Source organism: Pedobacter sp. ok626 (genome assembly GCF_900100435.1).
Lineage (GTDB): Bacteria > Bacteroidota > Bacteroidia > Sphingobacteriales > Sphingobacteriaceae > Pedobacter.
Genome location: NZ_FNEX01000006.1, coordinates 1 through 115,343, shown reverse-complemented (window position 1 = coordinate 115,343; position 115,343 = coordinate 1). Strand labels below are relative to the sequence as shown.

Genomic DNA, 115,343 nt, shown 5'->3' with positions numbered 1-115,343 from the left:
GCCACACAGACTAAAGGAGCCGAACAGGCAGTTTTAGTAAAAGAGTACTTAAGCAACTGGTACAAGAATATGAAAGATTTCATTAACTACGATGCCCATAAGGCAAAGGGCGAAGGTGGATTTGAGGGTTATTGGAGTTTTGAAGCGGCAGCGGTAGTAGTGTTGTACAATATCGATGACAGCAGTTTCAGGGATATGGATTTTTATCCTAAGGACATGGTGGGATTTGCAAGGAACCCCAATTAGCCTTCGGTTTTGAAACCTACCGGTTCCATAAGCTTAGGAGTAAAAAGAAGGTTGCAGGTATTGCTTTATTAGTCATAATTGCTATTGCCATCCTGTTCTTAGGATGGTGTATTTTATTCCTTTAAGTCATACAAAAATGAAAACACTCTATATCACATTATTTACTTTATTTTTCTTAAAAACTGTAAATGCACAGTCGCTGGATGATTGTGCATCCTGCTCCACACATCTACTCAAGCCAGCGCAAATCGAAAATCTGAGTATTGATGAAATCCGGTTTTTAACCAATGACTTGTTTGCCAGAAAGGGATATAAGTTCGAAAAGGGACGAATACAACACACTTTACCCAACCGACTACAACAACGAGTTTGCTTATTCCTGGAGTTTTGAGTTTGACGGGACATTGAAGTTTATAAAGCTTGATGTAGCCGGATAAACCCGCTCTGCTACTCGAAATTCTGGTAGTGTAGTGAAACAGGTGCATTGAAAAGCAGATAAGTTATTTTGGAAATTGGCTGCCCCTGATCACAGTAAAACGAAATCTCGATTTTCAATCAGACGTTAAAAAGGTAATCAATAGTCTTCTTGAAGAGCTGGCAAAATTTTTGAACAATAGAATAGCTGGGATAAATAATATTGAATATTAACAGTAATTATAGAACCAAATGGAAACAATAAACGAGATTTATTTAAATATCGCACAAGGCATTGTTAATGCCATAGAGGAAGATAATTGGACAAATGCGCTACTGGAGATAGAAATTGTGGGCACAGGCGTTGTAGGCTACAGTGGAGCGTATAACATTGGAGAAACAAATCATGATATGTCGGTCAGGAAAATGCCACGGGACATTAGAAATTGGATTAGGGAGCTCCACGCCATAACGACTAAAGGCGGCAACAACAAGTGGAACAGGGCGGTTTTTAGTTTAAAGCCGGATGGAAAATTCGATATGGAATTTATCTGGGATCAAGTACTACAAGACGAAATTGAGCGATTAGCAAAATCATAGATGTTTACGCCACCTGCTGAGTGGTTTTTATTTAAGAATATGTTTGAGATATTTTTTAAAAAGTACCCTGAGTACACCATAGCACAGAAACCAGACAAAGAATTATTGGGCCGATTTGAGGGCAAGTTGCCCGATCAACCTATCGACTTCCGGGAAGCATACGGTTTTGGAACCTATGTGGATGGCTATTTAAAACTGGTCAATCCTTTAGATTTTCAGTCCTGTTTCGATGAACCCTACCATGATTCATTAAACGGTACATCATTCTTCTGATTAGCAAGCTTTTTCATACAAAGTTTTTTCACATGAAACATCCATCATGTAAAAATAATCCTATTTTCTTCACATGACAACTTAATCATGTAAAGAATGTATACATGAGTTTATGCCTTAAACACTTACTTTAACAAGGATTGAATTAACAGAATTCTGGACTATCGATATTTAGAAGGTTGGCTAAAATCAAAAAAAATCCTGATTTGGTACTACTCTTAAATTATTTGCCTAATTTCAAATGAATTCACTTATTGGTAGAATTTAATGGAAGAAATAAAGCAAATAGAATTTTCGAAACTAAGACATGCTTACATTACTGTAAAAAGTTTTATTGAAAACGAATCAGCTGATGATCTAGGATCACTCAAAACTAAAATTGTAAGTGACTTAGGATTAACTGGAGATGATAACTATTTTATGCTAACTAAATTTATCGACAAGTTTGAATTAGAATATTCTGATTTTGAATATGATAAACATTTTCATTCTGAAACCGAATTGTATGATTCATCAGCCGCGCTTTATAATCTACTAGTTGTATCAGTGTGGCTCCCTCTAAAAACAATAGAATTGTTAACCTTGAATATGGTTCATATTCCTAAGCCAGCTTTCTATCAACCTGCAAGACAAGTTTCAGACATGACTTTTAGGGATTTATTAACATGGTATATTGAGGGAAAATATATCCCCGAGGGAAATGTAAAATATGCAATAAAGCTTCATTGAAGGTGATTTACTGAATCCTGGTGTCGAAAAGACTGGGCTGATAAGCTTTACGGAGAACGATTATCCATCTATATCGACCAAGAGGTTAAATAGAAAACGATATGACGAGTAATCAAATTATCTTTTAACCATCTTAAATATTAAGATAAAAAAAACACTAATGAAAAGGATCATTTTTATTGGATTATTATTTTGCATAATAATTTCTGGATGTAAGGGGTTAAACTTTGAAAATGACTGCTATCTAGACTTCAAGCTTGGAATGAATGATTACGATTATAATCATCTAGTTAGGGAATATGTTAAGAGGGGGATTTTAAAAGAGCAATTTACAAAGACACATTTCGACGATGCAGACAGAAAAAACTTCTTAACTGAAATAGCGGACACTCATCTTCAAGGAACATTAGAACCAATCTTTTTAAGTGACAGATTAGACGAACTTAGGATATTTATTGGAGAAGATATAAGTTACGATTCAAAGGAAGCGACATCAGAGATGTACAATAAAATTGTTAATTATTTTACAAATGAAAAAGGTAAACCTAGAGAACAATCAAAGGATAACAAGACAGGACATAAATTGACTGTTTGGGAAACCAATCAAAATTACAACATAGAAGTGCTTTTTGTGCCAGAATGGGAGCTTTCAAAAAAGAAAATAGCAATCTACTTCAGCCCCACAGGTGTATTAGAGAAAGATCTAGATGATTATAATAAAAAAAAGGAAATCACAAGACAATGACTAATTCTCGCTCAAAGTCGTGTGGCAAAATCGCCAGCAAATTGGATGCAAAAAAATAAAATTGACTTAGGCTAAAATAAAAAAAGCTCCTAGTTTTCACTAGAAGCTCTTTGCAGTACTCTTAGGCATTTATCTTACGAATTCTTTTATAAATGACATGAAAAAAATCGCTAATATTCATCAGTTTCAAGCGAATTCGTAATGGAAAAGATATCTCATACGAATTTTGTGATCGCATGTAAATTTTTCCATGCGACGTAAAGAATATCCATTAATTAAAAAAGATATGTCAACCCGTAGCCGATCGAAGATAAAATCATCGCAAACAATATCATTCCTATAGAAGTCTTAACACTTATCATTTTTAAGCTTTGTTCTTTGCTATAACCATTATTTGCTTTAAAATGTATAGACAACAAAAATCCTAAAGTACTATCAACAAATCCCAATAATCCATTAATTATTAAAGCGGTTGCTAAATCAGCCTTTTGTGATATAACAAAACCAAGTACACAATATAGGATTCCGGATAACACGCCTAAATTAGCATAATTAAAACTTAGCTTTCGTGAAAGAATAGCACCATATGTACTAATTAAAATAATCACAAAAAGTCCAGATGTTAAAGAATATAAAGCGAGTAAATAGTTCATGTAAAGGATGCCAAATATATTTTGAATATAGTTATTATGGTTTTATTAAAAGACAACCGCCATTAATTTGAATTAGAAAAGATAACAAGCTTTTCATCAACCAACTCTATTAAAACTTTAGTATCATAACCTTCACCCACTAAGCTATTTTCTGGTAATATTTTAAAACTCATACTTTCGATATTACGTCCATGAAGACAACAACTCTTTACGCGCGCCCAGAAAGCTGAGGGATTATACCCTACAAGCTCTGTATCAAGCCTTTTTCCGTTTACCTGTTCAACAATTGGTTTGGTATATGTTTTTTTAAATGTCCACTCATTTAAGTAACCAACTCCATTACTATCTATCATTAAAATATTTTGTTCAACATTGGAGCGGACTAAATTAATTTCGCCTACATAATCATTTTGAACAATTATTTTCAAAGTCGGTGAGTACAATTGATAATGAAAAATCAAAAGGGAAATCGTTGTTGCAATCGAATATAGAGTCAGGAAAGAGGTGAATTTAAATATTAATTTCAAGATACTTGCCAATACCACACATCCCATTAAAATTCCTACAAGCATCATTCCTCCTAAAAAAAGTCCAGATAAAATCATTCCTCCAGGAACATAATTCAGCTTTATGATCAAGGTACACAGAAGTAAGACTGATGCAGTTCCAAATAAGATTTTAAGTTTATTATCAATTGTCATGCTAAACAAGATTTATTTAGGAGAACTGAGTGACGAATCCCTCAGTCCAGCTATCACTATCTAATGTATAAGTAGAAACTTCGAATCCATCTTTATGATCCTTGAACCCCTCAAAGATCCGTTTCCGTTCCATAGCAGAGTTAGCTTCATCAATTGAGCTATAAACTCCAATCAGCTTCACATCTTCACCACCATCAAGTCTTTCATCAATATGAGTGTGCCACAATAAATATACTTCCATCTTATAAAGATATTAATTATCTAATCTTAAGTAGTTATGTTTCCTATTTGCCCCTCAAAGGCTTCCGAAAGTTTTGCAACAAAAAGGATTCGTAAACTAAAAGGCTACAGCCCTTTTGATAAATTTCTGAAAAGTTTTAACACTATACTAGCACAGTGTTAAAGTGTGTAACTTAAATGTATCGAACTAAAAATTATCTCGCAACTTTCGGATCTGCTCTAGTGCTGCTACGTCAATCTGATCTTTCGGGCGATTAACAATCTTCTTATTTTCAATTAATTGATTAATATGCAAAAAAGGAACGTTCACATTATCAATATCTGCAATAGAGGCCATTTCTAAACATTCATCAAAAGTGTACCCCTCAAGTCCCTTCATTTCAATAAGTATATCTAAACGGAGACCATTGTTAAGGTGAAAGTCGGTCCAGCCGGGTACAAACTGCATATAGTCGATCATTGGATAATCCCCCATATCACATTTTATAAAAGCTTTACGTAATTGCTGCCTATTTTCTAAGGTATCTTTTAACCATATATCAATATCACCGGTGAAACGTTGGTAACCATGCAAATTGGTAGCATAACCGCCAACCATGATATACTGAACCTTATATTCCTGAAGTGCTTTCCAAAAATCTAATATACTTTCATCAAAGACATCCACAAATTATTTGCTTATAAATGGTTTATGGGATATAGAAGCCTTACTCATGGTCTGTTGTATTTTATACAAACGAGTAGCCATTTCAAAACGTTCTTTATAGCTGCGTTTTAGCCCCTCTTTTAAAAGTTCCAATTCAGCCTGATCAAATGTTTGATTTCTTTTGTCCATTAAATATTGACCTTAAAACTATCTCAAATTTACATAAAACGCATATCAATAACAAGGAAAGAGTCAGCAGGTAATCTACAATATAAAATAAGGGCTGCAAATATTTAATCTGCAGCCCTTATAGTAACTTTTCCTTAAAAGTTTTAACACTATACTAACACAGTGTTAAAATGTGTACCCTGGAAGGGATTCGAACCCCTGACCCACGGTTTAGAAAACCGTTGCTCTATCCAACTGAGCTACCAAGGCATCTCCCTGTTAGGGAACGCAAAGATAGGATTTTGGATGTAAACACCAAAATCTATTTGCGATTTTTATTAGAATAAATGCACCTTTTAGATAACTACCTTTCTTTGTGGGAATTGCTGAACATGGTTAATAATCAAATTTAAAATATAATCATCAGATGGATAAGGTTGTAACACCGACTTCAGCATTTCGGCCCCATCAACATCAGTATGCGGAGAAATATACCCCATACCATAAAATTTTCCCTGTTCCACTAAAAGACAGCTTTTTTCATCCTCATTTCGCCCCTCACCCATCACTGCAAAGGTCGGAAGTATCGTTTTTAAATATTCAATCGCATACTTTACCCTTACATTGTATGCGGCCGCCGACTCTTTACCTACACAAGCTCCACTACATTTCCCTTCTTCATGGTGGGTACAGGCAATACGATTCTTCTGGATAAAACACAGCTTCTCGCAAAGCAGATGCTCTTTGATCAAAAGCCTCAGCAAATCATATCCCTCCAATTGCGTATTGAAACTATACAATGCAGCAGCCTGCTTTTTGTACTTATCCACCATGAGTCGCATATAGCCCTTTTGATCTTCAAAAAGATACAATCCATATTTCTGCTCATGACGCTTTAATGCACGGTTATTTTCGGGCCACAAACGCTTAATCTCGGTGGCTTCCAAAATAAAGGCCATCAATTCTGTTCCGCAGACCTCAAAATCTATGCTATAAATGTGCTGAAGAAAATCCTGACGCTGTTTGCTGATATTATTCCCCGTAAAATGAGTACAAACCCGCTTTTTAATGTTCTTGGCTTTACCAATGTAGATCACCTTCCCTTTCTGGTCTTTAAAGTAATAAACCCCAGGTACTGAAGGTAAACGGTCTACCTGGCTTTTCGGCAAATTAGGCGGTAGCGCTTGTTCTCTCGAGAACTTATGAAGTGTTTGCGCAATGATATTTTCAGCATCCTCAGCAATCAACCTTGTTAACAATATCGCGGTAGCTGCTGCATCGCCCCCGGCACGGTGTCTATTGCTCACAGAAATATTCAAAGCCGCACAAAGTTTACCAAGACTATATGAACTATGTCCGGGTAATATTTTTCTACTTAATCGAACTGTGCATAGCTTCTTGCAATTCAATTCATAACCACTCTGCATCAGTTGGTGTCTGATAAAAGAAAAATCAAAATTCACATTATGCGCTACAAATATCTTATCATGCAACAATTCATAGATCTGAGCAGCTACCTCGTTAAATACTGGGGCTGTCATCACCATTTCGTTGCTAATTCCGGTAAGCGACTCTATATATGGCGGGATATCTAATTCAGGATTGATCAATGTTTCAAAAACACCAATAACCTCCTGACCATCATGCACCAAAATAGAGATCTCCGTAATTCCATTTCCCGATGCAAATCCACCAGTAGTCTCAATATCTACAACAGCATATAACATTAAACTTTGCTTTTAACGATTAACAATGCAAATATGCTAATAATTTTAGCATTCAAATCCTAAATATTCTATTTGTCATTAGTTTTTATTTCTCGATTTCCATATATGGCATACAAATAGTATAGGGTTATATAACAAATGATATACGGGAATGTCTAAAAAAATATTAGCAGTTGATGATGATACAGAGATCGTTGAGGTCATCAAGATCATATTAGAAGATGAAGGTTATGAAGTTTCCACCCTGACAAATGGAAAAAATGTATTAAATGTAATCTCATCACTTAGGCCCGATCTGATCTTATTGGACGTTATGCTAGGGGGAATGGATGGCAGAGAAATTTGCAAATCAATAAAATCTCACGCCATCTTTAAATACATACCTATCGTGATGATATCTGCAAGCCACAATTTGCAAAGTCTGTTAAAACTACCAGGTTCCCCAAATGACTTCCTTTCCAAACCGTTCGATATAGAAAACCTGTTAAGTAAGGTCAAAGCTCAATTAGCTACCTGAGCTTAATTGTACTAATTACTGAATTTATAGTACTAAATTGTATATGATCGTTTAAAACAAGCTTAGCTTGTTTCAATTTTTATAGGATTACTTAGTATTTTATGAATCGGACACTTATCCGCGATCACCAATAAACGTTGACGTTCCTCCTCAGTTAAATCACCAGAAAACTCAATCTTCCTTGTTATTCTGGTTTCCGAACTCATTTCTTCTTCTTTACAAATAGCGAGTTTTATTTTAATCGCATCCAGGTTATAGTTTTTTCGATCTGCGTACATCCTAATGGTGATAGCCGTGCAACTACCTAGACTAGCTAGTAATAATGCCCCAGGAGCCATCCCTTCGTCTGTACCGCCAGCTTCTTCTGGCTCATCGGAATAAATAAAATGTCCACCAGAATACACTTTTGTTTTGTAATGAGATCTATCTAATTCTGTTATCGCTGTAATCTGATTGTTTGCCATAAATAAAAGTATAAAGCCCAAAATACGACAAAAGGCCGGAAAAATCCAGCCTTTGTTGTTTCATATTAAAAAAGAAATCATTGAGCTTCTCTTTTCACATAGGTTTTGTTACCATTTTTATTAATATAGTATTTTCCGCCACGAGGACCAGTTAATATCTCCTCGCCGTTCGGGCCTTTTAGGCTTCTGTCAACAGTAGGCACATATTCCTTAGCAGTTGAACTTGCAGTAGTTGTTACTTTTTTCGCAGTAGTTGTTGCTTTTGTAGCAGCTTTTGTAGCAGCAGTAGTTGCAGGTGCTGCGGCTGTTGTTGTGGCTGTTGCTGCATTTGATTTAAAGCGCTTATCAGGTGTACCATCTTTTTTCATTCCAGGTACTGTTGCTGCGGCAGCGCCTTCAGCGGCAGCTTTCTTGGTTGCAGCTGTAGTTTTTTTAGCGGTGGTTGCTGCTGCTTCTTTTGCTGCTGCAGCTTTAGCCCCTGCAGAGCGCATGTCTGGTGTACCGTCTTTTTTAAGCTTTACACCAGTGGCCGCTGGTTTTGCAGCAGTAGATTTTGCGGATTCTTTAGCTTTTGCCGCCTCTTTTTTAGCATCAGCTTTAGCCTTCGCAGCTTCTTTTTTAGCGGCAGCTTTGGTTTTAGCTGTCTGCTGTTGAGCTGTAGATACTGCAGCTGTTTGCGCCATGCTTAAGTTTACACATAAACCCAACATAGCGATTAAGGAAAATAACTTTTTCATAGTGTTTAAATAATCAGATTTTCTAAAAAAACGACTTATTACCCTGTCAGGCAATCTTATACAATTTAGTGTATTTTGTCGAATTTATAAAAAAAATGTTTTATTTAACACAAGCTTAATTTCATTTAACTACATTCTAAATCTCAGGGAAACAGACCTTCCCAGCGCTTGGGCAAGCTCGGGCTCAACTTTGTATTCTCCACCGTTCTGAACCCACACATTTTTCTCATCCTTCATCAAAACAATCTCCTGTCCGTCAAAACTGATGTGAAGCTCAGTAGTCTCTTTATTAATAGCAGAACTATTTAATATCTCATAAATATAGTCTGTATCATTATATGTAATACGCATTGGCAGCCCCATAATCTTATCTCTAGGCTACAAAGGTAAGGTAAATTAAATTATAAGCTCAGGGAAACAAGCGCGGCTGGTAAATAAGTCGCTCATTTCCTGCCGAATTTTCAAAATTCGAGACCGAAATACCAAGCAGCCTTACCCGCTTATCCGTAAAATCGATGGCTGCCAACAGGCTCTTCGAAATATCAAAAATCAGCGCTAAAGTAGTCACTCCTTCCGCAAATGATTTACTTCTGGTGATTTGCTTAAAATCACTAAACTTAACTTTCACAGTTACTGTCCGACCGGACAAATGATAGCGGTTAATTCGGTTGAATACCAAAAGGCTAATCTTTTCCAATTCGGCATTCATTTCGTCTAATTCAGTTAAATCATAAGAAAAGGTGTCTTCTGCACCTACTGATTTAGTTTCCTGATTAGGCTCAACAGGTCTGTTATCGATCCCTCTTACAATCTTATAAAAGAACAGTCCACTTTTCCCAAACAAATTGGCCAATTCCGTTTCGGATAATCTTTTTAAATCAGCTCCATAATGCAGTCCCCTCAGTTTCATTTTTGCCGCCGTCACCTTCCCTACTCCATAAAATTTTTCGACAGGCAACTGCTCAATAAATTTTTCAACTTTCGACGGCCCAATAAAGGTTAAGCCATCAGGTTTATTCATATCAGAAGCTATTTTTGCCACAAACTTGTTTATAGAAACGCCTGCCGAAGCAGTTAGCTTCAATTCATCCTTAATGGCTTGCTTAATTTCTTTGGCAATATCAATCGCAGAACCGATGCCAAGCTTATCATCCGTTACATCCAGGTAAGCCTCATCTAATGATAAAGGTTGTATCAAATCGGTATAACGATGAAAAATTTCACGGATATGTCGGGATACTTCTTTATAAGCCGCAAATCTGGGATAAACAAAGATGAGATGCGGACATAATTTTAAGGCTTGTTTAGATGACATAGCAGAGTGCACTCCATACTTCCGGGCTTCGTAGCTTGCGGTTGCCACCACGCCACCTCGTCCTTCGGGAGAGCCGCCAACAGCAATAGCCTTCCCTAGTAGCTCAGGATTATCCCTTTGCTCTACAGAAGCATAAAATGAATCCATATCGATGTGAATTATTTTACGGTAATGCTTTTTCTCTATATCATCCATAAGGTCAAAAACAGGAAAAGGCCCACAACATGCGGGCCTTTTCCTGTAATCGTTAAAGAATATTATTTTGCATTCTTTTTTTCAGTTACTTCAGTACGAATTTCTTGTGCTAAGCCTTTTAAATCTTGCATTGCTTTACGTACTCTGGTACCTGCAGCACCGTTACCTGAATTATAAAATTTGTCTGCATCAGCCTCTACGCCAGCGATTAATTCTTTAAGTTTTGAAAATTTTTCCATGTTTTTCTTTCGTTAAGATTTTAAAATATATGATATAACGCTCTAAAGTATATAATTATTGGATTTTCACCAAATGATTTTTTATCAAAAAGGTCATTTTTTCGCTAATTGAAGTAATCTGACAGGGTATCACCGCATTTTAAGCTAAGTGTTTTGTGTGCTTTATCCCTCAATTTCCTGATCCGTTCTCTCCCCAAATTAAAGATTGGCTCCATATCATCCAGACTTGTTTCCGGGTAACCATTGATGCCATAAAACAACATCAATATCTTCTGTTCCCTTTTGGGCAAGATACTCAAGGACCTATTCAGGTCCACTAAGAAAGATGAATTAAAGCTAAGGTGATCAGTCCCGGGGGTGCTCTTATCACCAATGATATCTAACAAGGTAAAACCATTTTTCTCATCAGGAATGTGGTCTAATGAACAATGCCTAACCGTACTATTTAAATAACAAGCAATTTTATCTGCTGCTAGCGCCGTATGCTCGGCCAGCTCTTCAACTGTTGGCATCCTTTCCAGCTTTTGCTCCAACTCGACAATTGCACTATTAATCGTTTCAATAGCTACTACCTGATTAATGGGCAAACGCACCAGACGTTGCTGCTCTGCAATAGCGAGCAATATAGACTGCCGAATCCACCACACCGCAAAAGAGATGAATTTAAAACCTTTTGTATCGTCAAAACGACTTGCAGCTTTGATCAGACCTATATTGCCCTCACTGATTAAATCACTCAACTTCAATCCCCGCTCCTGATATTTTTTTGCCACCGAAACCACAAAACGCAAATTACTTTTAACCAATTGCTGTAAGGCCACAACATCTCCATTACGTATCCTACGTGCTAAACGAACCTCATCCTCAACACTGAGCAGGGCTATTTTACCAATATCATTTAAATACCGCTCTAATGAATCAGAATCCCTTCGGGTAATAGATTGTATTATTCTAAACTGTTTCATGCCTAATTTCAATAAAGTTTAACACCGATTTCAGCAAAGTTCAAAAGCCAAAATGAAATTATCTTCACCTTCCATCAAACACAGAGCTTTCAACCGTATTATGCACAAATCACCATACAATGTTAGGTTTTGCAGATTTTTATCTACTTAGTACAAAATATAATTGTGCCGCCAAAAACACAAAAGACAGCCATAAATGACTGTCTTTTGTATAAATTGTCAAAAAAATGATGAGTAATTAAGGCTTAAATCCAAGCACAGCAACAACCGGTAAATGATCTGAAGGCTCAGGAGCAGAAATGACCTGATGACTCTGAACTGTCATTGGTTGTTTTGTTGTATAACCTATAAAATCAATACATTTCGTGGGTTTGTCGGCAGGTATGGTTGGCCCACAAGTAAAACAAGTTCTTGTAAAAACCTCATCCATGGCCAAAATCACTTCACTACCGGGTACCGCGTTAAAGTCTCCGGTAATGATAAATGGAGTATTCTCTTTTAATGCAATTGCATTGATTTCCCTAATTTGCATACTTCTGTTTGTTGGGTTACTTGTCGCATCCAAATGTGTATTTGCAAAACGAATAACCTTGCCAGAAGGCAAAACAACTTTGGCCGTAACCAATACACGTGGCTCTGCATTTGTACTGGGATCAGAACTTAAGGGATAAACCTGAGCCTCGCTGAGTTCATACTTACTTAAAATCGCAACACCATATCCTCCACCCTGGTAATCAATTGCCTTGGCAAAATAATAATGCATATTGGTCTTAGCCGCAAGCTCTTTTGCCTGGTTGATATCTTTACCCGAACGTATCGTATTCACATCGATCTCTTGTAAACCAACAAAATCTGGCTTTGCCGCATTAATTACCGCAGCAATTGCATTTAGATCTATCACCTCAGGTTTTGCAGGAGGATTACAGTGATGGACGTTGTATGACATGACTTTAATTGTTTCCTGATCTTTATCACCAGGTTTGGCGAGATGTTTCTTTTCCGAACAAGCTGACAACAAAATACAAGTACTTGCAATAAAACAAATAAATAGCTGCTTCATATTTAATAATTAGGGTTTTGAGTAATACCTGGATTTGCTTGTATTTCAAGTTGCGGAACTGGCCATAAAAAATCTCTGTTTGCCTTGGCAGATCGCGTTTCTACAGGTACGGCGATACCTGTAAGCGGGTCAATAGCTCCGGTAACTGCTCCATTCATCACCTCTTCTAATATCCCCCAACGCCTGATGTCGTAATACCTCACGCCTTCAAATGCAAGTTCCACCCTTCGCTCACGTCTAACCAGTTCGCGCAATTTATCCTTTGTATTATACACTGCAACATTTACATTTGGCATGCCAGCGCGGTTTCTGATTTCGTTTAAGTACTTAACCACGTCAGGATTAGCAAAATCATCCGTTTCAATAAGCGTTTCAACATAGGTTAATAAAACCTCGGCATACCGGATAATCATAAAATCCAGCGTTTTTGAACCTGTTTTATCTTTTGGATCAAGATACTTGTTCTGCCAGTATCCAGTCGCAGTAGAATTCTGTGCGCCAATTTTATCATTATTAAGTGGATTCAAATCAAAAGGCTTCAACACAAGGGCTGCATAGGTCTGATCCGGGAATAAGACCGAAGCCGCCAACCTTGGATCCCTATTGTTTTTATATTTGGGATCCTTTAAATAGATGGCCAATGAATCCGGTCCCAGTTCGTAAATCGTTTTTCCCTGTTTGGTTTCATAACTATTGATCATGGCAGCGATTGGCGACAATACGGTTTTACCAGCTACACCCTGAGGCGCAAAAGTTGACCAGGCCCCAGAGCATCCATTTTCCCTAAAAAAGATCCTTTCCTTATTTAACTCTCCAGTGTAAAGAAACAGATCAGCATAACTATTCTTCACATTTGCACTTTTATACAAGGCATAAATATCCAATTTAATAACTTCCTTTGCCGCATTTTTAGCTACCTCATAGTTTTTATAAAAAATGGCCAATCTGGTAATCAGTGCCCAACATACCCCGGAAGTAATCCGTTTAATCTCGGCATTGGTATATTCTTTAGGCAATTTACCAGCGCATTCAGTTAACTCGGCCAACACAAAATCATAGACTTCCTTTTCAGTATTTCTTTTCAAATAACTCTCATCAGGAACCACAGAACTGGTCATCAAAGGAACACCTCCAAAAAATAACAATAGCTCCATATGATAATATGCCCTTAATGCTCTGGCTTCATACTTATATCTGGTTTTCAACTCTTCGTCCATGTAGCATTTATCTACATTTTCCAAAAATCGGTTCGCACGTCTGATTGTTTTATAATCGTCTCGCCAAATGCCTAATCCAACATCCCATGTACCATTCTGCAAACCTTTTACATAAGACTCATAATTACCCCGAAATCCCTGACGTGCAACATTTTCATCCGCCAAAGCAGATAAAAACAGTATTTGTCTGCCCGAAGCGCCATCAGGAATCCCCACGTAGGCTGTATTTAGCGCATTAGTAGCATTAGCTTCTGTTTTCCAGAACTCCTCATCCGAAATACTCGTTGGATGATCATGGGTCAGAAACTTTTCGCATGATGTCAATGTCAGCAACATCATGCTTATGATAAAATAAAATACCTTTTTCATATTTAGTATATTAAAATTGAACATTTAGACCTAACGTGTATGTTTTCATAATTCCATAGGTCCATTCGTCGCCCCTACTTTCCGGATCAGTGATTTTTAAGGAAGAGAACGTAACAGGATTTTGGGCATTCACATAAAACCTTATAGAACTAATCCCCATTTGTTTAACAAAGGAATTATTCAAGTCATAACCTAATTGGATGAACTTAACCCTTAAATAAGCTGCATTCTGGAACCAGAAATCAGATGATAACCTGTTGTTCGCTGGAGCAGTTGAAATCCGTGGGAAACGCGCATCAGTGCGCTGTGGTGTCCAGTAGTTCTCTGAATAATAAGTTGTCGGTACTCCACCATTCCCACTCATATCCAAAGGAAATGCAAACTCATTTAACAGAGGCGCATTACTTTTCCCCGTTCCCTGTAATAAAAATTCCAGATTTATTTTTTTGTAAGCGATCCTAAAATTTGCAAAATAATCCAATTGTGGATTTGGGTTCCCAATATTTGTTTGGTCATCAGCATCAATAATACCATTCTTATTTAGATCAAGATATTTAATATCCCCAGGTTTTGCATCTGTAAGTATGGGTACTAATGGGTTCCCACTGCCATCAAAATCACTGCTTTGCAACAATCCATTTGTACGATAACCATAAAAACTACCAATACTTCCACCCTCCTCATTAATTGTAGTCGTAGTTAGATAAGGTCCGCCCTTTAATGATAAAATGGTGTTTTTATTATAGGTAACTCCCGGAGAAAAGGAGAAATCTACATGTTGTCCAAACCGCTCGTTATAATTAAAAGATAACTCAAGGCCTCTATTTTTGACTCTTCCTGCGTTAATAGGCACAACACCTTCAAATCCACCAATTAAAGGCAATTGTGGATTCAGAATAATCCCATCGGTCAGTTTATTATAATAGTCGAAAGTCAGCCCTAATTTATTGTTCTTAAATAGCGATAAATCCATACCAATATCCAGCATGTTCACGCTTTCCCAGGAAACATTGGCATTACCATAAGTCGTCTCCTGGCCAGTGCCGTTATTAATTAAAGTCTGGTATTTGTACAAGCCTATATTTTCATTTCCAAGCTGCCCATAAGAGGCCCTCAATTTCATATTATGAACAAACTTCAGCCCCTTCATAAATCCCTCGTTGTGGACATTCCATCCCACAGCACCTGAGGGGAAAAATCCAAACTTATTTCCAGGCCCAAAACGAGAAGAACCATCAGTACGAACTGTACCTTCGAGCAGATACTTATCCTTATAAGAGTAGTTTAATTTAGCATAGCCGGATACCATAGAATACACATCCCAGTCACCACTATTGGTTTCTTCCTGAGAATAGCCTGCCATGGCAAATAAATAATGGTCTTTAACATTTAAAGTATAATCGATATTACCACCTACATAATAATATGTTGTTCTGGCCATATTTGGATCTCTTTGAGCAGACCAGGATTGCAACAGCTGACCAGTATAATAATCAAAGAAATTGTAAGCATCTCTTATATCCCGTGTGGCATCGCTGTTTAACCTAAAGCTGAACTGGCCTTTAACATTAAAGTTCTTAAACACCTCCCATTTTGGTTGTAAATTGATACTGGTCTGCCCGCTTTCGTAATTTCTAACCCCTCCTTTTTCCGCATAGGCCAATGGATTTACGATATCCACATATCTTCCATAAATGGTAGGTATACCCTCCTTTTCTGGATATTTAGGCAGCACAGTAGGTGGTGTACGATAAATATCCTGCAACAACCTGTTTCCATTTGACCCGCTTGGTCTGTTTGGTTGTGTGGTATTTCTTTTTATGGCAAGCATATCCAGGTTTACCAGGAAATTCTTGCTCAATGAAGTAGAGGTATTCGCCCTGATGGTGATGCGATTGGCATCGTTGACAGGCAACATCCCCTTTTGATAAAGATAATTACCTGTAAGGGCAAACCTGCTGGTATTGTTACCACCACTCACGGAAACAGAATGACTCGTAATTTCGGCCGACCTGTCAATGATCAGATCTGGCCAATTTGTATTTGGATATTTAACCGGATCAACATTATCGATGGTATTCTGAATATCTTGCTCCGAATAGAACAAGGGTTTACCAGCATTTAACTGCCCCTCATTATACATCTTCATATACGTAGGTGCATCAACTGTATTTGGCATGTAAGAAGGGGAAGCTAGTCCAAAATAGCTATCGTAAGCTACTTTAGCCTTACCTGGCACGCCTCGTTTAGTCGTCACCAGAATAACACCATTCGCCGCTCTTGCGCCATAAATAGCCGCTGCCGCAGCATCCTTCAGCACGGTCACGCTTTCTACCGTAACGGGATCAATATAGTTCATATCCATAGGAATCCCATCAACCAAAACCAACGGATTAGAGTTACCCAATGTACTGATCCCCCTTATTTTTATCGTTGCTGCATCTCCCCCAGGTAAGCCAGAGTTCTGTGTTACATTAATACCAGTTACCCCACCCTGAAGTGATTGTGATAATGAAGTGATTGGCTTCCCTACAATCTGCGAATTCACATCCAATGAAGCTACAGAACTTGCAATGTGTTTCTTCTGTTGCTCAGATAAACCAACTACAACAATCTCATTCAAGGCAGAAACGTTCTCTTTCAGAGAAACATTTAAACTTTTGTCTGCTCTCAAAACAGTATACTCAAAGCTTAAATAGCTGATCATGGAGAAAACCAACACATCGTTCTTTCTGGCTTTAATGGTAAAATAACCATCTCCATCTGTCGTAGTCCCCGTTGTAGAACCCTTTATCCTGATACTGACCCCTGGTAACACACTAGGTGGTTCATGTGTATCGTATACGCGTCCGCGAAGCGTGAGCAAACTATCTTGCACAAGACCAAGTGCTCTTTCTCTGGATAAGATGAGAATCTGCCTACCCGAAATGGTATAAGTAAGTCCGCTATCTTTCAAAGCCTTATCCAAAATCTCTTTAACTGTCTTGTTGTTCAGTTTCAGGTTTAGCTCTTCGTACTTATTTAATTTAATAAAATCGTCTTTATAAAGGATCTGATAATCACTTTGCTTTTGAATTTGCTGAAATAATTCTGGTAAATTACCTCTTACAAGGTCTATGTTCATCTTAAGCTGAGCAGATGTATTGGCATAAGTGGTCATCATCCCCATCCATAATAAAACCATTGTTACTTTCATAGTTCTTATTATTTTAGTTTTGAGCCTTAAATAGAATGCATGAGGTTCACATACATGAAGTTTTTTCATATTTTTGTTAATGAGTTAAATAATAGCTTGAATTGGTTATTGTTGGAAGGAGGTGTTCGAGCATCTCCTTTTTTTTATTCAATAAGTTAGCGTGTTCTCAGTTCCAACCTCCTTTCTACACCATTGTAAACGTATGGTGTTCCTGCGCATAAAATATCTAATACGGCATCAGCGCTACGCTGAAAATCCAGTCGCCCTGAAAATTTCTCATTAGAAAGATCTAGGTGCTGTGTGCTGATTTCTATGTTATAATACTTAGCAACCCGCTGTATAATTAGGTCTAAAGACTCACTTTGGACATCCACAAAACCTTCCTTCCAGGACTGGAATTCGGCTGTTTTTACCTCAGATATCAAAAGTTTATTCTCTTTAAGATTGAAGTTGATCCGCTGCCCCGGTACAAGCTGACGCTCTATTTTATTGAGCCAGGTACCTGTTGAAAAAGCAATGCTCCCTTCAACCAAAACAGCATAATTATTATCACTATCAGCGTTAGAGCTCACAAAAAATTCTGTACCCAACACTTTTATATCCATTTTATTGGCGCGTACATGAAATGGATGCTGTTTATCATGGGTCACATCAAAATAAGCTTCCCCCTCCAAATAAACTTCCCGTACATCCCCGGAGAATGTAAGCGGATAAATTAACCTTGACCCAGAATTTAACCAGACTTGGGTACCATCAGGAAGCTTGATAACAGAACGCTTTCCATTACCTACAACCAATGTATTGAAATCCTTGGTAGTGATGATGTCCTCTATCACATCTGAAGAAGCTGCCGATGGAGCAGTATCTGACTTTAAGGCTCGATAATTATCAGTACTATTAGATTTTCCCACATGCGCTGCAGCAAAATTCAGTAGTTTATGAGTAGGTGTATTTTGCTGATATTGCCAAATCCCAATCCCTGAAACCAACAACAACATTGCAGCAATCTGCATGTACAGCTTCCAGTTATATGATTTAGGTTTATGGATGGATTGGCGATCAATCCTCTCCCATAAGTCGGCCTGCGCCGATGAGGACAACTTCTCATTCCCAACTCCCTTTAAAACCTTCTTTATCTCGCCAGCAAATTCGCGATCGTTATTGTTCTTTGAATCCATTCGTACTTTACCTAGTACTTAACAGAGTGAAGAACTTACAATATATAGACTCCGTTACGCTAATATTTTATAAGCATAGTTGGCTACCATTTTTTCCCTCAATTGTTTCACTCCACGATAGACAAGCGTGCGGCAGGTTGCCAAGGAAACATCCATGATTTCAGCAATCTCTTCATACTCGAGTTCCGAATTGTAACGTAAATACAGAGCTTCCTTTTGCCTGTCTGGCAACAAGGCTAACTGCTTGTTCAATTTTAGCAAAAGCTCTGCTTCGTATTCATCATTTGTAATCTGATCTTCGATACTAGGCGACAATAAAAAAGGGAGTTCAAAACTATGGTTTACAGCTGCTGCATTCTTTTTTAACACGAGGCAGATCTTACGCTTTAAGGAGGTGAATAAATAAGATTTTACATTTACTTCAGAGGCCAATGTCTTTCTGTACTTGTAAAGATCTACAAATAGATCTTGAATGCCATCTTTAACCAGATCAGTGTCATCGGTAAACCTTAATCCAAAGGCATACAATACATCAACAAACTGCTTATACAGCAAATTCAAGGCATTATCATCTCCATTAATGAATGAAGTCCATAAATCTCTATCTGTGTTTTTTAATTTCATTCATCCAGTCTTTGTAAACCAGCCGCTACTACTAAATAACGAATTTCGATGCTACAAACCTAATCTAAGCATATAATATTATACCACAACTCATTGTTATGAATATATTAAATCTTCAAATAAAATCCCCGGCTTTAATGTAAAACCGGGGATTTTATTTCATCTTTTTAGCCATCAATAAAGCCGGACAATCTGCCCGGTTTTAACAGATTCATCGCAGGCAAAAGCAATTCTTAAACTATTTATGGCATCATCAGTAGGATTCGTCAAATCAAGATCCTCCAAAATGGCCTTTAAAAAATAACGTTGTTCACGATTACAAAGTTCCTGATGATCTGGTTCATCCTTAAGATCAATCCAGGTATCTGGCTTTGAGAATTTATCATTTCCATCCAGATCAGCATAGTGTACCTTGATCGACTCGGTCTTAGTATGCGCATCCACCTCATCAGATTTACCTGCTGCTCCAGCTGATTTGGCAACAATAGATACAGAACCTTTTGGTCCGATCACATCTTTCACAAAGAAAGCCGTTTCACTCATCATCGGTCCCCAACCTGCTTCATACCAGCCCACAGAACCATCCTCAAAGCGAATTTGAAGCTGTCCATAGTTATAATTATCCTCAGGTACATCATCGCTCAATCTAGCCCCAATAGCACTTACCTGCAAAGGTTTAGAACGTGTCATCTGGCACATTACGTCAATATAATGAACCCCACAATCTACTATTGGACTTAGGCTTTTCAACAGGTTGCGGTGCACCGTCCATTTGGCACCCTGACTCTGCTGATTCAGGTTCATGCGCATCACCAATGGTCTACCCATAGCTGATGATAATTCGATAAAACGTTCCCAGGATGGGTGATAACGTAAAATATAACCGACAAGTAGTTTCTTGCCATACCGCTTAGCAGCATCTGCAACACGCTCTGCACCTTCCAAAGAATCAGCCAATGGCTTTTCTATAAACACATGTGCCCCATTCTCGATTGCTTTGATGGCAAATGCCTCATGTGTATCCGGATAAGTCGAAATGCATACCGCATCAGGTTTCGTCTGTTCCAGGGCTTCGTAATAATCATTAAACAAGGTGTAAGCGCCGCCCAGCTTTTCATTCAGCACCACCTTACTGTTACCGGTGGATACAAGGCCACATATTTCAAAACCATCCAGGGTATGGTATGCTGTAGCATGAGAAGCCCCCATATTACCGCAGCCTACCACCAATACCCTCAGATTTTTTGTTTCTAACGACATGCTTTCTGATTAAAATTATACGCCTAAACTCCAACCTTGACGGTATTCGCGTTTCACAAACTGATTCACATCATCAAAATTTGTAACCCTTAGATTTTCTTTATCCCAAAGCAATTTGATATCTCTTCCTGGATAAGTAAAGCCTTTACCATTCTCTTTTGGTTTCTGTACATCTGTACCACGAATGGCCAGATTAGCAATCAAAAGCGTCTCGGTCAATGGACCTGCAGTTTCAAATGGCGAGCTTAGTTTGATTTTTCCATATCCAGCAATTGCAGCTTCTGCCCATTGCCAGTAATGACCATCTACCCCACCTGGCACACGCTCCACACGTTTTTTAGTACGATCTTCCGCATTTTTAGTCAGCGGCAATAAACGAGGATTAGCCCCATAGGTATCACACATCATTTTACCTTTAGTACCTTCAAAAAGTACACCGTTAGCACCAAAAGGTTCATTAGGCAACAACTCTTCCGGACGCGCAGGTTTAATACCGCCATCCATCCAGTGAATCTGCAAGTTACCTTTGGTCTTTTTAGTTTTCTCGAAGGTCATGATCACATGGCTCGAGGGTGGACAACTATCAGGGAAGTATCCCCTTTTAAATTCATCCACATAAATACTACCTACGCTACATTGTACATCAATTGGTGTATCCAGCCCTAATACTCTGAAAGGTGGTTCAACCAAATGACAGCCCATATCTCCTATTGCACCGGTGCCATAATCCCACCAGCCTCTCCAATTAAAAGGAACCAGTTTCTCGATATAAGGCTTGTAAGGTGCACTACCCAACCACAAATCCCAATCCAGCTCTTTAGGAATTTCGCCATTTGTTGATGGCCATAAGATTCCCTGAGGCCAGGATGGACGGTCTGTCCAGCAATACACGTTCTCAACCTTACCAATTACACCAGCATCTATCCAATCCTGGAGTTGACGTACGCCATCTCCAGAGGAACCCTGGTTACCCATTTGGGTAACCACCTGATACCTGTTGGCAGCTTCAGTAAGCTTACGCGCCTCGTAAATATCATGGGTTAATGGTTTTTCTACATATACATGTTTGCCCAGCTGCATCGCAGCCATTGTAATCATGGCATGGTTATGATCCGGCGTAGAAACCACTACTGCATCGAAGTTTTTAGCTTCCTTATCAAACATTTCCCGGTAATCTCTGTAATATTTTGCTTTTGGAAAGCTTTTTACCGAATTGGCCGCTCTACGATCATCCACATCACATAAAAATGTGATTTCAGATTTACCACCTTTGTAGATATTGGCAATATTACTTTGTCCTTTTCCACCTGCACCTACAGCAGCAACCATCAGGCGGTCACTTGGTGCTAAAAAGCCCCTTCCGCCCAATACATGGCGGGGTACGATCATAAATCCTGCGGCCGCCAGCGCAGTATTTTTAATAAAATCTCTTCTCGAACTCATAAAATACGCTACTATTTACTTTTACTCAAATCCTTAATTCTGATATTTTTAAACTGAACCGGAGAACCATGACCAAGGAAGCCAATATGGCCACTCTCACGTAATAATCCCGGATGTGGTTTGCCATCAGCAGCACCATTCTTTCTAGCATCTGTAATGTCGGCATCAAGAATCTCAGTACCATTTAAGATCACTTTAATTTTAGGACCTTTAACAATCACTTCTTGATAATTCCATTCGCCAACAGGCTTTAAATATCCTCTTTTTGCTGGGATAGTACCATAAACTGAACCATGGTACTGATACACATGAAGCTTACTATAAATTGGAGCCTCATTATCCAAAATTTGCAATTCCATCCCCTGATAAGCAGCATCGCCAGTTAAAGGCGCTCTGATCCCTAAACCATTGTTTGCACCCGGAGTTAACTGAAATTCAAAACGGAATACGAAATCGCTATACTCATCTTTTGTAAACAAGTTACCACCAGAACCTTTTCCCGGTTTCGGACGAATGGCGATATTGCCATCTTCAATGATATAATCAGTAGTGTTTCCTGTCCAGTTGTGCATATTGGTACCATCAAACAATACCTTATAGCCTTCTTTCTTTTCCTTAGCACTTAACTCAAACGGTTTTACACGAGGGATTTCTCTAATGTACAAGTCGCGGTAAACCACTGGTGATCCATGCGCTTGTAACTCAATCTGCTCTTCAGCAAAGATTGGCAAAGTCCTATCCCAAAAGTTTTCAAGGATGACATTGTCTGTTACCAATACACCATTTAAATAAACAGTAACACGGTCGCCCTTCATCAAAATGCGGAAGGTATTCCATTCATCTAATTTATTATCGGCAACTGTAAGTGGTTTACTTGGATTCGTTTTGTTGTTATACAAACCACCAGAGCCTACCTGAGCCCCCACTTTTACGCGTGCATTGTCCCATATCTGTACTTGTGGTGTACCACGCAAATAGATTCCCGCATCACCTTCACCTTTTTTATCATCAATGATTTTCCAATCTACCAACATTTCAAAATCACCATATTTTTTTACGGTAGCCAGGTTGTTCCCATGGCTCATAAACTGAAGCTCACCGTTTATGGGCTTCCAGCTATCAAGGGCTTCAGCGTCTGCTTTTTCCTGAGCAGCAGCCAAAGCTTTGGCATCCATCTTAGCTCTTTTTAAGGGATCGCCAACCAAGCCCTTCCAACCTGTAAGGTCAACACCATTAAACATAGAAACGAAACCATCGCCCTGAGGCATTTCAGCAAGATATTTGCGCATGGCTTCTTGTTGATATTCACTATCCGCACCTTTAATTACGCTGATGGTTTTATTCAACAAGCTTTTTACCAAATTACCGTTGTATGATTTATCTGCCAAAGCAATGTTCATGACCGCCATAGCTGCAGCTTGCTGCGTTGCCGCTTGATCAAGATATCTACCAGCAAACAATAAAGAGTTTAAGCATTTTGCTTGCTCCAGGTCTTTAAGAATCTGTGATTGCTGAGCAGGCTTTTTAGATACAGCCATAGCCTCACGCAGTAACAACAACCTTTGTTCGGCCGGATATTTGGCCGCTCTTACTGAGCGTAAATACCCATCAACAGCCTGGTCCACATAGGCAGCATTAGCTGGCTGACGAGCAATTTTAATCAATTCACCTATCGCATCGGCATCTGTCCAGGATGATAGAGCAGCCACAGTTGCTTTTTTAGTAGCGGCATCACCTGCATTAAATGCGTCAGAAACAGCTTTTAATGATTTGCTACCGCCTAAACTAGCCAGCATTTTATAAAAAAGTACTTTTTTATCTTCCGAAACACCAGTCATTTGCTGCAATACCACATCTACCTGCTGCTCCTTATCATTTCCGCCTTTCATTCCGGCAATAATTGCGTCCTGCACTTTTGTTAAGTCAGACGGGTCTGATGTATCTTTTAGTAAAGTAAACAATTGAGGAAGGTTTTCACTGGTTACAGTCTGTTTAAGCGCAGAAAACGCTGCTTTTTTAACCTCTGGATTTTTATTTTTAAGTTGGCTGTATATTGTATTTAATTGCGAATTTGCAGCTCTTGAAGCCAGTATATTAATTAAAGCAACCTGAACTTCTGGTTTTGCTTTAGGGACAAAAGCAGCAACTTTAGCTGTAATTCCCTCGCCTTTCATTCTTAAAATCGTATTGGAAACGGCTTCAATGTCTGTAGAATCTCCTTTGGCTGCTACTTTAAGCAAAGCATCCAAGGCAGCCTCTTCTCCAAGTTTACCAACAGCGGCTATGGCGGCCGATCTTACTTTCTGATCTTTATTTTTAAATAATTTGGAAACAGCAGGAAGAACAGACTTTACTTTACTATCACTAAGCATATTCACAATAGCTACTTGCGTTGCAGGATCAGCTTTTGAAAGCTGTTTACCCCAAAGGTTAGCCGTTACAGGTGTAATATTTGGCAAGGCTAATTTCAATGCAGCAGCACGATATTCAAATTGCTTGTCATCCATTGCGGCTAGTAGATACTCATCACTTTGCGCTTTACTAAAATCAGAAACCAATTTAAGAGCCGAAATACGGATGTGTACCTGATTATCTGCGGTTGCTTTGTCAAGTATTTTCTTAGCTATTTTATTCGCTTCAACCTTATCGCCATTTTGCATTAACCTTTCAGCATACACCAAATAAGCAGCAACAGCGTTGGTATTGTCGTACTTAAATTCTGCTTTTTCGGCAGCAGCAGCCAAAACAAGTTCAGAAGAAGGATCAGCAATGTTCGCCAATGCATATAATGACATTTTAGCCAGGCTATTATCTCCTGTGGTTAATCCAGCGATTGCTTTTGCAGCTTCTTTGCTGCGGCTATCGCCTAAAGCTTCAACTACAGAAAGCTTTGCAGCTCCATTCGCTTTAGCCAATCCACTTAATAAAGCTGCTTTCGAAGCGCTAGAGTTAATTTTAACCAATGCTCTGGCAGCTGGATCTGCTAGCTGTGCATCCGTTAAATAACTGCTTAAACTTGCTACGGCATCATCTTTACCAACCAATTCAAGCTGACTGATGATGAATGACTTATTCTGTTTATCAGATAATTTAGCCAAAGCTTTAGCATAAGCGTTTACACTCATTTTTCTCCAGTTTTCCTGGCCAGGTTGAGTTACATACGCAGAAAATCCGCCGATGGCGTATTCCAACAAAGCATTGTTGCCTTTTCCTGGAGCAGTTAATCCACTAATCAGCGTGATGTAACCATCCTCTCCCAGCTGTGCAATGTCTTGCATGTTTGTCTTTAACTGTTTTGCATCCTTTGCAGGCAATTGCGCCAGCAAATCCGCGATACGCGTAGTTGTTGTACGTTCGTCTTTATTACCCTGTGCCTGCGCAAAAACATTGCTCTGTAATAGCACCACAGCAAGCAGGATAAAACATATCTTTTTTATCATTATAGTATGAGTAAAATGTTTATTAAATTATTTTAAAGGATGAATTGATTAAATGGTAAATGGTGCGCGCATAACTGGATTGATCAACCTGTTTGCACCTTCATCATCCACAAATTCCTGCTTAACCGGATCAAACTTCAAGTTTCTTCCCAAACGCAATGCAGCCAGCCCGATGTTGATGATGTTACAAGAACGGTGTCCATTTTGCTCATTTAAAGCAAATTGTTGTCTTGTTCTTACTGCTTCAGAGAAATCCGTCATTTGAGGTGCAGGATCAGGGAAAGCAGCTAGTTTACGCTCCAAATCAGGAATATCTGATTTAAAACCAGGATATAGTTTTCCTTTTGGTCCTTCTATATAAGGGACATTTGCATCTTTGGCCTCGCCATCTAAAATAATCTGACAACCGTCAGCATATGTATAAGTTATCCTTCTCCAAATCCCTACAGCATCGGTATGTTGCTGAGGGGCGTCGATTTCAACAGAGATCGGATTGGTATCATCTTTACCTAAAAAGTATTGAATCGGATCCAGGTAATGCTGGCCCATATCGCTCAAACCACCACCATCATAATCCCAGTAACCACGGAAAGTCTGGTGTACGCGATGTGTACTATACGGTTTATATGGTGCAGGACCTAACCAGGCATCATAATCCAACTCGGCCGGAACAGGCTCAGGTGGCAAATTATCCTTTCCTACCCAGTAAAACTTCCAGTCATAGCCTGTATGCCTGCTTACCGTTACCTTCAAAGGCCAGCCCAACAAACCACTATCTACTAGTTTTTTAACCGGTTTAACGGTAGTACCTAAGCCGTAAAAGTTGTCCTTAAAGCGGAACCAGGTATTTAGCCTAAAGATTCTACCATTTTGTTTTACTGCTTCCATCACCCTTTTTCCTTCACCTATGGTATGGGTCATTGGTTTTTCACACCAAATATCCTTACCTGCATTAGCCGCATCTACAGCCATGATACCGTGCCAGTGTGGTGGTGTTGCAATGTGTACAATATCTACTTCTGGCAGCTTAATCAATTCCCTGTAGTCGCTAAAGGTTTTAACACCTTTATCCAACATTGGCAACGATTTGGCGATATGTCTTTTATCGACATCGCAAATGGCGACTACTTGAGTTCCATCATAAGGGAAATGGTTCCTGCCCATTCCACCAACACCGATAACGGCTTTGGTTAATTTATCACTTGGCGCAATAAATCCTTGTCCGCCCAAAACATATCGGGGCACAATGGTAAATGCAGCTACTCCTACCGCAGCTTTTTTAATAAAATCTCTTCTTGAGTTTGGTTGTTGTGGTTCTTCCGGTTTCATATGAGCTTGTGTTGTGTTCATCTTTATGCGTTTCCCAACGTTCATTACATCAGACAATTGCATGGTTAATATTAGGTAGAAATTGTCAAAAACACAAAACATCTGTTAATTATTTATATAATAAAAATACTTTTGCAATTTTTTAGTATAAGTTCGCTACATTTAGCAAAACAGAGTAATTAAACCTATGGATCTTCGTCTATTAAATCACCTAACCAAACCAACGCATGATAAGCAGCTGACCCATAAATACCAGCTGGTTAAACATCTTTTCAATTTGGGCCCATGTTCAGTTTCTACGTTATGTCAGACGATGAATATGAGTACCCCCAGTATTTTAAAGCTGATCAGCAATTTAATTGACGAAGACTGGATCGAGAAGAAAGGCTATGGGGTATCTATTGGCGGCAGAAAACCTGATCTGTATAGCTTAAAGGATAAAAAGATTCTGATCATCTGTATTGATATCGCATTGTTTCATACCAAAATAGCCATTATCGACAATAATTATAATTACATTGTCGAGGCCCAAACTATCGCCCTGCCGATCTCAAAAAGCACAGGATCCGATTTCTTCCCTATTTTAAGCAGCCATGTACAGGACATTCTAAAAGATTATAACATTAACATCGACCAGTTAATCGGCTGCAGTGTAGGCATGCCGGGCCTGATTGATTCTGAAATAGGCAAAAGCTACAGTTATTTTCTTAGCGATACAGACGATACCTCTTTAAAAGCCGAATTTGAAAAAATGCTAAAACTCCCTGTTATCATCCAGAATGATGTAAATGGATCCTCTATGGCAGAATTTACACATGGGATGGCAAAAGGTAAGCAAAACGTCCTGATCCTATTGATGGACCTGGGTGTTGGGCTGGGGATTATTATGGATGGTAAATTAAGAAAAGGCGTCTGTGGTTTTTCGGGGGAACTCGGGCACATCCCCTTTGTAGAGAACGGGGCCTTGTGCTATTGTGGCAAACACGGTTGCCTGGAAACCATCGCTTCTGGCAATGCTTTATCAGAAATGGCAAAAGAAGGTATTCTCTCCGGCAAAAACTCTATGTTGAACAAGCTCAGCAAAGAGGAACTGCAAAGAATTGAACCCGCTATTATCATCGATGCAGCAAATAAAGGTGATCAGTATGCCATTCAGCTGCTCTCCAATATCGGCACCCATATGGGAAAAGGAATCGCTATGCTGATCCAGCTCTTCAATCCGGAACTCATCATTTTAAGTGGAAAAATTGCTGAAGCAAAGCAGTATATCACCCTGCCGATGCAACAGGCCATCAATACCTATTGTATGACCCAGATCAGAGAACGGACAACAATTGTCTCTTCCGAGCTTGGTGAAAATTCCAGACTTTTGGGCTATGCCACAACAGGTATTGATCATTTTCTAGACGCCTGCATTAAGAAAATCGGAAAGTCTAAATCAAAACTTCACATCCATTAATGATAATTTGCTTATTATTTGCATAAGCAATCATTTTAAGGTTTTATGTGTTATTAAAGTATAATAGCAAAAGACAACATACATGGCATTTATAGATTACTATAAAATTCTGGGCGTTGATAAGACTGCATCTCCAGAGGAAATTAAAAAAGCCTATAGAAAACTCGCCAGGAAATACCATCCTGATCTAAATCCTAATGATAAAGAGGCGAATAAACTATTCCAACAGATCAATGAAGCGAATGAAGCTTTGAGTGATCCCGAAAAGCGCAAAAAGTATGACGAGTATGGTGAGCATTGGAAAAATGCCGACCAATTTGAGCAGGCTAAGCAATCTCGGGGAAGACAGCAATCTCATCAGGGTGCCGGAAATCCTTTTGGTGGATCCTATTCTGGTGGCTATACCGCCGAAGATTTTGGCGGCAGCGGAGATTTCTCAGATTTTTTCGAATCCATGTTTGGGGGTGCAGCTGGCAGACAAGGCCGTGGTCAGGTAAAATACAAAGGGCATGATTACCAGGCCGAGTTAAAACTCAATCTATTAGATGCCTACAAAACCCAAAAACAAACCATAACAGTAAACGGTAAAAATCTAAGGATCACCATACCAGCCGGTATTGCGGATGGACAAGTGATTAAATTAGCTGGACAAGGTGGTCCAGGTACCAATGGCGGTCCAAATGGTGATCTGTATATCACGCTTAGTATTGCAGAACACCCGGTTTTCAAAAGACTAAACGATGACATCTATATCAATAAGGAAATTGACCTGTATACAGCTGTTTTAGGTGGAGAGGTAATGGTTGAAACGTTTGATGGTAAAGTAAAACTAAAAGTTACTGCGGGTACCCAAAACGGCACAAAAGTAAGGCTAAAAAACAAGGGCTTTCCCGTTTACAAAAAGGAAGGCAATTTTGGCAACCTGTTTGTCACTTACATCGTAAAAATACCTGTAGCGCTTACTGAAAGACAAAAAGAGTTATTTGAGGAATTACAAAACCTTGCTTAAAATCTGGAACCATGGAAAAAGAACTAATCGCAATAACCGAATACTGTATTAAATACGATATCGAGCCTTCTTTTATCAGTTCTCTCGAAGAATCGGGTATCATCATCCTGACCAATGTTGGGGAGGAAAAATTCATCAGTACCAATCAGCTAACCGAAATTGACAGATATATCCACTTCCACTATGATCTCCTGATCAATATAGAAGGGATTGATGCCATCAGGCACTTACTTGAAAAAGTTAGTCAGATGCAGCATGAAATCCTTCAGCTAAAAAAACAATTACAGCTGCATCAACCCTAAATGCTTTTTTAAACGATTAAAAAAAAAGAAACGTAAAAGTATTATAAAATTATATATTTTAGTAATATGGAAGAAACACTTATAGTGAACATTTCTGCCCAAATATTTTGCGATTCTTATTACTATGGAAAAACAATTGAAGAGATTTCAATTGAACTAAATCAACCTGAGGCGTCAATCAGAAAATCTTTAAGACAGGCTTTCGCTATAATCAAAACAGGCAGTGGAAATTAAGGAATATATAGAAAGTGGAGTCTTGGAAGCCTATGTATTGGGTTCGGCCTCCGAAAAAGAAATCAATGAATTGCTGACCTTAAAGGATAGACACCCACAAATACAGGCTGCTTTAACACAACTAGAAGAGGACCTGGAGCGGATTGCCCTACATGGCGCGATTACTACACCAGCGGAAACCTGGAGCAAAATCGAAACTGAGCTCAATGAAATCACCAGAAGACAGAATTTTACTGGTTTAAAAATAACTAAAGCGCCTTCAATTAACGGCCATGCTAAAAATGGAAATACCGGAGAGTTTGTTGAAGTACAAGGCCCATCCAGCCACATGCGGGTGCATAAATTATGGCGCTGGGTACTTGCAGCCATCTTTGTACTAGGAAAAATATTTTTGGGCTTTGCGATCTACTATTACCTGGAAAACAGGCAGGTGAAACAGGAGATCCAGAAATTAAAGCAGGAGCTGAAAAACAGCCAAAAAAGATAATAAGAAAGGGGTTATATCATTTGAATGATATAACCCCTTTCTTGCAAATTCAGAATGACGAAGGTGTTATTTCGCTGCTGCATTCAAAGATAGAATGTACTTTACCATCTTCTTTGCATCAGCCTGGCTCACATTTGGATGTCCAGCCATAGGGATTGCACCCCAAACACCACTGCCGCCCTTGATCACTTTCCCAGATAATTGGGTAACGTTGGCATCTGTAGCTTTATATTTTTTAGCAATGTCTGCGTAAGATGGTCCTACTAACTTGGCATCAGCTTTATGACAGGCAAAGCAATCTGATTTTGAAATCAACAATTTACCAGCTTCTACGTCTTTTTTTGGATTGCCAGTCTGACTCTTGGCCAATCCGCTACTCAACAAGCCGATAGCCAGACAGCTTGAGAAAATTAAGGTTCTTTTCATTTCTTGTGTAATAATTAGGGGTTGTGTGTTGAAGCTAAAATTAAAATATTCCCCTAATTAAAGCAATTTATTTTTTCAGAAAATCTGAACCGAAGATTTTATCCCATAAAGCAGAGGTTACTCCATAGCCTTTTGTAGAATCATCATAGTGGTGCAGCATATGGTGATGTTTAATTTTTTTCCATAACCCATTCTTAAATTGGGCGTGGTGTAGCATGTAATGAGTAATATCATAAAAAAGATAACCCAATAAAAAACCACCAAAGAAACCATTTAACATATCAAATGGCAATAACCACCTGAACAGAAAATAAAATGCAGTTGCCAAAGGGATACTTGCCGAAGGTGGCAATACTAATCTCTGTGCGTCATTTGGATAATCATGGTGTACACCATGAAATATGAAATGTATGCGTTTGCCCCAGTTCGACGAAGGATAGAAATGAAAAACCCAACGGTGCATGATATACTCCACAAGCGTCCAAGCGATTAAGCCCATAACGAGATTCAGCAAAAGCGCCAAAACCCCATAAGCTACAACCGCAGTCCAAAGGAAATAACTAATAATTGGTATAAAAACTATTAGTGGTACGTAATAAGGTACTTTTGACAACGCTTCGAACAAGGGGTTTTTGAACATCCTTATCGATTCACGCGAGTTGGATATAAAGTTTTTCTTCATGATTAACGAATCCTGTTATCTGATAAAATGAGGCGCTAAATTACAGCTTTTCTTTCATTCTAAAAATGGCATTTATTAATTATAAGTCATAATTTAATATCGGAACTTCAGGGATACATATGGGTACCAACCTTCGTCAGAATGTCCCATCACAAAGCGAAATACACTAAGTGATGCTGGAGAAAAATAAATACCGCCACCATAGCCCTGGTGCCAAACATCTGATTTTTCGTCTTTTGCCCAAACCCTACCCACATCATGAAAGCCCAGCAATCCAAATTGCCCTGGTAGGATATAGTTTATAAAATCGGCAATTCTAACCCTCATTTCTAAATTATTATAAAGGCTATGCTGTCCGCCAAACCTAAACTCCCTGTATCCCAATAAATTCCCTTGTCCACCTATAAACTGTGATTGATAAAAAGCCTGCTTACCAATGGTGACGCCACCACCAATGCGATCGGTAAGTACTATTTTCCGCCCCTTGCTTAGGTCTTTGTAAATAGAAAAAGCTGCCGTAAGTTGACCAATAGAATTAGAAAAGGTATTTAAACCTTTATATGCAGCCATGCGTGCTTCCAAATAAGTGCCGGCAGAAGGTAAAATATCGTTATTTCGGGTATTGTTGATGTAATTAACAACCAAGCCAGCAAATAGTTTAGCTTTTGTTATTGTTGCACTGTCTGGCGAGTTCAATTCCTGAGTCTGGGTAATAAACCGTCCTTCATTGTCTTCCTTATCATAAGTATAATATTGGAAAGAAGGACCAACACTTAATGATGAATTTACCGATGACCACCTTAGCGCAGGATCCAACTGATAGATACTAAATCTTGCCCTGTAATAACGCACAAAATCACCGCTCTTGTTAAAAGTACTTTCATTCCCCAAGCCATAAAAGTTTTGGGAATTTTCTGGTGCAAAAACATCGGCCTGCACAACCACATCGGCTTTGCCTAAGACCTTAAACAACTCAGCCTTATAATTAAACCTAAAGCCCGCGGTTGCAAAAGAATGTAGAAAAGAAAAGGAATGTATGCTTCCGTAAGGTAGTTTCCTAAAGCCTGGTTGTACAATTTTATAAGAAAGTCCTAACAATAATCGATCATCGATATTGTAGCCAGCATTTAAGAGCAAAGTTCTTCGTGTATACAGATCGGTGGGCACAAAGTGGGTATTCGACGTATCGCTATCCAATTTTTTATATGCCCGGCCTGTATTTCCAGTCAAGGTAACATTGTCCTCCTTGCCATAAACCCGCACCTTTCTATAAGCGTTTTCTATCTGATATGTCTTTTGCCCCTCCGCTCCTATGATTCTCAACTTGATCGCTGAACTGCTGTTATTCAACACCAGGCTATCATTACCATCCTTAACATACAACCTGATTTCTTTGGTCACCGCCGGATCAAATGTTCGGTTAAAAATAATGTCCTTCACCGTAGCGTCTTTTGTTATTTTATGGATCGTAACCTTTAGTGCCTTTCCCGGAGCATCTGTGATTTTAACCAATTCATTTTTATTCGTTGCCTGTACATCCACAATACGGTTTATAAAATGATAGTACTCGCTCATCATTTGAGGCAATGTTGCCCTTCTCTCCTTCATTTGAGCAAGCAGCTGATCGTGCCTTAATGAATACCCAGGTTCCGGTAACTTCTTTAAAGCTCTTTCCATCACCTCATCTGTGACCGAATTACAAAAGTCATTTACAATCCTTGTCCATTCTTCCTCAGTCAATTGAGCAAACCACTTACTATAAATCTCTCTTCCCTCCCAAAAAAACCAATTGATGTCGCGCAAATTTCTATCATAGCCCTGAATCATTGGTAAAAGCCAGGAAACCTGGGCATACCTTGGAATGACGCCTTGAGTTAAATAAAAAACCTGGTCCCGATCACGGGGAATTGCCTGATATTCCGTGATCCCGTCCGCACGCTTTATCGGTTTCCAGCGCCATTGATCCTCATGCCTGTCCCAGTCGCCCAACAAAGCATCCAAAGCCTTTGCCCTTAGTAATAAAGGGCCATCGTAAGTATAGTCGTTGTTGTCATTTAGTTTACGCATCATTTTCCCCGAGTTATCCGTATCCCCCGCAGGCTCTCTTTCTTCCAGCAAACACAAGGTATTGGCAAATACTTTAGCATATTCTCCTAATTTTTCATCGGGTACTACCCAGCCAATCATAGGATCACTATGGGGAACATTTACGGCTTTTGCGATAGCGGGTACCACCAAAGCCGAGAAAGGATTCTGTGCCGACATGTTGTCTTTCACCACTTCGCCAGCAATTGTTTTTCTCAAAATCGGGGGTAAAAGTATCTCCGGAAACTTCTCTACACTCCTCAACACCCATTCTTTTCCTTTCTTATCTACCAATCGTAGCGAATGTGATTGATTTCCGCCACCACGTTGAGTTGGTGTAAGTCCGCCTTTAATCACAGAAACTCGAATAATTGGCACCCTTACCGGCAGCGCGTACTCTTTTCTGTAATTCTCTCCAAACAAAAAACGATGAAATGGACTTGCTTTATCGTATTTCGGATAGATGCTCACAGTAATAGAATCCTGGGCATCAGCCATATAAAAGCCTATAAACAATAAAATGGTGGTGAGGAGCAATTTAGTCATTTCTTAATCTATGGTAAGATTTGTAAAACATTCAAAACGTAATTTTGTGTTGTAATTTAAATAAAGCATCATGAAGAACGAAATTTTAGGAATACATCACATTACAGCAATAGCTGGTAACGCAAAAAAGAACTATGACTTTTATACTGGAATTCTGGGGTTAAGATTGATAAAAAAGACCGTAAACTTTGATGATCCACATACCTACCATTTCTATTATGGAGATGAAAAAGGAACACCTGGAAGCATTTTAACATTTTTCCCATGGGAAGGCATACAAGCTGGCAGAAGAGGTACTAAACAGGTTACCGAAATCGGCTATAGCGTTCCGGCTGGAAGTTTAGACTTTTGGCAAAACCGCTTTGAGCAGCACAACATCATTTACAATAAACCTGCTGTCAAATTCGGCGAACGCTACCTTACTTTTTTAGATCCCGATGGATTGAAATTTGAGTTAACCGAAGCTAAAGTAAAAGATACACGCCCGCAATGGGAAACCGCAGCCGTAAGCAAAGAAAATGCAGTTCATGGTTTTCATCACATTACCATTACCACCAATAAAATGGAGGCTACAGCTGCTGTGTTGACTCAAATATTTGGTTATAAACTAGCCGAAACAGAGGTGAACCGTTCAAGGTTTGTAATTGATACCGTTGAGCAGGCGAATATTGTAGATCTGGTTGAAGCTCCGGGTGAAGCAATTGGCCATGTGGCTGGTGGATCTGTGCACCATGTAGCCTTTAGGGTAAAAGATGAAGCTACGTTGATGTATTTCAGAGACAAAATAGTGGAACAAGGATTAAACATCACCGAAAAAATAGACCGCAATTACTTCTATTCATTGTATTTCCGTGAACCGGGAGGCGTACTTTTCGAGTTGGCTACGGACAATCCAGGCTTCACCATTGATGAGTCCCTGGATGAATTAGGTCACAACCTAAAATTACCTGCACAATACGAAAGTATCCGAGAAGAAATAGAAGGTATTTTACCAAAATTAACTTAACATGTACACACATCAAAAAGATATCATTACTGGCGGCCTCCCTATTGCGGAAGCGAAAAAGGCCGTTATCTTTATTCATGGAAGAGGAGCGTCTGCTGAAGACATCCTCTCCTTAAATGATCATCTGGAAATAGCAGATGCGGCGCTCTTTGCCCCTCAAGCTACAAACCATAGTTGGTATCCATATAGTTTTATCGCGCCTGTTAAAGATAACCAACCTGCATTAGATTCGGCCTTGGCGATCATTAAAGACCTGGTGGCAGACATTGAAAACGCGGGCATTCCACAAGAGCAGATCTATTTTATAGGTTTCTCTCAGGGCGCTTGCTTAACTTTAGAATACATCACTAGAAACGCGGGCAAATATGGCGGTGCAGTTGCTTTTACTGGCGGATTGATTGGCAAGGAGCTCAACATGCAAAATTACACAGGCAACTTTAAACAGACTCCTATATTAATTACCACTGGTGATCCTGATCCGCATGTACCGGTTTCAAGAGTTGAGGTAAGTGAAGGAATCCTGAAAAAGATGAACGCCAATGTGACCGTAAAGATATATCCGGGCAGACTCCATACCATTACAAAAGCAGAAATAGAGTTAGCAAAAAAGTTAGTATTTTAGCAGGGTACCAAGCCGCATAAAATCACTAACATTTATGAAAATAGCATTTTTCTCCACGAAGCCATACGATAAAACCTTTTTCAACAAGTATAATGAAACGTATGGTTTCGAATTGGAGTTCTGGGAAACGCACCTGGGGCCACATATAGTAAATGCAATTAGTGAAGGTACCGAAGTGGTATGCGTATTTGTAAATGATAAACTGACAGAAGAGGTCATTGATATCATGGCGGCCAAAGGTGTTAAAGTGATCGCCCTGCGCTGTGCAGGTTTCAACAATGTGCACCTTGAAACAGCAAAAAAACACGGCATCAGCATCTGCAGAGTTCCAGCGTATTCTCCAGAAGCAGTTGCAGAGCATGCAGTAGCCATGTTGCTAACTTTAAACAGAAAAACCCACAAAGCGTACAACCGTGTACGCGAGCAGAATTTCTCCTTAAATGGCCTTTTAGGTTTCAACCTTCATGGTCGTACGGTGGGTGTCATCGGGACAGGAAAAATAGGCAAAGCTTTTATCAAAATCATGCTCGGTTTTGGTTGTAAGGTAATTGCCTATGATATTTATGAAGATAAAACCCTAAAAGCAGAACGTATCCAATACCTCCCTTTTGAAGAGGTATTGGCACAGTCGGATATCATTTCTCTTCATTGCCCACTTAGTCCGGAAAACCATTACCTGATCGACGAAAGTACAATTGCTAAGATGAAAAAAGGGGTAACGTTGATCAATACCAGTCGAGGGGGATTAATCAATACGCATGATGTGATTCAGGCTTTAAAATCCGGACATATCGCTTATTTGGGAATTGACGTATACGAGCAGGAAGAAAAACTGTTCTTCAAGGATCTCTCTGGATCTATTATTGAAAATGATGAGATTCAGCGTTTGATGAGTTTCCCTAATGTATTGGTAACTGGCCATCAGGCTTTTTTCACAGAAGAGGCCCTGTCACAAATCGCATCGATTACCTTAGATAGCGTAAGTCACTTGATTAAAGGTTCCGTGCCGGAAGATCCATCGGTATTGCTGGCTTAAGGCAATATCCTTACCAAAACCTGAAACGCTTTTACAAAAGCTTCGAGCTGCTGCGCTGTTTTTGTGTCTGTTATGTTCCCGGATGTGTCAATTTTACTTTTAATACCCTGTATCAGCAACAGGGTATTTTCGTTATAGGTTGTTTCCAAAGTACTCATGATGAGCTGAAGCTCCTCATGCCCTTTTATACCACTAGCAGAAGCAGTGATGATACCGAGTGGTTTACCCGAGAAAACAGTGGTAGCTACACACCATTCAATCGCATTTTTCAAACCACTCGGTATACTGAAAATATACTCTGGTGTAGAGATCAATATACCATCGGCTTGTAGAACGGCGGCTCTGAAATCTAAAACTTCCTGGGGCGTATTTTCAAGAGACAATTCTGGATTGAAATGCGGCAGCTCAGCTAAACGATCGAAAATAATGAAGTTAAAATCCTTATCGCTCAATGCTGCAATCTTCTCCACCAACCTCAAATTCGAGGAATTTTTACTCGCACTTCCGATTATTGCAAAAATATTTTTCTTCATTGATTATACATCCTCAAGCTAAAAACTGTACAATATTAATACATTACTCCGCAAAATCACGAAGAAATAACTTAATTTCTGTACACCTCCGTCCCCCCTACACATACCTTAAATCTCTTCAGAAGCATTAAACTGTCGATGCATTGAAATAACAGCGCTTCTTAAATCGAAATTCAGTTTATGATAGAACAAATCACTGCCCTCAGCATTGTCATGCAGAAACCGCACAAGATCCCTCACATAAATTAACCCTATACATTGGCCTTCTTCAACTACAGGTAAAACTTCATCTCCACGATCAAGCATCACTTTTAAAGCTTCTACTACTAATTGCTCAGGATGTAAACCCGGCGTATTTTCTATCCCAGGAAAAGTAAATCCTCCTTTCGTAATCATTGACTTTATCATATTAAATTAAACTCATCCTCCATTGCAATAGCAATTCCCTATCTTTTTGTTGAAACAAAGGTACAGCGAGCCAAGCGACAAGGATGCCAGAAAACGGTTTTATGCTAACGGATTAAGACCAAAAGGTTAAATAATAGATTTAATGAATATATCCTGTGGCAAGGTGCCGAATGCTTTCTTATAGGCTTCAGCAAAATATCCGGGCTTACTGTAACCCACTTCCAGCGCTACATCACGTATCGAATTGAAATTTCCACTCTGCAATAAATTTTGAGCCAGGAGCAGTTTTTCCTGTAGAAAGAAACTATTCGGACTACTTTTCATAAGCTTGCTAAACAGCTTTCTAAACTTAGATTCAGACATCCCCGCCATAGTAGCCAACATGGCCACGCCAGGAAAATCCAGTAATAAATTATCTAATAAATATTGACTGGTACGCAATATCCCAGCGGTATCTGCCGGAGATAGTTTTTCAATTATGGGTTCAATATTCCTTATACGCCTAACCAGATAGGTTAAGATTTTTAAGGCAGTCCCCTTAGCGAACAATTCAAATGAAGGCTCATCAAAAGACCTTTCCTTTAATTTTCTGAGCAAAAGACGGGTACTGCTATCTATATGGCTATAAAAAAATAAGGTATTCTGCGTATCGTCAAACAGGGTTTCAATTACCTCCTGTGGTTTGTTATTTCCCATCAGCGACATCAGCAGTTGTTTACTGATAAACAGACGCAAGCTGTAATACCGTTCGTTAACCGTAGGCGTCAATATGCTTTCGATACGGCTATCCGTAAAGCCCATACCCAGCTTAGATTGGTAACCGATCTGATGAGCTGTGCCTGCTACAGTATGACTGTTGATTTCATCATTCAAATCATAATATGCCAGATAAAAATGATCTTTGCTTGCCTGCTGTGTAAATGAAATAGGAATATGGAAAGTTACATCTAACAGCAATAAAGAAAAACCGGGCATCACCTCCAGAAAAAAAGAACCACCCTTACCTATATTTTCAGGCAAGACCAATTGTTGGTCATTAATAAGTTTCGCCCCCAGCGCATCGGCTAACACTTGATGCCAATCCGGACTTAAAGCATAACTATGTCTGATATGTAGGGTATTTTCATACATCAATTAAAGATAGCTGATATGTTCTTTCGGAGCGACTCCAAAAGCGTTTTTAAAAAGTTCAGCAAAGTGCGACGCATTGGCAAAACTATATTGCGCGGCAATCTGCCCTATCGTTTGTTCACCATGCTCCAACATTTGTTTCGCAAGCAAAAGCTTATTGTTTAGAAAAAAGACATTCGGACTCAATCCCGTCAGCTTTTTAAACAGTGTTTTATAACGGGTTTCCGACATACAAGCATCAGCTGCCAATGCAGCTATTCCAGGAAAAGGGTTTGTGATCTGATCCAGTAATACCAACTGCGAGTTTATAATAGCAGTCAGATCTTCCTTCAGTACTTTTTCAATCAATTCTTCTTCCTGCCCCGCTACCTGATCCATATAGTCGGCCATTAATGCATACACCGTTCCCTTTAAAAACACGTCATAGAGCGGATCATCCATATCTATTTTACGTAATTCATCAATCAACCACCAAGCTTCATTAGTCATTCGCTCATACCTGATAAAGGTATTTTGATCGGCATCAAAAACAGCATCCAGTACTGCTTTAAACTGGGGTAATTTTCCAAGGTGTTTTTTAAAAGCAGTTTTAGCTATAAAAATGGAGATCATGTAAGTCTCACTCCCCTCCATCACAATGTAATCTGCATCCAGACCGCTATCCATAATTGCCAGATTATAATTCCAGCGTCCTACGGGTTTCGAAACTTTATCCAGCACATGAAATGCATCCCCCTCGGTAAGATTAAAATAAACCCCAATAAAATCTTGTTTGCTATTGCGTTGATGGTAAGTGACCTGCTGATTGTAGGTTGCATCTATAATCAATACCGTTGCAAATGGGCTAACCTCCAAAACATAGCGGGTGCCACTATGTACTTCTTCGGGTATTTTGAGATAACTACCCTCTACAAAGCCACCAAGTTCTTTTGCCAGATGCTCTTTCCAGAACACATCAACCCCATACTCGTGGGTAACTTCTTTCATGTGGCTATTTTTTAATTCCAGCTCAAAACTAAAAAATATTCCATACGTTAACAAACCTAGTTCATGGCGGGGCTAAATTCAATCATCAGTATTACAGCGTGTTTTGATGCTGACATGGGCCTGTGCCTGCTTGACGAATTCAGTATGACGATCGCCTTATTATGACTGACTAGAGATTGTCATTACGACTATTTTTGTATTTTCGTATAGAAATGGAAACTAAGGCAGTCCTTTATCGTTATCAAAACAACCTTTCAAAATACCTGTTCGCAGTTTAGGAGCTTCACAAATACACTGGAACAGCTAATTAAGGTTTTAGCCATGAACTTTGTGGTTTAACGATTAATCTGGCATTGCTATAGGCCATCTTTAATGTCAAGCAAGTTCTAGCTGTATATGTGGTGTCATTTAAGCTATGAACAACTAAAGCAAGATCAGGGTTAGAGGACCCGGCTGTTAGGCAAAGCGGCAAAAGTAATTGTATTTTACCTTCATAATATTGGGGTATCGCTATTTTATAGTTTGTTTTCACCTTCTTTTTAACTTCATCTATCGCGCCAAAAAGCTGTCTTCTTACCTCGTTTGGAGTAGCAGCTTGTAGGTGAGGTGGGAATCTATCCAAATTATCTTCAATAATGTGATCTATATCCGGAATTAAAGTACATTTTGGATTGAATATCAAGGCCGCTGGCTTTTCAAAGTAATTGGCAATATCTGGCATATTGCTTGAAAAATTAGTTAAGATTTTATTATCACTATTTTTCAAAAAACCTTTAAAAAAAAATTGAGAAGTTTTGCCTTTGTGTACTCTCGGGCTTTTATATGCTTCAAAGTATGCTATAATCTCTTCAAGATTCGGAGTTACCAATCCTGTATTAAAAGCCGCAAACTTATTATTTGTTGTAAAATATATTTTCTTTTCAGCTTGTATTTTGCGAAATGTATGCTCTAGATATGCCTTTAAAATTGAATAGATACATTTTTTCGCATCTGAGAAATCCCAGACTTCAGGATCTGCAATACTTTCCGCTAGTTCCTTAATTTGATCTTCATAGGACGGGAAATAGGCAAATTCAAATAACTTTGATTGATAAGTTTTTGTCATAGCTTAATTGTTCTAAAAAGAAAAAGCTTCCCAAATTTAGGAAGCCTTCGTTATATATTTTTTTTAAGTATATATTTTCATGGATAGACCCATGAGATCTTTATGTTTTTGAAACTTTATATGCAAATCTACATATAATAATTATATAAGAAAAATATTTTTCAAAAACTATTCAATTTTACCTTAAGTTAACGATACAGAACGTATTCATCAAAAATATTTATCAATTACGAGATACTGAAATAACCTTCGCAGCATTCTTGAAGACAAGAATCAATAAATATTACTGAAAAATTCAGGATGACGATGAACATATAATACGTACTAATACACTCTGCAGTAAAATAGCCACCAACTATACTAGCCCCCCTGTGAGGAGAAAATTTGCCTTCTCAGAAAGAGCCTAGCCTTCTTCGCTTTTTCAGCGAAGCAATGCAGCTCTTGACGAGAATGGCTAATTTTCATGAGAATGCCTAATTTTCATCCTTAGTATAGAAGAATATTGCTCTTTATTTTGTTATTTTGAGCGACATTAAAGAACAGGCCATTTTTTATCCTAAAAGCAAAACATGCCAGTTACAAAGAAAAACGAGAAAAACCCTAATATTTTATCGATTGATATTGGTGGCACTAGCATTAAAGCCTGTATTTTAAACTCAAAAGGCGATCTGATTTCCGAGTTCAAAAAGGTCCCTACACCAAACAAGGCCACTCCGCAAGACGTATTAAAATGCATTAAGGAGCTTGTTGCTACCCTCAACGATGATTTCGAAAAGATTTCTATAGGCTTTCCTGGTTATGTAAAATGTGGCAGAGTACAAACGGGAGTTAACCTGGCTGCAAACAAATGGATCGATGTAGACCTTGCTCAGCAGGTAAGTGATATCTACGGCAAACCTGTGCGCTTAATCAACGATGCCGACCAACAAGCCTTAGGCATTGTAGCTGGCAAAGGATTTGAAATTGTATTTACGGTAGGTACCGGCTTCGGTACAGCCCTGGTATTTGATGGCGAGCTGCTTCCACATCTGGAACTGGCTCACCTACCCATTACCAAAAACAAAGACTACGATGATTATATCGGCGACAAAGCCTTCCTAAAAATCGGTAAAGAGAAATGGAATGAGCGCTTGCAGCGCATCATCGAAATCTACAAAACAGTATTCAACTACGATACACTTTATATAGGCGGTGGTAACTCCAAGGAAATCAACTTTGCGCTCGATCACAACATCAAACTGGTTTCTAATAAAGACGGAATTAAGGGCGGCGCGAAACTTTGGGACCTGGAAGAAAAATATCACGTATTTACCAACCACCCTAATAAAAAATAGACAATGAACAACAAATATACTTTAGGAATGATCGGCCTTGGCACCATGGGCCGCAATTTATTGCTCAACATGGCCGATAATGGTTTTGCCGTAACAGGTTACGACAAAAGCGCCAAGATGCTGGAAAAATTGGAGGAAGATGGTAAAGCCCATAATTTAAAAGGTTTTGCTGTTTTAGAAGATTTTATCCAATCATTAGAATTGCCAAGAAGAGTCATGTTATTGGTTCCTGCAGGGCAAATTGTAGACAGTGTAATTCAGGAGCTTGTTCCTTTATTGGATAAGGGCGACATGATCATCGACAGTGGAAACTCACACTTCACCGATACCAGCAGAAGAGCAACTGAGCTTGCTGGACAAGGTATTCACTTCTTCGGAATGGGAATTTCTGGTGGTGAAGAAGGTGCACGTTTCGGTCCTAGTATGATGCCAGGTGGTGATAAAGCGGCTTATACCGCTGTAAAACCTATCCTTGAAGCCGTATCTGCTAAAGTAAATGGCGATCCTTGTGTGGCCTATATCGGTCCGGGCGCTTCTGGTCACTTTGTAAAAATGGTGCACAATGGCATCGAATATGCCATGATGCAGATCCTTGCCGAAACTTATTACCTGCTTAAAAACGGCATAGGTTACGATAACGAGCAAATCTACAACACCTTCAAAAAATGGAACGAAGGCAGGTTACAATGTTTCCTTATGGAAGTAACCAGAGATATTTTTAAAGTTAAAGACGAAAAATCCGGCGGTTATTTAATCGATGTGATTAAAGATGAAGCCAAGTCTAAAGGAACTGGTAAATGGACTTCACAGGTTTCTATGGATCTGCAATTGCCTATCCCAACCATCAATGAGTCGGTAAGCTGCAGAGATCTTTCTAAATTCAAGCAATTACGTGTCGCGCTAGCTGCTGCCCTACCGCATGCTGCTGAGAAAATCGAGAATGTTGCTGAATTTGAAGTACAATTGGAGCAGTCGCTTTACTTCTCTATGATCACTTGTTATGCGCAAGGTTTACACCTGCTTACGCAAGCCTCTACAGAATTTAAGTACGAGCTTAACCTGCAAGAGATCTCTCAGATCTGGCGCGGTGGTTGTATCATTAGAGCTACTTTGTTAGAGAACATCTACCAGGCTTATAAAAAACAACCTGATCTTGCCCACCTTTATGCAGATGCAGGCATCCAGGAATTGTTAAAAGAGATCGTTCCGGGAACCAGAAAAGTAATCGGTTCGGCCATTCAAAATGGCTTTGCCGTACCAGCTTTTGCTTCGGCATTAACTTATTATGATTCTTTAAGAACGGATAAGTCTCCACTTAATTTAACGCAGGCACAAAGAGATTTCTTTGGCGCCCATACTTTCGAACGTACAGATGAAGCCGGTATTTTCCATGCCGACTGGAATTCAAATAATTTGTAAAAAACAGTAGAATGAAAACAAGTATCAGCCTCAATCCAACCATTATCGTAATTTTTGGTGGTACCGGTGATTTAAATCTGCGCAAATTGGCGCCCGCTCTTTACAACCTTTACTCGGATGGCTATATGCCAAGCCAGTTCGCCATTATTGGCACGGCCAGAAAGAAGCTTACTGATGAAAACTTCAGAGACACCATCATGAATGGTGTAAACAGCTTTTCAAGATCAGGTAAGGTGAAGCAAGAGAAGTGGGATAAATTTGCTAGTCATGTTTTTTACAGCCCGGTTGATGTGGAAGCCCCTGAAACCTTTGGCGAATTAAAAGCAAATATCGAAGCGCATCAAAAAGAATTTGGTCCTACTACTCAAATCCTTTACTACTTAGCTGTAGCGCCAAACTTATTCCCATTAATCGCAAAATGCTTATCTAAATACGAATTAGCAGGTACGGAAGACAATTGCAGAATTGTAATTGAGAAACCTTTTGGTCGCGATTTGGAAACAGCAAGAGAACTGAACTGTATCTTGACCAGTATTTTCACAGAAAAACAGATCTATCGTATAGATCATTACCTGGGTAAAGAAACTGTACAAAACATCATGGCTTTCCGTTTTGCCAACTCCTTCCTGGAGCCATTATGGAACCGTACTTACATCGATCACGTTCAGATCTCGGTAACGGAACAACTGGGTGTAGGCGATAGAGGTGGATATTACGAAAGTGCCGGTGCATTGAGAGATATGATCCAAAATCACTTATTGCAATTGCTTTGCTTAATTGGTATGGAAACGCCTGTTAATTTCGATGCTGATGAAATCAGAAATAAAAAAGTAGATGTATTGAAAGCAATGCGTCCTTTTGGTCCTGATGATATCCGTTTCAGTACCGTACGCGGTCAATATACCAAAGGCTGGGTTGAAGGAAAAGAAGTACCGGGATACCGTCATGAAAATGGTGTTGATCCAGACTCTAATACTGAAACTTTTGCAGCTATTAAGTTCTTTGTGGACAACTGGCGTTGGCAGGGTGTTCCCTTCTACGTACGTACCGGGAAACGTTTATTCCAAACTTCTTCGTTAATTACCATCCAGTTTAAGGATGTTCCACACCATATTTTCCCAGCAGCAGTAACTGAGCACTGGCAGCAAAACAGGTTGATCATCAGTATTCAGCCTGAAATGAGTATCCGTTTACAAGTACAAGGCAAAAGACCAGGATTAGACATGGTATTGAACCCGGTTGATATGGTATTTGATTACAAAGGCACTTATACAACGGAATCTCCTGAGGCTTACGAAACTTTATTACTAGATGTAATGACAGGTGATCAGACGCAGTTTATGCGTGCAGATCAGGTAGAAAGCGCATGGGAATTGTTGATGCCTGTAGTAAATGCATGGGAGACTAAAAAATCATTGAGCTTCCCTAACTATACTGCTGATTCATGGGGACCAGAAGATGCGGAAGCATTGATTGCCAGAGATGGTTTCCACTGGTTTACCCTACCTTTAAATAAAGATTAATGAACTTATTGATATATAAAACACAAGACGAATTATTGGCAGACCTAGCTGCTTATATCATCAAAATAGCCAATAAGGCGATTGATGAGCATGACAGGTTTGACTTTGTACTTACCGGTGGCAACTCGCCAAAGGCTTTGTACGAAATGTTGGCTACAACTTATAAGGACAAGATTGACTGGACAAAAGTATTTTTCTTTTTTGGTGATGAGCGTAATGTGATGCCAACTCATGAAAGCTATAATGGCTTGATGGCAAAAAAGGCTATACTTGATCCGTTGAATATTCCTGCGGAACAGATCTTTTATGTAGATACTACGCTTGCACCAGAAAAAGCAGCGATAGAATACAATAAGGCTATCGTTAAGCACTTTAATGGTGCCGATTTGGCCTTCGATTTGATCTTATTGGGCATGGGTGATGATGCACATACGGCATCGTTGTTCCCAGGAACAAGCATCTTGAAAAATGACAACGTTGAGATTGATTCTGTGTATGTAGAGAAATTATCTACTTACCGCATCAGCTTTACAGCTCCATTAATTAACAAGGCCAAAAACATTGCCTTCCTTGTTTTTGGCGAGAATAAAGCAGAAGCAGTGAAGCATGTGATTGAAAGCGATAAAAAGAATACCAGCTTGTACCCTACTCAATTGATCCAACCAATTGACGGCGGTGTAACGTGGTTCTTAGATGAAGCCGCAGCCAGCCTGCTAGAAAATTAAAAAATGGGTACTGGAAACAGTACCCATTTTTCGTTTAAATATCCAACAATCTCCTGTGGTAATTGATCTGTCCCAGGTGATAAGCCAAATGTGTGCTCAAATGCACCAACATAAAACCTACAGAGCTCCCTCCTACTACAATTTTAACCAAGGGATAGTCATTTACTAGTTCTTCCTCAGATAATCCATCCAGCGTCGTATTTACAACCTTAATAGTATCCTCAACTTTCGCTACTAACTCAGCTCTCGGTACATCTTTCAGTGAGAACTCCAGTTCTCTGTTTCTAACATAGCCGGTTTTTCCAAGCTCGGCGCCAACAAACGTATTCAAATTGCCAACCAGGTGCAAACACAGGTTACCGGCAGAATTGGCTATATTCTTATCTACAAGCCAAAGCTGCTCTTCTTTTTGGTATGATTCAATTTCGGACTTTAGTTTGTTCAAATCACGTGTAAAAAGTGATTTTAAAGATTCTTTTAGCATAATAATCAGTAATGTTATCGGCTAAATTAAGAGAAAAATCAATAATACTATTTCTTGGGACCGAACAATTTATCAGCTTCTTCTTTCAGTTTATTCAGTTTTACATTTACCTGATTAAACTTTTCTTCAATCAAGGTTCTTTTATCGATGATATCTTTAAATACATCGACTTCTTTCTGATCCTTTTCAAGAAGTTCCTTTTTGTTGAGTACTTTTTTTTCCATACACTTTGAATTATTTAGATAAATATGCCGAAAGCGTCACGCGTACTAAGTATTCATATTGTTCATTAGTTCGAGCCATTAATCCATAGCTATTACCAATCTGTAATAAATATACTATTAATTCATTGCTGTTCATTATAAATATTAATAATGAATACAATGAACAAAAAGCAAAAATGCGATTTCGTATAGTTTTACCCGCATACCAAACGGTTTAGTATCTAATCCTAAGAAAAAAAATGAGCGATTATACAAAATATCCGGATGTAGAGCTAGTCAGACTATTAAAAACCTCAGATCATGCAGCTTTTACCGAAATTTACAACAGGTATTTTTATTTACTCTATGTACATGCCGTTAAAAAGCTCCAGGATGGAGAGCTCGCTAAAGATATTCTTCACGAGCTTTTTACCAAACTTTGGGTTAGACGTGAATGGCCACTAACCGCCGAAAACCTCGTCGGCTATTTATTCACCCTAACCAGAAACCGCATACTAGATCATTTTTCACATCAAAAAGTAGAAGCCAGGTACATGGCTTCCCTAAAAAATTTTGTAGCTACAGGTAATTCGGGCCGCACAGATGCCTTAGTAAGAGAGAATGAGCTCAATGCCCTGATCAATAAAGAAATTGATGCCATGCCTAAAAAAATGCGGGAGATATTTGTATTGAGTAGAAGAGCGCAACTCTCCTACACAGAGATTGCCCAAAAGCTCAATACCAACGAAAACAATGTTTCTAAGCAGGTAAACAATGGACTTAAATTACTTAGAAAAAAATTAGGCCTTATTTGTTATTTACTCTTCCTATTTTATTACTACTCCTCGTTATAGCAGTAACCAATAAGACAATAACAATATAAAAATGGACAATATAGACCCAAAAGACTTACTCCTTAGATACAGCTCGGGGAGCTGCGATGAGGATGAAAAGCGCCTTGTCGACGATTGGTACGCTACCTACAATATGGATGTAGCTGACATTTCATTTGAAGAAACTGAAGCTGCAAAGCTGGAGGTTTTTAACTTATTACCTCAGCCTAAAAAGCCATTTATTAGAACTTTAAAGCCATGGCTTACTGCAGCTGCTAGTATTGCCGCAGCTTGTACCCTAGTCTATGGTGCCAGTCATTTCATAAAGCCACAACGCGTTCAAAAAGAAGAAACAAAAACAGAAACTACTGCTCATACGATAAAACCGGGCTCCAATAAAGCAACCCTTACTTTGCCTAATGGTAAAACCATTGACTTAGGCGATGCTAAAGATGGCGAACTGGCTAGCACTGAAGAGGGTGTAAAAATTATAAAAACTGGCGATGGGCAATTGCTTTATCAATTTAATCCGGATGCAGTCAGCGCAGCTGGCCCAATGGATTCTCTGCCTTCAAAAATTATAGGAAAAATAGTCACGGCAAAAGAAACACCCGTTTTAAATACAATGATGACGCCTAGAGGAGGACAATACGAAATCGTTTTACCAGACGGAACTGTTGTCTGGGTAAATGCCAAAACGATACTGAAGTTTCCTTCTACATTTGAGAATTTGCCAGAACGCAGGGTTTATCTGTCGGGCGAAGCTTATTTTGAAGTTAGACAGATTAAAACTGTTATAAACATGAAACGCAGGGCGAGAAAAATACCGTTCATTGTACAAACCAATACACAGGAAATAACCGTATTGGGTACGCATTTTAATGTCAACAGTTACGATAGTGATGAAGGAGTTATCAAAACAACTTTAGTAGAAGGTTTGGTCAAGGTTACTGATGGAGAAAAAAACGCCACCATTAAACCAGGTCAAGTAGCCATTAATGTAGGTTCCGAGATCAGGGTAAGAAAAGCAGATTTAGAAATGGCCCTCGCGTGGAAAAATGGCGATTTTGCATTTGAGCAGGAGAATTTAGAAGAGATTATGAAAAGAGTTGCCAGATGGTACGATGTAGATGTGGTATACGCTGATCCAAATTTGAAAAACAAACCTTTTAGTGGTAACATTTCAAAATATAGAGATATTTCTGAATTACTAAATATACTGGAAGCAACAGGCGAAGTAAAATTTAAAACTCAGGGGAACAAGATTACTGTTATGAAGTAAGTTATAATTGAAAAATGGGAAAGTTGATAATGCCTTGGATGGAGATCCAGGGCTTTATTTTTTTAAAAACTCTTCCTTCTCTCTCAGCAATTTGATTATCTCATCCTTCTCCTTTAAGAGTTCCTTAGCGTGCTTCAATTCAAGCGTTAACTTATCTAGCTTTGTTTGCCATTCCAATAGCTCTGCCTTACGAAAACCGGCGATCGGCTCTTTATCATCGTAGAAAGATATTAGGTTATAATCCAATACTTTGCTCAATGTCAATATCAGCTCAGAGTCTATGGTTTTACGTTTATAGATATCAGAAACGTTCTGCTTGGTGTAATTGATCAATTTACCAAGCCCAGAGGGCTTAAGGTTTTTGCTTTCGGCAATCTCCTTTACAAATTCTCCAAATAATTTAGCTTTATTCTCCATTAACAAAGCTTTCTATAAAGAAGGATAAAATCGCACCGAAATAGTGTAATTTTATTTGTCTTTTAGTAAAGTATTGTTTGCCAATATAAGTCAAAATTGTTATATTTGTACTATGTCAATTTGTACCTATAAAGCGGTTAGGTCTTTAGCTCTGAGGTATAACTGTTGTTCATTATTGTACGATAATGAACAACAGTATTGTAGATGAAAATCTACCTACAAAACCCATGAAAAACTTCCAAAAAGCCCATTTTTGCTATCTCCAAAGAAATAGATGTTTAAATACATTTTTAATCAATCTAAATAGTGTTAAGCACTTTACTGAACAGCAACACAGCGGCTAAAAGTTGCGAAAACGCAAGAAAGTCGATCATTCTGGAAAAAAGCAAAACACAGAGACGACAGGAATAAAACCGCCTTAACAATGGCTTAAGGGAAGCTTTCTATGCTTTTAAAAAAAATAAAAATTGCCTCCTACGGCATCAAAATGGCTCTAGCTTTCTTTCCTATCGTGAATGAGAGTCTCAGCAAAAAAAATGAACAAACTGAACAAGAGCTAAACTTCTCTTATTCAGTTAATTGATTGATAATACTACAACTAAAAACTTTATATAGACTAACACACATGGGGCAGGCGATAGATTACAAGCAGCTTTCAGATGCTGATCTCGTCTTTCGTTTAAAAGAAGGAGATCATGCTGCATATTCCGAGATCTACCAAAGATTTTTTGGATTATTATATGCATTTATATACAAGCGATTAAGAGACAAAGATGAGACAAAGGACATTCTACAGGAGCTTTTTACAGATGTGTGGCTAAAGCGAGAAACTTTACAAATTCCGGTCTTATCCTCTTACTTATATAAAGCCGTACGTAATAAGATGATCAACTTAATGGTCCACAAAGATGTTGAAGAAAAATACATGCAATCTATAAAGAATTTTATGGAGCATGATACCGTCATGACCGACCACTTGGTAAGAGAAAAAGAATTAGCTGCCATTATAGAAAAAGAAGTAGACCTACTACCCAACAGAATTCGCGAAGTTTTTTTAAGAAGCAGGCAAGCGAATATGACCTATAAGGAAATTTCAGATGAGCTTCATTTGACTAAGCAATCAGTAAGGACTTATATAAAAAGTGCAATCAAAATTTTACGCTTAAAACTAGGCCTTATTGCTTCTCTTTCCGCAGTGTTTTATTTTTTTAATTAAAATAGTGCCCCTCCCCACTACATTTCTTGTAATAACTTACAAAGGCCATTAAACTTATGGAAGCTGATAAAAATAAAAATTTTGTAAAAAAGTACAATAGCGGAATTGCTACCTCCTCAGAGCAAGATATTGTAGAATCCTGGCATCTAAAAGATTTAGAAGATAAAGGTAAATACACTATCGTACCAGAAAAGGATATAGACGAGGCTAATGAAGCAGTCTGGAAAAATCTACCCGGTAATTCCGCTATAACTAGGAAAATAAACTGGCCACTGAACATTCTCCTTACCGCGGCTGCAATAGCAATTCTAGCTACTGTCTCTACCCTGCTCTTTAAAAATGCGGACCCAGTACCCGCACGATTTGCTACCGATATTAACCCAGGCGGAAATAAGGCAATCTTAACCTTGAAAAACGGTAAAACGATTGAACTCAGTGCTGCCAAAAGCGGTATTGTAATTGACGCTTCAAAATTAGCTTACAATGATGGGACACTAATCAACAATGAACAAGCCCAGGCCTTTACTGTCTCCACTCCTCTTGGTGGCACCTACCAAGTAAAACTTCCAGATGGATCCAAAGTATGGCTTAATGCTGGATCTAGTTTAACCTATGATCCATATTTAAAAGGAAAAGAACAATACCGAAATATTAAGCTATCAGGCGAAGCATACTTTGAGGTGGCTAAAGATAAAAAACATCCTTTCGTCGTTACCACAGATAAACAGAAGATCGAGGTTCTGGGCACCCACTTCAACATATCTGCCTACATCGATGATCTCTCAAACAAAACCAGCTTGTTAGAGGGCAGCGTTAAGGTCGCCCCTCTTACAACAACTGGTAGTGAGACTAAAGGGCTCATACTCAAACCAGGCCAACAATCTGAAATTAACTCGAAAGGCATAAGTGTGCAGGAAGTTGATCCCACAGAAGTCATTGCCTGGAAGAATGGAGATTTCAGTTTTACCAGTGAAAGCTTGGAAAGCATCATGCAGAAAGTTTCTCGCTGGTATGATGTTGAGGTAACATATACTAATAAAAAACTTGGGAATAAACCCTTCAGTGGTGTTATTTCTAAATATGAGAAAGTCTCTCAGGTTCTGTGTCTATTAGAGGCAACTGGAGAGGTGAAATTTAAGATTAATGGGAGAAAAATCACTGTTATGCCGTAAAAAACAATCTGTCGCGCGTGTACGCACGCGTGGAAAACAAGACACAAAAAAGTCGTTTATGCTTTACGAGAGCATAGACGACTTCAAATCTGCATCAACTAAAGTATCTAACTATCAATTAAACAGACAAAACGAACTTACTTAATTTAATTTAATCGACAAAATTAAATTTAAATCATCGTAAGGTAAGCTTTGTTACAAAGCCTATGAAAACCAACTACATGAACCGAGAAGCCCTCATAGAGGGCTTCTTCAAAACTCTATACTTAATGAGGTTAACCCCTATTATAATTTTATTAGCAGTACTCCAATTGAGTGCGAGAGACAGTCGCGGACAAAAGCTAACTTATAATAAGGACAATACCACCATTAGTCAGGTCTTTAAAGAAATTAAACGCCAAACCGGTTACAATGTAGTTTGGTACGAGGGAAAACTTAATTCTCACATGTCTATTGATGCAAACTTTTACAATACACCACTTGATAAGGTGATGGACAATGTTTTATTTGGACGCGCAGTTACCTACCAAATTATCGGAAAAGCTATTGTGGTTAAAGCAGATGTGTCTTCTTTTCGTGACAAGCTTATTGCTCTTTTTGCTAATATTGATGTGCGTGGCCGTGTGCTTGATGAAAATAACGAACCTTTGGCGGGAGCAGTTGTGAAAGTAAAGGGAGAAAAAAACTCCACCTCTACCAATTCTAATGGGGAGTTTATGTTGAAAAATGTGGATGAAAATGTCACTCTGGTTATCTCTTTTTTAGGCTACGAAACACAGGAAGTAAAAGCAGTTAAAAATATCCCCTCTATCAAATTAACACCAAGTACCGATAAATTAGAGGAAGTACAGATAAATGCAGGGTATTATACTGTAACCGATAGAGAGCGGACGGGTTCAATATCTAGAATCACTTCAAAAGATATTGAAAAACAGCCAATAAATAATGTATTGCAAGCAATGCAGGCAAACATTCCCGGTATACAGGTTCTACAGAATACTGGTGTACCAGGAGGCGGATTTAAAGTACAAATAAGAGGTAAGAATAGCTTAAATCAAGGTAATGAGCCATTCTACGTTATCGATGGGGTTCCGTTTTCATCAACAACAATTTCGGCGGGGCAGGGTAACGGAATATTACTGAATTCTAGCCCTTTAGCTAGTATAAACCCCATGGACATTGAAAACATTGAGGTTTTAAAAGATGCTGATGCTACTGCGATTTATGGGGCTAGAGGAGCGAATGGAGTAATTTTAATCACCACTAAAAAGGGGAAACCGGGAAAAACAAATACATCAATAAGCTTAAATCAAGGTATTTCAAGAGTTGGTCATAAATTGAATTTAATGAATAACACCCAATACCTTGAGATGAGAAATGAAGCATTTGCCAACGACAAAATCACCCCAGCAGCTAATCAATACGATGTAAATAGTATATGGTCACCTACTAAAAATATTGATTGGCAGGAGGAATTGATCGGTCATAATGCACCAATGACAAACTTACAAGCTTCATTATCTGGAGGAGATGAAAATCTACAATATCTTTTTAGTGGAAGTTATTACAAAGAAGGTACTGTCTTTCTTGAAAAAAGCTCTTTTGGTAGAAACTCAGGTAATATTGGTATACAATATAATTCAGATAATAAGAAATTCTTTGCTACATTCTCAGCTAACTATAGTCAAATAAGAAGCGATTTATTCCCAGGTGACATGACACAATTTATTTACCTGCCGCCAAATTTCCCAGATCTTCTTGACAACGAGGGAAATTTAAATTGGGATGATAACAGAATGAACATAAATCCATTAGCGCAATCACGAAGGGATTTTACTTCTAAAACAAATAATTTAACAACAAACACATCATTAGGATATAAAATTTTCCGTGACTTAATTTTTAAAACAAATTTCGGATTCACTAAAATGGATAAGCACGATTATAGCAATAACCCTTTGAATTTAAGGTATCCAGGATCAAATTTCGGTCCGGAAAGTAGAGAAGCCGTATTCTCGGATTATGCAGTTGAAACGTGGATTGTCGAACCACAAATTAACTGGAATAAGACTGTATGGAGAGGAAAGCTCCAAGCACTTTTAGGAACGACCTTTCAGCAGAATTTAAATGATGGCCAGAGCATCGTAGCATCCAATTTTGCTAGTGATGCGCTACTTGGAAATATTGCAGCGGCGTCTTTGCTCACTGTTCAAGAAAGAAGATATCTGCAATATCGATATACAGCAGTTTTCGGCCGTCTTAATTATAATTTCAGTGATAAATATATTGTAAACTTAACCGCACGACGAGATGGTAGTAGTCGGTTTGGTAATGAAAGTCGTTTTGCTAATTTTGGTGCAATCGGCGCTGCATGGATAATTAGTCAGGAAGATTTCATTAGAAAAAAGGACAATTTTATAAGTTTTGCGAAATTGCGTGTAAGTTATGGAGTAACTGGAAATGACCAAATTTCAGATTACGCTTATCTATCATTGTGGAGTACAAATACGGGGACTTCTAGTACTTATCAAGGTCTGTCAACATTATCACCAAATCAAATTTCCAATCCTGAATATGCCTGGGAGGTGAATAAAAAATTTGAAGCTGGCATAGATCTGGGTCTTTTTAAAGACCGAATTAATTTATCTTTTGATTTCTATAGTAATAGGTCTTCAAATCAACTATTATATGATCGCCTTCCTTATGTTACAGGCTGGGCGGGAGTAACTACGAACTTACCGGCAAAAGTTAGTAATACAGGAATTGAATTTATATTAACTTCCAAGAATTTGTCGACTAGTAATTTTAGGTGGAATACCTCTATTAATTTTACACTCCCAAAAAACAAACTACTTAAATATCCGGGGTTGGGTAAACAATTATTGTATGAAATTGGACAGCCGCTTTCGATATTAAAAGTCTATAATACATATGTAAATCCCCAAACAGGTCTGTATGTTGCAGAGGATTATGATAAAAATGGGATCATAGACGATGATGATCGGTATAAAATTGAATTCATAGGACGGAAGTACTACGGCGGAATTGAAAATTCTCTTACTTATAAGGGATTTAAGCTGGACTTTTTATTCCAGGTAGTAAAACAATCTGGAAGTAGTTTTTATTCACAACGAGGTGTAACGGGTAGTTTTAATATAAGAACACCTCAGGCAAGCAATTTTCCTGTGGAACTTCTTGATCGTTGGCAAAATGTCGATGATAGGCCATCATTTCAAAAATTTGGAACAACTAGCACAAATTCAATAAGCAACACGACAGCAACTAAAAACGGTTCGCTGGCAATTGTCGATGCATCATTTATTAGGTTAAAGAACGTCGATTTTTCCTATACACTACCATCTAATGTTACAAAAAAAATAAAATTTAATAGTATTAGGTTCTATCTGCAAGGACAAAATCTATTTACTATTACAAAATATCTAGGCTTAGATCCTGAAACACAGAGCTCAGTAGGTCTTCCAAGTCTTCAGGTTATTTCAGCTGGATTTCAAATCACATTATAACTAAAATATTATGAAATTTATATCTAAAAACCTGACATTTTGTATGGTATTGCTAATATCAGTAAATTATTCCTGCAAAAATTTTTTACAAATTGACCCACCTAAAGATAAGATAAGACCGGATCAAGTTTTTGAAAATGACATAATTGCAACCTCTGCCATAACTGGAATTTACAGTAGAATGGCTGTTTCAAATTTTAGTTCAGGAAATTATTCATCAATAACAACAATAGCAGGAGTTTCAGCAGATGAATTGATATCATATTCAGATGAGTTAGCTGGATTTTATCAGGCACAAGTCGATAAAAATTCATCTATAATACAACTTTTATGGTCTACCCCTTATAGTTACATTTATACGGCCAATTCAATTTTGGAAGGGTTGGCGGCATCCAATGGGGTAAGTAAAGCTACAAAAATGCAATTGGAGGGCGAAGCGAAGTTTATTAGAGCATTTTTCTATTTTTATCTAGTTAATCTTTGGGGAGAAATACCCCTCACACTTTCAAGCGATTATCGAGTTAACAGAATTGAAGGGAAATCCAGCAAAGATAGAGTATATGCTCAAATTATTTCTGATCTTATAGATGCAGAAAAACTAATGTCTTCTACCTATATTAGCGGCGAAAGAGTCAGACCAAACAAGTGGGCTGCAAAAGCACTGCTTTCCAGGGTTTATTTATATAACGAAAATTGGGAACTCGCCGCCAGAGAGGCATCAGAAATAATCGATCAAAAAACGACTTATAGTCTCATAGATGATTTAGATAAAGTCTTTCTGAAGAACAGTACCGAGACTATCTGGCAATTAATGCCACAGGCTGGGTCAAACACGCTGGAGGGAGGCCTCTTTATCTTAACTGCGACACCAATTTTTGTATCATTGTCTCCTAATCTTATCCCACTGTTCGATTTAGGGGATAACAGAAAATATAAATGGATTAAAGAATATACTAATACAACCGGGAAATATTATTATCCTTTCAAATACAAAATAAAATCATCTTCTTCAGTTTCAGAATATTACACAGTAATTCGATTAGCCGAAATACACCTAATTCGAGCAGAAGCAAGAGCTAAATTAGATCAACCAGAGTTGGCACTGGAAGACATTAACGTTATTAGAAAAAGAGCTGGATTGGTTACTCCTTTGACTGGGTTGAATCAAAATCTATGCACGATCGAGATTGCCAAGCAACGACAACTTGAACTTTTTGTAGAATGGGGGCATAGGTGGCTAGACCTTAAAAGAAATTCTCTAGCTAAATCTGTTTTAGCTCCTTTAAAAGGAAAGACTTGGCAAGAGACCGATATCTTATATCCCTTTCCAGCTTATGACATTACCCAAAATCCAAACTTAAAGCAAAATTTAGGTTATTAAGTTAATTCTCACAATTATCTAACGACTATGAAAAAGATTAAAAATGTCTTATTGTTTCTGTTACTTGGTATATGTTCGGTTACAGCACAAGAAACCGCAATGAAAAAGCCTATTCTCTCATTGGAACCGACAGCATCTAATGAAAGAATGCCCGACAGTATAATTGTGATTTTTCGGAAAAATAATATTTCTAAAACATATGATTCTAAAAGAATAACGATAAAACCCAAAAAAGGAGTTTATCACGTTGATTTGCCAGCATTGGACCATATCGCTATGATTGATTTGGTTTTTTATTATGGAACCGAAATTATTCGGTTAGAGGGACATTATTTTGTAGCACCCTCCGATAAAGTTAAGATCCTTTTTCAAAAAAAACAGGGTGCTATTTTATTAGATTTTTCCGGAAAGGGGGCAGATAAGTATACCATCGCATATCAGATGATAGCTGAGAATTCAAATCTTTGGACAAATTTAAATAATTCATATTTTAAATTTGGTAAAAAGATAATGGCTTCGACTTTTTGTGATTCAAAAAATCTCGATACTATTATTAATGAGTGGAATGACATGTCAGAAACCAGCATGTTACATCATGAGAGCATCTTATCAAAAGATGGTCAAAACATAGATACTGAGTTAAAGAATTTTTGTAGAGCTGAATTTGACTCATCGAGATCTATGTTACTAACAATCTTGTGGCGTTTGTATTGTTCAACAACAACACAAGAATGCAAAATTAGAATTGGCAATTTTTATTTATCAAAAATACCATCGGTAAATTTAGTCTCAAAGAATACACTAATAAAATATAGCTACAATTTTATTAGTTACAAAGGGAGAGAATTAAGTAACGAACTGGATATAAGGAATGGGAGTAAAAAACATTCGTTTAAGCAACAATACGATGCACTGAAAGCCATTGGTCTTACCGATGTGCGAGATCGACTAATTGCAGATATGTTTATGAATCCAGAGGTACGAACGGGCATTAATAACTTTACTCAAAGAGATTCTTGTTTAAAAGATGCACTAAAAATTGTAAATTTATCGTTTTTACTTACGCCTCTTAACAAGCAACTTTTGTTTACAGAAGGAAGTGAAATTTACAACTTTTCCTTTGCCGATACATCTGGAAATTTGATAAGCTTAAATGACTTAAAAGGAAAAGTCTTTTTAATTGATTTTTATGGAGAAGGTTGCGGGGGATGTGCTGCTTTTTATAAACAATTTAAAGACAATGTCTTTCCAGAATTTTCAGAAGACCCTCGATTTGCAGTTGTCAGTGTAAGTGTTGATAGAACAAAGGATCGTTGGCTTAAGGCAATGAATTCTGGACTTTATACCGATAAACACCATATTAATCTAAACACTGGTTCCTTAGGTGTTAAACATCCAATGTTATGGAATTACTATAAAATAACAGCGATTCCATTTTTACTTCTTGTTAATAGTGATGGGAAATTAATTGCCAAAATAGATAATCAATCCAATGAGCAAATTAGCGCGATGATTAGAAGAGCACTAAATAACAAGATTTTAAATTAAAGGTTATAACTAACCCTACTTTCAATAAATATATTAGATTTCTAAAGTATTATTCATTGTAATAATTGTTTTCTACTTGATTCATTGAAGCCTGTGGTCTAGCAGGATCGTTAGCTGGAGTTGGAGAAATGTAAACAGCACCATTTGTAACTGTAAATGATAAACATTGGATATCTCCAATTTCATTACAATCTAAAACTTTATTCCCTGCTAAATTATAGTAGGGTACTCCAATTGAACTACCTATAGAAAACAAGGCCAACAAAACGAAATTAGTTAATGTCTTCATATCTTTTAATTTTCATACTCTATTGTAAATACACCCAATTTATTACCCTATAGTCCAACGAGCTTGTCTTTGTGTATTCTAAATCATTTTACGTCTTGTTAATAGTGATAAAAATAGATAACAATTCCAATGAAAAAATTATGTAATGATTAGAACAGCACTAATAACAAGATTTTAAATTAAAGATTATAACTAACCCTACTTTCAATAAATATTTTAGATTTCTAAAAGATTATTGATTGTAATAACTGTTTTCTAGTTCTAGAAATGACGGCTGCGGTCTAGTAAAATCAAAAGCCGGTGTAGCAGAATAATAAAGAGGGGCGTTGATAACTGCAAAAGATGAACATTGGATATCTGAGATTTCGTTACATTCTAGAACTTTATACCCTGCTAAATTGTAGTAGGGTATGGCGATTGAAGTACCTATAGGAAGCAAGGCCAACAAAACACAATTAGTTAATATTTTCATATCTTTTAATTTTTATATTTTATAACAAATACAGCCAACTGACTACCATATAGTCCAACTAGCTTGTCTTTATATATTCTAAATTGACTTAATTTATGATTTCCTACTCTTGGCAAATGAAAGCTCTGAAGATATTTTCCCGTTTTGAGATCATAAATATCTATTGTTCCTGATTTTCCAAATTCATCGGGACTTTCATTATCTGCTCTTAGGTATGAATGGATATAAATATGCTCTTTGAAAATACAAAATCTTCGATTTACAAGTAATGGCCTCCCTAGTGTTGATGTTTTTTGGATGGTATCTTTTCCGTAAAATAGCTTTGTTGTTGTTGTCGTTAGTCTTGCATACTTCACAGTATCTATTGTCTTTGCTTGGTATATCGTTTTTAAGTTTGTATCTAAACACATAAAGACACCTCTAAAATAAAACATATATACAATGACATTAGAGGGTTTATCATATTTTACTTGACCGTCTGTAGAAAATATGCCATCGATCTGTTTCTCTGGCATAAAGTCTATTCGGTTAGTGCCTTTCCAATTAACTTTCCCAACAATTCGTCTATTTATCCCTTGATAATATTTACTACTCATAAAAAGAAAGGAATTTGAATTAATTAAATCTGCATGATAAAATGAATTGCTATCCAATCTCGCAATATTTTTTTTACTGTTTTCACCAGTTTTATATGCCATTCCATTTTTCCCATTTAATAAAAAGAATGCATCCTGGTAAGATCTGACTGTATTAACCCCCTTGAAGTCTCCAATATGAGTAGGAATTCGAAGAGTTCTATATTTAATTTTTTTGAGGTCATATTCAATCTCTATAATTTCATAAGGCTTTTCAAGCCTATATAAAAGTATTGACTTGTCTTGTAAGCCAACAAAGTCATACTTATCCTCCATAAGACGAATGCTATTTTCTAATATAGCTTTTGTTCCGCTAAAAGTACGAATGAAACCATTTTCTCTATTTTCCCCTTTGGTAGAATAATTAAATAGAATAACCACTCCAAGAACGCCTAACAATAACAGTGAAATAAGAATAAACATTGTCTTTTTCATAATTCAGGTCAATAATTTGCTATTAAGCAAAAAGGCCAACCGTTACTGTTGGCCTTTTTGCTAATTATTGATTGTAAAAGGTACTTTCTAAAATAAGTGAAGAAGGTTGTGCTCTAGTTGGATCGTTTGCAGGAGTTGGAGAAATGTAAACAGGACCATTTGCACTAACATACTCCGAACATTGAATGTCGGCATCTTGTAGACATTCAACAGCAACACTACCATCTAATTTATAATAAGTAGTTGCATTTACAGAGAATGCTCCGCCTACAGCAACTACTGCTACAAGGGCGGTAAAAAATAATTTTTTCATGTTTTTAAATTTATTGTTTAAGTGCTTACTCTGTCGGTTACAGGTTTTCAGCATCCCCTGATTCATTTGGCCAAAAGAATATCTTATAGACTTTACAAAGTCTTCTTTTCTATAGTTGTTTGCAACAAAATCCCTAAAAATGCTAAGACCACAAATCCAATATTGAATATCAAATGCTCAGTCCAGCCTAGCTTTTCCAATACGCCGCCACATGAGCAAGGAATGGTATCGGTAAAGTTTAAAATCGCGTAGATATAAGCCGTAAACAAACACATCAAACCAAAAGCAGCATATAATCCCAGCATAAGTGTTTTTTTAATGAGCAGCATAATAGAGATGATAATTTCCAGGGCTGGTACCATCCAGACCAATATGTATGCAAAGTCTGTGATGATTGGCGATTTACTTATCTGAAGTTGAAATTTATCATACTCTATCAGCTTGCTTGTTGCGGCATATAAAAACAGGAGTACATACAAATAGATTATAATGTCAACAATGGTTCTTTTGGTTTTACCCGAAAACCAACTTTTTGATTGTTTGCTCATTGTTGTTTCCATTTTTAGAATCTTAGTCATTTGTTTATTTTAATTTATTCAAACGCTTCATCATCCATCTCCAGTAATTTCAATCTCAACATCGAAGAAAAGACCGGGACCAATAGTCCATCAGATTAGCCCTCGGCCTTCCTTAGAGTAAAAACTGTATATAATTTGGTTTCATTTGTATTACCAACTTCTTTTATTCATTCGCGATTGCTGTACCTTATACCTTTCCCAGGCCAGGCCCCACTCCCCTTTTGCAATCGCTTCATTCCTTAGTTTGATTGCTCTTTTCAAAGCCTCTGCCTCCGTATCTGCAAATACCTTCGAAATAAACAAACCATGATAACTCTCTGCTCCACCATAAAAGCAGATGTTGTGTTCTTCATTTTTAACTTCTTCTTCATCACAGTTGTATTCACACATAAAAAGATCTCTCGGCGTAGTACTCGTTTGTTCAAGCGTAATGTAATACGAACTCTGTTTTTCATCCATCACGTCACATCTTTCAGACTTCTGGAAATCGATGATTTTATCAGCGTTCATAGTTTTGAGTATTAGCGTTTTGTTATACCAAATATGGGGAGGTTTTTAAGGGAGCCTTGTTCCAAAAGAGACAAATAGGTGTCCCTTTTGGAACATTTAAATCATTAGGCCAGCTGCCTGTTTTTATCTTGTTTATATAGTGCATAAGCACTACTAAACTTACTCCTGGAAACGCCCAGATGCGTTGCAATACAATCTTTATTAATTCTATTACTTAAGGTTGGATTATCATTAAGATACAATCGAACCCGGTCTTCGACACTCAGTTTTAACAAGCGCTGATAAAACATCGCATACTTTTCACGTTCTGCCTGGAGACACATTACACAGTGAGCCATTTTTGGAAAAACATTCAGTAAATTTTTTAAGCTGTAATAATCTATAGTCAACAGTTCTCCATCTTCCAGCATCTGAACGGTTTCCGCCCGATCCTCTTCATTTTGAAAGCTATTCACATCAAATATCACATCATGCTTTTTCCAGATTCTGGAAATGATAGGTTTATCACAAGATGGATCATAATAGAAGGTGCGGGCGATGCCGCTGATTATATAGAACAGTTTTCCATCTTCGAAAGACCTGCTTTCTTCGAGGTACTGATCTTTAGCATAGTTTTTTAATTTACAGCTTTGCAGCAATAAATCGACAAATTCTGAGAGTTGAGCGCCAACAATTGATTCTAATTTAGGTAGAATTTCATTCCTGATGATCCGTTCTAATCTGTCTTTGTTTGATTCATTTTCACATGGTATCATATATTCCTGATTAAAAAGATTTCAATAAACTACTGGTAACCAAAATATCGTGTTAACTCAAAATTCGGGACTTTTTTTTTAAGATCAATTGGACTTTTCTGGCAAAATATAGCAAATTTATGCTATCCCTCTTGCCAGAAAAATCCACCACCTCCAGACTAAATCACGCAGATGCGAACTTCATTTGGCGTAATGCCAAATCTCTTTTTAAATAGGCGGCTAAAATACTTGGGATCATCATAACCTACCCTTGTGGCTATTTCTTGTACAGTATATTGAGTGGCTAAAAGCATTTTCAAACCATGGTGCGCGCGCAACTCTATCACCTGTTGGTGTAAAGGTCTGCCGAAATAAAGTTTGGCCAGTCTGATCAACATAGTTGTAGAGATCATGAAATGACTGGCCAGAGCGGGCTCATCGCCAACAATTTTACTTGCGAAATTCGCAGTTACAAATTCACCTATTTCCCGGGCCTTGAGTTCCTGGTTCTTTGCCTGACGAATGCTGTCGTGTAGCTTCACCAGATATCTGCTGATACAGTCATTCACAAAAGTGTGCATGTCATTATCCAGATCTCTAAAGCCTATACCTTTGTTCATTGTTCTAAGACCGGTAAACACCTGATGTCCGATACTAAAGCCTGGTAAGCTAAAGCTTTCCAATTCGTAGTCATCATAACAAGCGATAAGTTCTCGTAACTCCTCTAGTGCGCCGTATTTTTTGATTAGCCATTCTGGCCATATATTCAGTAATTGTATTTGATGCTCGCCACACATGACGCTGCATTTATATTTTCCGGGTTTAAGGCAAACCAATCTGCAGGAATTACCAAAAACTTCTGAGACCATTTCATCGGCCTCATTATAAAGTATAGCGCAGCCATCCAGCGTAGCTACCATGAAAAAAGAAGTTTCAGTAATCTCTAGATCTACAAGCGCATGTTTTTCTATTTTATATTCATACAAATGAATATGCGCCAGGTAATGGTCGAGAGATTGGAGGAGTAAAATACCATCATCCATGGTATAATAACTGGCCTCACCCAGTTTTAAAGGAAAAGTGCTTAAATTTTGTAGTCCATTAGTTGATAGGTTAATTGTTAAAATGGGCTTTAAATTTAGTTTGACGTGAGAGTGCATAGGTATTGGGTTTGTTAAAAGATAGCGCAGCTGCAGAAATCAATATGCAAGCTGTATTAAACAATAGCTGGTTTTCCCAGCTCATAGTAAAAAATGAATGGCCGCAAGCACAAGGCGCGTACGTGCTGGCAGTTAATAGAAACATGATGTAAAAAGAAAAAAACACAAACCAAAAGCTCGTAACATAAAGCCCGAACAGCTTTGTTTTTCGCTTAAACAACAACACAGCAATAGCAATTTCAATTACAGGAATAAACCAGGATAGTGTTAAAGAAAAAGAAGAAAGAATGGGAAATTCCTCAAGCTGAGCCTCAAATTTATCCAGATGCATAAACTGAACACCTGCGGCTATAATAAAGAGTAATGCAAAAAGATTGGCAACCAATTGGGTAGTCTTGCTGTAATAGATCATGATATATAAAAATTTGAAAAACCATATAAAGATCTGTAGTCAAAATGAAATTATATGAACTCACTTATACGATTTTTACTGAACTCACTTTTCTTCTTCTTTTTTATAATCTTTTAGTTTACATTTGTTTAACAACAAATTACTCTCTTAAAAACGCTTTCAAATCATGAAAAATAAATATTCCATTGATTGGCTCATTCCGGGTTTAGATAAAACTAAATGTACCAGCCAAATCGTCGATTTTATCATTCAAGCCGTCAAATCAGGTGATCTAATAGCAGGGGATTTTATTCCCTCGTACCGGGCGCTGGCGAAACTGAATAAGGTAGGCGAAAGCTCGGTAAGAAGAGCCTATACAAAACTTATGGATAGTTATTGGCTAACCAGTAATCCTGGCTCAGCAACTTCAATTTCAAAACACAATCCTAACGAAGATCTTGACCACAAAGAATCTGGTTTTACAGAACGTTTTTCGGCTGGGATGCCTATCAAAAATAAAAATGAGGAAACGAAAAGACTAACACCGAACTTTATTGGTGTTGGTACTGATTTTCCTAGTCCGGCCTCCTTCCCTGATGAAAAATTCTTAGCCTATTACACGACCACTCTACTAGGCAGTAAAAACTTAACACAAGCCCAACTTATTGAGACTTTTGGCAGCAAGGAATTAAAGGACGCTGTAATAGATCACTTAAACCGTAAAAGGGGGTTTGGCTTACAGCAAGACATGTTGGAAATTGTTCATGGCAGAAAAAGTAGTCTGAACAGAATGTTCCAATGCTTGCTTAGTCCCGGCGATTTGGTAATCAACACCTCTCCTTTCGATCTAAAATTGGCCATTGCCCTGGAAAAAAGTGATGCAACTGTACAACTCATAGATCGCAAACATTCCGATTTTTTAGATAGAGTAGAACAATTATTAAAAAAGACCAAAGTGAGGGCGATACACATCCGCCCGCAATGCAGCTATCCTGAAAGCTATTCATTAACCGATTCGGACTGCAATAAGTTAATTGAATTGGCAAAGCGATATAGAGTATGCATTATTGAAGAAGAAGATGATCATGAATTTTGGTATGGCAAAACGCCTTTTAGGTCGCTGGCTAGCCGTAATCATGGTGGTTTTGTCATCTATATGGGTGCATTAAGCAAGGCCACACCAGAAACAACTGCACTTAGACTGGTTGTAGCGCCTACTCAGTTTATTATGGCTATGCAGTCCCTACCAAAACAGTCTATCGAAAACCGAGACGTCATTAAGGAAAAGGCGATCGCCGAAATGGTGAAGAATGGTGATATACTGGAGTACGGTCGTGACATCAGACTCAAGTCAAAAATTTACAGGAATGAGTTACACGATATCCTCCAGCAACATTTGGAAAAGTATGTCGAGTATGATATTCCTCAAAATGGTTTAACCTTTTGGTTAAAGTTTGATGAAGTAATTGACTTGAATATGGTGCTGGACAGAGTTGAAGAAATGGGTGTACCTATTCCCTACCATCCAAGTAACGAAAAAACCAAAGAAAAGGTAAGTCATATGATGTTGGGCTTTGGCGCATTTGACATCAATGAAGCTATTGGAGGTGCAACCTTCTTAGGTCAGATCATATCGGGACTGCATCCGAAATGATCTGACCTATTTACGTAGGTAAATGTCTATATCATAACTTTGCCTACGTAAATGCTATCTGAAATACCTTGCCTATCGTCAGAGATAAAGGCCATGTACGTTTCCAGATAAGCGTCCTTTTTAACCCAGGAACTATCTTCACGTACAATGTTAACAGGTAGCACATCCGCGCCTTCCGATCTTCGGGCGCCACTCAATACGTATTCGGCCACCTCATTTACCGGACTGTAAGCCAATAGCATGACCTGATCTCTTTTTAAAAACCTATTCCAGTTTGGGTTCACATCCCATTTAAACTTTAAGAAATCTCCTTCCAGTTCAACGGTCGCGTTTACAGGTGGCGGCAATTTACCTTTACATAATTTCACTTTACTAAAATCTAAAGCAAGATCAGGATACTCTCCCACAATAGCCTCCTTGAGCAAATAAGAGGTCGCATTGTTTTCAGCAATTTTTGTAGTTCCAAGCGCATTCAGCCTATACCCAACATTTACAAATTCACTGACAATAGAAATGAACGACTTTACAATTCTAAACTTTAAGTTCACCGCTTTCTGTCCATCACTTCTCTTTATCTTCTTTTTAGGCTTTCTCGGTCTCATCCTGATCACGGGTACTCCTAATCTTATGTAGCCTACCAAATTTTCGATTTTCCCCAGGATTGGCCCCAGGATGCCATTTGTTAATTTTGCCATTGCTAATTATTTAACCAAGACTTCATTGTCTCTTTCTTATTAGTTAGAGAAATCCCTGTCGTTATTGTTACTGTCCTTGGTAATATTTCTGCAATCAAAGTGCTGTAATATAGCCATTAACCTGCTTTTCTATAGCCTGAGCAAAAGGATAGCAAAACAATAGCAAAAGGATAGCAAAAGAATAGCAATAGAAAACTGAACAGAGTGAACAAGATGAACAGAATGAAAGTGTTCTTTTCGTCTTAGTTTTATCGTTATGCTCAGGCTCTCGTTTAAACTAAACCGAATATCCGCGTACGCCGCAGTGTTACTATTAATTTTAATAGTAATGGTTATTGGTATGGGGCAGGTTAAGGGGCAGTATACTAAAATTAGAGCCGCCTATATCGGTCCGCCGCCCGCCAATACAGGAGGTACTAATGGAGCAGCCGGCACTGCGGGGACTTTGGGAGCAGCCGGAAACCCAGGGTTCTATAGCATACTCAACCCGGCTTACCTTAATGATACAGATTATACAAATTCTGCTTCTGTTAAGGCTACAAGTGGCACCTCTGGATCAGGAGTACTTGGTGGAGCAGGTCAACCAAGTACTGCTTACTTAATTTTAAATTTTTCAGGAACAATTACACCTAAAACAGGTAATCAGATCTTTTTAAAAATCAACGCTTCAAATTCTGCAGCCATACTTGGAACCGATGCTAAGACACAGGTAACCGTACAGGGTTTTAACGGAGGTATAGCAGCAGGAGCCGCATCAGCATTATCAACATTGGCAACTACTGATGGTTATTTTATATTTCCTGTTACCAATGATTTTACATCCATCAAGATCCTGGTAACTACAGAGGCGACAGGTTTATTATCCGGAAATCCTGCTACTGCACAAGCAGACGTATTTGATGTTTACATGTTTGATCCAACCTGCGGTGCACCAACTTACACAACGACAGCTGTAACTGGAATATCGTTAGGGGGTGATGTGATTACGCCTAATGCTGCTATTGATGGCGATTTAGACACTAAATCGACCCTCTCGGTTGGATTATTAGGCGTACTGTCTGTTATAAAGCAAACTGTATATTTTTCTAAAGTATCAAACCCGGGAGATGCTGCGACCATTACATTTTCTGTGCCAAAAGCCCCTTTATTAGACCTTGGATTATTTAATGGAATTACACTACAGGCCTATAATGGTGCGGCTACTGTAGGTGCTCCAATGCAAGTAAGTTCCCTACTCTCCCTAGGTCTACTTGGATTATTAGGAGATAACACAAGGTATACTGCCTCTTACATTCCTTCAACAACTGTTGGCTTTGACAGGCTGGAACTTTCGACAGGTGCTGTCGCCCAACTTTTACAGAACTTCTATCTCCATGAAGTACAACAAACACCTGCAAAGCCAACATTTAACACCATAGCCCTTCAAAATCCTACGATATGCTCAGGAAGTCCTATAACACTGACTCCAGTTGCACCTGCTTCAGGTAATGAATTACGTTGGTACAGTTCGTTAACGGCTACCTCAGCCTTAACAACTGCCAATACTTATACACCTAGTCCAAACTTAACTGCTACAACCACTTACTACGTGGCCACAGCTAAAACGGGCTGTTCCGCAGAATCAGAAAGAGTACCAGTTATTGTTACTGTAAATACCATCACCCCCGGCACAATCGCAACAAATCAAACCATCTGCCATGGAGACACCCCTGCTGCTTTCAGCGCCAGTGTAGGTGTAGGAGCAGGAACAATCAGCTATCAATGGCAAAAATCAACTGACAATATCACTTTTAACAATATTACCAACGCAACAATTGCTACTTACGCTGAAACAACAGCATTAAATCAAACTACCTATTACCGCAGAATCGACACATCTACCTTAAATACGCTGGCTTGTTCGGCCAATACCAATGTACTTACAATTACCATAAACCCTAAACCGCCCTCTCCTCATATAGTCATCATAACAAATTCTCAATATTAACTCTTAAAACTAAAAACATGAAAACAAGAATTACAAAAATTTTATTAGTAGCGGTAGTGGTACTGTTAGGAAACGTTTTAAAAACATCTGCTCAGTTGGTAACTCCAGCAACTGCTGGTGTAACCCTGATGTGCTCTGATAGCCCTCTTGATTTTGGAGCGCCCGCAGTGAACACCACATGGATTGTACGTTATAGTCCAACCTCTACCACGACTCCTAATACTGGGGTTACCCTAACGGGGAATACTGTTGCAGCAGCTGACTTGCAGACAGGATATTACTACTTAATCAGCAAAGGTACGGCAGTTGGATCCTGCGAGTCGCTGCCTCAGGAAATTCCTGTATATAAATTTGCACCTATAGCCGCAGCATTTACATTTTTAGATTACTGTTCTGAAAATGCAGCAGCCAGTGCCTTTGCCGGATCTGCTGTTTCTACTGATGCGGTAAACACTTTTGCTTATCAATGGTACACAGTAGTTGCGAATGTACCAACCGCAATCCCAGGTGCTACATCAGCCTCTTATACACCGACATTACTAAATGAAACCACTTCAGACATCACAACAACCTATAGATTACAAGTTGGTTACCTGCTTAATGGCAACAAATATTGCGGAACTTCTATAGACCATGACGTTAAAGTACTTGCAAAAGCAGTTAAACCTACAGTAACCGTTACACCAGCCGCGCCAGGAACCTGGTAAGTAGGTATTACTATTCATCTATTGTAGTTCATGTTTAACAGAAAACAAGGTTTCGTAACTAGCCTGCTGTTGCTTAGCGCAACGGCAGGCTTTGCGCAAGCCAATGGTTCCGGCCAAACAGTAAACCTCCCGTATGGAGCTGCACTTAAGGCAAAAGCCAACTCTGTTAATGCTGCGTCCTACCAATGGATAAAAGATGATGTAGTCATTACCGGCGCAACATCGGCCGATTACACGATTATACTTACAGGAACTTACAAAGTGGTATCGTTCAATGCAGCCGGCTGTGCTTCGGATATTTCCGACCCTATTGTCGTAAATATCGCTCCTCCCTCGTTACTCACTGCCGACTTGATGATCAATAAAAACTCGGAATCCAGATCTTTGACCATCAACGAAACTTTTGAATACCTGATACAGGTAAAAAATAACGGAATTGCTGATGCTACATTTGTAAAAGTCCAAGATGTTCTGCCGCCAGAATTAACTTTCGAACAGCTGATCAATCCAGTATTGGGAATGGCCCGATACAACCAGGGCACTAGTACCATTTTATGGGAAATTGATCAGTTAAAGAATGGACAAATGGCCGACTTGAAGATAAAAGTTAAAGCCATAAAATCTGGAATCATCAGAAATACAGCTACGGTAACAGCTCTGGAAACCGACCCTAATCTAAATAACAATACTTCTACCGACAGCAAATCAATAGTAGGTATAATCATCCCAAATGTTTTTACACCTAATGGCGATGGCTTAAATGACACTTTCCAAATACCAGGGCTAGAGTTTTATGAGGCCAACGAGTTGACCGTAGTGAATCGCTGGGGTGGTACTGTTTACGAAAAGAAAGGTTATCAAAATGATTGGGCAGCTACAGGACTTAGCGAGGGTACCTATTTCTACTTGCTAAAAGTAAAATCTGCAACTAACAAATGGGAAGTTTATAAAGGATTTGTCACGATTCTCCGAAGCAAATAACATGAAGAAAATTACACTCCTTATTTTTATTTCCAGCTTTCTGTTCAGTGCAAGAGCACAACAGGATAGTCAGTTTACGCAATACCTGTTTAATGGTATACACATTAACCCTGCTTACGCTGGCTATAAGGATGACATTTATATCCAATCTTTTTACCGATCTCAATGGGATGGTGTTAAGGGTGCACCCAAAAGTTTTTCGGTAGCCGCCGATGGAGCCTTTAATGATGGGAATGTAGGTTTAGGACTGATCCTTTCTAATGATCAACTGGGTGCTCAAAGTTACCTCAGCGCTTATGCAAACTATGCTTACCGCATCAGGCTGGGCGACAATGAAGCTTCTCAACTCGCTTTCGGAATAGCAGCTGGACTCCTGCAGCTTGGACTGGATGGCAATAAACTGGAAGGTTATAAACCTGGTGATGAATTGATCCCTATAGGTTCGCAAACCAATACCGTACCTGATGCACGCTTTGGGATTTACTATGCCAATAAAACCTATTTTGCTGGTTTATCTGCGACGAATGTCCTGGCAAAATACATGGCAAAAAAGAATACGGAGAATATGATGGTACCGGTTCCGCAGCCGCACTTTTACTTTACTGCAGGGGCCATGTTTCCTTTAAATGAAGATGTACAACTAAAACCAATGCTCTTAATTAAAGATGATACCAAAGGGCCATCGTCCTTAGATTTAAATGTTTTTGTATTGTTAAAAGAAAGAGTTTGGATTGGTGGCTTTTACCGGACTTCCATCGACTTTTACAAAAAAGATTACTTGCCAAACGGCTTAACTAAACAAAATGCTATTGGTGCAATTCTAGAGGTTTATACCTCACAAAATATGCGAATCGGTTACTCCTACGATTACTCGCTTAACAAATTGCGTGATTACAATTACGGCAGTCATGAAATATCCGCTGGATTTTACATCAACCGTAAAGACTCAAGAAGAAACAGGCAGTTAAGGTGCTATGATTTTTAGATTCTCATACTCACCTTCGTAATGCGTAGTAATGTTTATCTTTTTGAGTTCCAAAAAGATATTTACCACATTCACCGATATTTCTGTCGCTTTTAAAGAAAGTTCATCCACTCTTGCATCTAGCTGATCTATTCTCACTTCCAGTTTATCCATTCTTTCTTCCAGCCGATCCATTCTCATTTCTAGCTGATCCATTCTTCCTTCCAGCCGATCCATTCTCATTTCTAGCTGATCCATTCTTCCTTCCAGCCGATCCATTCTCATTTCTAGCTGATCAAGCCTTCCTTCTATCCGATCCAATCTTTCGTCGATCCGACCAAGCCTTCCTTCGATTCTTTGGAGAATTTCTAGTATCTCTTTCATAATTATCTTTTAACTAAACAAATATAATTAATTAATTTTTATAAATAACTATATGTGATAATTTTTAATAAATAATATTCACAACAAGTAAAAGCCAGTTTAGAAATAAGCTATAAATTGATTTTATATCATTATATTAGAATGCCCTATTTGCTTGATATGATACAGAAAGCCGAAAATAAAAATGTAATCATAATTGTAGGTGGCGGCCTGGCTGGACTATCATGTGCCCTCCATTTACGAAAAGCAGGTTTCGAGGTTACTTTAATCGAAAAAACTAAATATCCGCACCATAAAGTATGCGGCGAATACATTTCTAATGAAGTTCTGCCCTATTTGCAATGGCTGGATGTCGATCCATTAATACTTGACCCAGCCCTCATAAAAAAACTCGTTGTTTCCTCCAATACAGGTAAAACCATTGGCTGCGATTTACCCCTTGGTGGTTTCGGCTTAAGCAGGTTTGAACTGGACAATTTGCTATACCAAAAGGCGCTGCAAAATGGATGTACAATGATTACGGATCGGGTTATCGACATCAGTTTTAGAGACGACGAATTTGAAGTAAGCACCGATACCCATGGGATCCTAAAAAGTCATATCGTAATTGGTGCCTATGGCAAAAGATCAGCGATAGACCAGAAACTTTCCCGTCCTTTTATAAGGAAGAAATCGTCATGGTTGGCTATAAAAGCGCATTACTCGGGTGATTTCCCAGATGATCTGGTTGCTCTTCATAATTTTAAAGGTGGCTATTGTGGCGTATCAAAGGTAGAGCATCACCGCATCAACATTTGCTATCTGGCCGATTACAATAGCTTTAAAGCCTATAAGAACATCAATGATTTTCAGGAAAATGTGCTTTGCAAAAACCCTCATCTCCGCAAGATATTAGATAACAGCACCTGCTTATTTGAACACCCATTAACCATAAGCCAGATTTCATTTGAGAAAAAAGAGGCCCTGCACGATCACATTTTAATGATTGGTGATACCGCAGGTTTAATTCATCCGCTTTGCGGCAATGGGATGGCAATGGCCATTCATAGTGCAAAAATCTGTGCAGAACTCACTATTGACTACTTAAATGATAAAATGCAAAGCCGGGCATTACTAGAACAGAAATATGTAAAAGCTTGGAATCAAAATTTTAAAACAAGACTGCTAATGGGTAGGTTTTTATCAGAAATAATCAGAAAAGAAAAATTATTTGGGCCAATGCAAAGACTATTGGTTAATTTCCCATCAGCCTTGCCCTTAATCGTTAAAATGACTCACGGAAAACCCATCTTATGTTAGTTGACACCAGCCGCAGAAGCGATGCCCCCGAATTAATGGATGATTTTTTAATGGAAGGGGATATATTAACCGATGCTTTAGACAAAATCGCCAGCATAAACAGGTTACTGGGCGGTAACAAGGTTACCCTCCAGGGGGTTAAATGGCTGCTGAAATCAAAACCAGTATACAGATCCGAAATCAGCATTTTGGATGTAGGTTGCGGAAATGGTGATATGCTAAGGACACTTGCAAAGTATGCCAAAAGAAAACGACTGAAAATCAAACTAGTGGGCATGGACGCCAATTACTTCAGCATTAAACACGCCGAACAATTATCCACCAAATACCCAAATATCAGCTACGTATGTGCAGATATTTTTGAAGAAATTAAACAAGAAAGGCTTTACGATGTTATCCTCTGTACATTGACATTGCATCATTTTAAAGACGACGAAATCATAACACTCATGAATGGCTTAGAAGAACAGTCGGCATTGGGAATTGTGGTAAACGACCTACACAGAAATGCGCTGGCTTATTACCTGTTTGTATGCATTTGCTTTATTTTCAGACTCAATCACATGTCGCGGAATGATGGATTGGTGTCTATTTTAAGAGGCTTTAGAAGACAAGAGCTTCATGATTTTTCTAAACAGTTGAGCTTTAAAAATTACATCCTTAAATGGAAATGGGCGTTCCGCTACCAATGGATAATCCGAACAATATGAGCGTAAAAATTAAGACCGTTTCCAAGCTAGCCCCACAATATTCGAGAAGCACTGCAGAGATACTCCCCTATCTGGATATTTGGTTGAAAGACCAGGAGCCTCGTTTTATTAAAAAGGTAAAAAAGATATTTGAACAGGCGGCAGTCGACAAAAGGTATTCGATTATGCCACCAGAAGAAGTGTTTAAATCATCTTCATTTGAGGAAAAGAACAACATTTACATTGAAGAAGGTATTAAACTAGCGACTGCCTGTTTGCAACAAGCTTTAGAAAAAGCTGATTGGCAGCCACAAGAACTAGACTTTATCATTACAGTAAGTTGCACGGGAATCATGATCCCTTCTATGGATGCTTACCTGATCAATGCGCTAAACCTGCGGCAAGATATTGTACGCCTGCCAGTAACGGAGATGGGTTGTGCAGCAGGAATTTCGGGGATGATTTATGCGAAGAACTTTTTAAAAGCAAATCCGGGTAAGCGTGCAGCGGTCATTGCCATTGAATCGCCTACGGCGACTTTTCAATTGGATGATTTTTCGATGGTCAATATTGTAAGTGCAGCAATTTTTGGAGATGGCGCGGCTTGTGTGTTACTCTCCTCGAGGGAAGAAGATGAAGGGCCAGAAATTATTGCCGAAGAAATGTACCATTTTTATGATGCAATACCGATGATGGGTTTTAACCTGACCAACGGGGGGTTACAAATGGTATTAGATGTGGCGGTGCCCGAAAATATTGAACAGCATTTTCCGGACATCATCCACCCTTTTCTGGAAAAGAATGGATTGACAATTGAAAAGATTGATCATTTGATATTTCATCCCGGCGGAAAAAAAATTATTGATACAGTTGAAGCGTTATTTGGTAAATTAGGCAAAAATATAAACGAGACTAAAAGCATTTTAAAAGAATACGGGAATATGTCGAGTGCCACAGTATTGTATGTACTTGACCGCTATATGGAAAGGCCCCTGGCAAGCGGAGAGCTGGGCTTAATGCTCAGCTTTGGACCAGGCTTTTCGGCACAAAGGATTCTATTGAAATGGTAAACATTAAACAACAATATTAACATGAACAAAGCAGAGATCTTAGCACATTTACCCTACGAGAAACCATTTTTATTTGTAGACGAACTAGAAGAGATTGACGAAAATGGTGCTAAAGGTTCTTATACCTTCGATGCTGGTCTTGATTTTTACAAAGGCCATTTTAGAGACAGTCCGGTAACACCAGGGGTAATCTTAACCGAAACCATGGCACAAATCGGATTGGTTTGTCTGGGTATATACTTATCGGGCAGCGCCCAAGGCGGCATGCCAGGTCACGTGATGTTGACATCAACTGCGATCGATTTTATGAAACCTGTATTTCCAGGTGAGAAAGTAACGGTAACTGCTCAAAAAGTATATTTCCGTTTCAAAAAACTGAACTGTACGGTACAAATGACCAATTCAGTCGGAGAGGTGGTTTGCAAAGGAACAATTTCCGGAATGGTAACCAATAAAATGAATGGCTAAACGTGTTGTCATAACCGGGATGGGTGTTGTAGCACCAAATGGAGTTGGTTTAACTGCATTTACGGAAGCTATTAAACAAGGCATCTCGGGTATTAAACACGATCCAGAGCTAGAAAGACTCCAGTTTTCCTGCCAGATTGCAGGAAAGCCTGAACTGTCCGATGAGCTGATTGCCAAATATCTGACCGATCTAGAACGCCGGAATTTTAACAGCAGCGGGATATTGTACGGGATTATCGCCGGCATGGACGCCTGGCAGGATGCCAACCTGCCAATCTCCAATGCCGACGAGCCCGACTGGGAAAGCGGAACTATATTTGGTACCGGCACATCGGGCATTGAAAAATTTAGAGAAGCGATTTACAAGGTCGACGACCTACAGGTACGTAAACTAGGTAGTACAGTCGTGGTACAAACCATGGCCAGCGGCATTAGCGCATACCTTGGTGGCAAGCTTGGCCTGGGCAATCAGGTGAGCAGCAACTCATCCGCCTGTACAACGGGCGCAGAAAGCATTTTAATGGCTTATGAGCGCATCAAAAGCGGTCAGGCAGGCAGAATGCTCGCTGGCAGCACGAGCGACAGTGGGCCTTATATATGGGGCGGTTTCGACGCCATGAAAGTTTGCACCTTTAGACATAACCAGGAACCAGAAAAAGGATCGAGACCAATGAGCGAAAGCGCCAGTGGTTTTGTACCAGGTGCCGGTGCAGGAGCGCTGGTTTTAGAATCCCTGGATACTGCTCTCGCCCGTGGCGCAAAGATCTATGCGGAAATACTAGGCGGCAACATCAATTCGGGCGGACAAAGAGGCACTGGCAGTATGACTGCCCCAAATGCAATTGCGGTGCAACGCTGTATTCAAGCCGCTTTACAAAACTCAGGCATTAATGCTGATGCTGTTGACGCCATAAATGGCCACCTTACGGCCACCAGCAAAGATGCCCTGGAAGTACAAAATTGGGCGATTGCTTTAAATCGAACAGCTAAAGATTTTCCTTATATCAACAGCCTAAAAGCAATGATTGGCCACTGTTTAAGTGCTGCCGGAAGCATCGAATGTGTAGCCTCGGTATTACAGTTACAGCAAGGTTTTATCTTTCCTTCCATAAACTGTGAAGATCTAAATCCAGAAATAGCACAATTAGTAAATAAAAATAAACTTACAAATCAAATAATTAATCAAAACATTGATATATTAGCTAAAGCAAGCTTTGGGTTTGGTGATGTCAACGCCTGCATTATCTTTAAAAAATATTAAAATGGATAGAGAAGACCTTGTAGCAAAATTGAAAGAAATTGTTGCTCCTTACACCCATGACAAAGACTCTTTAGCAACCATTAGCCCATCCACAGATTTCATTAAAGACCTTAAGATTAATTCGGCCAACCTGGTGGATGTAATTTTAGATGTAGAAGAAGAATTTGATATTGAAATTGACAACATGGAAATGGCTCGAATGCTCAATGTGGGTGAAACCATATCAATAATTGAAGATAAACTAAAAGCGCTTGATAGGAAATGACATTGTTGATTTAAGCCAGGCCGCAAAAGAAAGCAACTGGAAAAGGGCAGGATACCTGGAGAAGCTATTTACCATGGCCGAAAGGTTTCTGATTCACGTTGCAAAAGACCCGGAAGCTATGGTATGGTTACTATGGACGATGAAAGAATCTGCTTATAAAGCACATACAAAAGATACTAAAATAAGAACCTTTGCCCCAAGCCAGATTTTCTGTAACAACGTCATTGTACATCCAACATTGGCGACCGGCAATGTGATTTATATGGGGCATCTGTATTATACACAAAGCACGCTATCTGAGGCCTATATCCATACCATTGCAGGCGAAAAAACAGGGGTATTGAAACACTCGAAGCTTAAAATAAGCGATTATGATGAGTCCGATAGCGCTTACAGAAACAGCAATCCCGCTTCTGTAAGTCACCACGGCAAGTACCTTGCACTTATTTACTTGTAAGCTTAATTCATATCTGTCCAGTTCAGCTTATCCTTCTCCGGATTTAGTGCTCTTTCCTGCAGACTTTTCTTATGTTCACGCAGACGTTTTTGCTCTGATTCGACAGGACGCTCCGCAATAAGTTCGTCACACCACCTAATCGGATATTGTAAGGCTTTCCCATCATTGCAATACATAATAAACTGCGTCACCATCATGTCTTTAAAGCTGCTGCCTGCACGTCCTTTAAGGATGTTAAAAGAATAGATCTGATCTACTTCCTGCCCTACCTTAGTCCAGTCTTTATATTTATGTTCCGCCGGAACCAGGTAACACAACCATTCAGTGGCCTTAGGATAGTCGGTTTTACGAGCATAGTTCAGCACAATGGAAAACTTCGGATCATCAATAGGCGGCTTGTGGCCGTACAAATAGAAAATAGACTTTTCGCTATATAATTTATTGATCTTACCCTCAACCATACTCTGGCCAAACAACTTGTAGAATTCCAACCTGTTGTCGAACATATACATCATTTCCCTACTCGCTAAATCTTGATTAAACTTATAGAAAACCTTCCATACGTCAGGGTCTTTGATCCGCTCCACAGGACCTTCCAAAAACTTTGATACAACCTGGTTCATCTTCTCTGTTTCACTGGCGTTATGTAGGGCCTCCAGATATTTCAGTACAAACTTAGCTTCTCTGTTGCCCTCCGCATATGATTTGCTTAAGGCTACAAAATTGTTTTTAGGATCCAGCCCTTGTTTAAATCTTTGCATCAATTGCTGTCCATCAACTTTACCCGCCATCCTGTGCATCAACACACCATTTTGATCCATGATTAACAATACCGGCTCCCCTTCTACCTTGTACAACTTTCTTAAACGGTCTTTCTCCTTGCCCACATTATAATCCACACTCACAAATCTTTCATTGATGAAATCCGCCACACTATCCAGGGTAAGTACTTCTTTTTTAATATACAAACAAGGCTTACAAGTGATGGAACCAAAATCAAGGAAGATCAATTTATTCTTCTCTTTCGCCATTTTCAGTACATCGTCAAAGGCCAGGTTCTCCTTCAGATCTACTCTCCTGTTTTGAGCATAAGCCATGTTGCTCATACTCCATGTTAAAAATAACACTACGCCAATAAGCTGTGACGTTCTAAATAAATAATTGTTCATAGTTGTATTAGTTTATATTTTCTGTAAATCTTATGCCATCCAGGCAAAAATAATTTGGGGTATTCATCACACCGTTCGTTTGATCAGTAGATTCCAGATAGAACACGACTTTGTCGACTTTTCCGAGCGACAGCAATGAAACAGGCATCCAATCGGTAACCGTAAAACTTCTTTTTAAAGCGTCAGAACTTCTATCGGCCAGTAAAAAACTGACTGTACCAGTTTCTACATTATTTAAAAGTCCTTTTATAATGACCTTTAAATTGTCTTTTCTGGCTACGCTCATGATTGTTGTCCCCGGGGCAAAAGTATTACCGACAGTTGAATTGCCAGGTCCATACATAATTGTTTGATACACCTGCACCGTATTGCCCACTAAAATTTTATCGATTTGTATTGGCCGTGACAATTGAATAAAAGCATCATCACCTTTTGGCCGTACGACCAAAAAATTCCCGCCCGCGTGTGGTGTAAGGGTGTAAACACTAAACCGCGTGGAATCTACCAGATTAGCTGCAGTGACAAAGTTTTTATAGTTCCTGTTGGATATTGCAAAACCGCTCCAATCGTTATTTTCGTGCTTTACATTGAAGGTCGCAATAGTACTTGTAAAACTTTCGGCTGGGATTTTATGGGTAAACCTACCAATCTTAAATTCTTCAAAAAGTAAATCTGTTGGTAACAAAACCACCTGATCAACTAGCTTGCCTTCCTTTTTACAGGAAGTAAACGCGATGGCGATGACCATATAGATATATATAATTCGTTTCATAGCTTAATAACTTAGTTGTTCGTAACCCGGATTCTGATTAATTAATTTATTGAACTTCATTTCTGAGGAAGGAATTGGCCATATAATTCTGTTCATATCAACAACCACAGAAGTGCTTCTGAACTCCTGTAATAGTGGATTTCCAGCAGCATCCTTTAAACGAAGTGAAGACATCCAGTCTGCATCGTTCTCCAGATTTAACTCATTAAGGATCTCCGTAAACAGTATTTTTTCGAAGGCAACCTTGGTACTGGCAGATAGTGGCAACAGATGTGACCGATCTCTAATAAAATTGATCGGCTCCATACTTTGTATAAAAGTAGCACCCGTTTTTTGAAGCAGTTCGCCCTTCATCAGATACAGTTCGGTAAGCCTTAAATGATAAGTAGTATACTTGTCATTGTCGCCCCCTACCTGACGCCCTAATCTGCATAGTTTTTTGGGCGCCCATTTCAGGGTGTTGTTTCCCGTTATTGGCGATTTCACATTTCCCCAGCCTTCGACATGCCTTGGATCTGTTCCAATCACTGCATTTCCTTGCGGAGTGATGCCCATAGTTGCATAATTGTAGCCATAAGTATAGTTATAGGCAGTCACCACATCATCTGTTTTTTCCCGGTAACGACAAAACAGTAGCTCCTTAGAATCCCAGCTATTTGCATAAAGGGCTGTTAAGGAAGGTTCTAATTTGGCACCAGCCGCTTCAGTTTCAGAAATCACCTGATTTACTAAAGCCAAGGCGGTGATATAGTCATCTGCCCATCCCCTGTTTAGCAGCAGTTTTGCTTTCAACGCTTTTGCCAGCTGTTTAGAAAAACGTTTATTAGAATAAAATCCAGGAGCATTTGCAATCGCGAAATCCAGATCTGAAATAATTTTCTCGTAGCTGGTTTTTACATCCAGACGCTCCTGATAAACATTACCTAACGTAGACAGTTCGCTTTTATAGATCAGACCAAACTTAGATCCGGGCTGATCAAACCACCTGGCAAAATACCATAAGGCGTAGATATGGGTAAATGCCCGCAGGCCATATGCCTCGCCAAGGAATTCCGATTTGGCATTTCTGTTTTTAAATTGTTCGACTGGCAGGTTACCAATCCCATCAATGGCAGCATTGGCATTATTTGCTGCGATATAAAATGCTTTCCAAAGGGCCTCATTATCACCCGTAGCACTCATATTAAATGAATAAGCCCCATTGTTATAATTAATAATGCCCAGCATTGAACTAAACCCTCCGGTAAAACGAGCCGTCCAGTCATTGGTACTGATTCCGGCATAAGCGCCATTGAGCAAGCTTTTTGCGGAAGCTTCGTCAGTTACCGCAAGCTCTGGGGTTAGTAAATATAAAGGTTCCTGAGTGATGAATTTTTGACACCCGCTAAGGCTAAATATCAAAAAACATACGTATAAATATCTTTTCATGTTCATCGATTTTAATTTACTTTAAAGAATATCTTGCACTTAAATTAAAGGACCTGATGGTGGGGTACGTACCATAATCGGTACCCATGCCTGCGGCGCCACCTGTTAAGCGGAAATTCCCTTCTGGATCAATACCGTTATAGTTGGTGATTACAAACACATTAGATACGGATGCAGAAAAATCTAAACCACCTTTGAGATGCCTTTGTGCCCATTTATCTGGTAACCTATAATTGATCCTTACTTGCGAAAGTTTCAGATAATCTGCCTTTGAAAGCCAGTAGTCTGAAAAGATATTGGAAGAACCTTCGCCATATGACATTCTTGGCCATTGCGACTGGCGGTTATCAGGTGACCAGCTGTCCAAAACATAATCTGGATAATTTCTCATAAAAAGTCCAACACCGTACCAGTTTGCAGAGTTGGTATACCAATACCTTAAACTGCCTTTGCTATACGTAAAATTCAAGTTTAAGCTGAAATTTCCCTTTCTGAAATTGGTACCGAAACCACCAAAATATTTGGGTTGTGAAGTCCCCAATGGAACCATATCGGCATTGTTTACAATTCCATCTCCATTTACATCTTCAAATTTCAGATCGCCCGGTCTGATGTTTGGCAATCCATTCTGATACCAGATTTTGCCTCCGGTTGCGGGATTGATGGAAGATAAAAGATTGTATTCTTCCATGGACTGATAATAGCGTCCAGTCCATTTGTAGCCGTACCATTGCCCCATTGGCTGTCCTTCCTCCATCCTAATGGCCAAGGCATTACCTGCATAGAGGTCAAGGAATTTATCCACGCCATTGATTTTCTGAACACTGGATTTATTGGTTGCAATGTTAAAATTAACAGAAAGGCTCATGTCCTTTTTTCTGAAGACATTATAATCTATATAAAACTCGACTCCCCGGTTTTGGATTGTCGCGATGTTTTCCTTTACGGTAATAAATGCACTGCTGGATGGGATACTTTTGTTGTAGATGATGTCACTGGTCAGCTTATCATAAAATCCTATAGAGCCTGTGATTTTATTTTTGAAAAAGCCGTAATCAAAAGCAACTTCCTTGGTCAATGTTTCTTCCCATCTTAAATTGACGTTACCCAGTTGACTAGGTGCAAATCCTGGCTGTTCTTCAAATTGCGCTGCACTATAAAGTGTTCGCCAGTCATTGTTCCCCAATACCTGAGAGCCCGAAAGTCCATAGGAACCTCTTAACTTAAGTAGGCTAAACACATCCGCATTGAGGTTTTTCATAAAACCTTCTTTACTCAATATCCAGGCTATAGCACCAGAAGGAAATAAACCCCATCGTTTGTCGGGACCAAACCTGGAAGACCCATCAGCCCTGAAAGTAAAAGTTGCCAGGTACTTATCGTTTAATTTGTAATTCAACCTGGTAAACGCGGATACCAGCGCCATCGTGTACTCATTAGAGGTTGGCTTCAAAGGCGTAGTTCCGCTATTTAAATTGGTCATAATATCCTGATCAGGAAAATTCTGGACCCCTACAGAAAAAGTTTTAAATCTCCCCTGCTCCATAGAAAAACCACCCAACAAGTCCAGATCGTGAATCTTATTTATTAATCGGGTATACTTTACTGTATTTTCAAATGCCCAGTTACTAGATTCCGATTGCGTAATATTAGCCTGTCCTTTATGTGTACTGTAAGCGGCACCTTCTCTGGTAAAACGATCGTTAACAGTTAGGTTATAATTGATGGAGACATTTGATTTAAAAACCAGATTTTTAATTGGCGTGAACTGAATAAAAGATGAGCCATTTAACCCTCTTCTGGAAGACAGATCCCTGTTTTTAAGAAAGTTTAACGGACTTTCTTCATTAAAGCCCGGATCAAAAACTTTACCATCTGCTGTATACATCGGAAAATCAGGTCTGAAGTTCCAGATTTTATCGATCATGTTATCTTTATTGTTTAGTTCCGAATTGGATCCATTGACCATAAGTCCAATTAAAAGCTGGGTAGAGATTTTCGAATCCAGGTTTATCCGACCAGAAAAACCCCTTCTACTGCTTCCTTTTACGATTCCGTCTTGCTGGGGGATCCCCACAGAAACGTAATAGTTACTGGCCTCTCCTCCTCCTTTTAACGAGACATCCAATTTTCTTTCTACGGCATTTCGTGTCAGCTCTTTCCACCAATCCGTTTGTCCATCAAAAAATGCAGTAGATAAAAATGGGGCAGAGAAATAATCTACTTCTACTCCCGGAACTATCTTCGTTTCATCAAGCACAGTTAAAATTGCCCCGGACCCTTTTGAACCGGATGTGGCAAAATAATTCCTTGTGGCATCCGTAATCACCCGTTTAAATTCGTCGCTGGTTAACGTTTTGAAGTTATCGCGTTGTACTTGAATCCCCTGGTTGTAAGACACATCGATCTGTGGCTTTTTAAATTTCTTGCCAGTTTTGGTGGTTACAATGATCACCCCATTGGCTGCCCTGGAACCATAAATCGCTGTAGAGGAAGCATCTTTCAGAATGTCGACAGATTCAATATCGTTGATGTTGTAATCGTACAGGAGCTGGCCAACATCATTATTGTTTACGTTGTACTGTGGTACACCATCAATTACCCAAAGCGGCTGGCTATTGCCCGTTAGGGAGGTATTCCCCCTGATCATGACCGAAACTCCAGCGCCCGGTGCGCCATTAGCTACCATAACATTTACACCGGCAGCTTTACCCTGAATCATCGATGCGATGTCCGCATGTGGTGGTGCACCCTCTAATTCCGCTTCCGTGACCCTGGTTACAGATCCTGTTAAATCTATCGCCTTTCTACGACCATAACCGATGTTGATTTCTACGGCTTCGAGTTCGGCACTAGATGCTTTTAGGACAATATTGCCCATGTTTGCTGCGGCTGATATTTCTCTCTTTTCGTAGCCCAAATAAGAGATTAATATTTTTCCTTTTATAGGCAGATTTACCAGCTTAAAAAATCCCTGACCATCGGTAGTGGTTGTAGACTTACTGTCGACATGGGTTACGGTTGCTCCGGCTATCGGGTTTCCTGTTTCATCTATGACTTTTCCCTGGATCAGGCTTTGCTGGCGAAAAGCTGCCCCAGGTTTAATCACTACGATATTTTTAGTAATAGAATAATCAAGTGCATTTGCTTTGAGTACTTTATCCAGTACCTCATTTATACTGGCGTTTTTTATAGAAATATCAAATCTATTGGTATTGTTAATTAATCCTTCAGGATAAAAGAAATCATAACCGTATGTTACTCTAAGGTCCTTTAAAATATCATTAAGACTGCTGCCTTTTTTTATTAAAGAAATAGATTGACTATGTGCATTTACGGTATTAAAAGTTAGTATGAGGCCCATTAAGGACAATAGAATCACCTTCTTAATAGTCATTTCATTGTGGGTTAAATATCAAAATTGGTTTAGTTGGCCGACCGTTCAGATCTATAGGTATGGTAAGTTTTTGTATTAGTTCTCCATCAAGATCACCTCCTTTCTTTCTACGTTGATCTTATACTTCATCCTACCGGTAGCGGCCAACATGTCTAATACAGTAATTAAACTTTGCTGTCTGGATACCTGTCCGGAATAATTGAAGCCTTTAAAGCTCCCTTCATAAACGACGTGGATATTATACCATCTTTCTATCTTTTTCATAATGGAAAAGAGATGTGCTTTTTCGAACACAAAATCACCGTTTTTCCAGGCGACTGCATTATTTACATCAATGGTATTGACTTGTATGCCTCCGCCTTTAGTATCCAGATAAGCCTGCTGCCCGGGCACCAGAACAACATCTCCGTTCTTTTTAGCATCCACCATCACGCTTCCGGTTAAGAGGCTGGTTGCAATAAAGCCATCGTCCTCATAATTGGAGATGTTAAATGAAGTGCCCAGAACTTTGACATCGTAACCTTTCATTTTTACTTTGAAAGGTTTGTTATTGAGGTGTACGACTTCAAAATAGGCTTCCCCATCGAGGGTTACTGTCCGCTCCTGAGCCGAAGCAAAGCTGGACGGGAATTTTAAGGAAGAAGATGCATTTAGCCAGACTTTTGTGCCGTCGGGCAGGTTGACTTGATATTGTCCACCTTTGGGAGTTTCAATAGTGTTGAAATTGATTTGAGCTGTTTTATTAGGAATGACAGAAGGGACCATGGTATAAACCAATTGTCCGTCTTTTGATTTGGTGATGATGATATCCGATTCTTTACTTAGCTGACCATTTTGAGCGTCTGTGAGACTGATTCTCCTTCCATTGGCAAGTGTAAGAATAGCCTTATTTCCGCCAGGCCGAAAGTCCTTCTGAGCCGTTGAGGTATTGAACCCGGTCTTGTCCCTATGTACTTTTAAATAGATCAACGAGCTAAGCAAGATTAAAATAGCGGCAGCATATTTAATCCATTTAACATCCCATAGTTTTTTAATGGTTTTGGAAGGTTGGAGCTGTAGCCGGAGTTCATGCCATTTGGCATCGGTATTGAAATCATGGATTTCTGTATAGCTTTCGCTTAAGGCCTTAATATGGCGAAGCTCTGTAAGCAACTCACGCTCCTCTGGACTGAGGTCGGTATGATCGACCTGTTGGTTCTGTTCCTGATGAAGTATAGCCAAAACCTTTTCCCATTGGGATTGGTTTTCAAAATAGTTTTTATCCATGTTCAACTATAAGTCGCAAGGAATGACTTATAGGGTTACTGGAAAATCAAAAAAAACAAAATAATCAACTAAACACCTAACAGTAAGTAGTTTAAAATCATCGAAAAGAGTATTGGCCCAGCTTTTAAGCGAAGTGAAGCATAGGCTTTTACCATTTGGCTTTTTACGGTGTTGATAGAAATGCCAAGCATCTCTGCAATTTGGGCGTAAGTATAATTACCTGTGGTGCTGAGCAATAATATTCGCTTACGCTCGGTCGGCAATTCATCAATCAACTTCAGTATTTTAAGTTCTAGTCCCTCCTCATCAGCAGCCTTAAATGCGGCTTCCATAGGATCTTCGTAACTTGGATAATCGTACTCGCTGATTCGTTTAATAACCGTTTCCTGACTGCGAAGCCAGGAAATACTTTTATACTTAATTGATCTGCAGGCATAGGCTTCAAAACTGGTATGAAGTTTTATTTTATCCTGCCGCTCCCAGAAATTGATAAAAAACTCCTGTACAATATCTTCAGCTATAAAAGGATCTTTTACATGGTTGACTGCAATCATGCAAAGAAATTTGTGGTTCTTGCGGAAAAGCACTTCTAGTGTTTCGAAGTTGAGCTCTTCTACCTTCTTCTGATGCCGTTCCATGGCCTAAAATATTGATAAATTCCGTAAGTACGAAACTTACAGCTCACAAAATCCGCACTATCTATGCCCTTACCTTAGATTTTCTTCAATCAACAAGCTGATGATTCCATCAACAAGACCAACTTTAGGCACATAGATCTGCTTGATACCTGTCCACTTTAATAGTGTAATGTAAATTTCGCAAGCCGGTATAATTACATCCGCCCGATCTGGATTTAAGCCAAAAACATTGATCCGCTCTTTCAGAGAATGTGAATTGAGCTGGTTATAAAGCGATTTCAGCTTTAAGAAGGTTAAAGGATTCCCATCTTTCTCGTCCGACATGCGGAAAAGCTTATTGATATTCCCACCAGTACCAATACCAGCAAGGTTTTTTAAAGATTTAGTGTTTTCCTTTACCCAATCCCTCATTTCGTCCCAGGTTTCATCTTTATCCTGGTTATCCAGGATACGAATCGTTCCAATATCAAAAGATTTGGAAGCTATGGGCACCCTATTTACAAATACAGAAAGTTCGGTACTACCACCGCCCACATCAATGTACAAATAACTCTTTTTGATATCCAGATTTTCTTCGATATGATTGGCATAAATGATATTGGCTTCTCTTTGCCCCTCGATAATCTCGAGATCCACATCAGTGATTTGCTTTACCTTTTTGATGATGGCTGCGCCATTCTCTGCTTCACGCATGGCCGAAGTGGCGCAAGCTAAATAAGCAGACACATGGTATACGTCCATCAGGTTTTTAAATGCCGACATAGTCTTCAACAGCTCTTCTACTTTACGATCGGAAATGCGACGATCTAAAAAAGCATCATCTCCTAAACGTAACGGAACCCGAACAAGGGTATTTTTTTTAAAACTAAAACCGTTATCACTCTTAGAGATGTCAGCAATTAATAATCTAACCGCATTTGAACCGATATCTATGGCAGCGTATCTTAACATGTATTTACTGGTGTTTATTTTTTAAGTAATTATAGGTTTGTACCTGCGCCCTGATTTTTGTTTTCAGGTTGTTTTTGTGGTACTTATTATTGTTTAAGCGGGTAATGTCCCTGGCCTTAACATTGTCTTGCAATTGAAACTCGATGATGTCTCTGATCTCCTGTTTGGCATCTTTATCCAGTACTGGAAAGCCTACTTCTACCCGATGTTCAAAGTTGCGGCTCATTAAATCAGCCGAAGAAAGATACATTTCTTCCTTGCCATTGTTACCATAAATAAATACCCGGGCATGCTCCAGAAATTTATCTATAATACTGATGACTGTAATGTTTTCACTATAGCCTTTAATACCGGGAACCAGGGTGCAAATCCCACGGACTATGAGTTTAATCAGTACACCGGCGTTGCTGGCCTCGTATAGCTTTTCTACGATGCCTTCATCTGCCAGACTATTCACTTTTAAGATCAGGTAGGCGGGCTTACCCGAACTGGCAAACTTAATTTCGCGATCTATCAGTTGATAAAACTTCTCTCTGGACTCGAGTGGCGACACAATCAGGTGTTTAAATCCTCTCATCACCGTCTTGTTGTTTAAGGCTTTAAAGAGCTTAATAAGGTCCGTCGTAATTTCCTTTTTAGCCGTAAAAATACTATGATCACAATAAATCCTGGCGGTTTTCTCGTTGAAATTACCCGTTGCCAGGTTAGCATAGTAAACTGCTCTGCCCTTTTCCATTCTTTTGACCAGACAGATCTTAGAATGCACTTTATAATCGGTTAAGCCATAATTTACGTTTACCCCTTCTTCTTCTAACCGGCTGGTCCAGGCAATATTGGCCCTTTCATCAAACCTGGCCTTTAACTCAACCAGACAATTCACCTTTTTTCCGTTTTTAGCCGCATTGATCAAGGCATTGATAACCCTCGAGTTCTCTGCCAATCGGTACAAAGTGATGTTGATTTCAGTCACCTTTGGGTCAATAGCCGCTTCGCGAAGGAAAAGAATGATATAATCGTAGGATTGATAAGGCAGGTTAATTAAGTAATCCTTCTCCTGAAGTTTATTGAAAATACTTTCGGTGCGGTGTAAGCCATGAACCTTTAAGGGCACATTTGGTTTGTACTCCAAATCAGGACTACCCACATTTGGGAAGGCGATAAAATCGCCAAATCGATGGTATTGGTTGCCAGGAATAAGCCCTTCGGCCTCAATTTTCAATTTATTGATCAGTACCGTCAGCATTTCGAAAGGCATTTCCGTATCGTACAATAAACGCATAGGCTTGCCCTTTTTACGCTTATCGAGGCTGGCTTTTAATTCTTCAATAAATTTATCACTTACATTTTTATCAATATCCAATTCTGCATCACGGGTAAGCTGGATAGAATAGGCTTCCATGTTATCATAATTGAAAACATAAAAGATATCATCCATGCAATACTTAATGATGTCTTCGGCAAGGATAATGAATTTTAAGCCATTGGTTTCGGGCAGCACCAGGAACCTTGGCAGATCGGGAGGTAGCTCGATCAGCGCATATTTTTCATTCTTACCTGCTGTGTTTTTAGAGAGGCGGACAAAAAAGTACAAGTACCGGTTTTTTAATTCCGGAAAAGGCTTGTCCAGATCGATCATGATGGGCACCAGGTTAGACAGAATTTTGTCTCTGAAATGGTTCCTTACAAACTCGCCCCTGGCAACATTTAGCTGGGTATCATTTAATATAAAAATCCGGTTTTGAGCCAGTTCATTGATCAGCGTAGCTCTAAATAACTGCTCGAACTTACGTTCCTGCTTTACAACGATGTTTTTGATTTCGTTTAAGATCTTTTTAGGGTTAAAACCTAGTAAGGCCTTGGCTTTATCATTTAGATTGGTCAGTCGACTTAAAGTGGCTACCCTAACCCTATAAAACTCCTCCAGGTTAGAGGAGAAAATGGATAGGAACTTTATCCGTTCTATTAAAGGAACAGTATCATCGGCGGCTTCCTGCAAAACCCGTTCATTAAAGTACAACCAACTGATCTCTCTGTTTAGAAATGGAGCCTTTTTCTTCGTCATGTATTAAATCAAAAAAATCCCTGTTCAAAACAGGGATGCTCAAAACTGCGAATTCTATTGTTAAGGAATTGTTAATTATCAAGCAATTATCCAATTTTCTCCTAACACATCCTTATTTGCTTTCCGAATCAGTCTTTACAGGCGTTACTGCAGTACCATTAGGCGCAGTCGTTGCTACTGGCTCAGCTGCTTTTTTTACCTCTGGAGTTGCTGCTGCTGGTTTCGCTGCTGCTTTAGCTACAGGAGCTTTACTTGCTGCAGGTTTCGGAGCTGCCTTAGCTGCTGGTTTTGCCGCTGCTGGACTTGCTTTTTTTACCGGAGCTTTTGCTGGTGCTGGTTTTGTGGCAGTCTTAACTGCTGAGGCAACCGCTTTTGCTACAGGTTTAATGGCATTCGCTGCTTTTTCTTCAGTAGCAATGGCCGCAACTTTAACACTTTGTACCACTGGTTTAACTGCTGCTGTAGCACCCTTAACTACCTTTTTGGCTTTTTTAACGTCTTTAGAAACTTCTTTCTTCACTTCCTTCTGAATGGCTTCGGCTTTCTTTTTCGCTTTTTTAATCGTTTTTTTGTTCGCCTTTCTCGCCTCATCAATGTTACGCTCTACGGCTAATTTAACATGTTGAAATCTTTTCGATAATTTTTTGGCCACAAACTTACTCACCAAAGCTATATCATCCCCAATCTTCTCTGCATCTTGCCCTAGCTGCTTAACAGATTCAAGAATTTTCTCTGCCAGGCTTTTTTCGAATTGTTTTTTAACATCCTTTTTTGCCACTTTTTTTTGCACTTTTGACTTACTGGTTTTCATATGCATTTACTTTAATTGTTTTATATTTGTTGAGTTGGATTTCCGACCAAATAATTAATTAAATCTAATCTATTTTTTATACTAAAGCCATAATAATCATGCCCACTTTCGATATAGTAAGCAAAGTAGACGCGCAAACACTAGATAACGCGATGAACAATGCTAAAAAAGAAATCCTGAACCGTTATGATTTCAGTACTTCTAAAAGCACAATTGATCACGATAAAAAAACCAACGTAATTACTATTGTTACAGAGGATGATATGCGTTTAAAAGCCATCCAGGATGCCATCATTTCACGTATGGTGAAGCAAAATCTGGATTCTAAATGCCTTGATTTCGGTAAGGAAGTATATGCTTCTGGCAACATGATCAGGAAAGAAATATCCATTAAAGAGGGTATTGACAAGGAAACAGCTAAAAAAATCGTTGCTAAAATTAAAGCGAGCGGCTTAAAAGTACAGCCTTCGATGATGGACGATCAGGTTAGAGTTCAAAGCAAAAGTATTGACGACCTACAGGCCGTAATTTCACTTTGCAGAGGCGAAGATTTTGGACAACCATTACAGTTCATCAACATGCGAAACTAATGGAAATTCAAGAACAGGGATTTATCTTTTCTGATGATAAACTGAAACTTGATCCAATAGCCATTCATCACTATTTAAGTACACAATCGTACTGGGCAAAGGACATTCCAATGGAAGTCGTTAAGACTTCTATTGAGAACTCCCTTTGCTTTGGCATCTATAAGGAATCCAAACAAATAGGTTTTGCCCGCTGGATAACAGACAAGGCTACCTTTGCGTATCTGGCCGATGTATATGTAAAAGAGGAATACCGTGGCCAGGGCCTATCTAAAAAACTGATGTCCATAATGTTATTTCACAAAGACTTACAGGGACTAAGAAGGTACATGTTGGCTACTCAGGACGCACATGGCCTATATGCTCAATTTGGTTTTAAAGCCATTGAACATCCTGAAAGACTAATGGCTGTGGTTATCCCAGATATCTATCAAAAACCGGATTAAACGGTTTTTACATCGCTCTCACTGTAATCATTAATATCCGTAATGTAACCGTTGATTTTTAAGAAATCAAACAATGGCTTCGCATCAGGCGTTACCGGCATATTGGTACTCGTGATGACTTGATTGGTCTTTTTATCGAGGTACGGATAAGCAAAAAGCTTTACGTTTTTACTAAACATATCACTCACATAGCTCAGCAGCTGACTGGTGTAATTTTCGCCGAAATTAGTGGAGTTGAATACAAATTTTAAGTTGTTGATGTTGGTGGATATGCCTACACTTTTTGGGCGACAACGATCCAGGTATTTAGCCAGTTTATTGTGTCTGGAGAAATTGGAAACAATAACCAGATTGTCTGTATTACACATTTCCTCCGCCCGCTTAGCCACTGCTCTTAAATCGATACTATCTGGATTTTCATGACTAGAACTCAGTACATTTGACATCAATACCTCAATCAATACACTAAGATTATCTTCCTTCACATTTTCGGTAATCACGAACTGTTCTACCGCTTTATTTAACATGCTAAAGTTGGGATTTGATTTCTGCTCGTACTTGGTCCGCAAAATCATAATGTCTTTCTTGTACAGCAGATCTTTTGGTAAACATGGCTTACCCTTAGCATCAAATATAGCCGCATCAGAGAAATCTTTAACAATCAGGTACAGGTTTAGCAGGATGTTGTTTACATCTTTAAATACCGGCCCATTTACCGAGATCAGGTCAATCTCCACAGAACCGATAGTCAGGTTATCCGCCAATGACTCGATCATTGTCCTTGGATCCTGATTAAAGTAAAATGCAGCATAAACCAGGTTCACACCTATGATTCCCAAGACATTTTGTTGCAATGCAGCATCAGTATCCAGTAGGCGTACATGGAAAAATATTTCGTTAGGCTCCCCTCCCGGCTCAGCCTGGAAACGGATACCGATCCAGCCATGTGGATCGTTGGATTTGTTATAGTTTAAGGTGGTAACCGTATCTGCAAAGGCGAAAAAAGTGCGGTCTTCGTATTTCTCTCCATTTAAACGTTCAGTTAACAAACTGAACTCAACTCCCAGCATTTTTAACAATCGGGACTCACTCACATACCTACCCGAAGCTTCGGCACCATAAATCACATCACTAAAAGTCATGTCGTAAGCCGACATAGTTTTTGCTACAGTACCAGATGCAGCTCCGGCTGTAAAAAAGTTACGGGCAACTTCTTGTCCTGCACCTATTTCGGCAAAAGTCCCGTAAATTTTAGGGTTTAAGTTAATCTTTAAAGCTTTACGCTTGGTATCAAGAATTTCTCTTTCCATGCCGCAAAATTAAGCAAACAAGCCGAATATATGGCAAAAAAGCAGGTTTAATATGAAATAGTCCAAGAGAAAGATTATCACTACATTCGTATATTGGATATCAACAATGGACAGAGGAGCTAAAACCACACAGATGCTAAACGTCAAAAATCTCGACATACAATTCCTCAATAAGGAAGACAACACCTGGCTTAAAGCAGTTAACAATGTCAGTTTCAGTATTGAAAAGGGAAAAGTATTGGGCATTGTTGGCGAGTCAGGCTCCGGAAAATCTGTAACCTCCTTTTCTATTATGCGTTTGCACGACCCGCAAAGCACCAAAATTGGTGGTGAAATAGACTTCCAACAAATCAACCTTCTCGACTTATCTGCCGAGGCCATCAGGAAGTATCGCGGGCACAAAATCGCCATGATATTTCAGGAACCTATGACCTCACTTAACCCAGTTTTCACTTGCGGTTACCAGGTCAAAGAGGCCATTATGCTGCACCAGAAAGTAGATAAACATGCAGCAAAGGCACAAACAATCGCTTTATTTAAAGAAGTGCAACTCCCTCGTCCCGAGAATATTTTCGACAGCTATCCACACCAATTGTCGGGCGGACAGAAGCAGCGGGTAATGATCGCGATGGCTTTGAGCTGCAACCCGGAGTTACTGATTGCTGACGAGCCTACAACCGCTTTGGACGTAACTGTACAAAAAACAATTTTGGAGCTTCTGCTGAAGCTAAAAACCGAACGTGGCATGGCCATGATCTTTATATCACACGACTTAGCGGTAGTGCGGGAGATTGCCGACGAAGTAGCCGTGATGTACAAAGGAGAAATTGTAGAACAAGGCCCGGCCAAAGTCTTATTTGAAACGCCGCAGCACCCCTATACCAAAGGCTTATTGGCTTGCAGACCTAGTCCACAGCGCTTATTGAAAAAACTGCCTGTAGTGGCTGATTTCTTAAATGAGAACAAGGATATGGCTGTCGCCCACTTACTGGAAGTAAACAGTTATACTCCAGAAGAAATTGCCACGCGCAGGCAAAAGCTTTATAGTACAGCACCTTTATTGCAGGTAAAGCAGCTTTGTACCTGGTATCCCATCAGTAAGGGCTTATTTGGCAAAGTAAATGACTATGTTAAAGCCGTAGATGACATTACTTTTGATGTGTTCCCAGGTGAAACATTGGGCTTGGTAGGTGAATCGGGATGCGGAAAAACAACCTTGGGACGAAGCATCATTCGTTTAGTAGAACCAACATCCGGCAGCATCCTGTTTGATGGTACCGATATGACCTCTTTAAAAACAGCAGAGCTGAGAAAAATGAGACGGGATGTACAGATTATCTTTCAGGATCCCTACTCTTCGCTAAACCCTCGTTTAACGGTGGGGAATGCATTGATGGAGCCCTTACAAGTACATCAAATGTTTGATAATGATGAACAACGTAAGGCCCATGTGATGAATTTATTAAACCGGGTAGACTTAAAGCCCGAGCACTTTAACCGTTATCCACATGAGTTTTCTGGTGGTCAACGACAACGTATTGTGATTGCCAGAGCTTTAGCTTTGCAGCCACGCTTTATCATTTGTGATGAATCTGTATCCGCCTTGGACGTGTCTGTCCAGGCTCAGGTGCTGAATTTACTGCGGGAATTGCAACTGGAATTTGGACTAACCTACATATTTATTTCTCACGATCTGGCTGTAGTAAAACACTTGTCGGACCGCATGATTGTGATGAATAAAGGTAAAATTGAAGAGCAGGGTTTTCCGGAAGATATTTACAACAACCCGCAAGCGGAGTATACCAAAAAGCTGATTGCTGCAATACCTGGTTAGTCTGTTTTGAGCGTAGCTGACAGTCGGATTAAACCCGTATTAACGGCCCTTCTGATTTCTCTTTCTTTGACTTTATCGTATCTTTTCAATAAAATCATCGCTTTAAATATCACGACATCCTTATTGATAGAGATCGTTTTAACGGTCAACCCGCCTTCCACCACATTCTCTGAATATGGTGCTATAATTTTGTTCAGATGGTTCTCTATATACTCTGGTGTATAACCATTGGCAATCGACATATCAAACTCAATACTTAGCTTTTTTATGTTCTGCTTAGACTGGTTAATAATGACAGAGCTGAACACTACAGAATTGGGAATAATCACCATATCACTATCCTCATTTTGCAGGATCATATTGATCAGGGTAATGTCTAAAATCTTCCCTTCGTGCTCCCCCATTTTGATGTGATCTCCTAGCGATAAGCGATCGGAGAACATAATAATTAGCCCGTTGATCATATTAGTCACATAGTCTTTAAAAATTAAAGCTAAAGCCGCCGCAACGATGGATACGCTAAACACAATATCTTTGAGCGTTACCTCTGACAGTGATAAAACCGCCAATCCTAAAAAGATGACATCAAGTAGAGAAACGATCCGGTTGATCCCCAGAATAAAGTTATCTTTAATGTTACTTTTAAACTTATGCTTACGGATGTACCAGTAAATAATGATTAACCTAATAATGGACACCAATAAACTGGGACCTAGAAAAATCATCAACGCTCCTGCTAACTTCCCTATCACCGGATACTCGCTATAAACAATTGGTTTATTGATATACAGATACACCAGAAAAAGGTAGACAATAGCTTTAATCAAAATCATTACGATCTCCTTACCGGTCTTTCTTTCTCTGTCTTCAATCATTTTAAATAGTAGTTAAGTTCAACAATCAGCGATGTAATCAAAGATACAAAATCCAACAATACTCGGTTCAAATTGTTACCTTCGGGTGATTCATACATAGACTATGGCAAAAAAGAAATCGTCTCATCTGGAACTCGTTTTAATCCAATTGATTAGCGATGTACTGGAAAAGAGCAACAACGAAGCGCTGAATTATAAGCAGATATCGGCTAAATTAAATATTACAGATACCGCATCCCGAGACACTATACTGGAGGTACTAAAAGAACAAGCAAAAAAAGGTGTGTTTTTAGAACCTGAGAAAGGAAAATTCAAGTTAAAAGACCTGAAAACTTTCTTGATCGGAAAAGTGGATATGACTGCAGATGGATCTGCTTTTGTGGTTCCTGATGATGAGTTTGAAAAAGACATTTTTGTATCTGCCAGAAAGCTGCACAATGCACTGCATGGTGATAAGGTAAAAGTGTATATATATGCCAAAAAGAGTGGTCGCAAGAACGAGGGTGAGGTTGTAGAAATCATTACACGTGCGAAGACCGACTTTATCGGTGTGATCAGAATTTCTGACCGCTACGCTTTTGTAAATATCGACGACCGTAAAATGCTGCATGATATTTTTGTTCCTTTGAGTGATATCAATGGAGCTAAAAATGGTCAGAAGGTACAGGTAAGCATTACAGAATGGCCTGAAGGGGCTAAAAACCCAATTGGCCGCATCATCAACATACTAGGTACACAGGGCGAGAACAATACGGAAATGAACGCCATTCTGGCTCAGTATGGCTTCCCGCTAAGTTTCCCTGCTGAAGTAGAAAACGAAGCAAATCAGATTCCTGAACAGGTAACTGAGGCCGAAATAAAAGGTCGCAGGGACTTTAGAGATACGGTTACTTTTACCATAGATCCGGCTGATGCAAAAGATTTCGATGATGCCATCTCTTTTAAAACGTTAGAGAACGGCAATTATGAAATTGGGGTACACATTGCTGATGTTTCACATTATGTACAACCCAACAGCTATCTGGACAAAGAGGCCTATTCGAGAGCGACCTCTGTATACCTGGTAGATCGTGTGATCCCGATGTTGCCAGAGCGTTTGAGTAATGGTGTTTGTTCGCTTCGTCCAAATGAAGATAAACTTTGTTTTGCCGCTGTATTTGAATTGGACGATAAAGCCAATATCATCACAGAATGGTTTGGACGTACAGTAATCCATTCGGACAGACGTTTTAGCTATGAGGAAGCTCAGGAAGTAATTGAGAACAAGGCTGGTGATTATGCCGCTGAAATCCTCAAACTGAATGAAATAGCCTATATCTTACGTGATAAAAAGTTTAAAAACGGTGCCATCAGCTTTGAAAGTACTGAAGTGAAGTTTCATCTGGATGAGAATGGTAAACCCATTGGCGTTTACGTAAAAGAGCGTAAAGATGCCCATAAGTTAATAGAAGACTTTATGCTATTGGCCAATAAGAAGGTTGCTGAGTTTATCGCTAAAAAAGGTAAAGGGAAAGAGAAATATACTTTTGTATACCGTTCCCACGATTCGCCAAACCTCGAAAACCTAAACACCTTTGCTTTATTTGCCGCCCGCTTTGGTTATAAGATCAATACAAAATCAGATAAAGAGATTGCGAAATCTTTAAATTACCTGATGGAAGATGTGGAAGGCAAAAAAGAACAAAACGTATTGACACAACTGGCCATCCGATCTATGGCAAAAGCGATATATACGACTAAGAAAACCAGTCACTATGGGTTGGCTTTTGACCATTATACCCACTTCACCTCTCCTATCCGCCGTTACCCGGATGTGATGGTACACCGACTGCTCGCTGCTTATTTAAACAATGAGAAATCGGCTAATGAGGAAGAATATGAAGTTGCTGCATCGCATTCATCAGCCATGGAAAAACGTGCTGCTGATGCGGAACGTGCATCTATCAAGTACAAACAAGCTGAATATCTGGAAGAAAATGTGGGCAATATCTTTGCCGGCATCATATCGGGTGTTACAGAATGGGGAATGTATGTAGAGCTTACCGCCAACAAATGTGAAGGCATGATTCGTCTGCGTGACATTACCGACGATTTTTATGTACTCGACGAAAAAAACTATTGCATCGTTGGTCAACGTAAACATAAAAAATATCAGTTGGGCGATGAGGTGATGGTAAAAGTAAAAAAAGTAGACTTATCTAAACGTCAGATAGATTTCTCATTAATTCAACAATAAAATAAGATTCCGGTAAATTCCTTTGCAAAAAATGTATACTCCTAATCAATTACAAGAAGTTATAGAAAACGCTGTTCAAAACATTAATTATCCTGCACATCCTGAAAGACTATATGAGCCCATACGTTACATTATGAGCTTAGGAGGCAAAAGAATAAGGCCTGTATTGACTTTAATGGCTGCAGATTTGTTTAAAGGGGATATATCGACTGCAATGCCAGCTGCATTGGCCATTGAGACTTTTCATAATTTCACCTTGATCCATGATGACATTATGGACAATGCACCATTAAGGAGGGGAAAGCAGACGGTACATGAGAAATGGGGTGTAAACAATGCCATTTTGAGTGGTGATGTGATGATGGTAGAAGCCAACAAGCAGCTGTCTATGCTGGACAGTAGCGTATTAAAAGACGCGTTGAATACCTTTAACACTACTGCTCAAGGTGTATGTGAAGGTCAGCAATTGGACATGGAATTTGAAGAACGCCAGGTAGTGAGCATTACCGACTATATCAACATGATTCGCCTGAAGACAGCTGTTCTTTTGGGTGGTGCGATGAAACTAGGTGCACAAGTTGCCGGAGCTAGTGCTACTGAGGCCGAGCAGTTGTATGAATTTGGAGAAAACCTTGGAATTGCTTTCCAATTACAGGATGATATTTTAGATGTATACGGTGATCCGGAGAAGTTCGGGAAACAGGTAGGTGGCGATATCATTGCCAATAAAAAGACCCTACTCCTGCTGAAATTAAAAGAGCTGGCTAATGAAAGCGATTTGATGGAGTTAGAGCAACAAAGCGTTAACAAAGATCATACAGATAAAATTAGAAACACTACGGCACTTTATGATGATTACAACATCAGAGAGCTGGCGAATGTGGAGATGAGAAAGTATTCTGACAAGGCTTTTAGTGCATTAACCTCTTTAAAAATTGAAGAAGAGCGTAAGACTGAATTATTTAAACTAGCTGCCCTGCTAATGAACAGAGAGTACTAGTCCCTAATAATCGAGCAATTGATTTACTTTTTCTGTGGTTAAAGGTTTGGTATAAAAATCTTTAACACATAGAAATGATTTGGCTTTAGAATGTTCACTCGGATCGATTGAAGAGGACACGATAATCACGTCAATAAAGAGATTAAGTTCCTCCATCATTTCCAGGAACCTCCAGCCATCAATATTTGGCATGTGCAAATCTAGTAGAATAAGATCTGGAGTATACTCTTGAATATATAGAAGTGCTTTTTGAGGATTGTCGAATACGACGATCCTTTTTTCGCTCGGATGTTTTCTGATCAACATCTTGTGCATTTTATTGGTAATCACATCGTCATCCACTAGTACAATATGCTGATGCGCTGACTTTGCCCCAAACTTATCAAATAGCGCAACGTTCTCGCGCTTATTGAGTACCTCGTTTAGCATTTTAATGATCTCATCCAGCTTTACAGCCTGTGTATTGATATCACCCAGGAGTTGCGTGATCTTGATCACATCATAGGTCTCGAGCTGGCTATAATTCGTTATGGTCGAAAGACTTAAGATATTGGTAATGGGTGCCCGTAACTGATGAGAGGCCATATGTGAGTACTCTCTGATCATACTTATAAGCCCCTTTGCGCTACTTACGTCCATTATACTGCAAACTACTCCATCCGTAACGCCATCGATGGTTAAAGGCGTAAAAACGATATGAAAAACAAGGTCTGTAGATTTGAATACGGAGAAGCGTTGCTCTATACTAAAACAATGACCTTCGAAGCTTCTTGCCAGTAAACTGAGAAAATTATTTTTATACTTCTGTGCAATGATTTCCACAATTGAATCCCCAACTATGGGATTTTTCTCAAAAAAACTACCCAGGTCACTCGATGAATTGATTTTGAAAAAAGAAAGCTCATATTTTTTATTGATCAAAAAAAATGATCCTGAGGTACCTTCGCAATTGTTTCTATGTGGCATTTCTAACTTGTTTTAACCTGCTATAAGGCATATTTAGCCGACATAGGTACTTCCTAGCCAGACTAAATCGCACTGTTTTTAGCATCAACCCTGTTCATCCCCTTAAGTAAATTGATACCCTATTAAATTTTATGGAGCTAAAATTGTCTTGTTTTTCAAGCAATTAATCATCTCAACAATGGCAAATCAACGAAATAAAAATTAATTATGCAAGAAATTCTATCCAAGAAAGAGATCGGAGAACGTATTAAGGAATTAAGAGTGAGCAGCGGCCTCTCACAAGCATTTATAGCCAATATATTAAGCTTGTCGAGAAGTAACTATTCGCAGATAGAACTTGGTAACCAGTATCCCTCTTTCAATACCTTGCATGAAATAGCAAGGTACTACAGTAAAAGCTACGAATGGTTGTTACATGGTGACAGCGCGGAGCAGGCTACCGAAGCCCCAGCTAAGATTGGTTTAATTTTGAGTGATCTGGAAAGCGCGTTTAAGAGCTTTACAAATTCATTGAAAAAGCTGGAGCATGAATTGAATCATATTAGAGCCAAGAAGTATAAATCGAAATTACACTAAAATAAACCGCACAAAAAAAGGGCTGAACATCTATGATGATCAGCCCTTTTTACAAAGAATATTCTAATTACTCTGCTGTTTCAGCTTTAGCTGCTTTTTTAGCAGGCGCTTTTTTAGCAGGTGCTTTTTCTTCTGCAACTGGAGCATCAGCTTTAACAGCTTTTGCAGGTGCTACTACTTCTTCTTCAGTAAGTACAACTGGGAAAGGAAGAATAGAAACGTATGATTTGTTATCTTGCTTCTTTTTGAAGATCACAGTACCATCAACCAAAGCGAATAAAGTATGGTCTTTTCCAATACCTACTCCTTTATCAGGATGATGTTTTGTACCGCGTTGGCGTACTATGATGTTTCCAGAGATTGCAGCCTGTCCACCAAAGATTTTAATACCAAGGCGTTTACTATGCGATTCACGTCCGTTCCTGGAACTACCGGCTCCTTTTTTATGTGCCATCTTGTTTTATATTTTATTAACTACCGAAATGAACGGTATTTTTTGTTCAACAATAATTATAAATTGATACCAGAGATCTGGATCTTAGTGAAATACTGACGGTGTCCGTTTTTCTTTTTGTATCCTTTTCTACGTTTCTTTTTGAAAACGATTACTTTATCACCCTTTAAATGAGACACGATTTTAGCTGAAACTGAAGCACCTTTCAATGTAGGAGCTCCTACAGAGATTTTACCACCATCTTCAACCAACAATACATTGTCAAATTCAATACTAGCGCCTTCATCTCCTTGCAAACGGTGTACAAAAAGGTGCTGGTCTTTTGCAACTTTGAATTGCTGTCCTGCTATATTTACTATTGCGTACATTGTTAATTAATTATTATTTTTAAATTGTTTATTTTTATCGAGGTGCAAATATAGAACTTTATTTTCTAAATCCACAAATGATTTAGTTTTTTGATCCAGCTTGTTTTCCATACCGCTCTTCCGCATCATTAATACTTTGTTGCAAAATGGTTCTCATCTGCTCGGCAAGCCCCTGAAGCTTCGGTGTCTCCGTGTAATCCGTAAGGTAAATTACTGTTTTTGACTTCTTTTTGTAATTAAACTGCATTACGTAACGAAGTACCTTAGAGGAATCCAGATTAGTTCCCTTGTTGGCCAATACATCCGGAAAATTCCAGAAGCCCAATTCACTCGCTTTTGAATGCAAGTAAAGGATATCATCTTTTCTTAATTTCACATTCGTTTTGATCAGGGAATCCTGACCGTTAACATACTGGTAGTCGCCCGTAGCCGAGTTGTACGAATTCTCCAGATTATTCCCCATACCCCACTTAAAATCGATGGACTCAAATTCTTTTAGCTTAAATGGCGCATTCCGGAACATTGGGATGTAATACACCACACAATAGATCAGAAAAGGAACCACGACAGTTAGCAGCAAAAATATTTTTTTTCCTCTATCACTCATTCTGTTTTGTTATTATTTATTTGAAATTTTAATCTTAAAAAATTTAATCCAGCGGCTCTGTAAGGTCCCCTTCCCATTTACTCACTACTGCAGTAGCTAAACTGTTTCCGATTACGTTGGTTGCAGATCTACCCATATCCAACAGCGGATCAATACCAATCAACAGAGCTAAGCCTGCTTCAGGAATATTAAAAGTGGCAATGGTACCCGCGATAACAACCAGAGAAGCCCTTGGAACACCAGCAATACCTTTACTGGTTAGCATCAGGATCAATAGCATGGTAATCTGTTGTTCGAAAGACAAATGAATTCCGTACGACTGTGCGATAAACAACGACGCAAAAGTCATGTATAACATGGAACCATCCAGATTAAAGGAATATCCCAAAGGCAAAACAAAACTAACAATCTTATCTTTACAACCGAAGCGCTCTAACTGCAACATCGTTTTAGGATATGCAGCCTCGCTACTTGCTGTACTGAAAGCCAGGATTACCGGCTCTTTCATTCTGCTCATCAGGTTAAAGACCCTTGATTTCAAAATCATAAAACCAATGGCAATCAGAATAATCCAAAGTAACAACATGGTAGAGTAAAACTCTCCAATAAATAAAGCATAGGTTGACAATACGCTTAGCCCTTGCTTGGCAACAATAGCACCCATCGCTCCAAATACAGCAAATGGTGCAAAGTTCATTACATATCCGGTTACTTTTAAGATCACATGTGCAACAGCATCAAAGAAACTGATGATGATCTTCCCTTTTTCGCCAATAGCAGCTGTAGCTACTCCGAAAAACAAGGAGAAAACAACAATCTGAAGGATCTCATTGGTTGCCATGGCCTCCGCCATACTCTTAGGCACAATGTGCGAAATGAACTCTTTAAGAGAAAGGGCTACTTTATGGATACCCGTATCGATATTACTTGGAGGCAAAGGTAAGTTCATGGCTAGGCCTGGTTTGAAAATATTAACCATAATAAGGCCTAATACCAGCGACAAGAGAGAGGCACTTAAAAACCATAGCATAGTTTTACCGCCTATCCTACCCACTGCTTTCACATCGCCTACTTTTGCTACACCTACTACAAGTGTACTAAATACAAGGGGCGCAACAATCATCTTAATCAGACGAAGAAAGATGTCGCTCAATAAAGTTAAAGGTTCCAGCTTTTTTTCACGGATCACTTCTGTTTCATGACGTGATTTCTCTGTCGCTTTCTTTTCTGTTTTTAAAACGGCATAAGACACAGCAGTGGTATCTTGAATTTTAAGAATCTGTGCATCTAGCTCTTTTACCCGGTTATCGGCCTTGGCGATTTGTTCATTATAAGTACTAAATGTTTGTACATTTAGATAATATCCTAATGCTACACCCAGAACCAGGGCCAGGAAGATAAAAAAGGTTAACCTGTTTTTTTTCGACATCTATCTTATTTTAATGGTTTTTAAGGCTGTAAAACTACAATAATTAAATTATTCTGTAAAATTGTTCATCACGTAGTTATTTATATAACTTCACAACGTAACAAAACACGTGTAGCACTATCTAATTAAGGAATAAAACGAATTCAATTGGAAAAAAAGGATCAATTATTTAAGCAGATTTTCGATACAAATTCTAAAAAGATATTTCACCTATGCTATGGTTATACCGGCGATGAGGATGCAGCGAATGATTTGCTTCAGGAAACTTTTTTAAAGGTTTGGCAAAATCTGGATAAATTCAGAAACAAATCTCTTATTTCGACATGGATTTACAGAATCGCAGTAAATACTTGTTTAACTTATTTGAGATCAGAAAAAAGACAGTCGAAAGATGAACTGACGGATAAAATTATTGAGAACCAACCTGAAGAGTTTTCTGAAAAGGACGAACAGATTGCCCTTCTTTATAAGTCTATATCGAAACTAGAAGAAAACGACCGCCTCATTATCACCATGGTACTTGATGAGCTGCCTTACAATGAAATAGCAGATATATCAGGAATTAGCGAAGGTAACCTTAGGGTTAAAATTCACCGTATTAAATTAAAACTTACCGAATTATACAATCAGCATGCAAGAATTTGATCATATACAATCGCTTTGGCAATCACATTCGGTTGAGGTTAAAATCTCATCAGACGAGATGCTACAGCAAGCAAAAAAAGAGGTAAATGCCATTCGCAACAAATCTCTTTTTAATATAGTCGGAATGCTGCTCTCCTTTATTGCAATAGTTGTGTTATGGCTGTTCTATGGCTTTAACTCATGGACAACCCATGTGGGCTTGACCATTTTTCTAAGCGCTATTGCCGTATCGACATTTATGCTTTACAAAAGTCACCAGTTGCTGGCTAAACATGACTTCACTACTAATCCTAATGAGTTTCTGGATAACCTGAAACGCTATCAACTGAGCAGATTTAGTCTTTACAGCAAATTGTATTGGTTTTATGCCATCGCTTTAAGTCTGGGTATTGTTTTATACTTCTTCGAGATCCTAAGCTATTTCGATCTATGGGCACAAGGCCTGATTGTAGTATTTACTTTCGGATGGATCATATTCTGTTCAACACTTGTGCGCAAGGCTGTTATGAAAAAGGAAAAGGAAAGAATCGCGCTGCTTATAGAGAAATTTGAGCGCCTTGGAAACCAATTTAAAGAGTTATAAAAAATGCTCATCCGAACTATGTCGGATGAGCATATTATTAACTAACCCAAATTAAATTCATCCAAATCTATATAGTGGGTTTCCTGCTTCAAATTTAAGTTAACATCTCTTCTAAGGATGTGCGAATCTCACCATATTATAGACTAATCTTATCGATACTGCCCCGGAGTAACTTGAAAAGAGTTTCTAAATAATCGGATAAAAGAGCTTGGACATTCAAATCCAACGATATCTACAATTTCATTAATCGGATAATCCGTATTTCTTAAAAAATGCTTGGCTTGATGGAGTCTAACCTTAGTTAGAAACTGATGTGGTGATTGCTGATAAGCCTGTTTAAAGGTCCGCAGCAAATGATTTACTGACAGGCAGGCAACCTGTGCAACTTCCTCTAAGCGGAGGCGTCTATGGTAATTGCTGATCATGTAATCTCTGGCGACAGTTAAGCGCTTCAGAATCTCTGATTTAGTTGTCCCATTTAAAAACTGCAGAGAAGCTTCTCTTTTGATGATTTCTGAATGATAGAGCTTATAATAATTAGCCAGACAATGATTTAAGTACTCACTTAAGAGCAATTCATCATTTACCCCACTATCGATGTGTTTAGCAAGGTGCTGCAAATTAAATTTAAGGTTTCCCCTCAAAGGATAAATAGACTCTACAAATCGAGTATCGCGCTCTTTAAATCCTAAAGGCTGGTCTAGCAATACATGATCTTGGAGTAAATTAGACTGCTCGAAATCATGTACAAAATCCGGATCGAATAATACGGAAAAGGTATTCACTTCAACTGTCGAATCGATGCTATTGGTATATGAGGTGTCGTGGTTTAAGAAAATAAAACTGTCGGGCACAAGGGTGATTTCCCGCTTTTCTACGGTGTAACTGGCCTGCCCGCTAAGCACAACATTCAAAGCATATCTACCCGTATTTTTAGGATAGTGAGCGCTATAAGTGCTTTCACTTATAATCTCATTTTTATCCACCAATACCCTATTATACTTCATTTGTTTATTTTTAACCCATTAGGCCTCCGAATAATCGCGCTCTTCGGTCAGGACAAAACGATTACCTGAGGGATCTAAGAAGCAAAACTCCAAGCCATGCGCAACATATCTTGGCTTTGTTAAACCTGGTATACTTTTCTGATTAAATAAATAGTAGTCTCTAACACAATCGTCGGTCTTTAAGACAATCGTATCTGCCTCAACAGTTTCCTTTTCAACAAGCATGATTAAATCGCCATTAGTCGATTGTAGTATGGGACATTCTTTACCTTCTATCTCAATTTTCTCTGCCAGGATAAAACCGGGCATGTCCGTAAAAAAACTTAAGGAGCTTTCCTCACATTTCACAAAAACAACCTTATATACTTGATTAAAGTCCATATTTTTAATGTGATTATACAGTTATCCCTAATAACTGTAGATTAAACAAATTTAATATAATGCAATAAAAAAATAGTAACCCTTTAAGGGGTATTTTTATTTTAACATTATATTTACATGTTCTTTAGTTATTATTGATTTTAGCTACATTCAAACAAACCACAAAAACAACAATCTGTGCTGCACCTAAAACCTCTATTTATCACAGCCCTACTGCTAATCAGCGGCATGGAAGGTTTTGCGCAACGCTATAACTTTGAGCAATATGATATTCGGGATGGACTGGTACAATCACAGGTTACTGCAATAACCCAGGATAAACAGCGGAGATTGTGGATTGCCACACTTGGGGGCTTAAGCTGCTTTAATGGGAACCAGTTTATCAACATGGGTAAAACTAATGGTCTGAACAGTAATTTTATACTTTCTCTCGCTTTAGATCAGCAAGTCAACCTGTTGATCGGCACAGAAAGAGGCTTATCGTCCTATAAAGAAGGTAGCTTTCACAATTACAAAGGGAAAGGTGAATGGGTAGACCGACTAAACACTACAGCATCAGGGATAGTTTATGGTCTTTCTGGTAAAAATATTTTTAAGCTAAATGGCCCCAAAGCTGAATACATTACCATAACAGGCGATACTGCAGAAATTGTAACCGCCTTAAAAACCGATCATAAACACCGGGTCTGGGCAACGGTTTTTAGGCAGGGCTTGTATTACCTCAATGGAGAAAAATGGCATCAAAAACTACATTACGATGAATTGGGTGATTTAATCATCACCGATCTGATGGTAGATCAGTTTGAGAAAGATAAAATATGGTTTCTGACTACAACTGGTGTATTTGTAGCCGAAAATGGAAAAGTAAAACCAGTATTTGCTGATTTCATCAGACGAGCAACAGCTATCAATCAGGATGAAAGAGGAAATATATGGTTGGGCACAAACCGAGGGGCATGGTATATTTCTAAAGGTCAAACCATCCATTTCAATGGGCAAAATGGTTTTACAGACAATGTTGTTAACCAGATATTCAGGGATGCCGAAAACAACGTCTGGCTGGGTACTGATGGTTCTGGAATTTTTAAATTCAACAGCAAAAATTATGTGACTTTTGATGAATCTCAGGGCTTACAGAGTAGCATTGTGATGAGCATCATTAATGGCCCTGCTCCCGATGAAATATGGCTGGGAACTTATGATGGCATCTTTGTACAAAAAAACAACCAGATCAAACGGATAAACATTCCTTCTGATAATGAAGATACAAAACGTATTAACTTTTTGTTTAAAGACAGCAGCCATAACATTTGGGTAGGAACCGTTGGCGGTGGTTTATGGATTTATAATAAAGGCACTTTTAAACGTGTAGATGGTGGAAACCGAGCTGTTGCCTCGAATGCGATTATGGAGGATAGACATAAAAACATCTGGATATCCACTAATCTGGGTTGTTTTATGTTAATACCCAAAGAAGGAAAGATCCAATGGATTAGCAAAAATTTTGAGACCAGCTTATTGGAAATCGGGAACAATTTAGTCATAACCGGTACACAAAACGGGGCTTACCTGATCCGCAACAAAAAAGACATCAAACCATTAAATTTTAAACCATTGACTGGCTCGAGCATTTTATCTATGCTGAAACACGGCAGCCACGTGCTGTTTGGAACCGCAGATAATGGTGTCATTATATGGGATTTTACGACCGGAAAAATTAAGCAACTGAGTACAAAGGAAGGTCTGTCCTCCGACCATGTTTACAGCTTACTACTGGATGAAAAAGGCGTAATATGGATAGGAACAGGAAGGGGTATCAATAAATTAAAAGCTAAAGATTTCAGCATCATAACCAATAGCAATGAAAATGTACCATTGATTGAATGCAATCAAAATGCGATATTAGAAAGCAATGGTAAAATCTGGATTGGCACCACAAAAGGCGTTGTGGTATACGATAACAATACCGAAACAGCTCCTTTAAACAGACCTTACATTTTCATCAATTCTGCCAGCATATTGGCTCAAAATAAGAAAGGAGACCAGGGCAATCTACAAGTTATCTACAAGGGACACGAGTTAGATAAAAAAGTAAAGTTAACCTATCAACACAATCACCTGAACATCAATTTCACGGGAATCTATTTAACCAACCCTAAAGCAGTATTGTACAAATACAGGCTAATAGGATTAGACGATAAATACTGCCACCCTAACAACAATACTTCTGTTAATTACACTGCCCTACCCCCTGGCCAATATGCCTTCCAGGTAAAGGCGGTAACCTCAACCGGCATAACATCCCTCAATACAGCGACTTTTTATTTCGAGATAACGCCACCTTATTATCAAACCACTCTTTTTAAGGTTTTTATTGTTTTCCTCATTCTGCTATTGATCTTATTCTCGGTATATGTCATCATTAATCTAAACGAACGGAAGCGCAAGTTAAGACTCAAAATAAAATTGGAAGAGCAGTTTAAAATCAGAAAACAAACTGCTGAAGATTTTCACGACGATCTTGGTAACAAACTAACCAGAATATCAGTCTTATCAGAAGTACTTAGTAGTATGACAGACGAAAATGATCTGGAAAAAAGAAACATTATACAAAAGATTAAAACCAATGTAAACGAATTATACACCGGAACAAAAGATATTCTTTGGTCCTTAGATCCAAAACACGACACAATTGGGGAATTGTTAAACTACATTAAAGAATTCGGTTATGAGATGTTTAATGATACACCAATTCGTTTTGAAGAGGAAACTACGATAACAAATAGTGATAAGAGACTCTCCCTGGAAATGAGCAGGAATATCTTAATGATTTTTAAAGAAGCCATCAATAATGCACTAAAATACGCTAATGCTGAAGCCGTTAATTTTACCGCAAAAATGGATGGCAATCTTTTAGAAATCATGCTTGCCGATAACGGAACAGGATTTAATATAGAATCAGCAAAAAGTGGCCATGGCATGAACAATATGCAGGTACGGGCCAGCCGAATTAAAGGGAACTTAAACATAACATCAAACCATAATGGTACAACCATAGCGCTCTCGGTTAAATTTTAATTATAAGAAAATGAATGAGCCAGTAGCAGCAAGAATTGTGATTATTGAAGATGATGCAACCATCCGGGAGGGCTATGCCTATCTTGTTAGCAACACCTCCCCTTACCAGGTAGTGAATACTTATGGATCTTTTGATGATGCCAAACTAAAGATTGTAAAAGACAATCCTGATGTGATTATTCTGGATATACAACTGCCGGGCACCAATGGAATAGAGGCGCTACCCTTGTTAAAAAAGCTATTGCCAAATGTGTATATCATCATGCTGACTGTGCATGAAACAGAAAAAATCATTTTAGAGGCTTTGGCCAATGGGGCTTCGGGTTATTTTACTAAAAATACCCCTTCTTCAAAAATCATTGAAGCCATTAATGATGTGATGCAAGGTGGTGGTCCAATGAGTCCTAATGTGGCTAAAAAGGTGATCACATCACTGCAAAAGAACCCAGATTCTCCGCTGACCAAGAGGGAAACTCAAATACTGAATCTGATTACAAGAGGAAAGGATCGTTCCCAGATCGCTACAGAGTTGTTTATTGAAACTGAAACCGTAAAAACACATATTAAAAACATCTACCTTAAATTGAACGTAAATTCTAAGGCAGATGCTATAAAAGTTGCCAGAAACAATAGGCTGGTATAATATACCAGCCTGTTATGCTTATTTTTCTACTTTCACTTCGTCTACAGAGAAGCTATTTCCACTTAAACGGTATACCAGTGTCTTAACGTCTCCGGCTTTAATGGTGGTATCTTTTGGATTTACAAGAGGGAAAGTGCGAAACAAATCACCGTTCTTAATGATAAACTTATCGTTCCCCGCATAGCTTTTCTTCGAATTGCTGCTTAAAGGAGGAAAACTGATCTTCCTGAAATCACCGCCTGCATATTCATAAACGTTCAGATCCAATACATTTTTCTTGCTTAGCAACTCGATATATATCTCAGGATTGCCATCATTGTCCATATCCATATTCCAGGCATCTGTAATGATTCCCTTGCGCTCGCCAGACAAAGTTCTATAATTGTTCTTTGCAGAATCAGACATCAGTACCAGGAAGCCACCAACGCTATCTACCCCCTTACCCCAGCTTACCACTTCAAAATTAAGTCCTGGTTTTACATTCAAATCTTTGTAAAACGGGAATTGACCAGTAGCTTTTGTAACAGCAGCAGTATCGCCCTTTACAGGTACTACTTTCTCATTGGTTTTAGGACCACATGATGCCATTAAAAGTGTTCCTGCCAATAACAAGGAAATTGGGAATAAATTGGTTATTTGTTTCATTACTATATAATTGTTTTATCGCCTGTTTTGTTTTTAACATCTGGTGTCTCGTTACTCAATATCGTTTCCGTTACTACACTATTCTTTCCGCCAGGAGTAACTACAATTGTTTTAAGCACTTGCTTTTGCCCTTTAGGAACGGTTAACTTAATAGGTGTAGTATATAAAGTACCCATTTCTGAAGGACGGGTAAGGTCTAATGTATAATAGATTTTAGCGCCTAAAACAGGCTCTTTTAATACGATATTAAAGCTCTCTCCCTTCATCACTTTCTGGTCCTGGCCAAATGGTGTTGGCACCCAATAATTTGTTCTTGTTTTGTCCAATCGGGACAAGTGCAAAGGAAGGCGCTCTTCTGAGAAATTCTTAAAATCTTTACGCGAGTCTTGGCTCCAGGCGATTTCCGATAAAGAGAATAATCTTGGAAACACAAAGTACTCTACTTTTGATGAAGTTGAAATATACTCTGTCCAAACATTTGCTTGAACACCTACAATATACTTTTGTTCATCTGCAGTAAGTTCTGCAGGAACCGGATTATAGGCATAAGACTTAGCATATGGTGCTAAGCCACCAATATTTGTAGGTTCATCAGCTGAATCAGATTGCTTATGATCAAAATAAAGACCACCGGCATTAGGAGTCATAATCACATCATGCTTTTGTTGAGCAGCAGCAATACCTCCTTTTACCCCTCTCCAGGACATTACTGTAGCATTAGGTGCTAATCCACCTTCTAATATCTCATCCCAACCTATAATTCTACGCCCTTTACTGTTGACATATTTCTCAATCCTTTGAATGAAATAACTCTGTAATTCGTGTTCATCTTTAAGGTTCAGTTTTTTTATCAATTGTTGGCAAAACTCACTTTCTTTCCAGTAGGCTTTAGGACTTTCATCGCCACCGATGTGAATGTATTTAGATGGGAAAAGCGCTATAACTTCATCCAACACATCTTCTAAAAATTTGAAGGTTTGCTCTGAAGGCACAAATACGTCGTCGAATACGCCCCAGGTTTGTTGTACTTGCTTACCTTTACGCAAGCCAGTCCATGGTGTTTTCTCACTTATAAATGTGTCCCTTTCTGGGAAACAGCTTAATTCAGGATAAGCAGCAATGGCGGCAGAGCTATGACCAGGTAATTCAATCTCAGGAATGACATTGATAAATTTGCTTGCTGCATAAGCAACAACCTCTTTCACCTCATTTTGGGTGTAAAAGCCTTTATAAGGCGTACCATCGGTATTTACACCAGGGTGGTGACCTATGATGGTTCCATTTCTGCTGGATCCAACAGTCGTTAATTTAGGATATTTCTTAATCTCAATTCTCCAACCTTGATCTTCGGTTAAATGCCAGTGAAAATTATTCAATTTATACTGGGCCATCATGTCGATGTATTTTTTCAGGAAAGAAACCGGGAACATGTGGCGTCCTACGTCTAAATGCAATCCTCTATATTTGAAACGCGGATAATCATTGATCTCAGCAGCATTAATACTCATTCCATTCGCTGTAAACTCAGGCATCATTTGCATCAACGACTGTACGCCATAAAACAAACCAGCATCTTTACCGGTAATGGTAATGTTTTTAGGGCTAACTTTAATTTTATAACCTTCGGCAGGCAATTGATCAGCACCTGAAGTACTAAGTATGATACTAGGCGCACCAGCACTGGCAACTTTAGCTGTCCTTAATGCAAAACCACCTTTAGCAACGATATAGGCGTTTAATAAATCAGCAGATCTTGTGTCTTTTACATCAGCAGAAACCAGCACAACTGTTTTGTCCAGTTTAAAACTTCCAGCGCTCTTTTTTACGGATACAGGTGCGGGAATGATCCCTACATTGATGTCGTTCTGAGCAAAACCGTTGACATAAACGAATGCCAATAATACAATTGATAGTAGTTTTTTCATCATTAAGATTAAATAATTACATTGTTTTCATGACTAAGATAAAAAATTCTTAATCATAAATCACAAAAAAGGGCAGGACCATAAAATGACCCTGCCCTTTCTATTTTTTATTAGTAATTAAGAAACCACTTTTACATCATGCTCTTTAGCGGCTAAATACCGTTCCGCATCCAATGCTGCCATACATCCAGAACCCGCTGCAGTTACAGCCTGACGGTAATAGCTATCTTGTACATCTCCACTAGCAAACACGCCTTCAACATTAGTTAATGTCGATCCTGGAACTGTTTTCAAATAACCAGTATCATCCATATCTAACCAACCTTTAAAGATATCGGTATTTGGTTTGTGACCAATCGCAACGAAGAATCCTTCAACAGGAATATCTGTTTCTGCTCCTGTTTGATTGTTTACCACTTTAACTGCAGTAACATTCTTACCGTTACCTAATATTTCTTTAGTTTCTGTGTTGTAGATTACTTCAATATTAGGTGTGTTCATCACGCGGTGAACCATTGCTTTTGAAGCTCTGAATTCGTCTCTACGAACCAACATATATACTTTTTTACAAAGTTTAGCCAGGTAAGTTGCTTCTTCAGCAGCTGTATCACCAGCACCAACTATTGCAACATCTTGTCCTTTGAAAAAGAAACCATCACAAACAGCACAAGCTGAAACGCCAAAACCATTGTATTTTTGTTCACTTGGTAGGCCTAACCATTTTGCAGTAGCTCCTGTCGAAATAATTACTGTATCAGCAGTAATTGTTTTGATCTCATCCACTACAACTTTATGTGGCAATGAAGAGAAATCAACAGAACTCACATAACCGAAACGTATATCCGTTCCGAAACGTTCAGCTTGTTTACGAAAATCTTCCATCATTTCAGGACCGGTTATTCCAGCAGGATATCCTGGGAAATTATCTACCTCTGTGGTTTGTGTTAACTGACCACCTGGCTCCATACCTGTATACATAACCGGTTTAAGATCTGCACGAGCTGCATAAATTGCAGCAGTATAACCTGCAGGTCCTGAACCTATAATTAAACATTCAACGTGTTCTACTTCTTGTGACATATATTTTTATATTGTAATACAAAATTACGCTTTATCCCGCTATACACAAATAGCAATTTTGTAACAAATGCAACATTGTGATATATAGATTATAATTCTGCTTAGGTTTGGATAATACCTACATTAAACTGTTTTTTAATTGGAGATTGATTTGCGGCTTCTATGCCCATAGAGATCACTTTTCGCGTTTCTTTAGGATCAATAATTCCATCTACCCAGAGCCTCGCAGCCGCGTAATAAGGGGTAGTCTGACTGTTGTATCTATCGGTAATTTCCTTTAGCAATTCAGCTTCTTTTTCAGGGGTAATCTCCTCTCCTTTTGCTTTGAGCGACGCCTCCTTAATTTGCAACAATACCTTAGCTGCCTGCGCCCCCCCCATTACGGCAATTTTAGCACTTGGCCAGGCGTATATCAACCTTGGATCATATGATTTACCACACATTGCATAATTGCCCGCACCGTAAGAATTTCCGATCACAATGGTAAACTTGGGGACTACTGAATTAGCGACTGCATTTACCATTTTTGCGCCGTCTTTGATGATGCCACCTTGTTCTGAGCGACTGCCTACCATAAATCCGGTAACATCTTGTAAAAACACAAGCGGTATCTTTTTCTGGTTGCAATTCATGATAAAGCGCGTAGCCTTATCTGCACTGTCGGAATAAATAACTCCGCCAAACTGCATCTCTCCTTTTTTAGATTTAACGACCTTACGCTGATTGGCAACAATGCCTACAGCCCAACCATCAATTCTACCCAATCCGCAAATAATACTTTGTCCGTATAACTCCTTGTATTCTTCCAATTCAGAATCATCCAGCAAACGTTGGATAATATCGCGCATATCATAAGGCTTTTCCCTGTTTTCAGGTAATAAGCCATAGATCTCTTCTACATCCAGCTTTGGCAATGCCGGCTTAATCCGGTCAAAACCGGCTACCTGCGGTGCGCCCAGTTTATTCATGATGTTGCGAATGCTATCTAAACAAGCTTCATCGTTAGGGTGCTTATAATCGGTTACGCCTGATATTTCGCAATGTGTGGTAGCTCCGCCAAGAGTCTCATTATCAACGTCCTCGCCTATAGCCGATTTAACCAGATAGGATCCCGCTAAAAACACAGAACCTGTACCATCAACAATCATAGCTTCATCACTCATGATAGGTAAATAAGCACCACCGGCCACGCAAGAACCCATAATTGCAGCAATCTGCACAATGCCATCAGACGACATCAGGGCGTTGTTTCTAAACATCCTTCCAAAATGCTCTTTGTCGGGAAAGATCTCATCCTGCATCGGCAAATAAACACCGGCACTATCTACCAGGTAGATTACAGGAAGTCTGTTTTCCATGGCAATTTCTTGCGCTCTTAAATTCTTTTTGGCAGTCATAGGAAACCAGGCTCCAGCTTTAACCGTGGCATCATTCGCTACGATCATACACTGTCTACCCGATACATAACCAATGCCACATACCACGCCTGCCGAAGGGCAACCGCCCTGCTCTGCATACATATCGTCGGCAGCAAAAGCACCGATCTCCAGAAACTCCGATTCCTTATCAATTAAATAAGCAATACGCTCCCTGGCCAGTAGCTTTCCTTTCTCTTTTTGTTTCGCTGCACTCTTATCCCCACCTCCCTTATATATTTTCTTAAGCCTGGTTTTTAGTTCAAAAACCGACTGCTTATTAACATCCTCATTTTTATTGAATTCTATATTCATCGGGCCAAGTTAAATTATATTTTTATGGAGAACAAAAGTCCGTTTCGGGCTTTGGTACAAAACCCTTAAACGCAAGAATGGGCCCGGTTATTTTTTAAAAATAGCCGGACCCATTGAAGTCTTCATCCTGACGAAGGTCAGGATTTAAGCCTATTTATGACTACTCTGCAGTATATTTTTTAAATATTGAAGTAGCAGTGTGACCGCCAAAACCAAAGGTATTGTTCAACACATAATTAACCGGTTGGTGAATAGATTTACCAAGGATGATATTCAATCCTTGAGGAATCTCCGGATCTAATACTTTCGTATTGATTGTTCCAGGAATGATGTCATTTTTTACAGACATGATACTGATGATACTTTCGATTGCGCCAGCTCCACCAAGCAAATGCCCAGTCATAGATTTTGTTGCACTAATCGCTACAGGCAAGTCACCAAAGATCTTTTTGATGCCGTTTAACTCACCAACATCACCCAATCCTGTTGAGGTTGCGTGTGCATTGATATAGTCAATTTTATCTGCAGTAATTCCAGCATCAGCTAAAGCTTTAGCGATACCTAATGAAGCACCAAGACCATCTGGAGGCGTACCAGTTAAGTGGTAAGCATCAGCGGCCATACCACCTCCTACCATTTCGGCATAGATGTGTGCACCCCTTGCGATAGCGTGCTCGTACTCTTCCAGAATTAAAGCGCCAGCACCCTCACCGATAACAAAACCATCTCTATCTACATCGAAGGGACGAGATGCTGTTGCATGATCGTCATTCCTTTTCGACAAAGCATGAGCTGAATTAAATCCACCTACTGATGACTCTGTAATTGCAGCTTCAGATCCACCGGCAACCATAATGGTAGCTTTACCTAAACGGATAGTGTCAAACGCACTGATAATTGCTGTATTTGAAGAAGCACAGGCAGACACAGTAGCGTAGTTTGGTCCGTGAAGCTTATTTCTGATAGAGATTACTCCCGCGGCAATATCAACAATCATTTTAGGAATAAAGTAAGGGCTAAACCTTGGTGTGCCATCACCTAAATGATATTCTTTCAATTGTTGCTCAAAAGTGGTGATCCCGCCGTTACCAGAAGCCCAGATTACGCCAACTTCATATCTTTCCACCTCAGGCATAGTCTCAAAATTCAATCCTGAGTCTTTAATGGCCTGATCACTCGCAGCAATAGCATACTGAGTATATAGATCGTACTTTTTTAGCTCCTTTTTGTCGACATAAGCTTCTGCATCAAAGTCTTTGACTTCGGCAGCAAAATTAGTCTTGAATTTTGAAGTGTCGAATTTTGTGATAGCTGCAACACCGCTTTTACCGGCTACAATGTTATCCCAAAATTCTTTTACTGTATTTCCCACCGGGGTTACAGCACCTAAACCTGTCACTACTACTCTTTTCATATTTACTTGTTACTTTATATCAAAACAAAAGTTGTTTTGAACAATTTATCTTATTATTAATAATCAACACTACTCTTTCCAGCGCCAAAAATAGATGTTTTTCGGCATTAAAGCTATTACGACTTCACCCCTTATATCTTTTAGGTTCATTTTAAGCACTTTAACTATGTTTTATTAAGGATAATTGGCAAAAAAAATTAATTATCAAGCCCTAAAGAATATACAAAATATTAAAGAAGAAGTTTTATTATGCAAATAAATAAAATAAACAAGGCCGGTATCCACCGGCCTTTGCTTAATTATTAACTACCTATTTTCGTTTTTTTATGGATAGTATTGTTGACTTATTTCTTAAAAGCAGCAAGGCCACTTTTAAGATAAGTTGCATATTCTTTAGCATCAAAGATTGCACCTTGAGCAGGTACCAAAGGATTTAAATCATGACCGGCCAAAACATATAATGGCTGAGCATTTGATCCATATTTTGTGGCCTGGAAATCTAAGTTCCAATAACCTAAATCATCTGTTTTGCGTTTTAAAATATCAGAGTAATGAACTTTCTCTGCTGGCATTTTAATGTTACGATCATCAGCATACAGCTGGATCAATACATATTCTTCATTGATCAGGCGGGCAACTTCTTTGTCGACCCAAACCAGATCTTCCATTCTTCTACAGTTTACACAAGTGTGTCCGGTAAAGTCAAGCATAACAGGTTTACCTACCTTTTTCGCATACTCCAATCCTTCATCTAAATCAAAGAATGGGTGAAATCCTACAGGTGGTTTCAATGACTCACTATATTTTACTTTAGCAGGGAAAT

General features: G+C 38.8%; 114 protein-coding genes and 1 tRNA gene (1 of these 115 running past the window's edge). 48 read left to right on the top strand and 67 right to left on the bottom strand.

Features of this window, described 5'->3' with window-relative positions; all coding sequences use genetic code 11:
• The 6 genes from BLS35_RS10480 to BLS35_RS10455 form a co-directional block, all read left to right on the top strand.
• Positions 1–246 carry the 3' portion of a PoNe immunity protein domain-containing protein gene (locus tag BLS35_RS10480; protein WP_090780637.1) on the top strand. It extends 498 nt beyond the left edge of the window, so the window shows 246 of its 744 coding nt (coding positions 499–744); its start codon lies beyond the left edge, outside the window; it ends in the stop codon at positions 244–246.
• Between the two features lie 136 nt (positions 247–382).
• Positions 383–637, top strand: coding sequence for a YARHG domain-containing protein (locus tag BLS35_RS10475; protein ID WP_132225956.1), 255 nt, complete (start codon positions 383–385; stop codon positions 635–637).
• Positions 638–912: 275 nt separating this feature from the next.
• The gene (locus BLS35_RS10470) at positions 913–1,260 is read left to right on the top strand and encodes an immunity protein YezG family protein (RefSeq protein ID WP_090780633.1); all 348 of its coding nucleotides are present in this window, start codon (positions 913–915) and stop codon (positions 1,258–1,260) included.
• 39 nt (positions 1,261–1,299) lie between these two features.
• Positions 1,300–1,533: a GAD-like domain-containing protein gene (locus BLS35_RS10465; protein WP_165973254.1), complete on the top strand. Its 234-nt coding sequence runs from the start codon at positions 1,300–1,302 to the stop codon at positions 1,531–1,533.
• A gap of 267 nt (positions 1,534–1,800) precedes the next feature.
• Entirely contained in the window at positions 1,801–2,262 is a 462-nt protein-coding gene (locus BLS35_RS10460; RefSeq protein WP_090780629.1) for a DUF1493 family protein, read from the top strand.
• A 160-nt stretch (positions 2,263–2,422) separates the two neighbouring features.
• A complete protein-coding gene (locus BLS35_RS10455; protein WP_090780627.1) occupies positions 2,423–3,007 on the top strand; it encodes a hypothetical protein in 585 nt (194 codons plus the stop codon).
• A 275-nt stretch (positions 3,008–3,282) separates the two neighbouring features.
• Here the strand turns inward: BLS35_RS10455 and BLS35_RS10450 are convergent, their stop codons facing one another.
• The 7 genes from BLS35_RS10450 to BLS35_RS10425 form a co-directional block, all read right to left on the bottom strand.
• Positions 3,283–3,660: a hypothetical protein gene (locus BLS35_RS10450; RefSeq protein WP_090780625.1), complete on the bottom strand. Its 378-nt coding sequence runs from the start codon at positions 3,658–3,660 to the stop codon at positions 3,283–3,285.
• 62 nt (positions 3,661–3,722) lie between these two features.
• Complete coding sequence (locus BLS35_RS10445) at positions 3,723–4,361, bottom strand: hypothetical protein (RefSeq protein WP_090780623.1); 639 nt, start codon at positions 4,359–4,361, stop codon at positions 3,723–3,725.
• 16 nt (positions 4,362–4,377) lie between these two features.
• A complete protein-coding gene (locus tag BLS35_RS10440) occupies positions 4,378–4,602 on the bottom strand; it encodes a DUF7336 domain-containing protein (RefSeq protein WP_090780621.1) in 225 nt (74 codons plus the stop codon).
• 186 nt (positions 4,603–4,788) lie between these two features.
• The gene (locus BLS35_RS10435) at positions 4,789–5,268 is read right to left on the bottom strand and encodes a hypothetical protein (RefSeq protein ID WP_090780619.1); all 480 of its coding nucleotides are present in this window, start codon (positions 5,266–5,268) and stop codon (positions 4,789–4,791) included.
• A gap of 3 nt (positions 5,269–5,271) precedes the next feature.
• A complete protein-coding gene (locus BLS35_RS27755) occupies positions 5,272–5,436 on the bottom strand; it encodes a hypothetical protein (protein WP_165973255.1) in 165 nt (54 codons plus the stop codon).
• 175 nt (positions 5,437–5,611) lie between these two features.
• Positions 5,612–5,685, bottom strand: a tRNA-Arg gene (locus BLS35_RS10430).
• A gap of 86 nt (positions 5,686–5,771) precedes the next feature.
• The gene (locus BLS35_RS10425; protein ID WP_090780618.1) at positions 5,772–7,142 is read right to left on the bottom strand and encodes an exonuclease domain-containing protein; all 1,371 of its coding nucleotides are present in this window, start codon (positions 7,140–7,142) and stop codon (positions 5,772–5,774) included.
• A 151-nt stretch (positions 7,143–7,293) separates the two neighbouring features.
• On the opposite strand from BLS35_RS10425, the gene BLS35_RS10420 reads away from it, so the two are divergent.
• Positions 7,294–7,659, top strand: coding sequence for a response regulator (locus tag BLS35_RS10420; RefSeq protein ID WP_090780616.1), 366 nt, complete (start codon positions 7,294–7,296; stop codon positions 7,657–7,659).
• A gap of 62 nt (positions 7,660–7,721) precedes the next feature.
• On the opposite strand, the gene BLS35_RS10415 is transcribed toward BLS35_RS10420, so the two are convergent.
• The 15 genes from BLS35_RS10415 to BLS35_RS10345 form a co-directional block, all read right to left on the bottom strand.
• Positions 7,722–8,123 (bottom strand): OsmC family protein, encoded by a 402-nt coding sequence (locus BLS35_RS10415; protein WP_090780614.1) that lies wholly within the window; start codon positions 8,121–8,123, stop codon positions 7,722–7,724.
• A gap of 77 nt (positions 8,124–8,200) precedes the next feature.
• Positions 8,201–8,860, bottom strand: coding sequence for a hypothetical protein (locus BLS35_RS27750; protein ID WP_175459588.1), 660 nt, complete (start codon positions 8,858–8,860; stop codon positions 8,201–8,203).
• Positions 8,861–8,989: 129 nt separating this feature from the next.
• The gene (locus BLS35_RS10405; RefSeq protein ID WP_254778806.1) at positions 8,990–9,211 is read right to left on the bottom strand and encodes a hypothetical protein; all 222 of its coding nucleotides are present in this window, start codon (positions 9,209–9,211) and stop codon (positions 8,990–8,992) included.
• A gap of 58 nt (positions 9,212–9,269) precedes the next feature.
• Positions 9,270–10,370, bottom strand: a complete 1,101-nt coding sequence (dinB, locus tag BLS35_RS10400; protein ID WP_090780610.1) for a DNA polymerase IV — start codon at positions 10,368–10,370, stop codon at positions 9,270–9,272.
• Positions 10,371–10,432: 62 nt separating this feature from the next.
• Positions 10,433–10,609: a histone H1 gene (locus tag BLS35_RS10395; protein WP_090780608.1), complete on the bottom strand. Its 177-nt coding sequence runs from the start codon at positions 10,607–10,609 to the stop codon at positions 10,433–10,435.
• A 104-nt stretch (positions 10,610–10,713) separates the two neighbouring features.
• Positions 10,714–11,574: a sigma-70 family RNA polymerase sigma factor gene (locus tag BLS35_RS10390; protein WP_090780606.1), complete on the bottom strand. Its 861-nt coding sequence runs from the start codon at positions 11,572–11,574 to the stop codon at positions 10,714–10,716.
• A gap of 238 nt (positions 11,575–11,812) precedes the next feature.
• Positions 11,813–12,634: an endonuclease/exonuclease/phosphatase family protein gene (locus BLS35_RS10385; protein WP_090780604.1), complete on the bottom strand. Its 822-nt coding sequence runs from the start codon at positions 12,632–12,634 to the stop codon at positions 11,813–11,815.
• Positions 12,635–12,636: 2 nt separating this feature from the next.
• Entirely contained in the window at positions 12,637–14,220 is a 1,584-nt protein-coding gene (locus BLS35_RS10380; RefSeq protein ID WP_090780989.1) for a RagB/SusD family nutrient uptake outer membrane protein, read from the bottom strand.
• 10 nt (positions 14,221–14,230) lie between these two features.
• Complete coding sequence (locus tag BLS35_RS10375; RefSeq protein ID WP_254778802.1) at positions 14,231–17,416, bottom strand: TonB-dependent receptor; 3,186 nt, start codon at positions 17,414–17,416, stop codon at positions 14,231–14,233.
• Positions 17,417–17,571: 155 nt separating this feature from the next.
• Positions 17,572–18,594, bottom strand: coding sequence for a FecR family protein (locus BLS35_RS10370; protein ID WP_090780600.1), 1,023 nt, complete (start codon positions 18,592–18,594; stop codon positions 17,572–17,574).
• Between the two features lie 54 nt (positions 18,595–18,648).
• Complete coding sequence (locus tag BLS35_RS10365; RefSeq protein WP_090780597.1) at positions 18,649–19,218, bottom strand: RNA polymerase sigma factor; 570 nt, start codon at positions 19,216–19,218, stop codon at positions 18,649–18,651.
• Between the two features lie 174 nt (positions 19,219–19,392).
• Positions 19,393–20,478, bottom strand: a complete 1,086-nt coding sequence (locus BLS35_RS10360) for a Gfo/Idh/MocA family protein (RefSeq protein WP_090780595.1) — start codon at positions 20,476–20,478, stop codon at positions 19,393–19,395.
• 15 nt (positions 20,479–20,493) lie between these two features.
• Positions 20,494–21,921: a Gfo/Idh/MocA family protein gene (locus BLS35_RS10355; RefSeq protein WP_090780593.1), complete on the bottom strand. Its 1,428-nt coding sequence runs from the start codon at positions 21,919–21,921 to the stop codon at positions 20,494–20,496.
• Between the two features lie 11 nt (positions 21,922–21,932).
• Positions 21,933–25,361: a 3-keto-alpha-glucoside-1,2-lyase-like domain-containing protein gene (locus BLS35_RS10350; protein ID WP_090780591.1), complete on the bottom strand. Its 3,429-nt coding sequence runs from the start codon at positions 25,359–25,361 to the stop codon at positions 21,933–21,935.
• A 48-nt stretch (positions 25,362–25,409) separates the two neighbouring features.
• A complete protein-coding gene (locus tag BLS35_RS10345) occupies positions 25,410–26,690 on the bottom strand; it encodes a Gfo/Idh/MocA family oxidoreductase (RefSeq protein WP_090780987.1) in 1,281 nt (426 codons plus the stop codon).
• 187 nt (positions 26,691–26,877) lie between these two features.
• On the opposite strand from BLS35_RS10345, the gene BLS35_RS10340 reads away from it, so the two are divergent.
• The 5 genes from BLS35_RS10340 (at position 26,878) to BLS35_RS10325 (ending at position 30,181) form a co-directional block, all read left to right on the top strand.
• Complete coding sequence (locus tag BLS35_RS10340; protein ID WP_090780589.1) at positions 26,878–28,149, top strand: ROK family transcriptional regulator; 1,272 nt, start codon at positions 26,878–26,880, stop codon at positions 28,147–28,149.
• An 82-nt stretch (positions 28,150–28,231) separates the two neighbouring features.
• Entirely contained in the window at positions 28,232–29,158 is a 927-nt protein-coding gene (locus BLS35_RS10335; RefSeq protein WP_090780588.1) for a DnaJ C-terminal domain-containing protein, read from the top strand.
• Between the two features lie 11 nt (positions 29,159–29,169).
• Positions 29,170–29,460, top strand: a complete 291-nt coding sequence (locus BLS35_RS10330) for a chaperone modulator CbpM (RefSeq protein WP_090780586.1) — start codon at positions 29,170–29,172, stop codon at positions 29,458–29,460.
• A 66-nt stretch (positions 29,461–29,526) separates the two neighbouring features.
• On the top strand, positions 29,527–29,694 hold the full coding sequence (locus BLS35_RS27745) for a hypothetical protein (RefSeq protein WP_165973256.1): 168 nt from the start codon (positions 29,527–29,529) through the stop codon (positions 29,692–29,694).
• Positions 29,684–30,181: a hypothetical protein gene (locus tag BLS35_RS10325; protein ID WP_090780584.1), complete on the top strand. Its 498-nt coding sequence runs from the start codon at positions 29,684–29,686 to the stop codon at positions 30,179–30,181. Before BLS35_RS27745 ends, BLS35_RS10325 begins: the two co-directional genes overlap by 11 nt.
• Before the next feature lie 66 nt (positions 30,182–30,247).
• On the opposite strand, the gene BLS35_RS10320 is transcribed toward BLS35_RS10325, so the two are convergent.
• From BLS35_RS10320 to BLS35_RS10310, 3 genes are all read right to left on the bottom strand, one after another.
• Positions 30,248–30,607: a c-type cytochrome gene (locus BLS35_RS10320; RefSeq protein WP_090780582.1), complete on the bottom strand. Its 360-nt coding sequence runs from the start codon at positions 30,605–30,607 to the stop codon at positions 30,248–30,250.
• 67 nt (positions 30,608–30,674) lie between these two features.
• Entirely contained in the window at positions 30,675–31,289 is a 615-nt protein-coding gene (locus BLS35_RS10315) for a sterol desaturase family protein (protein ID WP_090780580.1), read from the bottom strand.
• 93 nt (positions 31,290–31,382) lie between these two features.
• Positions 31,383–33,920 (bottom strand): BamA/TamA family outer membrane protein, encoded by a 2,538-nt coding sequence (locus BLS35_RS10310; RefSeq protein ID WP_090780578.1) that lies wholly within the window; start codon positions 33,918–33,920, stop codon positions 31,383–31,385.
• 70 nt (positions 33,921–33,990) lie between these two features.
• Here BLS35_RS10310 and BLS35_RS10305 point away from each other — a divergent pair, with 70 nt between their 5' ends.
• The 3 genes from BLS35_RS10305 to BLS35_RS10295 are packed head-to-tail and all read left to right on the top strand — an operon-like array spanning position 33,991 to position 36,584.
• A complete protein-coding gene (locus BLS35_RS10305; RefSeq protein WP_090780576.1) occupies positions 33,991–34,926 on the top strand; it encodes a ring-cleaving dioxygenase in 936 nt (311 codons plus the stop codon).
• Between the two features lies 1 nt (position 34,927).
• Positions 34,928–35,548, top strand: a complete 621-nt coding sequence (locus BLS35_RS10300) for an alpha/beta hydrolase (RefSeq protein ID WP_090780574.1) — start codon at positions 34,928–34,930, stop codon at positions 35,546–35,548.
• Between the two features lie 34 nt (positions 35,549–35,582).
• Entirely contained in the window at positions 35,583–36,584 is a 1,002-nt protein-coding gene (locus tag BLS35_RS10295; protein ID WP_090780572.1) for a 2-hydroxyacid dehydrogenase, read from the top strand.
• Here BLS35_RS10295 and BLS35_RS10290 read toward each other — a convergent pair.
• From BLS35_RS10290 to BLS35_RS10270, 5 genes are all read right to left on the bottom strand, one after another.
• Positions 36,581–37,117 (bottom strand): NADPH-dependent FMN reductase, encoded by a 537-nt coding sequence (locus tag BLS35_RS10290; protein ID WP_090780570.1) that lies wholly within the window; start codon positions 37,115–37,117, stop codon positions 36,581–36,583. The two genes, BLS35_RS10295 and BLS35_RS10290, sit on opposite strands and share 4 nt — an antisense overlap.
• A 108-nt stretch (positions 37,118–37,225) precedes the next feature.
• Positions 37,226–37,513, bottom strand: coding sequence for a CBS domain-containing protein (locus BLS35_RS10285; protein ID WP_165973257.1), 288 nt, complete (start codon positions 37,511–37,513; stop codon positions 37,226–37,228).
• 138 nt (positions 37,514–37,651) lie between these two features.
• Positions 37,652–38,656: a helix-turn-helix transcriptional regulator gene (locus BLS35_RS10280; protein WP_090780566.1), complete on the bottom strand. Its 1,005-nt coding sequence runs from the start codon at positions 38,654–38,656 to the stop codon at positions 37,652–37,654.
• Between the two features lie 3 nt (positions 38,657–38,659).
• Positions 38,660–39,643, bottom strand: coding sequence for a helix-turn-helix transcriptional regulator (locus BLS35_RS10275; protein WP_090780564.1), 984 nt, complete (start codon positions 39,641–39,643; stop codon positions 38,660–38,662).
• A 307-nt stretch (positions 39,644–39,950) separates the two neighbouring features.
• Positions 39,951–40,748: a DUF3825 domain-containing protein gene (locus tag BLS35_RS10270; RefSeq protein ID WP_090780563.1), complete on the bottom strand. Its 798-nt coding sequence runs from the start codon at positions 40,746–40,748 to the stop codon at positions 39,951–39,953.
• A gap of 569 nt (positions 40,749–41,317) precedes the next feature.
• Here BLS35_RS10270 and BLS35_RS10265 point away from each other — a divergent pair.
• From BLS35_RS10265 to pgl, 4 genes are read left to right on the top strand one after another with little or no spacing between them, the layout of a single operon-like run.
• Positions 41,318–42,082 (top strand): ROK family protein, encoded by a 765-nt coding sequence (locus BLS35_RS10265; protein WP_090780561.1) that lies wholly within the window; start codon positions 41,318–41,320, stop codon positions 42,080–42,082.
• 3 nt (positions 42,083–42,085) lie between these two features.
• Positions 42,086–43,501, top strand: coding sequence for an NADP-dependent phosphogluconate dehydrogenase (gene gndA, locus BLS35_RS10260; RefSeq protein ID WP_090780559.1), 1,416 nt, complete (start codon positions 42,086–42,088; stop codon positions 43,499–43,501).
• 11 nt (positions 43,502–43,512) lie between these two features.
• Positions 43,513–45,024: a glucose-6-phosphate dehydrogenase gene (gene zwf, locus BLS35_RS10255; protein ID WP_090780556.1), complete on the top strand. Its 1,512-nt coding sequence runs from the start codon at positions 43,513–43,515 to the stop codon at positions 45,022–45,024.
• Entirely contained in the window at positions 45,024–45,749 is a 726-nt protein-coding gene (gene pgl / locus BLS35_RS10250) for a 6-phosphogluconolactonase (protein WP_090780555.1), read from the top strand. Before zwf ends, pgl begins: the two co-directional genes overlap by 1 nt.
• A gap of 34 nt (positions 45,750–45,783) precedes the next feature.
• Here pgl and BLS35_RS10245 read toward each other — a convergent pair whose 3' ends face one another.
• Together BLS35_RS10245 and BLS35_RS27740 are read right to left on the bottom strand one after the other, a co-directional pair.
• On the bottom strand, positions 45,784–46,233 hold the full coding sequence (locus BLS35_RS10245; RefSeq protein ID WP_090780553.1) for a DinB family protein: 450 nt from the start codon (positions 46,231–46,233) through the stop codon (positions 45,784–45,786).
• A gap of 47 nt (positions 46,234–46,280) precedes the next feature.
• Positions 46,281–46,457 (bottom strand): hypothetical protein, encoded by a 177-nt coding sequence (locus tag BLS35_RS27740; RefSeq protein ID WP_165973258.1) that lies wholly within the window; start codon positions 46,455–46,457, stop codon positions 46,281–46,283.
• 239 nt (positions 46,458–46,696) lie between these two features.
• On the opposite strand from BLS35_RS27740, the gene BLS35_RS10240 reads away from it, so the two are divergent.
• Positions 46,697–47,290: an RNA polymerase sigma factor gene (locus BLS35_RS10240; RefSeq protein ID WP_090780551.1), complete on the top strand. Its 594-nt coding sequence runs from the start codon at positions 46,697–46,699 to the stop codon at positions 47,288–47,290.
• Between the two features lie 31 nt (positions 47,291–47,321).
• Positions 47,322–48,551, top strand: a complete 1,230-nt coding sequence (locus BLS35_RS10235; RefSeq protein ID WP_090780548.1) for a FecR family protein — start codon at positions 47,322–47,324, stop codon at positions 48,549–48,551.
• A gap of 54 nt (positions 48,552–48,605) precedes the next feature.
• On the opposite strand, the gene BLS35_RS10230 is transcribed toward BLS35_RS10235, so the two are convergent.
• On the bottom strand, positions 48,606–48,968 hold the full coding sequence (locus BLS35_RS10230; RefSeq protein ID WP_090780546.1) for a hypothetical protein: 363 nt from the start codon (positions 48,966–48,968) through the stop codon (positions 48,606–48,608).
• Positions 48,969–49,593: 625 nt separating this feature from the next.
• On the opposite strand from BLS35_RS10230, the gene BLS35_RS10225 reads away from it, so the two are divergent.
• The 5 genes from BLS35_RS10225 (at position 49,594) to BLS35_RS10205 (ending at position 57,809) form a co-directional block, all read left to right on the top strand.
• Positions 49,594–50,184 (top strand): RNA polymerase sigma-70 factor, encoded by a 591-nt coding sequence (locus tag BLS35_RS10225; RefSeq protein WP_090780544.1) that lies wholly within the window; start codon positions 49,594–49,596, stop codon positions 50,182–50,184.
• A gap of 56 nt (positions 50,185–50,240) precedes the next feature.
• The gene (locus tag BLS35_RS10220; RefSeq protein ID WP_090780542.1) at positions 50,241–51,356 is read left to right on the top strand and encodes a FecR family protein; all 1,116 of its coding nucleotides are present in this window, start codon (positions 50,241–50,243) and stop codon (positions 51,354–51,356) included.
• 206 nt (positions 51,357–51,562) lie between these two features.
• Entirely contained in the window at positions 51,563–54,880 is a 3,318-nt protein-coding gene (locus tag BLS35_RS10215) for a SusC/RagA family TonB-linked outer membrane protein (protein ID WP_090780540.1), read from the top strand.
• A 10-nt stretch (positions 54,881–54,890) separates the two neighbouring features.
• Positions 54,891–56,261, top strand: coding sequence for a RagB/SusD family nutrient uptake outer membrane protein (locus BLS35_RS10210; RefSeq protein WP_090780538.1), 1,371 nt, complete (start codon positions 54,891–54,893; stop codon positions 56,259–56,261).
• A gap of 27 nt (positions 56,262–56,288) precedes the next feature.
• Complete coding sequence (locus BLS35_RS10205; RefSeq protein ID WP_090780536.1) at positions 56,289–57,809, top strand: TlpA family protein disulfide reductase; 1,521 nt, start codon at positions 56,289–56,291, stop codon at positions 57,807–57,809.
• A gap of 49 nt (positions 57,810–57,858) precedes the next feature.
• On the opposite strand, the gene BLS35_RS10200 is transcribed toward BLS35_RS10205, so the two are convergent.
• The 8 genes from BLS35_RS10200 to BLS35_RS10165 form a co-directional block, all read right to left on the bottom strand.
• A complete protein-coding gene (locus BLS35_RS10200; protein ID WP_090780534.1) occupies positions 57,859–58,098 on the bottom strand; it encodes a hypothetical protein in 240 nt (79 codons plus the stop codon).
• A 477-nt stretch (positions 58,099–58,575) separates the two neighbouring features.
• Positions 58,576–59,640, bottom strand: a complete 1,065-nt coding sequence (locus tag BLS35_RS10195; RefSeq protein WP_090780532.1) for a hypothetical protein — start codon at positions 59,638–59,640, stop codon at positions 58,576–58,578.
• 64 nt (positions 59,641–59,704) lie between these two features.
• Complete coding sequence (locus BLS35_RS10190) at positions 59,705–59,953, bottom strand: hypothetical protein (RefSeq protein WP_132225957.1); 249 nt, start codon at positions 59,951–59,953, stop codon at positions 59,705–59,707.
• A gap of 92 nt (positions 59,954–60,045) precedes the next feature.
• Positions 60,046–60,531, bottom strand: a complete 486-nt coding sequence (locus BLS35_RS10185; protein ID WP_090780527.1) for a MauE/DoxX family redox-associated membrane protein — start codon at positions 60,529–60,531, stop codon at positions 60,046–60,048.
• A 150-nt stretch (positions 60,532–60,681) separates the two neighbouring features.
• A complete protein-coding gene (locus tag BLS35_RS10180; protein WP_090780526.1) occupies positions 60,682–61,041 on the bottom strand; it encodes a hypothetical protein in 360 nt (119 codons plus the stop codon).
• A gap of 104 nt (positions 61,042–61,145) precedes the next feature.
• A complete protein-coding gene (locus tag BLS35_RS10175; RefSeq protein ID WP_090780524.1) occupies positions 61,146–61,796 on the bottom strand; it encodes a Crp/Fnr family transcriptional regulator in 651 nt (216 codons plus the stop codon).
• A gap of 158 nt (positions 61,797–61,954) precedes the next feature.
• Positions 61,955–62,935 (bottom strand): helix-turn-helix transcriptional regulator, encoded by a 981-nt coding sequence (locus tag BLS35_RS10170; RefSeq protein WP_132225958.1) that lies wholly within the window; start codon positions 62,933–62,935, stop codon positions 61,955–61,957.
• On the bottom strand, positions 62,889–63,347 hold the full coding sequence (locus BLS35_RS10165; protein WP_090780522.1) for a MauE/DoxX family redox-associated membrane protein: 459 nt from the start codon (positions 63,345–63,347) through the stop codon (positions 62,889–62,891). The genes BLS35_RS10170 and BLS35_RS10165 overlap by 47 nt, the downstream gene beginning before the upstream one ends.
• Before the next feature lie 166 nt (positions 63,348–63,513).
• On the opposite strand from BLS35_RS10165, the gene BLS35_RS10160 reads away from it, so the two are divergent.
• A complete protein-coding gene (locus BLS35_RS10160) occupies positions 63,514–64,980 on the top strand; it encodes a GntR family transcriptional regulator (RefSeq protein ID WP_090780519.1) in 1,467 nt (488 codons plus the stop codon).
• 26 nt (positions 64,981–65,006) lie between these two features.
• Here the strand turns inward: BLS35_RS10160 and BLS35_RS10155 are convergent, their stop codons facing one another.
• Positions 65,007–65,675: a DUF6266 family protein gene (locus tag BLS35_RS10155; protein ID WP_090780517.1), complete on the bottom strand. Its 669-nt coding sequence runs from the start codon at positions 65,673–65,675 to the stop codon at positions 65,007–65,009.
• Positions 65,676–66,003: 328 nt separating this feature from the next.
• On the opposite strand from BLS35_RS10155, the gene BLS35_RS10150 reads away from it, so the two are divergent.
• Genes BLS35_RS10150 through BLS35_RS10135 form a run of 4 tightly spaced genes read left to right on the top strand, consistent with a single transcriptional unit; the run spans position 66,004 to position 70,335 of the window.
• Positions 66,004–67,662: an immunoglobulin domain-containing protein gene (locus tag BLS35_RS10150; protein ID WP_090780515.1), complete on the top strand. Its 1,659-nt coding sequence runs from the start codon at positions 66,004–66,006 to the stop codon at positions 67,660–67,662.
• A gap of 17 nt (positions 67,663–67,679) precedes the next feature.
• On the top strand, positions 67,680–68,369 hold the full coding sequence (locus tag BLS35_RS10145) for a hypothetical protein (RefSeq protein WP_090780513.1): 690 nt from the start codon (positions 67,680–67,682) through the stop codon (positions 68,367–68,369).
• Positions 68,370–68,399: 30 nt separating this feature from the next.
• Positions 68,400–69,350: a T9SS type B sorting domain-containing protein gene (locus BLS35_RS10140; RefSeq protein ID WP_090780511.1), complete on the top strand. Its 951-nt coding sequence runs from the start codon at positions 68,400–68,402 to the stop codon at positions 69,348–69,350.
• Between the two features lies 1 nt (position 69,351).
• Entirely contained in the window at positions 69,352–70,335 is a 984-nt protein-coding gene (locus tag BLS35_RS10135) for a PorP/SprF family type IX secretion system membrane protein (protein ID WP_090780509.1), read from the top strand.
• Here BLS35_RS10135 and BLS35_RS10130 read toward each other — a convergent pair.
• Positions 70,315–70,698, bottom strand: coding sequence for a coiled-coil domain-containing protein (locus BLS35_RS10130; protein ID WP_090780507.1), 384 nt, complete (start codon positions 70,696–70,698; stop codon positions 70,315–70,317). The two genes, BLS35_RS10135 and BLS35_RS10130, sit on opposite strands and share 21 nt — an antisense overlap.
• A gap of 159 nt (positions 70,699–70,857) precedes the next feature.
• On the opposite strand from BLS35_RS10130, the gene BLS35_RS10125 reads away from it, so the two are divergent.
• From BLS35_RS10125 to BLS35_RS10095, 7 genes are read left to right on the top strand one after another with little or no spacing between them, the layout of a single operon-like run.
• Positions 70,858–71,997 carry an NAD(P)/FAD-dependent oxidoreductase gene (locus BLS35_RS10125; RefSeq protein ID WP_090780983.1) on the top strand — a complete coding sequence of 380 codons (1,140 nt, stop codon included), beginning with the start codon at positions 70,858–70,860 and terminating at the stop codon, positions 71,995–71,997.
• A complete protein-coding gene (locus BLS35_RS10120) occupies positions 71,991–72,707 on the top strand; it encodes a methyltransferase domain-containing protein (RefSeq protein WP_090780505.1) in 717 nt (238 codons plus the stop codon). The genes BLS35_RS10125 and BLS35_RS10120 overlap by 7 nt, the downstream gene beginning before the upstream one ends.
• Complete coding sequence (locus tag BLS35_RS10115) at positions 72,704–73,756, top strand: type III polyketide synthase (protein ID WP_090780980.1); 1,053 nt, start codon at positions 72,704–72,706, stop codon at positions 73,754–73,756. Before BLS35_RS10120 ends, BLS35_RS10115 begins: the two co-directional genes overlap by 4 nt.
• A gap of 21 nt (positions 73,757–73,777) precedes the next feature.
• The gene (locus BLS35_RS10110; protein WP_090780503.1) at positions 73,778–74,224 is read left to right on the top strand and encodes a 3-hydroxyacyl-ACP dehydratase FabZ family protein; all 447 of its coding nucleotides are present in this window, start codon (positions 73,778–73,780) and stop codon (positions 74,222–74,224) included.
• Positions 74,217–75,485, top strand: coding sequence for a beta-ketoacyl-[acyl-carrier-protein] synthase family protein (locus BLS35_RS10105; RefSeq protein ID WP_090780501.1), 1,269 nt, complete (start codon positions 74,217–74,219; stop codon positions 75,483–75,485). The genes BLS35_RS10110 and BLS35_RS10105 overlap by 8 nt, the downstream gene beginning before the upstream one ends.
• 1 nt (position 75,486) lies before the next feature.
• Positions 75,487–75,750 carry an acyl carrier protein gene (locus BLS35_RS10100; RefSeq protein ID WP_090780978.1) on the top strand — a complete coding sequence of 88 codons (264 nt, stop codon included), beginning with the start codon at positions 75,487–75,489 and terminating at the stop codon, positions 75,748–75,750.
• Positions 75,737–76,207: a 4'-phosphopantetheinyl transferase family protein gene (locus tag BLS35_RS10095; protein ID WP_090780499.1), complete on the top strand. Its 471-nt coding sequence runs from the start codon at positions 75,737–75,739 to the stop codon at positions 76,205–76,207. The genes BLS35_RS10100 and BLS35_RS10095 overlap by 14 nt, the downstream gene beginning before the upstream one ends.
• 2 nt (positions 76,208–76,209) lie before the next feature.
• Here the strand turns inward: BLS35_RS10095 and BLS35_RS10090 are convergent, their stop codons facing one another.
• The 9 genes from BLS35_RS10090 to BLS35_RS27735 form a co-directional block, all read right to left on the bottom strand.
• Entirely contained in the window at positions 76,210–77,376 is a 1,167-nt protein-coding gene (locus BLS35_RS10090; RefSeq protein ID WP_090780496.1) for a thioredoxin family protein, read from the bottom strand.
• Between the two features lie 7 nt (positions 77,377–77,383).
• A complete protein-coding gene (locus BLS35_RS10085; protein ID WP_090780494.1) occupies positions 77,384–78,148 on the bottom strand; it encodes a DUF4465 domain-containing protein in 765 nt (254 codons plus the stop codon).
• Positions 78,149–78,151: 3 nt separating this feature from the next.
• Positions 78,152–79,576 carry a RagB/SusD family nutrient uptake outer membrane protein gene (locus BLS35_RS10080; protein ID WP_165973259.1) on the bottom strand — a complete coding sequence of 475 codons (1,425 nt, stop codon included), beginning with the start codon at positions 79,574–79,576 and terminating at the stop codon, positions 78,152–78,154.
• A 16-nt stretch (positions 79,577–79,592) separates the two neighbouring features.
• Positions 79,593–82,973: a SusC/RagA family TonB-linked outer membrane protein gene (locus BLS35_RS10075; protein ID WP_090780490.1), complete on the bottom strand. Its 3,381-nt coding sequence runs from the start codon at positions 82,971–82,973 to the stop codon at positions 79,593–79,595.
• Positions 82,974–83,048: 75 nt separating this feature from the next.
• Positions 83,049–84,239, bottom strand: coding sequence for a FecR family protein (locus tag BLS35_RS10070; RefSeq protein WP_090780488.1), 1,191 nt, complete (start codon positions 84,237–84,239; stop codon positions 83,049–83,051).
• A 68-nt stretch (positions 84,240–84,307) separates the two neighbouring features.
• Positions 84,308–84,877 carry an RNA polymerase sigma factor gene (locus BLS35_RS10065; RefSeq protein WP_090780486.1) on the bottom strand — a complete coding sequence of 190 codons (570 nt, stop codon included), beginning with the start codon at positions 84,875–84,877 and terminating at the stop codon, positions 84,308–84,310.
• A gap of 69 nt (positions 84,878–84,946) precedes the next feature.
• The gene (locus tag BLS35_RS10060; protein ID WP_090780484.1) at positions 84,947–85,828 is read right to left on the bottom strand and encodes a Ppx/GppA phosphatase family protein; all 882 of its coding nucleotides are present in this window, start codon (positions 85,826–85,828) and stop codon (positions 84,947–84,949) included.
• Between the two features lie 4 nt (positions 85,829–85,832).
• A complete protein-coding gene (gene ppk1 / locus BLS35_RS10055) occupies positions 85,833–87,890 on the bottom strand; it encodes a polyphosphate kinase 1 (protein ID WP_090780482.1) in 2,058 nt (685 codons plus the stop codon).
• 112 nt (positions 87,891–88,002) lie between these two features.
• Complete coding sequence (locus BLS35_RS27735; RefSeq protein ID WP_165973260.1) at positions 88,003–88,701, bottom strand: histone; 699 nt, start codon at positions 88,699–88,701, stop codon at positions 88,003–88,005.
• A gap of 98 nt (positions 88,702–88,799) precedes the next feature.
• Here BLS35_RS27735 and BLS35_RS10045 point away from each other — a divergent pair, with 98 nt between their 5' ends.
• Complete coding sequence (locus BLS35_RS10045) at positions 88,800–89,291, top strand: YajQ family cyclic di-GMP-binding protein (RefSeq protein ID WP_090780478.1); 492 nt, start codon at positions 88,800–88,802, stop codon at positions 89,289–89,291.
• Positions 89,291–89,734, top strand: a complete 444-nt coding sequence (locus BLS35_RS10040) for a GNAT family N-acetyltransferase (RefSeq protein WP_090780477.1) — start codon at positions 89,291–89,293, stop codon at positions 89,732–89,734. Before BLS35_RS10045 ends, BLS35_RS10040 begins: the two co-directional genes overlap by 1 nt.
• On the opposite strand, the gene BLS35_RS10035 is transcribed toward BLS35_RS10040, so the two are convergent.
• On the bottom strand, positions 89,731–91,044 hold the full coding sequence (locus BLS35_RS10035) for a nicotinamide mononucleotide adenylyltransferase (protein WP_090780475.1): 1,314 nt from the start codon (positions 91,042–91,044) through the stop codon (positions 89,731–89,733). The genes BLS35_RS10040 and BLS35_RS10035 overlap by 4 nt on opposite strands.
• Before the next feature lie 133 nt (positions 91,045–91,177).
• Here BLS35_RS10035 and BLS35_RS10030 point away from each other — a divergent pair, with 133 nt between their 5' ends.
• A complete protein-coding gene (locus BLS35_RS10030) occupies positions 91,178–92,878 on the top strand; it encodes an ABC transporter ATP-binding protein (protein ID WP_090780976.1) in 1,701 nt (566 codons plus the stop codon).
• On the opposite strand, the gene BLS35_RS10025 is transcribed toward BLS35_RS10030, so the two are convergent.
• Positions 92,875–93,753, bottom strand: coding sequence for a mechanosensitive ion channel family protein (locus BLS35_RS10025; RefSeq protein WP_090780473.1), 879 nt, complete (start codon positions 93,751–93,753; stop codon positions 92,875–92,877). The two genes, BLS35_RS10030 and BLS35_RS10025, sit on opposite strands and share 4 nt — an antisense overlap.
• 103 nt (positions 93,754–93,856) lie before the next feature.
• Here BLS35_RS10025 and rnr point away from each other — a divergent pair, with 103 nt between their 5' ends.
• Entirely contained in the window at positions 93,857–95,989 is a 2,133-nt protein-coding gene (gene rnr / locus BLS35_RS10020) for a ribonuclease R (RefSeq protein ID WP_090780471.1), read from the top strand.
• A gap of 31 nt (positions 95,990–96,020) precedes the next feature.
• Positions 96,021–96,989, top strand: a complete 969-nt coding sequence (locus BLS35_RS10015; protein WP_090780470.1) for a polyprenyl synthetase family protein — start codon at positions 96,021–96,023, stop codon at positions 96,987–96,989.
• A 3-nt stretch (positions 96,990–96,992) separates the two neighbouring features.
• Here the strand turns inward: BLS35_RS10015 and BLS35_RS10010 are convergent, their stop codons facing one another.
• The gene (locus BLS35_RS10010; RefSeq protein WP_090780467.1) at positions 96,993–97,955 is read right to left on the bottom strand and encodes a response regulator; all 963 of its coding nucleotides are present in this window, start codon (positions 97,953–97,955) and stop codon (positions 96,993–96,995) included.
• A gap of 207 nt (positions 97,956–98,162) precedes the next feature.
• On the opposite strand from BLS35_RS10010, the gene BLS35_RS10005 reads away from it, so the two are divergent.
• Positions 98,163–98,531 carry a helix-turn-helix domain-containing protein gene (locus BLS35_RS10005; RefSeq protein ID WP_090780465.1) on the top strand — a complete coding sequence of 123 codons (369 nt, stop codon included), beginning with the start codon at positions 98,163–98,165 and terminating at the stop codon, positions 98,529–98,531.
• A gap of 67 nt (positions 98,532–98,598) precedes the next feature.
• On the opposite strand, the gene rpmA is transcribed toward BLS35_RS10005, so the two are convergent.
• From rpmA to BLS35_RS09985, 4 genes are all read right to left on the bottom strand, one after another.
• Positions 98,599–98,985: a 50S ribosomal protein L27 gene (rpmA, locus tag BLS35_RS10000; RefSeq protein WP_090780464.1), complete on the bottom strand. Its 387-nt coding sequence runs from the start codon at positions 98,983–98,985 to the stop codon at positions 98,599–98,601.
• 56 nt (positions 98,986–99,041) lie between these two features.
• Complete coding sequence (gene rplU, locus BLS35_RS09995; RefSeq protein WP_090780463.1) at positions 99,042–99,353, bottom strand: 50S ribosomal protein L21; 312 nt, start codon at positions 99,351–99,353, stop codon at positions 99,042–99,044.
• Between the two features lie 82 nt (positions 99,354–99,435).
• Entirely contained in the window at positions 99,436–99,960 is a 525-nt protein-coding gene (locus BLS35_RS09990) for a hypothetical protein (protein WP_090780461.1), read from the bottom strand.
• A gap of 43 nt (positions 99,961–100,003) precedes the next feature.
• On the bottom strand, positions 100,004–101,389 hold the full coding sequence (locus BLS35_RS09985) for a dicarboxylate/amino acid:cation symporter (RefSeq protein ID WP_090780459.1): 1,386 nt from the start codon (positions 101,387–101,389) through the stop codon (positions 100,004–100,006).
• Between the two features lie 147 nt (positions 101,390–101,536).
• Here BLS35_RS09985 and BLS35_RS09980 point away from each other — a divergent pair, with 147 nt between their 5' ends.
• Positions 101,537–102,034, top strand: coding sequence for an RNA polymerase sigma factor (locus BLS35_RS09980; RefSeq protein WP_090780457.1), 498 nt, complete (start codon positions 101,537–101,539; stop codon positions 102,032–102,034).
• Positions 102,021–102,617 carry a hypothetical protein gene (locus BLS35_RS09975; protein WP_090780455.1) on the top strand — a complete coding sequence of 199 codons (597 nt, stop codon included), beginning with the start codon at positions 102,021–102,023 and terminating at the stop codon, positions 102,615–102,617. Before BLS35_RS09980 ends, BLS35_RS09975 begins: the two co-directional genes overlap by 14 nt.
• Before the next feature lie 149 nt (positions 102,618–102,766).
• On the opposite strand, the gene BLS35_RS09970 is transcribed toward BLS35_RS09975, so the two are convergent.
• Both BLS35_RS09970 and BLS35_RS09965 read right to left on the bottom strand, forming a co-directional pair.
• A complete protein-coding gene (locus BLS35_RS09970) occupies positions 102,767–103,624 on the bottom strand; it encodes a helix-turn-helix domain-containing protein (protein WP_090780453.1) in 858 nt (285 codons plus the stop codon).
• An 18-nt stretch (positions 103,625–103,642) separates the two neighbouring features.
• Positions 103,643–104,005 (bottom strand): VOC family protein, encoded by a 363-nt coding sequence (locus tag BLS35_RS09965; RefSeq protein WP_090780451.1) that lies wholly within the window; start codon positions 104,003–104,005, stop codon positions 103,643–103,645.
• 177 nt (positions 104,006–104,182) lie between these two features.
• Between BLS35_RS09965 and BLS35_RS09960 the strand changes: the two genes are divergently transcribed.
• A complete protein-coding gene (locus BLS35_RS09960; protein WP_254778800.1) occupies positions 104,183–107,083 on the top strand; it encodes a ligand-binding sensor domain-containing protein in 2,901 nt (966 codons plus the stop codon).
• A gap of 10 nt (positions 107,084–107,093) precedes the next feature.
• Positions 107,094–107,726 carry a response regulator gene (locus tag BLS35_RS09955; RefSeq protein WP_090780447.1) on the top strand — a complete coding sequence of 211 codons (633 nt, stop codon included), beginning with the start codon at positions 107,094–107,096 and terminating at the stop codon, positions 107,724–107,726.
• Between the two features lie 18 nt (positions 107,727–107,744).
• Here the strand turns inward: BLS35_RS09955 and BLS35_RS09950 are convergent, their stop codons facing one another.
• The 6 genes from BLS35_RS09950 to BLS35_RS09925 all read right to left on the bottom strand — a co-directional run.
• A complete protein-coding gene (locus BLS35_RS09950) occupies positions 107,745–108,371 on the bottom strand; it encodes a hypothetical protein (protein WP_090780445.1) in 627 nt (208 codons plus the stop codon).
• Positions 108,372–108,373: 2 nt separating this feature from the next.
• On the bottom strand, positions 108,374–110,299 hold the full coding sequence (locus BLS35_RS09945; RefSeq protein WP_090780443.1) for a beta-N-acetylhexosaminidase: 1,926 nt from the start codon (positions 110,297–110,299) through the stop codon (positions 108,374–108,376).
• 114 nt (positions 110,300–110,413) lie between these two features.
• A complete protein-coding gene (trxB, locus tag BLS35_RS09940; RefSeq protein ID WP_090780441.1) occupies positions 110,414–111,376 on the bottom strand; it encodes a thioredoxin-disulfide reductase in 963 nt (320 codons plus the stop codon).
• Between the two features lie 101 nt (positions 111,377–111,477).
• Positions 111,478–113,106, bottom strand: coding sequence for an acyl-CoA carboxylase subunit beta (locus BLS35_RS09935; protein ID WP_090780439.1), 1,629 nt, complete (start codon positions 113,104–113,106; stop codon positions 111,478–111,480).
• A 160-nt stretch (positions 113,107–113,266) separates the two neighbouring features.
• Entirely contained in the window at positions 113,267–114,520 is a 1,254-nt protein-coding gene (gene fabF, locus BLS35_RS09930) for a beta-ketoacyl-ACP synthase II (protein WP_090780436.1), read from the bottom strand.
• A 344-nt stretch (positions 114,521–114,864) separates the two neighbouring features.
• Positions 114,865–115,343, bottom strand: a 479-nt coding sequence (locus BLS35_RS09925; RefSeq protein ID WP_139205882.1) for a thioredoxin family protein, incomplete at its 5' end; no start/stop codon positions are given.

Excerpts from the sequence above, each read along its gene's own strand:
- BLS35_RS10125 (WP_090780983.1), top strand. The coding sequence starts at position 70,858 with ATGATACAGAAAGCCGAAAATAAAAATGTAATCATAATTGTAGGTGGC.
- BLS35_RS10415 (WP_090780614.1), bottom strand. The coding sequence starts at position 8,123 with ATGGCAAACAATCAGATTACAGCGATAACAGAATTAGATAGATCTCAT.
- BLS35_RS09970 (WP_090780453.1), bottom strand. The coding sequence starts at position 103,624 with ATGAAGTATAATAGGGTATTGGTGGATAAAAATGAGATTATAAGTGAA.
- BLS35_RS10330 (WP_090780586.1), top strand. The coding sequence starts at position 29,170 with ATGGAAAAAGAACTAATCGCAATAACCGAATACTGTATTAAATACGAT.
- BLS35_RS10110 (WP_090780503.1), top strand. The coding sequence starts at position 73,778 with ATGAACAAAGCAGAGATCTTAGCACATTTACCCTACGAGAAACCATTT.
- BLS35_RS10210 (WP_090780538.1), top strand. The coding sequence starts at position 54,891 with ATGAAATTTATATCTAAAAACCTGACATTTTGTATGGTATTGCTAATA.
- BLS35_RS10270 (WP_090780563.1), bottom strand. The coding sequence starts at position 40,748 with ATGACAAAAACTTATCAATCAAAGTTATTTGAATTTGCCTATTTCCCG.
- BLS35_RS10370 (WP_090780600.1), bottom strand. The coding sequence starts at position 18,594 with ATGGATTCAAAGAACAATAACGATCGCGAATTTGCTGGCGAGATAAAG.
- BLS35_RS09975 (WP_090780455.1), top strand. The coding sequence starts at position 102,021 with ATGCAAGAATTTGATCATATACAATCGCTTTGGCAATCACATTCGGTT.
- BLS35_RS10335 (WP_090780588.1), top strand. The coding sequence starts at position 28,232 with ATGGCATTTATAGATTACTATAAAATTCTGGGCGTTGATAAGACTGCA.
- BLS35_RS10445 (WP_090780623.1), bottom strand. The coding sequence starts at position 4,361 with ATGACAATTGATAATAAACTTAAAATCTTATTTGGAACTGCATCAGTC.
- fabF (WP_090780436.1), bottom strand. The coding sequence starts at position 114,520 with ATGAAAAGAGTAGTAGTGACAGGTTTAGGTGCTGTAACCCCGGTGGGA.
- BLS35_RS10305 (WP_090780576.1), top strand. The coding sequence starts at position 33,991 with ATGAAGAACGAAATTTTAGGAATACATCACATTACAGCAATAGCTGGT.
- BLS35_RS10355 (WP_090780593.1), bottom strand. The coding sequence starts at position 21,921 with ATGAGTTCGAGAAGAGATTTTATTAAAAATACTGCGCTGGCGGCCGCA.
- BLS35_RS10085 (WP_090780494.1), bottom strand. The coding sequence starts at position 78,148 with ATGAAACGAATTATATATATCTATATGGTCATCGCCATCGCGTTTACT.
- BLS35_RS10440 (WP_090780621.1), bottom strand. The coding sequence starts at position 4,602 with ATGGAAGTATATTTATTGTGGCACACTCATATTGATGAAAGACTTGAT.
- BLS35_RS10195 (WP_090780532.1), bottom strand. The coding sequence starts at position 59,640 with ATGAAAAAGACAATGTTTATTCTTATTTCACTGTTATTGTTAGGCGTT.
- BLS35_RS10120 (WP_090780505.1), top strand. The coding sequence starts at position 71,991 with ATGTTAGTTGACACCAGCCGCAGAAGCGATGCCCCCGAATTAATGGAT.
- BLS35_RS10065 (WP_090780486.1), bottom strand. The coding sequence starts at position 84,877 with ATGGAACGGCATCAGAAGAAGGTAGAAGAGCTCAACTTCGAAACACTA.
- BLS35_RS10165 (WP_090780522.1), bottom strand. The coding sequence starts at position 63,347 with ATGATCTATTACAGCAAGACTACCCAATTGGTTGCCAATCTTTTTGCA.
- BLS35_RS27755 (WP_165973255.1), bottom strand. The coding sequence starts at position 5,436 with ATGGACAAAAGAAATCAAACATTTGATCAGGCTGAATTGGAACTTTTA.
- BLS35_RS10220 (WP_090780542.1), top strand. The coding sequence starts at position 50,241 with ATGGAAGCTGATAAAAATAAAAATTTTGTAAAAAAGTACAATAGCGGA.
- BLS35_RS10390 (WP_090780606.1), bottom strand. The coding sequence starts at position 11,574 with ATGAAACAGTTTAGAATAATACAATCTATTACCCGAAGGGATTCTGAT.
- BLS35_RS09935 (WP_090780439.1), bottom strand. The coding sequence starts at position 113,106 with ATGAATATAGAATTCAATAAAAATGAGGATGTTAATAAGCAGTCGGTT.
- BLS35_RS10395 (WP_090780608.1), bottom strand. The coding sequence starts at position 10,609 with ATGGAAAAATTTTCAAAACTTAAAGAATTAATCGCTGGCGTAGAGGCT.
- BLS35_RS10230 (WP_090780546.1), bottom strand. The coding sequence starts at position 48,968 with ATGGAGAATAAAGCTAAATTATTTGGAGAATTTGTAAAGGAGATTGCC.
- BLS35_RS10030 (WP_090780976.1), top strand. The coding sequence starts at position 91,178 with ATGCTAAACGTCAAAAATCTCGACATACAATTCCTCAATAAGGAAGAC.
- BLS35_RS10225 (WP_090780544.1), top strand. The coding sequence starts at position 49,594 with ATGGGGCAGGCGATAGATTACAAGCAGCTTTCAGATGCTGATCTCGTC.
- BLS35_RS10320 (WP_090780582.1), bottom strand. The coding sequence starts at position 30,607 with ATGAAAAGAACCTTAATTTTCTCAAGCTGTCTGGCTATCGGCTTGTTG.
- BLS35_RS09945 (WP_090780443.1), bottom strand. The coding sequence starts at position 110,299 with ATGATGAAAAAACTACTATCAATTGTATTATTGGCATTCGTTTATGTC.
- BLS35_RS10235 (WP_090780548.1), top strand. The coding sequence starts at position 47,322 with ATGGACAATATAGACCCAAAAGACTTACTCCTTAGATACAGCTCGGGG.
- BLS35_RS10455 (WP_090780627.1), top strand. The coding sequence starts at position 2,423 with ATGAAAAGGATCATTTTTATTGGATTATTATTTTGCATAATAATTTCT.
- BLS35_RS10135 (WP_090780509.1), top strand. The coding sequence starts at position 69,352 with ATGAAGAAAATTACACTCCTTATTTTTATTTCCAGCTTTCTGTTCAGT.
- BLS35_RS10470 (WP_090780633.1), top strand. The coding sequence starts at position 913 with ATGGAAACAATAAACGAGATTTATTTAAATATCGCACAAGGCATTGTT.
- BLS35_RS10160 (WP_090780519.1), top strand. The coding sequence starts at position 63,514 with ATGAAAAATAAATATTCCATTGATTGGCTCATTCCGGGTTTAGATAAA.
- BLS35_RS10145 (WP_090780513.1), top strand. The coding sequence starts at position 67,680 with ATGAAAACAAGAATTACAAAAATTTTATTAGTAGCGGTAGTGGTACTG.
- BLS35_RS10350 (WP_090780591.1), bottom strand. The coding sequence starts at position 25,361 with ATGATAAAAAAGATATGTTTTATCCTGCTTGCTGTGGTGCTATTACAG.
- BLS35_RS10215 (WP_090780540.1), top strand. The coding sequence starts at position 51,563 with ATGAAAACCAACTACATGAACCGAGAAGCCCTCATAGAGGGCTTCTTC.
- BLS35_RS10035 (WP_090780475.1), bottom strand. The coding sequence starts at position 91,044 with ATGGAAAGAGAAATTCTTGATACCAAGCGTAAAGCTTTAAAGATTAAC.
- BLS35_RS10200 (WP_090780534.1), bottom strand. The coding sequence starts at position 58,098 with ATGAAGACATTAACTAATTTCGTTTTGTTGGCCTTGTTTTCTATAGGT.
- BLS35_RS10040 (WP_090780477.1), top strand. The coding sequence starts at position 89,291 with ATGGAAATTCAAGAACAGGGATTTATCTTTTCTGATGATAAACTGAAA.
- BLS35_RS27745 (WP_165973256.1), top strand. The coding sequence starts at position 29,527 with ATGGAAGAAACACTTATAGTGAACATTTCTGCCCAAATATTTTGCGAT.
- trxB (WP_090780441.1), bottom strand. The coding sequence starts at position 111,376 with ATGTCACAAGAAGTAGAACACGTTGAATGTTTAATTATAGGTTCAGGA.
- BLS35_RS09985 (WP_090780459.1), bottom strand. The coding sequence starts at position 101,389 with ATGTCGAAAAAAAACAGGTTAACCTTTTTTATCTTCCTGGCCCTGGTT.
- BLS35_RS10340 (WP_090780589.1), top strand. The coding sequence starts at position 26,878 with ATGGATCTTCGTCTATTAAATCACCTAACCAAACCAACGCATGATAAG.
- BLS35_RS10045 (WP_090780478.1), top strand. The coding sequence starts at position 88,800 with ATGCCCACTTTCGATATAGTAAGCAAAGTAGACGCGCAAACACTAGAT.
- BLS35_RS27735 (WP_165973260.1), bottom strand. The coding sequence starts at position 88,701 with ATGAAAACCAGTAAGTCAAAAGTGCAAAAAAAAGTGGCAAAAAAGGAT.
- BLS35_RS10290 (WP_090780570.1), bottom strand. The coding sequence starts at position 37,117 with ATGAAGAAAAATATTTTTGCAATAATCGGAAGTGCGAGTAAAAATTCC.
- BLS35_RS10420 (WP_090780616.1), top strand. The coding sequence starts at position 7,294 with ATGTCTAAAAAAATATTAGCAGTTGATGATGATACAGAGATCGTTGAG.
- BLS35_RS09955 (WP_090780447.1), top strand. The coding sequence starts at position 107,094 with ATGAATGAGCCAGTAGCAGCAAGAATTGTGATTATTGAAGATGATGCA.
- BLS35_RS10240 (WP_090780551.1), top strand. The coding sequence starts at position 46,697 with ATGAGCGATTATACAAAATATCCGGATGTAGAGCTAGTCAGACTATTA.
- BLS35_RS10185 (WP_090780527.1), bottom strand. The coding sequence starts at position 60,531 with ATGACTAAGATTCTAAAAATGGAAACAACAATGAGCAAACAATCAAAA.
- BLS35_RS10425 (WP_090780618.1), bottom strand. The coding sequence starts at position 7,142 with ATGTTATATGCTGTTGTAGATATTGAGACTACTGGTGGATTTGCATCG.
- BLS35_RS09965 (WP_090780451.1), bottom strand. The coding sequence starts at position 104,005 with ATGGACTTTAATCAAGTATATAAGGTTGTTTTTGTGAAATGTGAGGAA.
- BLS35_RS10080 (WP_165973259.1), bottom strand. The coding sequence starts at position 79,576 with ATGAAAAGATATTTATACGTATGTTTTTTGATATTTAGCCTTAGCGGG.
- BLS35_RS27740 (WP_165973258.1), bottom strand. The coding sequence starts at position 46,457 with ATGGAAAAAAAAGTACTCAACAAAAAGGAACTTCTTGAAAAGGATCAG.
- BLS35_RS10060 (WP_090780484.1), bottom strand. The coding sequence starts at position 85,828 with ATGTTAAGATACGCTGCCATAGATATCGGTTCAAATGCGGTTAGATTA.
- BLS35_RS10450 (WP_090780625.1), bottom strand. The coding sequence starts at position 3,660 with ATGAACTATTTACTCGCTTTATATTCTTTAACATCTGGACTTTTTGTG.
- BLS35_RS10015 (WP_090780470.1), top strand. The coding sequence starts at position 96,021 with ATGTATACTCCTAATCAATTACAAGAAGTTATAGAAAACGCTGTTCAA.
- BLS35_RS10180 (WP_090780526.1), bottom strand. The coding sequence starts at position 61,041 with ATGAACGCTGATAAAATCATCGATTTCCAGAAGTCTGAAAGATGTGAC.
- BLS35_RS10315 (WP_090780580.1), bottom strand. The coding sequence starts at position 31,289 with ATGAAGAAAAACTTTATATCCAACTCGCGTGAATCGATAAGGATGTTC.
- rplU (WP_090780463.1), bottom strand. The coding sequence starts at position 99,353 with ATGTACGCAATAGTAAATATAGCAGGACAGCAATTCAAAGTTGCAAAA.
- BLS35_RS10275 (WP_090780564.1), bottom strand. The coding sequence starts at position 39,643 with ATGAAAGAAGTTACCCACGAGTATGGGGTTGATGTGTTCTGGAAAGAG.
- BLS35_RS10310 (WP_090780578.1), bottom strand. The coding sequence starts at position 33,920 with ATGACTAAATTGCTCCTCACCACCATTTTATTGTTTATAGGCTTTTAT.
- BLS35_RS10465 (WP_165973254.1), top strand. The coding sequence starts at position 1,300 with ATGTTTGAGATATTTTTTAAAAAGTACCCTGAGTACACCATAGCACAG.
- BLS35_RS10265 (WP_090780561.1), top strand. The coding sequence starts at position 41,318 with ATGCCAGTTACAAAGAAAAACGAGAAAAACCCTAATATTTTATCGATT.
- BLS35_RS10105 (WP_090780501.1), top strand. The coding sequence starts at position 74,217 with ATGGCTAAACGTGTTGTCATAACCGGGATGGGTGTTGTAGCACCAAAT.
- BLS35_RS10285 (WP_165973257.1), bottom strand. The coding sequence starts at position 37,513 with ATGATTACGAAAGGAGGATTTACTTTTCCTGGGATAGAAAATACGCCG.
- BLS35_RS10100 (WP_090780978.1), top strand. The coding sequence starts at position 75,487 with ATGGATAGAGAAGACCTTGTAGCAAAATTGAAAGAAATTGTTGCTCCT.
- BLS35_RS10360 (WP_090780595.1), bottom strand. The coding sequence starts at position 20,478 with ATGTCGTTAGAAACAAAAAATCTGAGGGTATTGGTGGTAGGCTGCGGT.
- BLS35_RS09950 (WP_090780445.1), bottom strand. The coding sequence starts at position 108,371 with ATGAAACAAATAACCAATTTATTCCCAATTTCCTTGTTATTGGCAGGA.
- pgl (WP_090780555.1), top strand. The coding sequence starts at position 45,024 with ATGAACTTATTGATATATAAAACACAAGACGAATTATTGGCAGACCTA.
- BLS35_RS10385 (WP_090780604.1), bottom strand. The coding sequence starts at position 12,634 with ATGAAGCAGCTATTTATTTGTTTTATTGCAAGTACTTGTATTTTGTTG.
- BLS35_RS10090 (WP_090780496.1), bottom strand. The coding sequence starts at position 77,376 with ATGAACAATTATTTATTTAGAACGTCACAGCTTATTGGCGTAGTGTTA.
- BLS35_RS10300 (WP_090780574.1), top strand. The coding sequence starts at position 34,928 with ATGTACACACATCAAAAAGATATCATTACTGGCGGCCTCCCTATTGCG.
- BLS35_RS10175 (WP_090780524.1), bottom strand. The coding sequence starts at position 61,796 with ATGATACCATGTGAAAATGAATCAAACAAAGACAGATTAGAACGGATC.
- BLS35_RS10130 (WP_090780507.1), bottom strand. The coding sequence starts at position 70,698 with ATGAAAGAGATACTAGAAATTCTCCAAAGAATCGAAGGAAGGCTTGGT.
- zwf (WP_090780556.1), top strand. The coding sequence starts at position 43,513 with ATGAAAACAAGTATCAGCCTCAATCCAACCATTATCGTAATTTTTGGT.
- BLS35_RS10375 (WP_254778802.1), bottom strand. The coding sequence starts at position 17,416 with ATGAAAGTAACAATGGTTTTATTATGGATGGGGATGATGACCACTTAT.
- BLS35_RS10150 (WP_090780515.1), top strand. The coding sequence starts at position 66,004 with ATGGTTATTGGTATGGGGCAGGTTAAGGGGCAGTATACTAAAATTAGA.
- BLS35_RS10075 (WP_090780490.1), bottom strand. The coding sequence starts at position 82,973 with ATGACTATTAAGAAGGTGATTCTATTGTCCTTAATGGGCCTCATACTA.
- BLS35_RS10245 (WP_090780553.1), bottom strand. The coding sequence starts at position 46,233 with ATGCTAAAAGAATCTTTAAAATCACTTTTTACACGTGATTTGAACAAA.
- BLS35_RS10155 (WP_090780517.1), bottom strand. The coding sequence starts at position 65,675 with ATGGCAAAATTAACAAATGGCATCCTGGGGCCAATCCTGGGGAAAATC.
- BLS35_RS09990 (WP_090780461.1), bottom strand. The coding sequence starts at position 99,960 with ATGAGTGATAGAGGAAAAAAAATATTTTTGCTGCTAACTGTCGTGGTT.
- BLS35_RS27750 (WP_175459588.1), bottom strand. The coding sequence starts at position 8,860 with ATGAAAAAGTTATTTTCCTTAATCGCTATGTTGGGTTTATGTGTAAAC.
- BLS35_RS10280 (WP_090780566.1), bottom strand. The coding sequence starts at position 38,656 with ATGTATGAAAATACCCTACATATCAGACATAGTTATGCTTTAAGTCCG.
- BLS35_RS10380 (WP_090780989.1), bottom strand. The coding sequence starts at position 14,220 with ATGAAAAAGGTATTTTATTTTATCATAAGCATGATGTTGCTGACATTG.
- BLS35_RS10345 (WP_090780987.1), bottom strand. The coding sequence starts at position 26,690 with ATGAAACCGGAAGAACCACAACAACCAAACTCAAGAAGAGATTTTATT.
- gndA (WP_090780559.1), top strand. The coding sequence starts at position 42,086 with ATGAACAACAAATATACTTTAGGAATGATCGGCCTTGGCACCATGGGC.
- rpmA (WP_090780464.1), bottom strand. The coding sequence starts at position 98,985 with ATGGCACATAAAAAAGGAGCCGGTAGTTCCAGGAACGGACGTGAATCG.
- rnr (WP_090780471.1), top strand. The coding sequence starts at position 93,857 with ATGGCAAAAAAGAAATCGTCTCATCTGGAACTCGTTTTAATCCAATTG.
- BLS35_RS10140 (WP_090780511.1), top strand. The coding sequence starts at position 68,400 with ATGTTTAACAGAAAACAAGGTTTCGTAACTAGCCTGCTGTTGCTTAGC.
- BLS35_RS10460 (WP_090780629.1), top strand. The coding sequence starts at position 1,801 with ATGGAAGAAATAAAGCAAATAGAATTTTCGAAACTAAGACATGCTTAC.
- BLS35_RS10405 (WP_254778806.1), bottom strand. The coding sequence starts at position 9,211 with ATGCGTATTACATATAATGATACAGACTATATTTATGAGATATTAAAT.
- BLS35_RS10070 (WP_090780488.1), bottom strand. The coding sequence starts at position 84,239 with ATGGATAAAAACTATTTTGAAAACCAATCCCAATGGGAAAAGGTTTTG.
- BLS35_RS10005 (WP_090780465.1), top strand. The coding sequence starts at position 98,163 with ATGCAAGAAATTCTATCCAAGAAAGAGATCGGAGAACGTATTAAGGAA.
- BLS35_RS10115 (WP_090780980.1), top strand. The coding sequence starts at position 72,704 with ATGAGCGTAAAAATTAAGACCGTTTCCAAGCTAGCCCCACAATATTCG.
- BLS35_RS10365 (WP_090780597.1), bottom strand. The coding sequence starts at position 19,218 with ATGAAATTAAAAAACACAGATAGAGATTTATGGACTTCATTCATTAAT.
- BLS35_RS10205 (WP_090780536.1), top strand. The coding sequence starts at position 56,289 with ATGAAAAAGATTAAAAATGTCTTATTGTTTCTGTTACTTGGTATATGT.
- BLS35_RS10025 (WP_090780473.1), bottom strand. The coding sequence starts at position 93,753 with ATGATTGAAGACAGAGAAAGAAAGACCGGTAAGGAGATCGTAATGATT.
- BLS35_RS10170 (WP_132225958.1), bottom strand. The coding sequence starts at position 62,935 with ATGCACTCTCACGTCAAACTAAATTTAAAGCCCATTTTAACAATTAAC.
- dinB (WP_090780610.1), bottom strand. The coding sequence starts at position 10,370 with ATGGATGATATAGAGAAAAAGCATTACCGTAAAATAATTCACATCGAT.
- BLS35_RS10010 (WP_090780467.1), bottom strand. The coding sequence starts at position 97,955 with ATGCCACATAGAAACAATTGCGAAGGTACCTCAGGATCATTTTTTTTG.
- BLS35_RS10295 (WP_090780572.1), top strand. The coding sequence starts at position 35,583 with ATGAAAATAGCATTTTTCTCCACGAAGCCATACGATAAAACCTTTTTC.
- ppk1 (WP_090780482.1), bottom strand. The coding sequence starts at position 87,890 with ATGACGAAGAAAAAGGCTCCATTTCTAAACAGAGAGATCAGTTGGTTG.
- BLS35_RS10190 (WP_132225957.1), bottom strand. The coding sequence starts at position 59,953 with ATGAAAAAATTATTTTTTACCGCCCTTGTAGCAGTAGTTGCTGTAGGC.
- BLS35_RS10475 (WP_132225956.1), top strand. The coding sequence starts at position 383 with ATGAAAACACTCTATATCACATTATTTACTTTATTTTTCTTAAAAACT.